Annotated in this window: 105 protein-coding genes and 1 pseudogene (1 of these 106 running past the window's edge); 49 read left to right on the top strand and 57 right to left on the bottom strand. The window is 63.9% G+C overall.

Translation table 11 applies throughout. The annotated features are described in order from the left end of the window. Positions 1–211 precede the first annotated feature (211 nt). The 8 genes from V1280_RS45555 (at position 212) to V1280_RS45520 (ending at position 8989) form a co-directional block, all read left to right on the top strand. Positions 212–499, top strand: a complete 288-nt coding sequence (locus tag V1280_RS45555; RefSeq protein WP_334537786.1) for a hypothetical protein — start codon at positions 212–214, stop codon at positions 497–499. After that, positions 484–1632 (top strand): ABC transporter substrate-binding protein, encoded by a 1149-nt coding sequence (locus V1280_RS45550; RefSeq protein WP_334537783.1) that lies wholly within the window; start codon positions 484–486, stop codon positions 1630–1632. The genes V1280_RS45555 and V1280_RS45550 overlap by 16 nt, the downstream gene beginning before the upstream one ends. Positions 1633–1674: 42 nt before the next feature. After that, positions 1675–2718: a branched-chain amino acid ABC transporter permease gene (locus V1280_RS45545; RefSeq protein WP_334537781.1), complete on the top strand. Its 1044-nt coding sequence runs from the start codon at positions 1675–1677 to the stop codon at positions 2716–2718. Then, the gene (locus V1280_RS45540) at positions 2715–4484 is read left to right on the top strand and encodes a branched-chain amino acid ABC transporter ATP-binding protein/permease (protein WP_334537779.1); all 1770 of its coding nucleotides are present in this window, start codon (positions 2715–2717) and stop codon (positions 4482–4484) included. The genes V1280_RS45545 and V1280_RS45540 overlap by 4 nt, the downstream gene beginning before the upstream one ends. Beyond that, the gene (locus V1280_RS45535; protein ID WP_334537777.1) at positions 4481–5194 is read left to right on the top strand and encodes an ABC transporter ATP-binding protein; all 714 of its coding nucleotides are present in this window, start codon (positions 4481–4483) and stop codon (positions 5192–5194) included. The genes V1280_RS45540 and V1280_RS45535 overlap by 4 nt, the downstream gene beginning before the upstream one ends. A 435-nt stretch (positions 5195–5629) precedes the next feature. Next, positions 5630–7135 (top strand): adenylate/guanylate cyclase domain-containing protein, encoded by a 1506-nt coding sequence (locus V1280_RS45530; RefSeq protein WP_334537775.1) that lies wholly within the window; start codon positions 5630–5632, stop codon positions 7133–7135. Between the two features lie 261 nt (positions 7136–7396). Then, positions 7397–8251 (top strand): SDR family NAD(P)-dependent oxidoreductase, encoded by an 855-nt coding sequence (locus V1280_RS45525; protein WP_334537773.1) that lies wholly within the window; start codon positions 7397–7399, stop codon positions 8249–8251. Positions 8252–8452: 201 nt separating this feature from the next. Then, positions 8453–8989: a hypothetical protein gene (locus tag V1280_RS45520; protein WP_334537771.1), complete on the top strand. Its 537-nt coding sequence runs from the start codon at positions 8453–8455 to the stop codon at positions 8987–8989. Between the two features lie 253 nt (positions 8990–9242). On the opposite strand, the gene V1280_RS45515 is transcribed toward V1280_RS45520, so the two are convergent. The 7 genes from V1280_RS45515 to V1280_RS45480 form a co-directional block, all read right to left on the bottom strand. Further along, positions 9243–10574, bottom strand: coding sequence for a hypothetical protein (locus V1280_RS45515; RefSeq protein ID WP_334537769.1), 1332 nt, complete (start codon positions 10572–10574; stop codon positions 9243–9245). A gap of 1375 nt (positions 10575–11949) precedes the next feature. Next, positions 11950–12144 (bottom strand): hypothetical protein, encoded by a 195-nt coding sequence (locus tag V1280_RS45510; protein ID WP_334537768.1) that lies wholly within the window; start codon positions 12142–12144, stop codon positions 11950–11952. 193 nt (positions 12145–12337) lie between these two features. Next, on the bottom strand, positions 12338–12841 hold the full coding sequence (locus V1280_RS45505; protein ID WP_334537767.1) for a hypothetical protein: 504 nt from the start codon (positions 12839–12841) through the stop codon (positions 12338–12340). A gap of 1394 nt (positions 12842–14235) precedes the next feature. Then, on the bottom strand, positions 14236–14994 hold the full coding sequence (locus V1280_RS45500) for an outer membrane protein (RefSeq protein WP_148773426.1): 759 nt from the start codon (positions 14992–14994) through the stop codon (positions 14236–14238). A gap of 156 nt (positions 14995–15150) precedes the next feature. Beyond that, positions 15151–15417, bottom strand: a complete 267-nt coding sequence (locus tag V1280_RS45495) for a hypothetical protein (RefSeq protein ID WP_334537765.1) — start codon at positions 15415–15417, stop codon at positions 15151–15153. Positions 15418–16225: 808 nt separating this feature from the next. Continuing rightward, positions 16226–17809, bottom strand: a complete 1584-nt coding sequence (locus V1280_RS45485; RefSeq protein ID WP_334537763.1) for a DHA2 family efflux MFS transporter permease subunit — start codon at positions 17807–17809, stop codon at positions 16226–16228. Then, positions 17806–19089, bottom strand: coding sequence for an HlyD family secretion protein (locus tag V1280_RS45480; protein WP_334537761.1), 1284 nt, complete (start codon positions 19087–19089; stop codon positions 17806–17808). The genes V1280_RS45485 and V1280_RS45480 overlap by 4 nt, the downstream gene beginning before the upstream one ends. A 182-nt stretch (positions 19090–19271) precedes the next feature. Between V1280_RS45480 and V1280_RS45475 the strand changes: the two genes are divergently transcribed. Continuing rightward, positions 19272–19973, top strand: coding sequence for a TetR/AcrR family transcriptional regulator (locus V1280_RS45475; RefSeq protein WP_334537760.1), 702 nt, complete (start codon positions 19272–19274; stop codon positions 19971–19973). 86 nt (positions 19974–20059) lie between these two features. Here the strand turns inward: V1280_RS45475 and V1280_RS45470 are convergent, their stop codons facing one another. From V1280_RS45470 to V1280_RS45450, 5 genes are all read right to left on the bottom strand, one after another. Next, positions 20060–20770, bottom strand: a complete 711-nt coding sequence (locus V1280_RS45470) for a hypothetical protein (protein ID WP_334537758.1) — start codon at positions 20768–20770, stop codon at positions 20060–20062. Continuing rightward, a complete protein-coding gene (locus V1280_RS45465; RefSeq protein WP_334537756.1) occupies positions 20767–21204 on the bottom strand; it encodes an acyl-CoA thioesterase in 438 nt (145 codons plus the stop codon). The genes V1280_RS45470 and V1280_RS45465 overlap by 4 nt, the downstream gene beginning before the upstream one ends. Continuing rightward, positions 21204–22112, bottom strand: a complete 909-nt coding sequence (locus tag V1280_RS45460; protein WP_334537754.1) for a fumarylacetoacetate hydrolase family protein — start codon at positions 22110–22112, stop codon at positions 21204–21206. The genes V1280_RS45465 and V1280_RS45460 overlap by 1 nt, the downstream gene beginning before the upstream one ends. A 52-nt stretch (positions 22113–22164) precedes the next feature. After that, on the bottom strand, positions 22165–23271 hold the full coding sequence (locus tag V1280_RS45455; RefSeq protein ID WP_334537752.1) for a cupin domain-containing protein: 1107 nt from the start codon (positions 23269–23271) through the stop codon (positions 22165–22167). Between the two features lie 239 nt (positions 23272–23510). Next, a complete protein-coding gene (locus V1280_RS45450; protein WP_334537750.1) occupies positions 23511–24533 on the bottom strand; it encodes a carbon-nitrogen hydrolase family protein in 1023 nt (340 codons plus the stop codon). Between the two features lie 127 nt (positions 24534–24660). Here V1280_RS45450 and V1280_RS45445 point away from each other — a divergent pair, with 127 nt between their 5' ends. The 4 genes from V1280_RS45445 to V1280_RS45430 all read left to right on the top strand — a co-directional run bounded on the left by V1280_RS45445 (position 24661) and on the right by V1280_RS45430 (position 29505). After that, positions 24661–26820 carry an indolepyruvate ferredoxin oxidoreductase subunit alpha gene (locus V1280_RS45445; RefSeq protein WP_334537748.1) on the top strand — a complete coding sequence of 720 codons (2160 nt, stop codon included), beginning with the start codon at positions 24661–24663 and terminating at the stop codon, positions 26818–26820. Beyond that, on the top strand, positions 26817–28376 hold the full coding sequence (locus V1280_RS45440; protein WP_334537746.1) for an indolepyruvate oxidoreductase subunit beta family protein: 1560 nt from the start codon (positions 26817–26819) through the stop codon (positions 28374–28376). The genes V1280_RS45445 and V1280_RS45440 overlap by 4 nt, the downstream gene beginning before the upstream one ends. A gap of 152 nt (positions 28377–28528) precedes the next feature. Beyond that, the gene (locus tag V1280_RS45435) at positions 28529–29023 is read left to right on the top strand and encodes a MarR family winged helix-turn-helix transcriptional regulator (RefSeq protein WP_334537744.1); all 495 of its coding nucleotides are present in this window, start codon (positions 28529–28531) and stop codon (positions 29021–29023) included. Continuing rightward, the gene (locus V1280_RS45430) at positions 29023–29505 is read left to right on the top strand and encodes a MarR family winged helix-turn-helix transcriptional regulator (protein ID WP_148773390.1); all 483 of its coding nucleotides are present in this window, start codon (positions 29023–29025) and stop codon (positions 29503–29505) included. Before V1280_RS45435 ends, V1280_RS45430 begins: the two co-directional genes overlap by 1 nt. A gap of 119 nt (positions 29506–29624) precedes the next feature. Here V1280_RS45430 and V1280_RS45425 read toward each other — a convergent pair whose 3' ends face one another. Genes V1280_RS45425 through V1280_RS45405 form a run of 5 tightly spaced genes read right to left on the bottom strand, consistent with a single transcriptional unit; the run spans position 29625 to position 34755 of the window. Continuing rightward, entirely contained in the window at positions 29625–30353 is a 729-nt protein-coding gene (locus V1280_RS45425) for an SDR family NAD(P)-dependent oxidoreductase (RefSeq protein WP_334537742.1), read from the bottom strand. 2 nt (positions 30354–30355) lie between these two features. Further along, positions 30356–31966, bottom strand: a complete 1611-nt coding sequence (locus tag V1280_RS45420) for an ATP-dependent acyl-CoA ligase (protein ID WP_334537740.1) — start codon at positions 31964–31966, stop codon at positions 30356–30358. 7 nt (positions 31967–31973) lie between these two features. Continuing rightward, on the bottom strand, positions 31974–32450 hold the full coding sequence (locus V1280_RS45415; RefSeq protein ID WP_334537738.1) for an aromatic-ring-hydroxylating dioxygenase subunit beta: 477 nt from the start codon (positions 32448–32450) through the stop codon (positions 31974–31976). Then, entirely contained in the window at positions 32447–33787 is a 1341-nt protein-coding gene (locus V1280_RS45410; protein ID WP_334538609.1) for a Rieske 2Fe-2S domain-containing protein, read from the bottom strand. Before V1280_RS45410 ends, V1280_RS45415 begins: the two co-directional genes overlap by 4 nt. 17 nt (positions 33788–33804) lie before the next feature. Further along, positions 33805–34755, bottom strand: a complete 951-nt coding sequence (locus V1280_RS45405) for a PDR/VanB family oxidoreductase (protein ID WP_334537736.1) — start codon at positions 34753–34755, stop codon at positions 33805–33807. Positions 34756–35212: 457 nt separating this feature from the next. On the opposite strand from V1280_RS45405, the gene V1280_RS45400 reads away from it, so the two are divergent. The 4 genes from V1280_RS45400 to V1280_RS45385 are packed head-to-tail and all read left to right on the top strand — an operon-like array spanning position 35213 to position 40436. Continuing rightward, entirely contained in the window at positions 35213–36865 is a 1653-nt protein-coding gene (locus tag V1280_RS45400; protein ID WP_334537734.1) for an ABC transporter substrate-binding protein, read from the top strand. 12 nt (positions 36866–36877) lie between these two features. After that, positions 36878–37888 carry an ABC transporter permease gene (locus V1280_RS45395; protein WP_334537732.1) on the top strand — a complete coding sequence of 337 codons (1011 nt, stop codon included), beginning with the start codon at positions 36878–36880 and terminating at the stop codon, positions 37886–37888. Continuing rightward, a complete protein-coding gene (locus tag V1280_RS45390; RefSeq protein WP_334537730.1) occupies positions 37885–38733 on the top strand; it encodes an ABC transporter permease in 849 nt (282 codons plus the stop codon). The genes V1280_RS45395 and V1280_RS45390 overlap by 4 nt, the downstream gene beginning before the upstream one ends. Next, positions 38712–40436 (top strand): ABC transporter ATP-binding protein, encoded by a 1725-nt coding sequence (locus tag V1280_RS45385; RefSeq protein WP_334537728.1) that lies wholly within the window; start codon positions 38712–38714, stop codon positions 40434–40436. Before V1280_RS45390 ends, V1280_RS45385 begins: the two co-directional genes overlap by 22 nt. A 15-nt stretch (positions 40437–40451) precedes the next feature. On the opposite strand, the gene V1280_RS45380 is transcribed toward V1280_RS45385, so the two are convergent. Next, positions 40452–41465 (bottom strand): DUF2891 domain-containing protein, encoded by a 1014-nt coding sequence (locus V1280_RS45380; protein ID WP_334537726.1) that lies wholly within the window; start codon positions 41463–41465, stop codon positions 40452–40454. Continuing rightward, entirely contained in the window at positions 41462–42385 is a 924-nt protein-coding gene (locus V1280_RS45375) for a hypothetical protein (protein WP_334537724.1), read from the bottom strand. The genes V1280_RS45380 and V1280_RS45375 overlap by 4 nt, the downstream gene beginning before the upstream one ends. Before the next feature lie 89 nt (positions 42386–42474). Here V1280_RS45375 and V1280_RS45370 point away from each other — a divergent pair, with 89 nt between their 5' ends. Further along, positions 42475–43389 (top strand): LysR family transcriptional regulator, encoded by a 915-nt coding sequence (locus V1280_RS45370; protein ID WP_334537722.1) that lies wholly within the window; start codon positions 42475–42477, stop codon positions 43387–43389. Between the two features lie 26 nt (positions 43390–43415). Here the strand turns inward: V1280_RS45370 and V1280_RS45365 are convergent, their stop codons facing one another. The 9 genes from V1280_RS45365 to V1280_RS45325 form a co-directional block, all read right to left on the bottom strand. Then, on the bottom strand, positions 43416–43817 hold the full coding sequence (locus V1280_RS45365; RefSeq protein ID WP_334537720.1) for a VOC family protein: 402 nt from the start codon (positions 43815–43817) through the stop codon (positions 43416–43418). Between the two features lie 133 nt (positions 43818–43950). Continuing rightward, positions 43951–44733 (bottom strand): class II aldolase/adducin family protein, encoded by a 783-nt coding sequence (locus V1280_RS45360; protein WP_334537718.1) that lies wholly within the window; start codon positions 44731–44733, stop codon positions 43951–43953. A gap of 16 nt (positions 44734–44749) precedes the next feature. Continuing rightward, positions 44750–45742, bottom strand: coding sequence for an NAD(P)-dependent oxidoreductase (locus V1280_RS45355; protein ID WP_334537717.1), 993 nt, complete (start codon positions 45740–45742; stop codon positions 44750–44752). A 141-nt stretch (positions 45743–45883) separates the two neighbouring features. Next, positions 45884–46267, bottom strand: coding sequence for a ferredoxin family protein (locus V1280_RS45350; protein ID WP_334537715.1), 384 nt, complete (start codon positions 46265–46267; stop codon positions 45884–45886). Continuing rightward, complete coding sequence (locus tag V1280_RS45345; RefSeq protein WP_334537714.1) at positions 46264–47868, bottom strand: FAD-binding protein; 1605 nt, start codon at positions 47866–47868, stop codon at positions 46264–46266. The genes V1280_RS45350 and V1280_RS45345 overlap by 4 nt, the downstream gene beginning before the upstream one ends. A gap of 75 nt (positions 47869–47943) precedes the next feature. Further along, on the bottom strand, positions 47944–48264 hold the full coding sequence (locus V1280_RS45340) for a ferredoxin family protein (protein ID WP_334537713.1): 321 nt from the start codon (positions 48262–48264) through the stop codon (positions 47944–47946). Then, a complete protein-coding gene (locus V1280_RS45335) occupies positions 48261–49889 on the bottom strand; it encodes an FAD-binding protein (RefSeq protein WP_334537711.1) in 1629 nt (542 codons plus the stop codon). Before V1280_RS45335 ends, V1280_RS45340 begins: the two co-directional genes overlap by 4 nt. A 132-nt stretch (positions 49890–50021) precedes the next feature. Then, positions 50022–50726 carry a MetQ/NlpA family ABC transporter substrate-binding protein gene (locus V1280_RS45330; RefSeq protein WP_334537709.1) on the bottom strand — a complete coding sequence of 235 codons (705 nt, stop codon included), beginning with the start codon at positions 50724–50726 and terminating at the stop codon, positions 50022–50024. Positions 50727–50761: 35 nt separating this feature from the next. Continuing rightward, positions 50762–52081 carry an O-acetylhomoserine aminocarboxypropyltransferase/cysteine synthase family protein gene (locus tag V1280_RS45325; protein ID WP_334537707.1) on the bottom strand — a complete coding sequence of 440 codons (1320 nt, stop codon included), beginning with the start codon at positions 52079–52081 and terminating at the stop codon, positions 50762–50764. Between the two features lie 252 nt (positions 52082–52333). Between V1280_RS45325 and V1280_RS45320 the strand changes: the two genes are divergently transcribed. Next, a complete protein-coding gene (locus V1280_RS45320; RefSeq protein WP_334537705.1) occupies positions 52334–53824 on the top strand; it encodes an LLM class flavin-dependent oxidoreductase in 1491 nt (496 codons plus the stop codon). On the opposite strand, the pseudogene V1280_RS45315 reads toward V1280_RS45320, so the two are convergent. Further along, a pseudogene (locus V1280_RS45315) lies at positions 53740–54593 on the bottom strand (LysR family transcriptional regulator). The gene V1280_RS45320 and the pseudogene V1280_RS45315 sit on opposite strands and share 85 nt — an antisense overlap. 179 nt (positions 54594–54772) lie before the next feature. Between V1280_RS45315 and V1280_RS45310 the strand changes: the two are divergent. From V1280_RS45310 to V1280_RS45300, 3 genes are all read left to right on the top strand, one after another. Then, positions 54773–56341 carry an MFS transporter gene (locus V1280_RS45310; RefSeq protein ID WP_334537703.1) on the top strand — a complete coding sequence of 523 codons (1569 nt, stop codon included), beginning with the start codon at positions 54773–54775 and terminating at the stop codon, positions 56339–56341. 141 nt (positions 56342–56482) lie between these two features. Further along, on the top strand, positions 56483–57448 hold the full coding sequence (locus V1280_RS45305) for an aliphatic sulfonate ABC transporter substrate-binding protein (protein WP_334537701.1): 966 nt from the start codon (positions 56483–56485) through the stop codon (positions 57446–57448). Positions 57449–57491: 43 nt separating this feature from the next. Next, positions 57492–58832 carry an LLM class flavin-dependent oxidoreductase gene (locus V1280_RS45300; protein ID WP_334537699.1) on the top strand — a complete coding sequence of 447 codons (1341 nt, stop codon included), beginning with the start codon at positions 57492–57494 and terminating at the stop codon, positions 58830–58832. Between the two features lies 1 nt (position 58833). On the opposite strand, the gene V1280_RS45295 is transcribed toward V1280_RS45300, so the two are convergent. Continuing rightward, entirely contained in the window at positions 58834–59925 is a 1092-nt protein-coding gene (locus V1280_RS45295) for an LLM class flavin-dependent oxidoreductase (RefSeq protein WP_334537697.1), read from the bottom strand. A gap of 329 nt (positions 59926–60254) precedes the next feature. Between V1280_RS45295 and V1280_RS45290 the strand changes: the two genes are divergently transcribed. From V1280_RS45290 to epsC, 6 genes are read left to right on the top strand one after another with little or no spacing between them, the layout of a single operon-like run. Next, positions 60255–61031 (top strand): ABC transporter permease subunit, encoded by a 777-nt coding sequence (locus V1280_RS45290; protein WP_334538607.1) that lies wholly within the window; start codon positions 60255–60257, stop codon positions 61029–61031. Beyond that, a complete protein-coding gene (locus V1280_RS45285) occupies positions 61028–61756 on the top strand; it encodes an ABC transporter ATP-binding protein (RefSeq protein WP_334537695.1) in 729 nt (242 codons plus the stop codon). The genes V1280_RS45290 and V1280_RS45285 overlap by 4 nt, the downstream gene beginning before the upstream one ends. An 11-nt stretch (positions 61757–61767) precedes the next feature. Continuing rightward, positions 61768–62772 (top strand): NrtA/SsuA/CpmA family ABC transporter substrate-binding protein, encoded by a 1005-nt coding sequence (locus V1280_RS45280; RefSeq protein ID WP_334537693.1) that lies wholly within the window; start codon positions 61768–61770, stop codon positions 62770–62772. Between the two features lie 22 nt (positions 62773–62794). Next, positions 62795–64027, top strand: a complete 1233-nt coding sequence (locus tag V1280_RS45275) for an acyl-CoA dehydrogenase family protein (protein WP_334537691.1) — start codon at positions 62795–62797, stop codon at positions 64025–64027. A 41-nt stretch (positions 64028–64068) separates the two neighbouring features. Continuing rightward, a complete protein-coding gene (locus V1280_RS45270) occupies positions 64069–64641 on the top strand; it encodes a flavin reductase family protein (RefSeq protein ID WP_334537689.1) in 573 nt (190 codons plus the stop codon). Between the two features lie 6 nt (positions 64642–64647). Beyond that, complete coding sequence (epsC, locus tag V1280_RS45265; RefSeq protein WP_334537687.1) at positions 64648–65592, top strand: serine O-acetyltransferase EpsC; 945 nt, start codon at positions 64648–64650, stop codon at positions 65590–65592. On the opposite strand, the gene V1280_RS45260 is transcribed toward epsC, so the two are convergent. From V1280_RS45260 to V1280_RS45245, 4 genes are read right to left on the bottom strand one after another with little or no spacing between them, the layout of a single operon-like run. Beyond that, positions 65589–66455: an ABC transporter permease gene (locus V1280_RS45260; protein WP_334537685.1), complete on the bottom strand. Its 867-nt coding sequence runs from the start codon at positions 66453–66455 to the stop codon at positions 65589–65591. The two genes, epsC and V1280_RS45260, sit on opposite strands and share 4 nt — an antisense overlap. After that, on the bottom strand, positions 66448–67308 hold the full coding sequence (locus V1280_RS45255; protein ID WP_334537683.1) for an ABC transporter ATP-binding protein: 861 nt from the start codon (positions 67306–67308) through the stop codon (positions 66448–66450). The genes V1280_RS45260 and V1280_RS45255 overlap by 8 nt, the downstream gene beginning before the upstream one ends. Then, the gene (locus V1280_RS45250) at positions 67305–68363 is read right to left on the bottom strand and encodes an ABC transporter substrate-binding protein (protein WP_334537681.1); all 1059 of its coding nucleotides are present in this window, start codon (positions 68361–68363) and stop codon (positions 67305–67307) included. The genes V1280_RS45255 and V1280_RS45250 overlap by 4 nt, the downstream gene beginning before the upstream one ends. Before the next feature lie 22 nt (positions 68364–68385). Continuing rightward, entirely contained in the window at positions 68386–69312 is a 927-nt protein-coding gene (locus V1280_RS45245) for a TauD/TfdA dioxygenase family protein (protein ID WP_334537679.1), read from the bottom strand. A gap of 509 nt (positions 69313–69821) precedes the next feature. Here V1280_RS45245 and V1280_RS45240 point away from each other — a divergent pair. From V1280_RS45240 to V1280_RS45220, 5 genes are all read left to right on the top strand, one after another. Continuing rightward, positions 69822–71165, top strand: a complete 1344-nt coding sequence (locus V1280_RS45240) for an LLM class flavin-dependent oxidoreductase (RefSeq protein ID WP_334537677.1) — start codon at positions 69822–69824, stop codon at positions 71163–71165. A 45-nt stretch (positions 71166–71210) separates the two neighbouring features. Continuing rightward, positions 71211–72026, top strand: coding sequence for a MetQ/NlpA family ABC transporter substrate-binding protein (locus tag V1280_RS45235; protein ID WP_334537675.1), 816 nt, complete (start codon positions 71211–71213; stop codon positions 72024–72026). A 36-nt stretch (positions 72027–72062) separates the two neighbouring features. After that, the gene (locus tag V1280_RS45230) at positions 72063–72389 is read left to right on the top strand and encodes a hypothetical protein (RefSeq protein ID WP_334537673.1); all 327 of its coding nucleotides are present in this window, start codon (positions 72063–72065) and stop codon (positions 72387–72389) included. Positions 72390–72588: 199 nt separating this feature from the next. After that, entirely contained in the window at positions 72589–72741 is a 153-nt protein-coding gene (locus V1280_RS45225; protein WP_334537671.1) for a hypothetical protein, read from the top strand. 54 nt (positions 72742–72795) lie between these two features. Then, entirely contained in the window at positions 72796–73305 is a 510-nt protein-coding gene (locus V1280_RS45220; protein WP_334537668.1) for an Lrp/AsnC family transcriptional regulator, read from the top strand. A gap of 59 nt (positions 73306–73364) precedes the next feature. Here V1280_RS45220 and V1280_RS45215 read toward each other — a convergent pair whose 3' ends face one another. The 3 genes from V1280_RS45215 to V1280_RS45205 form a co-directional block, all read right to left on the bottom strand. Beyond that, a complete protein-coding gene (locus tag V1280_RS45215; protein WP_334537666.1) occupies positions 73365–74351 on the bottom strand; it encodes a peptidyl-alpha-hydroxyglycine alpha-amidating lyase family protein in 987 nt (328 codons plus the stop codon). A 39-nt stretch (positions 74352–74390) separates the two neighbouring features. Beyond that, positions 74391–75062: a 4-carboxy-4-hydroxy-2-oxoadipate aldolase/oxaloacetate decarboxylase gene (locus tag V1280_RS45210; RefSeq protein WP_334537664.1), complete on the bottom strand. Its 672-nt coding sequence runs from the start codon at positions 75060–75062 to the stop codon at positions 74391–74393. Between the two features lie 96 nt (positions 75063–75158). Next, complete coding sequence (locus V1280_RS45205; protein ID WP_334537662.1) at positions 75159–76145, bottom strand: LysR substrate-binding domain-containing protein; 987 nt, start codon at positions 76143–76145, stop codon at positions 75159–75161. A 186-nt stretch (positions 76146–76331) separates the two neighbouring features. Between V1280_RS45205 and V1280_RS45200 the strand changes: the two genes are divergently transcribed. From V1280_RS45200 to V1280_RS45175, 6 genes are read left to right on the top strand one after another with little or no spacing between them, the layout of a single operon-like run. Further along, complete coding sequence (locus tag V1280_RS45200) at positions 76332–77090, top strand: SDR family oxidoreductase (protein WP_334537660.1); 759 nt, start codon at positions 76332–76334, stop codon at positions 77088–77090. A gap of 47 nt (positions 77091–77137) precedes the next feature. Continuing rightward, positions 77138–77596 (top strand): acetyl-CoA carboxylase biotin carboxyl carrier protein, encoded by a 459-nt coding sequence (gene accB / locus V1280_RS45195; protein WP_334537658.1) that lies wholly within the window; start codon positions 77138–77140, stop codon positions 77594–77596. Beyond that, positions 77596–78951 carry an acetyl-CoA carboxylase biotin carboxylase subunit gene (accC, locus tag V1280_RS45190; protein ID WP_334537656.1) on the top strand — a complete coding sequence of 452 codons (1356 nt, stop codon included), beginning with the start codon at positions 77596–77598 and terminating at the stop codon, positions 78949–78951. The genes accB and accC overlap by 1 nt, the downstream gene beginning before the upstream one ends. Continuing rightward, on the top strand, positions 78948–79610 hold the full coding sequence (gene pxpB, locus V1280_RS45185; protein ID WP_334537654.1) for a 5-oxoprolinase subunit PxpB: 663 nt from the start codon (positions 78948–78950) through the stop codon (positions 79608–79610). The genes accC and pxpB (V1280_RS45185) overlap by 4 nt, the downstream gene beginning before the upstream one ends. Further along, complete coding sequence (locus V1280_RS45180; RefSeq protein WP_334537652.1) at positions 79607–80584, top strand: biotin-dependent carboxyltransferase family protein; 978 nt, start codon at positions 79607–79609, stop codon at positions 80582–80584. The genes pxpB (V1280_RS45185) and V1280_RS45180 overlap by 4 nt, the downstream gene beginning before the upstream one ends. Further along, a complete protein-coding gene (locus V1280_RS45175; RefSeq protein ID WP_334537650.1) occupies positions 80575–81000 on the top strand; it encodes an acetyl-CoA carboxylase biotin carboxyl carrier protein in 426 nt (141 codons plus the stop codon). Before V1280_RS45180 ends, V1280_RS45175 begins: the two co-directional genes overlap by 10 nt. On the opposite strand, the gene V1280_RS45170 is transcribed toward V1280_RS45175, so the two are convergent. From V1280_RS45170 to V1280_RS45130, 9 genes are all read right to left on the bottom strand, one after another. Beyond that, complete coding sequence (locus tag V1280_RS45170; RefSeq protein ID WP_334537648.1) at positions 80993–81760, bottom strand: LamB/YcsF family protein; 768 nt, start codon at positions 81758–81760, stop codon at positions 80993–80995. The genes V1280_RS45175 and V1280_RS45170 overlap by 8 nt on opposite strands. Before the next feature lie 91 nt (positions 81761–81851). Beyond that, positions 81852–82829 (bottom strand): biotin-dependent carboxyltransferase family protein, encoded by a 978-nt coding sequence (locus V1280_RS45165; RefSeq protein ID WP_334537646.1) that lies wholly within the window; start codon positions 82827–82829, stop codon positions 81852–81854. Further along, positions 82826–83521 carry a 5-oxoprolinase subunit PxpB gene (gene pxpB / locus V1280_RS45160; protein ID WP_334537644.1) on the bottom strand — a complete coding sequence of 232 codons (696 nt, stop codon included), beginning with the start codon at positions 83519–83521 and terminating at the stop codon, positions 82826–82828. Before pxpB (V1280_RS45160) ends, V1280_RS45165 begins: the two co-directional genes overlap by 4 nt. 137 nt (positions 83522–83658) lie before the next feature. After that, complete coding sequence (locus V1280_RS45155; RefSeq protein WP_334537642.1) at positions 83659–84753, bottom strand: ABC transporter ATP-binding protein; 1095 nt, start codon at positions 84751–84753, stop codon at positions 83659–83661. 11 nt (positions 84754–84764) lie between these two features. Further along, a complete protein-coding gene (locus tag V1280_RS45150) occupies positions 84765–85829 on the bottom strand; it encodes an extracellular solute-binding protein (protein WP_334537640.1) in 1065 nt (354 codons plus the stop codon). Positions 85830–85857: 28 nt separating this feature from the next. Then, a complete protein-coding gene (locus tag V1280_RS45145) occupies positions 85858–86661 on the bottom strand; it encodes an ABC transporter permease (protein ID WP_334537638.1) in 804 nt (267 codons plus the stop codon). Further along, complete coding sequence (locus tag V1280_RS45140) at positions 86661–87593, bottom strand: ABC transporter permease (protein ID WP_334537636.1); 933 nt, start codon at positions 87591–87593, stop codon at positions 86661–86663. Before V1280_RS45140 ends, V1280_RS45145 begins: the two co-directional genes overlap by 1 nt. A gap of 221 nt (positions 87594–87814) precedes the next feature. Further along, positions 87815–89017 carry a pyridoxal phosphate-dependent aminotransferase gene (locus tag V1280_RS45135; RefSeq protein ID WP_334537634.1) on the bottom strand — a complete coding sequence of 401 codons (1203 nt, stop codon included), beginning with the start codon at positions 89015–89017 and terminating at the stop codon, positions 87815–87817. Then, complete coding sequence (locus tag V1280_RS45130; RefSeq protein WP_334537632.1) at positions 89010–89813, bottom strand: SDR family oxidoreductase; 804 nt, start codon at positions 89811–89813, stop codon at positions 89010–89012. The genes V1280_RS45135 and V1280_RS45130 overlap by 8 nt, the downstream gene beginning before the upstream one ends. A gap of 239 nt (positions 89814–90052) precedes the next feature. Between V1280_RS45130 and V1280_RS45125 the strand changes: the two genes are divergently transcribed. After that, entirely contained in the window at positions 90053–90745 is a 693-nt protein-coding gene (locus V1280_RS45125; RefSeq protein WP_334537630.1) for an SDR family NAD(P)-dependent oxidoreductase, read from the top strand. Between the two features lie 19 nt (positions 90746–90764). On the opposite strand, the gene V1280_RS45120 is transcribed toward V1280_RS45125, so the two are convergent. The 8 genes from V1280_RS45120 to deoC form a co-directional block, all read right to left on the bottom strand. Next, positions 90765–91856, bottom strand: coding sequence for an ABC transporter ATP-binding protein (locus V1280_RS45120; protein WP_334537628.1), 1092 nt, complete (start codon positions 91854–91856; stop codon positions 90765–90767). A gap of 84 nt (positions 91857–91940) precedes the next feature. After that, positions 91941–93380: an extracellular solute-binding protein gene (locus V1280_RS45115; RefSeq protein ID WP_334538605.1), complete on the bottom strand. Its 1440-nt coding sequence runs from the start codon at positions 93378–93380 to the stop codon at positions 91941–91943. Between the two features lie 49 nt (positions 93381–93429). Then, positions 93430–94467: a carbohydrate ABC transporter permease gene (locus tag V1280_RS45110; RefSeq protein ID WP_334537626.1), complete on the bottom strand. Its 1038-nt coding sequence runs from the start codon at positions 94465–94467 to the stop codon at positions 93430–93432. Beyond that, the gene (locus V1280_RS45105; protein WP_334537624.1) at positions 94464–95339 is read right to left on the bottom strand and encodes a carbohydrate ABC transporter permease; all 876 of its coding nucleotides are present in this window, start codon (positions 95337–95339) and stop codon (positions 94464–94466) included. Before V1280_RS45105 ends, V1280_RS45110 begins: the two co-directional genes overlap by 4 nt. Positions 95340–95346: 7 nt before the next feature. Beyond that, positions 95347–96270: a ribokinase gene (locus V1280_RS45100; protein ID WP_334537623.1), complete on the bottom strand. Its 924-nt coding sequence runs from the start codon at positions 96268–96270 to the stop codon at positions 95347–95349. Positions 96271–96275: 5 nt separating this feature from the next. Next, the gene (locus V1280_RS45095; RefSeq protein ID WP_014494077.1) at positions 96276–96731 is read right to left on the bottom strand and encodes an RbsD/FucU family protein; all 456 of its coding nucleotides are present in this window, start codon (positions 96729–96731) and stop codon (positions 96276–96278) included. 81 nt (positions 96732–96812) lie between these two features. Continuing rightward, complete coding sequence (locus V1280_RS45090) at positions 96813–99203, bottom strand: aldehyde dehydrogenase family protein (protein WP_334537620.1); 2391 nt, start codon at positions 99201–99203, stop codon at positions 96813–96815. 2 nt (positions 99204–99205) lie between these two features. Continuing rightward, positions 99206–100234: a deoxyribose-phosphate aldolase gene (gene deoC, locus V1280_RS45085; protein WP_442895209.1), complete on the bottom strand. Its 1029-nt coding sequence runs from the start codon at positions 100232–100234 to the stop codon at positions 99206–99208. 229 nt (positions 100235–100463) lie between these two features. On the opposite strand from deoC, the gene V1280_RS45080 reads away from it, so the two are divergent. Next, entirely contained in the window at positions 100464–101258 is a 795-nt protein-coding gene (locus V1280_RS45080) for a DeoR/GlpR family DNA-binding transcription regulator (RefSeq protein WP_334537618.1), read from the top strand. A 49-nt stretch (positions 101259–101307) separates the two neighbouring features. On the opposite strand, the gene V1280_RS45075 is transcribed toward V1280_RS45080, so the two are convergent. The 3 genes from V1280_RS45075 to V1280_RS45065 form a co-directional block, all read right to left on the bottom strand. Then, positions 101308–102420, bottom strand: coding sequence for a substrate-binding domain-containing protein (locus tag V1280_RS45075; RefSeq protein WP_334537616.1), 1113 nt, complete (start codon positions 102418–102420; stop codon positions 101308–101310). 160 nt (positions 102421–102580) lie between these two features. Beyond that, on the bottom strand, positions 102581–103573 hold the full coding sequence (locus V1280_RS45070) for an ABC transporter permease (RefSeq protein ID WP_334537614.1): 993 nt from the start codon (positions 103571–103573) through the stop codon (positions 102581–102583). After that, complete coding sequence (locus tag V1280_RS45065; RefSeq protein WP_334538600.1) at positions 103570–105096, bottom strand: sugar ABC transporter ATP-binding protein; 1527 nt, start codon at positions 105094–105096, stop codon at positions 103570–103572. The genes V1280_RS45070 and V1280_RS45065 overlap by 4 nt, the downstream gene beginning before the upstream one ends. A 619-nt stretch (positions 105097–105715) precedes the next feature. On the opposite strand from V1280_RS45065, the gene V1280_RS45060 reads away from it, so the two are divergent. The 8 genes from V1280_RS45060 to V1280_RS45025 all read left to right on the top strand — a co-directional run. Next, positions 105716–106966 (top strand): ABC transporter substrate-binding protein, encoded by a 1251-nt coding sequence (locus V1280_RS45060; RefSeq protein ID WP_334537612.1) that lies wholly within the window; start codon positions 105716–105718, stop codon positions 106964–106966. 131 nt (positions 106967–107097) lie between these two features. After that, a complete protein-coding gene (locus V1280_RS45055) occupies positions 107098–107925 on the top strand; it encodes an AraC family transcriptional regulator (protein ID WP_334537610.1) in 828 nt (275 codons plus the stop codon). A 176-nt stretch (positions 107926–108101) separates the two neighbouring features. Beyond that, positions 108102–109112, top strand: a complete 1011-nt coding sequence (locus V1280_RS45050) for a branched-chain amino acid ABC transporter permease (protein WP_334537609.1) — start codon at positions 108102–108104, stop codon at positions 109110–109112. Position 109113: 1 nt separating this feature from the next. After that, positions 109114–110202 (top strand): branched-chain amino acid ABC transporter permease, encoded by a 1089-nt coding sequence (locus V1280_RS45045; protein WP_334537608.1) that lies wholly within the window; start codon positions 109114–109116, stop codon positions 110200–110202. After that, positions 110195–110977, top strand: a complete 783-nt coding sequence (locus tag V1280_RS45040; RefSeq protein ID WP_334537606.1) for an ABC transporter ATP-binding protein — start codon at positions 110195–110197, stop codon at positions 110975–110977. The genes V1280_RS45045 and V1280_RS45040 overlap by 8 nt, the downstream gene beginning before the upstream one ends. After that, positions 110970–113186 (top strand): ABC transporter permease, encoded by a 2217-nt coding sequence (locus V1280_RS45035; RefSeq protein ID WP_334537604.1) that lies wholly within the window; start codon positions 110970–110972, stop codon positions 113184–113186. Before V1280_RS45040 ends, V1280_RS45035 begins: the two co-directional genes overlap by 8 nt. A 3-nt stretch (positions 113187–113189) precedes the next feature. Next, the gene (locus tag V1280_RS45030) at positions 113190–114023 is read left to right on the top strand and encodes a phosphoenolpyruvate hydrolase family protein (RefSeq protein WP_334537603.1); all 834 of its coding nucleotides are present in this window, start codon (positions 113190–113192) and stop codon (positions 114021–114023) included. A 26-nt stretch (positions 114024–114049) separates the two neighbouring features. After that, on the top strand, positions 114050–114955 hold the 5' portion of the coding sequence (locus V1280_RS45025) for a flotillin family protein (RefSeq protein ID WP_334537602.1). Its footprint extends 2001 nt past the window's final position; 906 of the gene's 2907 nt are visible here — the first part of the coding sequence; the start codon lies at positions 114050–114052; the stop codon falls past the right edge of the window.

Raw genomic sequence — 114955 nt, 5'->3', positions numbered from 1 at the left:
GTCAAATGCGCGCGGCAGAGCCTGCGACCGGCACCGTCACGGCCAGGCGGGCACGGCGTTTTCGTCCGGTCGAGCAGCAGGGAAACGCCGCACACTGACGAAATTGTATGCAACAACATTTTTTTCTGACAGCCCCGTGACACGTGTTGACGGCGCCACCGACAATACTTTAGGCTTTAAGTAATTCCTCGCCGGTCAGGGACCGGTGGCCATGACAATGATGTTGCAGGGCACCGATTTTGAGAGACTCAATCGTGTGGACAGTCGCCGTGCTCGAACAGCCGGCAGTGACAGCATCGCCGGTTCGTGGTTCGCGCGGCAAGCAACATCATGGCTGCTGAGCGCCCGGGCGAGCACACTCTCTTCGGTCGCGCCCGGCATTTGGCGCCGCAGCAGTGTTTTCTATCGGTTGGTTCGTCGTTCGGGGTCCCCGCGCGGCGGCATCGAAGCATTCCTATCCAGCATCAACGGAGGAGAACGCAAATGCGCAAGACTCTGAGCTTACTCGCACTTGTCGCCGGCGTGGTCGCAGCTCCGGCTGCGCAGGCCGACATCACCATCGGCTTCGTCACGTCACTCAGCGGCAACGGCTCGTCGATCGGCATCCCCTATGGGCGCGGCATCAACGCGGCCTATGAATACAAGAAGACCATCAACGGCGAAACCATTCGCCTGATCCAGCTCGACGACGGCTCCGACCCGTCGGCCGCGACCCGCAACGCGCGCAAGCTGGTGGAAGAAGAGAAGGTCGACCTGCTGATCGGCACGGCAACGGCACCGTCGACCATCGCCATGGCGGCGGTGGCGAGCGAGCTGAAGGTGCCGATGATCGCGGTCTCGCCGATCGGCAAGCTGCCGGAAACACCCGAGCAGTGGGTGGTGTCGGTGCCGCAGCCGGCGTCCCTGCTCGTCAAGATCGTCGCCGATCGCATGAAGCGCGATGGCATAAAGAACATCGGCTATATCGGCTTCTCCGATGCGTGGGGCGATCTCGTCTATAACGGCGCTAAGGCCGCCGAAGCCGCCGGTGACATCAAGATCCAGACCAACGAGCGCTACGCCCGCACCGACACCTCGGTGACCGCGCAGATCCTCAAAGTGCTCGCGGCCCGGCCGGACGCCGTGCTGGACGGCGGCTCGGGGACGCAAGGCGCGCTGCCGCTGCTTAGCCTCGCGGACCGCGGCTTCAAGGGAAACACCTACGGCACGGTGGCGCTGGTCAATCCGGACTTCGTCAATGTCGGCGGCAAGGCGGCCGACGGCATCCAGGTCTCCGCCGGTCCGGTGATCGTCGCCGAGCAGCTGCCCGATGAGCACTTCGCCAAGAAGATCGCGCTGGACTTCCGCGCGGTCTACCAGAAGACCCATAACATCCCGACCACTGACGGCTTTTCCGCCTACTCCTTCGATGCCTGGCTGATTTTCGCCAACGCCGCCGAGCGCGCGCTCAAGACGGCGAAGCCCGGAACGGCGGAATTCCACACCGCGCTGCGTGACGCGATCCTCAGCACCAAGGAGCTGCCGGGCGTGCATGCCGTCTATAACTTCAAGCCAGGTTCCGTGACCGGCGTCGACGAGCGCTCGCTCGTCGTGGTGCGCCTGAGCGGCGGTGCCTGGAAGTACGCGCCGTAGTCGGAAGGGGGCAGGCAGTCAGAACGGGGGAACGGCGTCTCAATGACGAGTGACATCGCAGCCATCCTTGGGATCGACGGGATCGCCACCGGCGCAGTCTATGCGCTGGTGGCGATCGGGACCGTCCTCATCTTCACGGTGACACGGGTCATCTTCATTCCCTTTGGCGACATCGCCGCATTCACCGCGCTGACGCTGGCAGCCCTCGATGCGAAGCGCTTTCCAGGGACCGGCGCACTCGTCGTCATCCTCGCCTGCCTCGCAACGCTGATCGAGATCATCTCGCTGCTGCGCGCCGGCGAGTTTCGATTGCTGCCACGCGCCCTGCTCTTTTATCTCGTACTTCCGCTCGCCGTCGTTGGCCTCGCCTGGCTGACGATGCGCGCCGAGCCGCCGCTCGCCGTCAGACTCGTGCTGGCCTTGATGCTGATCACGCCGATCGCCCCGCTGCTGGACCGGATCGTCTTCCGTCCCATCGCGGACGGAACGGTGCTGTTGCTGCTGACGGTCTCCGTCGCTCTGCATTTCGCACTGGTCGGCCTGGGGCTGCTGTTCTTCGGACCCGAAGGCGTCAGAACCGAACCGCTGACCTCGTTCTCGACCGAGTTCGCCGGCGTGCTGGTGTCGGGCCAGACCATGCTGATCGTGATCGCAGCCCTTGTCTTTTCTGGCCTGCTCTATCTGTTCTTCGACTTCACGCTGGTCGGAAAATCGCTGCGCGCCACGGCCGTGAACCGGACCGGTTCGCGCCTGATGGGAATACGGCCCGCCCGCGCCGGCACGATCGCCTATCTGCTGGGATCGCTGATGGCCGGCGTCTCCGGAATCCTGATCGCACCGGTCAATACCGTGTTCTACGATTCCGGCTTCCTGATCGGCCTCAAGGCCTTCGTCGGCGCCATTGTCGGCGGCATGACCAGCTATCCCGGTGCTGCGATCGGCGCCGTCGGCGTCGGCATCCTCGAAAGTTTTGCGTCCTTCGAGAGCAGCGCGCTGAAGGACGTCATCGTGTTCTCGCTGCTGATCCCGATCCTGATCTGGCGATCCCTCGCCTCGCTGCATTCCGAGGAGGAGATCGAGGAATGACGCGCCTTCACGTTCAACTCGCGGCAATGGCGGCGGTGGTGTGCCTCGCGCTCGCGCCCTTCGTCCTGAGCCCCTTCAGCATCACGCTGATGAACTATATCGGCATCTATTCGCTGGTCGCCATCGGGCTTGCCCTCCTCACCGGCGTCGGCGGTATCGTGTCGTTCGGACAGGCTGCGTTCGTCGGCATCGCGGCCTATGCGACCGCCTGGGTCTCCGCATTGAACGGATACTCTCCATGGCTCGGCCTCCTGTTCGGCGTGGCGCTGACCTGCTGCGTCGCGGCGATCCTCGGCGTCGTTACGTTGCGGCTTCAGGGCCATTTCCTGTCGCTCTCGACCGTTGCCTGGGGTCTCGCCATCGGCTTCCTGTTCGGCAATGTCGAGGGGCTCGGCCGCTTCAACGGCATCTCGTCGATCCCGCCGATCAGCATCGGATCGTTCGCGCTGGTCTCGAGCGCGCAGATCTATTTCCTGATCTGGGGCATCGTCGCTGCCGTCCTCCTGCTCGGATACAATTTGCTCGACTCCCGGCTCGGCCGCGCCATGCGCGCGCTGCGCGGCGGCAATACGCTGGTCGAAAGCCTCGGCATCAACGCCTTCCGGATCAAGCTCGTGACCTTCGTGATCGCGGCTTTCCTCGCTTCGCTCTCGGGCTGGCTCTACGCCCATATGAGCCGCTTCATCAGTCCGGGCCCGTTCGATGCCGGCATGGGCATCGAATATCTGATGATGTCGATGGTCGGCGGCGCCGGCAGCCTGCTCGGCGGCGTGGTGGGTGCCGCCGTCGTCACGCTGCTCAAGAACAGCGTGCAGGATTATCTGCCGCTGATCGCCAAGGGCGCCTCCGGGCAGCTCGAGATCGTCGCGTTCTCGGCATTGTTCATCCTGTTCCTGCAATGGGCGCGGCAGGGCATCGTCCCCTTCGTTGCGCGCTATCTGCCGAAGATCAAACGCGAGCGGCCGATAGCTGCGCCGCCGCTGCCGCGTCGCCCCCAACCGACGCCGGGCGAACTGCTTCTGAAGGTTGACGGCGCCGAGCGCCGGTTCGGCGGCCTGGTCGCGGTCAACAATGTCAGCTTCGAGGTCCGCTCCGGCGAGATCCTTGCCGTCATCGGCCCGAACGGCGCCGGCAAGAGCACGATGTTCAACTGCCTGACCGGCGCGCTGCGGGTCAACAAGGGCGAGATCGTCTTTGCCGGACGCCCGATCACGCGTGATCCGCAATCCCGCATCGCCAAGGCCGGCGTCGCCAGGACCTTCCAGCATGTGAAGCTGCGGCCGCGCATGAGCCTCCTGGAAAACGTGATGCTCGGCACCTACGCCCGCACACGCACCGGCCTGTTCGCCGGCGCCTTCCGCCTCAACCAGCATGAGGAGGCCAGCACCCGGCACGAGGCCATGATGCAGCTCGAACGCGTCGGGCTCGGCGACAAGCCGTTCGAGCTCGCAGGCAATCTGCCGCTCGGCAATCAGCGTATCCTCGAGATCGCCCGCGCGCTCGCCGCCGATCCTGCCCTGCTCGTCCTCGACGAGCCGGCCGCGGGCTTGCGCCGCCAGGAGAAGCTCAGGCTTGCGGAGTTGCTCCGCTCGCTGCGCTCCGATCATCTGACCATCCTGATCGTCGAGCATGACATGGAGTTCGTGATGTCGCTGGTCGACCGCATCGTGGTGCTCGATTTCGGCTCCAAGCTTTGCGAAGGCGCGCCAGCGGCGATCCGTAGCGACGAGCGGGTTCAAGAGGCCTATCTCGGAGGCGTCGCGTGAGCGAGATGTTTTCCATGACGGATGTGACCGTCTGCTACGACAATGTCGAAGCGGTCCGCAACGTCTCGCTGTCGATCGAAGAAGGCCAGATCGTCACCGTCATCGGCCCGAACGGCGCCGGCAAGACCACGCTGCTGATGGCCGCCATCGGCCTGCTCGCATCGCGCGGCCGCATGGTGTTTCAGGGCAACGACATCGGAAAAATGTCCGTCGAGGACCGCGTCGAGCGCCGGCTGTGTCTTGTCCCGGAGAAGCGCGAGCTGTTCTCCGACATGTCGGTCGCCGACAATCTCCTGCTCGGCTCCTACAGCCTGCGCGACCGCTCGGTGGTGCAGAAGACGCTGGGCGAGGTCTACGATCGCTTTCCCCGCCTGAAGGAACGGCAGCGCCAGGCGGCAGGCACCCTCTCCGGCGGCGAGCGCCAGATGCTCGCGCTCGGGCGCGCGCTGATGGCCAAGCCGAAGCTGCTCATGCTGGATGAGCCAAGCCTCGGCCTCGCACCGCTGATCGTGCGCGAGATCTTTCGCACCATCGCGTCCCTGCGCGACCTCGGTGTCTCGATCCTGCTGGTCGAGCAGAACGCCCGCGCCGCGCTGGAGACGGCCGACTACGGCTACGTGCTCGAGACCGGCGAGATCGTGCAGTCCGGCCCCGCCAAGGATCTCATCCACGATCCCAAGCTGATCACGGCCTATCTCGGCGGACATTAGAGCCGATCAGGCTCGGCGAGCCCCGCAACACAAATATTCGAAGAACAACCCCATGCACAGTAGCCGGTGACAGCGACATCAATGACTTAGTCGCCATTATGCGGATTTTACGAAATTAACTTGATCCGTCGGGCAAAACAGTGGCATGATGCCATCATCGCAGCCGAACCTGATCTCGTCAGCTCAGCGCTCACCAGGCAGTGCACCGATAAATCGAGGTACTCAATAAGGGGCACGCCTGATGTCCGCTTGCCCGCCCATGCATGCGTTGGTTGCTTGCGACGAGGGCGGAGCCGAAGATACATTGGACGCGTTGTCGCGGAGCATGGAAGAGAGTTTGCGCTCCAGCGTGCGGGCGGATGCTGGTTGCCGACACTGCCGGTCTTGAAGTGGACGCGCGGAGCAACGCTGTAACCGGTCCATAGGAGGCTTGAGATGAGTGTCCCGTCTCCGGTCAACGAGAGTCTCCTATGCCGGCGCCTCGGCGCGCTCGGATCGGCAGGAAGCTGGGCGCCGAACGTCCTCTCGGATCTCGAACACTTCATCCGTACTGCCGACGACTACGATCTCTTTCGCGTCAACCCCATCGAATACGGCCGCCACGTCGGCCTGTCCGAGGCGGACGCGATAGAGCTGTTCGTGCACACCGCCAAGGTGGGCCTGTTCGAGATGGACTGGCTGCTCATCTGCGCCTATTGCCCGCAGGTCGCCGGCAGCTTTCGCGAGCTCGACCAGGTCCATCCACGCTTTCAGTGTGCGTTCTGCAACGCGATCAACGATGCGGCGCTGGACGACTACATTCAGGTCACCTTCACGGTCTCGAGCGGCGTGCGCGACATCATATTTCGCCATCCCGAAATGCTGACTGTCGAAGATTTCTACCTGCGCTACAGCTTTTCGAAAGGTTTCATCGCTCCGCACGGGATGACGCACCAGCAGCTGGTGGCCGCGCTCTCACGCGGATTCGCTGATATCAAGGCCCACGAGCACCGCAGCTTCGACTTCGATGTCACAGCTGGCCGCTTCGAGGTACTGGACCTCTGCCACAAACTTCTTCTGGTCTTCTTCGCGGGCGGGGAGCCGGCAGAACGGCAAGAGACGCTGGTCCAGCTCGAGTCGGGCCGCTTTCTGCTGCCGGACCGCCCCACGGCACCGAGAGACATGGTACTCGGCGACGGGCGTTTTTCGTTCCGGCAGACGGCCGATCTCGGCCCAGGCAAGCACACCATCCGGATCGAGAACCGCACTGGCGATCTCGGTCGCTTTTGGTTCCTCCAGTATCCCTTCGGTTTCGAGCCCCATCGGGTCGAATATGAACCGTTTCTGTCCGGCAAGCGGTTGCTGCTCACCCCGAGCTTCCGCGAACTTTACAAGGCGCAGCTGGTGGATGAGGGCGAGAGCATCAAAGTCTCAGACATGACTTTCCTGTTCACCGATCTGAAGCAGTCAACTCCGCTGTATGAAAGCGTTGGTGACGTGAACGCGTATTTTTTGGTTCGTCAACACTTCGAGATCTTGAACAGGATCATCCGGGAACGATCCGGCACCATTATCAAGACGATCGGCGACGCGGTCATGGCCGGGTTCGAGCGTCCCCAGGACGCCGTTAGCGCCTCCATCGAGATGATCGAAGAACTGTCGCGATTCAACCGGACCGCTTCGCGGCCGCTGGGCCTCAAGGTCGGTGTCCATAAGGGTCGTGCGATTGCGGTGACGCTCAACGACCGGATCGACTATTTCGGACAGGACGTGAATATCGCCGCACGCGTGCAAGGTCTCGCCGATGTCAACGAAGTTTGCGTGAGTGCAACGGTGATGGAGGCACCGGGCGTCGGTGACATCGTCAATTCACGCTCGGCGTCGCGCAACTACGAAAACCTGAAGGGTATCGGGCAAAAAATGGAGGTCCATCGCATGATGATCACCTCGACGCAGATGTAAACGACCGCGGCGTCGCGAGGCGAAGGCCGACGGTTCCTCGACGACAGAGCGGTCATCGTCGGCGGGGAGCCAGCGCTTCCGAAAACCGACGCTGTCCCTTGTTATCCAGCCGGTTTCCAATGTGCTAGTCTAAAACCAGCGATCGGTTATTTCCAGGCTTGGCGCAGGGGCGCGGGACATGAGACGACGCGAGCTCATTGCAGCACTCTGCGGCGCAGTCTGGCGGGTGAATTTGTCGCGTGAAAGCAAGGCGGAAAGCGCATGAGAGACCTGGCTGGACAGACCGCATTCGTGACAGGAGCTGCCTCGGGGATCGGACTGGGGATCGCGACCGCGCTGTCACAGGCAGGCGTGAAGCTCATGCTCTGCGATATCGAGGAAGAGGCGCTGAAAAAAGCGGTCGCGGACCTGAAGACACGGACCAAATTCGATGTCGATGGCGTGAAAGCCGACGTCTCGCTCAAAGGCGAACTTCAGGCGGCAGCGGACGCGACCGTCGCGCGGTATGGCAAAATCCACATATTGGTCAACAATGCGGGCGTGGGCGGCGGCGGCATCTATCGTGAGTGGACGGATGCAGGCTGGAGCTGGGTGCTCGGCGTCAACCTGATGTCGGTGATCTGGGGTTTTGAGATTTTCGGTCCGCTGATCGAGGCGCACGGCGAAGGCGGGCAGATTGTTTCCACGGCGTCCGTCTCCGGACTGATTACGGGACCAAGTCCGGCGTACGATGTGAGCAAATATGGCGTGGTGGCGCTGTCCGAGGGGATGCGTAACGCGCTCGCGCCGAGGAAGATCGGGGTCTCCGTTCTGTGTCCGGGCATCATCCGCACGCAGATCATGAACTCCCGGCGCAACGTGCCGCAGCGATTTGCCGGGGCCGTCGGCAAGCCTCCGCCGACAGAAGGCCCCCGCGCCGAGTTCATCAAGGCATTGCAGGAACGGATCAACAACGGCATTGATCCGCTCTATGTCGGCGAACTGGTTTGCGAGGCCATCGAGAACGACTGGCCTTACATTTTCACTGATACTGAGCACGAACAATTCATCGACCAGCGCTTCGCAGCGATCAAGCAGGGTTTTGACCGCATCCGCGGACGAACGCCGCGACGGTAACTCTCGCATCTGCTCACGGCCGCTTGTGGCCCATCGCTTCCTTTGACGCGGTGTCGCTGCATGTCGGCTCACAAGGGCAGACCGGAAGTTTGCAGCCGGGCGCCAGTTCGGCGGCTTGTGACCCGAAGCTGACCTCATCTGTTCAACTTCTCAAAATTGGATTAGGGTGCCACTACAACCATTCGGTGCGCAGTTCTGTAGATGAAATCGGCCAAGCGAAGCCTAGCTGTTGTCGCTGTGATGATGAGCGCAATCATTGTCGGTCTGCCGCGTTCTTCGGCGATGGAGAATAACGCGCCCATTGCGTATTTTTCCGAAGGCGCGCCAGACAATCTCGTAGAGGCGATGAACAATTTGCCTCCTGACGCTAGGGATGTCGTCGTTGCGAAAGTTCGCTTGCAGCAACCCGTAGCATGGATGGGTGGTCGTCACTGCGAAGGTTGCACCAACGATATTTTTTTCGCCCGTCTGAAAATCACTGAGGCTCTCAGGGGCCAAGCCGAAGTGGGCCAAGTGCTTAATGTCTTCCTGGGCAAGCGCAGTGAACACCGAGAGCACATCGCTGTCCCTGGCTCGCCACGTCAATGGTGCCGTGAGTACACGGTTGTAATCTACACCACGGATGATGGCATTCGGCGGTTAGCTTCGTTCCAGATCAGTAAGACTTTATACGACGAAGTTTCTGCTGAAGGGCTCGCATATCAAGGCGAGCGACCGAAGCGCGGATTTTGCGACTAGCTCGTGAGCCCGCTTGTGGCCCGTTTGAGACATGCCGTGGCGGTCTGACCATGTCCGTTCACTGCGGCAGACCGGAAGAGATCGGCACGCGGCCAAAGTGACGCGATTGACCCTAAGCAGAAAGCAGGCGCCGACCGCAAGCCCGGCACGCGTCAGCCGAAGCGCGCGTCCGAGATAGCGGCCGCCAGGTCGGAGCGCGCGTAAATCATGAAAATAGCGACGGCTCCCGTCCCGAAAATCCTGGTGGGTGAACTCAGTTCACTCGTCGCAGCCGCTGTTGCAGAAAACTGCGCAAGGCTTGCTCCGCCGCCTCCCACGACGTCGCTGGATCGACAGACCTGAGCCAGAACTCCAACTCGGGATAAGCGTCTGAGCGTAGGCCGACGTCCCGCCCGAAGCCGGACTCGCGCCTCACTACTACTTCCTGCCCCGGCTGTGCCGCGCGCGCGGCCTGCTCCAGGTCACGGTGGCGCTCCGACCAGAAAAGGTCGCTGGGTCGTATCGCTGTGGCCCGAAGGATAGCAACACGAGGAACATGTGTGACCGTCGCTACACCGTAATCAGCTGGCAGGGTGATCCGGACGAAATCGTAGCCCCCCGTGGCTTCGGTAGGCTCCATCATAGTCGTTCGATCGTTGAAGGGAACGTCGACCCGATAACCTGCGACCTCAATCACTGGCGTCGGCAGCATTCCGATCGCGCGGAAGGCTGGACGCACATGATCGATGTACAGACCGAAGAGGTTCGGCATAACCGGGCGAATGTATCCGGGCATGACCCGAACGAGCGAGAAATACTGAATCGGGTTCGGTGCGAGCAAGACCAGCGCCGAACAACAAACGGCGGCCGCCAGCCAGGTCCTAAGCCTGCCGCCATGAGGCACCTGCTCCCGGCGGACGCGATGAACCAGCCGCAGATGCAGGCAAATCGAAGCCACCGCCAGCACAAGGGCGACGAACAGCGCCGCCGGGCGCGGCATGACGTAGCCGAGAACCCGTAGCGCCGTGGCGACGGCCATGCCGACTGGGAGCCACACCATCGCGGCCGCCAAATTGGCCCAAAGATCGCGGCGGGCATCCGGCGTCAGCAGAGGAAGGCGAGCCACGACCCGGCTCGCCAGGGTGACGAACAATGCCGCGAGAGCCGCCAATAGCGGCACCACCGCCAGCGCGCCAAATACCAAAGCCAGCATTTCGCGGCCGGCCGGCCCACGCGGCACGGCTGCGGCTGCGAACGCTCCGCGCAGGATTGCCGTGCCCAGCCATGTCAGCGGCTGAACGATCAAAACGGCGATAACGAATGCGGCGACGAGATGGGCGAGCGGGATGAGCAGAAACAAGCCGTACCAAGGCGTGCGCGACCGGCGGGCGATGTCAACCACCAGGAAGGCGGCAAGGTAGGCGGACGCGAACCGCGCCATCGCGTCCAGGAACCAATCGGTCGTTTGCCCGACGCGTGCAAGGCCAGTCGGCGAAGGCCACCATTGCCATGCGAGATCGATGGCGACGTACCCGACGGCGGCGAGCGGAAGGGCCGCCCACAGCCGGGTTGGGATGATAAATTCACGCTGGCCAACATAGATCATGGGTTGGCTAGTAGCAGCGCTTCGTTAAGCATTTATTCTACACAAGGTAGCGGCGTGCGCCTCTTGCACGTCCGGGCCGAGACCGTCGCGTGGGGAATGTCGTTGATTTGCCGGTCAACGACCGCTTCTGGCCCGTTTCGGACCTGCCCCGTCGCGCTGACGATGTCCGTTGACAGGACAACAGCAGACCTTGGGAGTCCAAGCGCTGGGCGTGAGGAAACGCTGATAGCGGCTTGCCTGTGTCCATCGTTGGCGGGCGCATGCCTCTAGGTTGATTTAGATCAACACCCACTCTCCGGAATTTGGGCGACCTGCAAGAGGGCGGGAGACCGGGAGTTTGAGATATGGGTGAACGTTCGGAATCGATGGTCAGCCGTCGAGGCGCTCTTGCTCTTTGTGGATACGCAGCCGTGTTCGGGCTCGTGGCCCCGCCGGCAATTCTAACGGTGTCAGATGCTGGCGCTCAGACCTCAACCGCACCGACCACGTCCGCAGCGCCTTCCACTGAGACACCGCAGTCGGGTACGGAGCGGCGTCAGGAACGACGCACGGGCGCACCGAACGGCGTCAGGACGACGGACAGGGCGAACAGAACGGCGTCAGGAGCGACGGACGGGGCGCACGGAGCGGCGCGAAGAGCGGCATGACGGTGCTGCCGAAGAGAAAAAGTAGCCGCGCGTCCACCAGCACGTCCCAAGAAACCAATTAGGAGCAAGAACATGAAAAGATCAGCGATGCTCGGAGCGGCCCTCGGTGCAGCAATATTGTGCTTGGCTCCGGTGTCGCTTCACTGGTCACCAGCCGGGACTGTCTCTATCTCCGTCGACAAAGCTGACGCTCGTGTCGGTCGTCCGCTCACACCTGGCAGCGTTGCGGGGGTTAATAGGCGAGTGCATCGGCGCGCGTATCGGCGCGGGTACTATGGAGCTGCTGTAGGCGCAGCTGCCGTCGGAGCAGCGGCCACGGGAGCGTACTATAATCGCCGGCAATGCGGTTATTATCCATATCCGCCGTGCTATTGAGCGCGGCGTCGAATGCGGGTCACGACCTTGCCAAAAGGGCATCAGCACTGCCGAGACGCTTGACGCGCGTTGGACGTCGCCGATGCAATTGGCGTCATAGCCGATGCATTGCCGTGCACCATCGGTAGGCGTTGCAGTGCGCGTCTGCGTCGGCATGATCAACCGAAGTCGGTCCCGCATTGTTGAAAGATGCAGCCGCCTCAATTGCGTCAAGGGACTCAGCTATTGATTCGCTCGGTAGTCCAGCGTTCGTCGGCTTGTCCAGCAATCCCCTTAGAACTCACATCTGGATCGGCCCACGATGGGGGTGCAAGGGCGCTTGGTCCCCATCCCGGCGCCCTTGTGCTAGAGGCCTAAGCCCTGCGCCAGACGCGCAACACGCCTTCGCGGAAGCCGCCGACGAAATGATCGGACGTATCCGATGGCAGAATCTGGCTGAGATCATCAAACGAGCCGCTCACCATGGTCGCAAGCTCATGTGCTGAAGCATGCTCCGCCCATCGGCGCCCCAGCTCTAAACCCCGTTGGCGATCTTCCTCTGCGTCCATCGTCTCGGCTATCTTACGCGTTAGCCGGCCCCGACGAAGTTGCTGACCGCGCCGGGCCTTCTACGTTCTCGCCAAGCTTAGGAAGCTTAGGGGCAGGAAAGATCGGCGAGGCGTATCGTAGAGAAGCACAATCCCGGTGCGTGGCTAGTGCACTTTGTGCCAATGCGAAGTGGGTGACCGGCATCTGTCGTTTCTATTGGCTGCCTCCAAGGGTACGCCCCAGTCGTTCCAGTTCTAGCGTGACGCAGAATAGCGCGAACAGCGACGCCACGAGTTGCAGCCCGCGACGGAACATGAGCCAGAGATCGGCGCCTTGATTGATCTCGGGCAAATGTCTGAAGAACACGACGCCGAACAGTGAGCCACCGAAAATGAAAGCAAGGCGCCCCAGAAACAGAAACAGGTGGCTCAAGATCGGATTCGAGCGCTGAGGGGGAAGCGGAACGCATCGAAGGCGATACCAATAGGCGACTTGCATCGCAACGATCATGATTGGCGCTGCAAGATTGTCAAACCGTTCGAAAGGTAGCTGCTCACCAGGATAAGTCATCAAGTGCCTAAATTCGGGCAGACCGTCCAAGATTATAAAGAGCGCTCCTGTCAGTTGACCCAAGAGAAGAAGCAAATAGAGGGTTCTCGATTTCAAGTTCGTCATGCCAAACAGCCGTGAAAGCTTACCGTCAGCGCGGTTGTGCACGTAGGCATCCTGTGTTGGGCCTGGTGACGGCCCGCCGCGCCAAATTGGCACAAACTGCATAGCGCAAAGTCACATAGCTGCATCGCGGCTTCCCCTGATTGTGTCGACTTCCAAACAAGTGTGATCATCGTCTCATCGCCATCGGTCACGACCGGGACACTGATGCGCGCAAGGGGACAACGTGCCTACAGCTGAACAATGCCGCGCTTATGCCGCCGAATACAAACTACGTGCCGCTGATCCGAGGAATTCCGCCCGTCGAGCGACCGTGCTGACGAACATCTCACGGAGCTGGGCAGCGCTTGGGAGCCAGCTTGAGAACCTTGCAGAGATCGCGAGGTCGGAAGGCATGTGAGATCGCCGCATCTGCTCACAGCCGCTTGTGGCCCATCAGCGAAGTAGCGACACCTTTCATTGAGGTCCGCTTCGATAGAGCGGACTGACTTTGCTCACTCTCGGTTCTTCGCATTTTGACCCGAAGCCGAATTAAGCGATTGAGATTCACCGCTCGCAACTCTTTATCTGCACTTCATCTCGAGTAATTGACAGCGGTGGCGCGCGTTACCGAGTGAAGCTGGATCACGTTCCCCGAGCGGCCGAAAGTCACGTTTCCGATCAGCTCCGCGCGCTTGATCTAGATCAAGCAGTCCGTCGCCATCGTGCAGCATGCGTGAGACAACGTCGTAGAACTGGCCCAGGGTAGTGTTTCGGGGGGACGGGAGCGACCGGCATGCCGCTGTTGGCATATCTCTGGAAGGTCGGAGCGGCGTTGCTCTTACTGCTCTTCGTCGCGGACTATTGTGTTCCGAGGGCGCCAATCCCCGAACAGGCGTCGGTCGATCGACCAGCGATACGCATTCACTCCGATCGCAAATGGCCTGAGCGAATTGTCTTCGATACCCGGTCGCCGACAATCGTAGCCGCCGCACCCGCGGTCAAGATCCCTGATGTCGCGATGTCGTCAGACGTCACCGAACTGCCTGTTAGCCGGATGGATAACCCGACAGTCGCAAATGCGCTCGCAATGCTGCCGCGTCCGGATACACGCCCGCCTGAATCCATCGATCGCAAGCGACAACCCAAGATATCAAGCGTCGCCGCGCGGCCGAGACGACACGTCAAGCCGCAGATGATTCTAGCGGCGCGACAAGGGCAGTTCACCTGGCTCGGCTTCAGACCCTGGTGATCGGCGTCCGGACACGATCCGAACGCCGACGTCGCAGCGCCTATTCGTACGCCGCACAGACACTTCCCTGCCATCGCAGACACCTGCGCGTGGCAGCTCGCCGGCCTTGATCGTCTGAACTAACAGCCGGGTCGGTGCGAAAGCCCTTCGCCATTCGTTAAGGCCGAGGCCCCGGTCTCGGGGCCTCCGTTATGGGCGGAAGCACAGTTCAGTAGCGAGCGGTGACCGGCGCACCATAGCCGCCGAAACGATAGTTCAGCCGAAGTGTGACCATGTCCACATCCTGGCTGACCCCGTTGCCGAGAAGGGTCAATCCCCCCGGCGTGACCACGCCTGCGAAGGACGTGTTGTCGCGACCCATCCAGAGATGGTCGTACTCGATACCGAACGACCAGTTGGGAGTGAAGCCATATTCCCAGCCGACGCCCAGGGCGCCGCCCCAGCGCGTATGACCTGCCGAGGCGAGTCCAACACCGGTGGCGTTGTTGAATATGTCAAAGCGATTGCGCGTTACCGCAGCGCCACCCTTCACGTAGAACAGCGACGCGTTCCACGCCCAGCCGAGTTGAGCCGTGAACAGCCCGATGGCATCTATCTTGCCCGTGGTGGAGATCAATGGGTCGATCAGGCTGACGCGTGTGTTCTTGATCTCGGCCCAGTCGCCCTGCGCTTCCAATCCGAGCACAAACTGATTGGTCTGCCAGCGGTACCCGATCTGTCCGCCAGCAAGGCCTCCGGAGCGATCAGCGCAACCACCTGCAACCGTCCCTGCGGGTGTCAGGAAATCCACGCAACCGTGGCTCTGCCCCCAGCCTCCATTGGCGCCAATGTAGAATCCGCTCCAGTTGTAGATCGCCACCACCGGTGCCGGAGGCGGCGCCGCCTTGACAGCCATATCCGCGGCCATGGCCGGAGCCGCCATGTTCAGCGCCGCGAAGCTGATCGCAGCCATCGAAAGCCTTTTCATCGTCATGTCCCCTCGCTCTGATCTTTTTGTTTAGAAACGCGAATGCAGGCTGGCGTGCATAAGCACGGCGAACATCCATACGTTACGTTCGATGAGACCCTACGCCCGTAACAAAATGGCAACACTCAAGAACCGTGTATGTGCACGAAGACGTGCCTATTCCATGTCGGGATCGGTATGTCGTTCAGTGTCCGATAGTTCGCCGGCAAGCCAGGCTTGAATGCGGGCCGATGGAATAAGCTGCCTGGGAACGCTCGGATTGATCGTGCCTGCAAATACAGCGAGGCCTTCGTCGAGCTTTGCACGAACGAACGCCTTGGCCTCTGCTTCCGTAGCGAAGGTCCTTGTTTCCCGAGGACTCCGCTGCTTCAGCAACATGCCGCGTTTACGGACCTCGAAGGTGACGTACCAAGTCGGCGTCATCGCGCACCCACCGGCGAATTGGCCCAGCCCGCCGATCCCCTGTTGTGGTGCGCCTGTCACATAGCCGATTGATCTGAATCAAGATCGCGCCTCATGCTTCCGGACAACAGCGAAGCGACGGCACCTAGACAGAGGTATTCTTCGGCGGGGCTACCGCACAGCCCAGCCACCCTTGATCTACGTCAATGTCGCTCAACCTTTCCGCTCACACGCTATCTGCAGCCGCAGGAAGGCGGCTTCTGCCCCTGATTTCGCGAGTGCAAATAAGAGGACCATCATGAAGGCGAACACGCAACTCTCGATGAGATCCGCGACCATTGCAGGAGCGCCCTTCTGGTCCTTGCAGGCGTCACACTTAATCCATCACCGGCCCACGCAATCGTATATTGCCAGTACGTCGATTATCCGGGGGGGTGCGTTGCCCGGGCCGGCGTCGTTCTGAGGCCGCGCCCCGTTGCGCGTGCAGCAGTCCGCCACAACGCGGGTGGCAATGCAAATGGCGGCGTCAATCGCGTTGGCGCGCGGCGGTAAGGGGATTTACTCGCGGATCGCGAGCCTGGCAGTGTGCCAGGTTCGCGACCGGTTATTTCTGTCTGGAAATTGAAAATCATCGACGAGCTGGCCGCGACGTGCCACTTGAGTCCGAAATGGGCGCCAAGGCGGACATTTGGCAATCAATCTGAGTTTGTGGTTCGCGCCCCCTTTTTCTTTACGCTTTCGGTTCTCCAGGGCTCTGACCTAACCACCCGCATCAGCATCGGAAAATGCTTGTTGCCGCCCCAGCGCATCGATGCCAAGAGGACGATCCTCAGTGGCCGACGTGAACGGCGCCGCCGAGCTTGATCGTCCGCAGCATCAGCGCAAGTGGCACCGCGGCAAGCGAGACCAGCGTCAAGACCCAGAAGGCATCCACATAGGCGAGATACGACGCCTGGGTCTGCACCTGTTGCCCGATCCACTGGATGGCCTGATCGTGTGCCTGCGCCGATGAGCTGCCATGGCCGGCGAAGAAGCTCGTGATCTGCTGCAACGTATCCTGATATTGCGGACTGGACGGGAGCACCTGCTCGACCAGTCGGCTCTGATGGAACTGCTCGCGATGCGTCAGCACGTTGGAGACGACCGAGACACCGATCGAACCTCCGGTGTTGCGGGCTGCGTTGATCAGGGCGGAAGCCTGGTCGGTCTTCGACGGCGGAATGCCGTCGTAGGATGCGGCCATGATCGGCACGAAGATCAGCGGCAGGGCGAGACCGAGCAGCATGCGCGAACGCGCCATGAACCAGAAGCCGAGATCGCCATAGACGTTGGTCATGCTGTACATGGACAGCGCGCAAATCACCGCGCCGGCAATGATCAGATATTTGGGCTGCACCTTGGCTGCCGCACGGCCGACGACGAACATCATCAGCATCGTGACCACGCCGCCCGGGGAGAGCACGAGGCCGGCCCAGGTGGCGGTGTAGCCGAAATCCTGCTGCACCAGTTGCGGCAGGAATTGCGTGGTTGCGAGCAGGATCGCGCCGGTCTCCAGCATGACCAGGAAGCAGGCGCCGAACTGGCGCGTCGCCACCATCCGCAGATCGATGATCGGATTGCGGCGAGCGAGGCACCAGGGGATCATCAGCGCGAAAGCGAGGGCGCAGATCGCTGCGAACGCGACGATGAACGGCGAGCCAAACCAGTCGTCCTCGAGTCCGCGGTCCAGCACCACCTCGAGCGCGCCGAGAAAGGTCGCGATCAGCAGGAAACCGACGAGGTCGAACCGTACGACCGCTTCGGCCTTCGGGGTCTCGGCCAGGACAAACGCGATGAGCGCCGTCGCGATCACACCGACCGGCACGTTGATCAGAAAGCACCACTGCCAGGAGATATTGTCGGACAGCCAGCCGCCGAGCGTCGGCCCGACCACCGGGGCCACCACCACGGCGATGCCGAACACAGCAAAGGCCTGGCCGCGTTTCGCCGGCGGAAACGCATCGGCGAGGATCGATTGCGCCACCGGCACCATGCCCCCGCCCGCGAAGCCCTGGAGCATGCGGCACAACAGCAATACATCCAGGTTCGGGGCAAAACCGCACAGCAGCGAGCTGAGAGTGAAACCTCCGAGGCAGATCAGGAAGAACCTCTTGCGGCCCAGCATCCTGGCGAGAAAACTGGACGCGGTCAGGATGATGGCGTTGGAGACGAGATAGGTCGTGACCACCCAGGACGCTTCGTCCTCGCTCACCCCCATGCCGCCGGCGATGTAGGGCAGCGCGACGTTGGCAATGGTGGTGTCGAGCACCTCCATGAAGCTTGCGAGCGCGACCAGGATGGCGATGACCCAGGGGTTGACGGCGACGCCGCTCGCAGACGCCGGAGGGGTGCCAGGGATTGCAGCGGCACTCACAGGTACCTCCTCAGTCGCTCATAGAGCGAGGGCCTTCCGTCGACCCGCGCGGTGGGGACCACCGACATGCCCGGCCCGAGCGCGACGTCGGCCGGCGGATCGTCCATGGCGATCTTGACCGGCACGCGCTGGACGATCTTGACGTAGTTGCCCGTGGCGTTCTGGGCTGGCAGCAGCGAGAACGCGGTCCCGGACCCGGGCTGGACGCTCTCGACATGACCGTGGATCCTGCTGGCCGGATAGGCGTCGATCGCGAGCGTCACCGGATCGCCCGGCCGCATCTTGTCGAGTTGAAGTTCCTTGAAGTTCGCCGTCACCCAGATCTGATCCGGCACGAACGTCGCGAGGCCATTGCCGAGCTGGGCGAATTGGCCGGTTGCGGCGCTCAAATTGACGACACGTCCAGGCTGGGCCGCGGTTACCGTCGTGTAGGACAGATTGAGCTGCGCCTGATCCTGCTGGGCCTTGGCCTGAGCGAGACTTGCAACGGAGCTCTTGCGCTGCGCCTTCAGCGCGCCGACCTGCCGCTGCGCCAGCTTGAGGGTTGCCTGCGCGCTGAGAAGTGCAGCCTGCTGCTGGCGCAATTGCGAGCTGTACTGCTGCGAGTTCTGAACCGTGCCATAGCCTGTCTGCTCGAGGTGCTCGTACCGCGCCGCCTGCTGCTCGGCGAAGACCAGCCCCGCCTGCGCCTGATCCACCTGGGCCTGGTTGGCGCTGATCTGGGCCTGCTGCACGTCGAGCTGCGCATCGATATTCTCGATGCTGGCTTGCGCGGCCGCGACTTGCGCCTGCGCCTGCTCGAGCGCCGTGCGATAGTCACGGTCATCGAGACGGGCGATCACGTCGCCGGCCTTGACGTGCTGGTTGTCGGTGACGGGAACGGCCGTGATGTAACCGGAGACCTTCGGCGCGATCGAAAACTGCCGCGCCGCGACGAAAGCATCATCGGTCCACTCGAAATGCCTTGCATCATCAACGTAGAGATAACCGCCTGATATCGCCGAGACGAGCAGCACCGCGCCGATGGCGGTGACGACGGGACGGCGACGCAGGATACCGGCGCGGTCCTTCTTGGCGCCCGCCTCCGGCCGCGCTGTCTCCGGCTGAATGGAAGAGGCAGGCGCGTTGGTACCTGGGCCTTCATCCCGAGAGACAGTCCGCGCGGTGACTTTCTGCGGCTCGGACTCAGCGCCCGGTTGGTACGAGGCCGGTACAGCCTGGTGGCCTTCGACAGCTTCGCGAAATCCTTCGTCCGTCTCAAAAACATTGTCTTCGAACATGCTCGTCGCTCCTGCTGTCAGCGACGCCTTCAAGGCGCGCATGAAAAACGGAACAGTATCGTTTCGATATCTCAACTAGCGTCGCCGAACCGATCGGTCAATAGGAACGAGACCGTTCAGTTCTATTTACAGGCATCACAGCTGCGTGTAGATCAGATGATCGGAGCCCGGATGAAATCGCGATGAAGACCAGCAATTCAAAGAAGTTGCCGGCGGCGAAGGCCAAACGCGCGAAAGCGCGCTTTGGCCGGCCGCCCAAGGAGCTTGCCGGCGAGGTCGACGCCCGCATCCTCGACGCTGCGCGAAAAGTGTTTCTGGAGCGCGGGTTTGAAGGCGCGAGCGTGGACGAGATCGCCGAGGTTGCCCGCTCGGGAAAGGCCACGATCTATGCCCGCTTCCGCGACAAGCGGGCTCTGTTCACCGAGGTGGTGACCCACGACATCCTTGCCCGCATCACGGAGTTCAGCGCCGAGCTGCCAACCGGTGCAACAATCGAGGAGCGCCTCACCAGCGCCGCGAGCACCCTGCTGCACTGGGGTTTGAACAGCGAAAGAATCGCGTTGATGCGGTTGGCGATCGCGGAGACGCGCCGCTTCCCTGATCTGGCGAGCACGGTCAGCCGGTCGGCACGTGATCTCAGCACCGAGCTTGGGGTGCACTTGCTGAGCGAGTTGACGAAATCCGATGAGCTTCGATCGCTGCCGGCCTTTGCCCCGGAGCACCTGACGTCAACAGCCCGTCTCTTCCTCGATCTGGTCGCCGTGCCCATGCTGCTGCGGGCGCTGTTCGAGGCGGATCTCAGGACTCTCGACCCGGAGATCGACGAGCATGTGACGCGCAGCGTTGCGTTCTTTCTCTCTGCCTGCCGATACGGCGCGAGCTGAGCCCTGCACGAGAGGCGCTGGTTCGTCGCAGGGGAAAATGCCCTCCCCTTTTTCATCATCCGGCGCGGCGCGCCTGGATATCTGCCCTAACGTCTGTTGGGCCTCACCACCCGCGTCAGCATCGGAAAATGCTTGTTGCCGCCTGCGAATGGCGGGAATTTCACGAAGTCTGCGCGCATGCGCTTGATCACGTCGGAGCCGAGCGCGTGCGCGAGGGCTTGCGGGCTGTCGAACACCAGCTTGTTGCGCTGCATGTGCTCGACGCGCTGCGATGGCAGCCGGTCGACCCAATCGATGCGGGTGTAGATCTCGATCTGGCGGACATTTGGAAAGGTCCGCATGATCGACGGGTGGTGATCGAGATAATGCAGGTTCCAGGCGTTCATGTCCTCGGCCGGGCCGGGATAGTGGACGAGGTAGCTGCACGGCGCTGTCGTTCCCGCCGGATAATCTGCGACATCGACGGGGAACGCGCGCGTCAGCATCACCTGGTGCGTGGCGTCCAGTCCGGTGAGGCCGGAGCATCCGGCACCTGTCGCAAGGCTCGCAAGGATGCTGCCGCGGTCCATCGCCGCCTCGCAGGCGAACAGGTCGGGAAACCGCAGTTGAAGCCCAAACACGGGACCGGAGCCATCAGCCTTGTAGGGATGATCGACAGATTGTTCGAGCGGCGTGAACAGCAAGCCCTCGGTCATGTCAGGGATCGATCCGACCGCCTCTGCCACGGCGGCAATCTCGTCAGGATGAATCCGCCGCTCGCCTGCCGGATCAGAGAATGTCATGAACAGCGAGATCATGCCGGCGCTGCCTCGGCGCCCTCGCCCACACTCACGTTCGGCATGAGCGCGGCTCTGATGTCATCGGGCCACGGGATCGCATGATGATCCACCAGCGAGGTCGCGGCAAGGATCTGGCGGGCACGCCAGCGCAGGCCGTTCGCGCCCGAGACCACATGCTCCAGATGGAGGGATGATCCGCCGACCCGATTGATGCGCAGGTTGAAGGTCAGGAGATCGCCGAACATCGACGGCCGGGAGAAATCGCAATTCAGGTGCACCGTCGGCGTCCCGATCTTCCGGACCATGATCAATTGCGGCCATGGAAAACCGATTCCCGCCCAAAACTCTTCGACGACGCCGTTGAGGATGTTGAGGTAGGACGGGAAGTACGCGATCCCCGAGGGATCGCAGTCTCCGAACCTGAGCGCGCGATCGAACGAGAAATTCGTCATCAGATCGCAACGACCGGATGCCGGATCACACCGACGCCATCGACCCCGGCCTCCACCACGTCGCCAGGCCACAGCCATTCCTGCGGGCTCATGCCGGCGCCGACGCCCTCCGGCGTTCCCGTCGCGATGATGTCGCCAGGCTCCAGCGTCATGCCCGATGAAATGTCCGATATCAGCACCGGAATGTCGAAGATCATGTACTTGGTATTCGAGTCCTGCTTCATGACGCCATTTTTGGTCAGCCACAGCCGCAGATCATGCGGGTCGGGAATCTCGTCCGCGGTCACGATGCAGGGGCCGAACGGCGCATAGGTGTCCATGCCCTTGGAGAAGATCCACTGGCCGGCGCGGCGATTGTCGCGCGCGGAAATGTCGATCATCACCGAATAGCCGAAGACGTGGTCCATCGCTTTCTCGGTCGCGATGCGTGTCGCGGTCTTGCCGATGATGACGGCGAGCTCGACTTCCCAGTCGAGCTGCTGCGTCATCTTCGCGTTGTGCTGGATGGCGGCGCCGGGACCGATCACGGAGGTCGGCGGCTTGGAGAAGACCACCGGCTGCTTCGGCAAGTCCTGGCTCGTATCGAGGCTCTTCGCCGATTCCGCGACATGGGCTCGGTAGTTCAGCCCGATGCCGAAGATATTTTTCCGCGGGCGCGGGATCGGGGCTTGCAGCTTGACGTCCTCGACTGCGACGGCCGAGCCGGCCGGGAAACGGCCGTTGGCCTCCTCCAGACTATCCCTGAGCGCCGGCAGCAGCGTCACGCTGTTGTCGATGAACGACAGCATATCGCTCGGCCATGTCACGCCGCTGGACGCACCGAGGTGCTCGACATCGACGACCAGTCCGTTGACGAGAACGCCGAGACGGGCGCCGCTGGAGCCCAAGGTGTAGGTCACGAGACGCATGGAAGCTTGATCCGACTCTTTCGGGTGAATTCTGATAGCGGGCGATGGAACGTCAGGCGGCAACCGGCTGGTGACCGGCGTTGTCGCCATAGGCTTCTTCCCTGTAGAAGCCGAGGCTTTCGATGACGGGCAGATCGTTGAAGCAGAACAGGCAGGCGTCCTCGCCGTCCGAGAGGTTGCCATGCTCGTGCCAGGCCCAGGACGGCACGCAAAAAATGTCGCGCTCCTGCCACTCGAAACGCTTGCCGCCGATCACCGAATAGCCGCGGCCCTTGGCGACCTGGTAGATGAAGCTGCCGGTGTGCCGGTGCGACTTGGTCTTCTCACCCGGCCGCAGCAATTGCATGCTGGCGCCGATCGTCTGCATCACGTGTCCGCCCGTGACCGGATTGACGTAATTCATGAGGATGCCGTCATAGGGCGAGCCGTCGGTCGCAGCGGCGTATTTGCGCAAGGACTCGTAGGTCGGATCCCACTCGTATTTGAACATGGGCGAATAGCCCTTCGACCATTTCGCGCCGGCCGGGCGAAGACCGGGATTGCCCCAGGTCTTGGTCGTGCCGTCGACGGGATAGCCGGATTCCTCCTGCTGGACATTCGGATGGACCGCGAAAAAGTTTGCTTCCAGCGCGTTGACGAGCGGGATGTCGAGACCATCCTGCCAGATGCAGACCGAGCCGTTGGCTTCGACGCCATGCTCGTGCCAGGTGCCGTTCGGCGTCAGCACGAAATCCCGCGCGCCGAGCGTCATCTTGTGACCGTCGACGATGGTGTAGGCGCCCGCCCCTTCCATGATGAAGCGCAGCGCTGAGGCCGAATGCGCGTGCGCGGTTGCGACCTCGCCGGGATGCATCACCTGCAATCCCGAATAGAGCCAGCCGACCGCGGCCGAGACGTCGCGGCGGCCAGGATTGTTGAGATAGATCACCCGCCGCCCCGCCTTCTCCGGCGAGACCAGCTCGACCGAGCGCAGCACGTGCTCGCGCAAATCGTCGTAGCGCCACAGCACGGGAACCGACGCCGATTGCGGCGCCCACGGCTCGATCTTGTTGGCGACCGTCCACAGCGCGCCGGCTTCGTATTTTTCGAGATCCTTGTAGTAGGCCTTGAGCTCGGGCGTGTCTTCGACATTGGCCCGGCCGACGACGTTCTCGCGCATCCTGTCCTCCAAAGTCCTGTCTTGTAGCTTCAGCTAGAGCATAGTGTTTTTTGGTTGAATGGAAGGGGCCGCGGGGTGCCTGACCTCTCCCGCTTGCGGGGGAGGTCGGCGCGAAGCGCCGGGTGGGGGTCTCTCCACATCGGGAATCTCGATTGCGGAGACACCCCCACCCCAGCCCTCCCCCGCAAGCGGGAGAGGGAGCGCACCTTCTCCGCGGTTCGCGAACGGACCTCGTTGCATCATGCTTCCGATCTCAGCGGTATCGGCGTGAACCCGCCCTGCTCCACGGCTTCGCCTTGACCGTCTGCAAGATCCAGCGGCGCGAGCGGACGCCGATTGACCCGCAGATCAAAAATGTCGAAGCGGTTATAGTGCCCGACGATGTCGTGCATCTGCTTCGGCTGGATGCAGCGCTCGAGGTCGATGTCGGCGTAGACGATGCCTTCGTCGTCGATCAGGGCATCGCCGACCACGCGGCCATCAGGCCCGATGATGCCGGAAAATGCACTCGACTTCCGCTGCAGGCGCGCACGCGCGTCGGGGACAACGGCCTCCATCGCGGTGATGATCTCCTCCGACACGGTCGAGCAGGAGACGATCGTAAAGATCTTGCCTTCGAAGGAATGGGCAATCGCGCGCAGCTTGATCGCCTCCGCCATGTCGTAGTCCGGAGGCGCGACCGGAAGCGAGATGTAGCTGGCGACATGCACGAGCTCACCCTGGCCCAACAACGCAAAGCGCGCGAGCGTGTTGGTGTTCTCGCCGCAGGCGAGGCCGCCGAGACGCCCGATCTCGGTATCATAGACGCGCAGGCTCGATCCGTCACCGCCGGTCCAGGTCAGCTTCTCTGCCCAGGTCGGCACCAGCTTGCGGTGCTTGCCGAGCAACGCGCCATCGGGCCCGATGAACACAAGCGTATTGTAGATCGCGCCCAGCGAGACCGGGCTGCGCTCGTTGACGCCGAGCACGACGTAGCATCCGGTATCGCGCGCGGCCTTCCGGACGACGTCAACCTCCGGACCCGGCACCAGGACAGAGCCCTTGGCGAGCTTCTCGAACCACGCGCTGCCGGTGACGGGATCGGTGATCCAGTTCCAGTAGGGATAGCCGGGAACGAACACCTCGGGGAACGCGACAAGCTTTGCGCCATGGCTTGCTGCTTCACGGACCAGTGAAGCTGCCTTGTCGGCCGTCGCGCTCGGGTTGAGATAGACCGGTGAAGCCTGGACGGCGGCGGCTCTAAAGCGAGGCAGCTTCAGCATGGGCCCTACCCTGTCGCCGGCTCATGACCGCCTTGTCGGAGCAGAGGTCCGCAGGCGTGTTAGCATGGCGCGGCGTTGACTTACTTCACATGTAAACGTATGCTATCGCATATTTCTGGAGGGTGCAATGGCTGAACGTTCCTTTGCTCGCGAGGTCGAGGATCTCCGGCTCGGCGATGGCGACACGTTCCGCGGCGAAGGCATTCTCGCCATCACCAAGGCGCTGCTGCAATCCGGCGTCGCCTATGTCGGCGGCTACCAGGGCTCGCCGATCTCGCATTTGATGGACGTGCTCGCCGACGCCAAGGACGTGCTCGACGATCTCGGCGTCGTGTTCCAGAGCTCCGCCAACGAAGCCGCCGCGGCGGCGATGCTGTCGGCCTCGGTGATGTATCCCCTGCGCGGCGCGGTGGCGTGGAAGTCCACCGTCGGCACCAACGTCGCCTCGGACGCGCTCGCCAATCTGGCCTCGGGCGGCGTCACCGGCGGCACCATGATCATCGTCGGCGAGGACTATGGCGAAGGCTCCTCCATCATGCAGGAGCGCACCCATGCATTCGCGATGAAGTCGCAGATCTGGCTGCTCGACCCGCGCCCCGACCATGAATGCATCGTCAATCTGATCGAGAAGGGTTTTGAGCTCTCGGAGTTCTCCAACACGCCCGTGATGCTGGAGGTGCGCGTCCGCGCCTGTCACATGCACGGCAGCTTTGCCTGCAAGGACAACGTCAAGCCGACGCACACCATCAAGGACGCGCTCAACAATCCCAGGCGCGACGTCAACCGCATCGTGCTGCCGCCTGCGGCCTATGAGCACGAGCAGGAGAAGATCAAGACGCGGATGCCTGCCGCAATCGGCTTCATCCGCGACAACAAGTTGAACGAGTGGATGGGACCGAAGCAAGGCAAGGTCGGCATCATCATGCAGGGCGGCATGTACAACAATGTCATCCGCGCGCTGCAATATCTCGGGCTGTCGGATGCCTATGGCAACACCCAGGTTCCGCTCTACGTCATGAACGTCACCTACCCCGTGATCGACACCGAGGTCGCGGAGTTCTGTCTCGACAAGGAGGCCGTGCTGATCGTCGAGGAAGGCCAGCCCGAATATCTCGAGCAGGCGATCAACACGGTGTTGCGGCGCAGGGACATCCAGGCGCGCGTCCACGGCAAGGATGTGCTGCCGATGGGCGGCGACTACACCGCGCAGGTTCTGCTCGGCGGCGTCAGGGAATTTCTGGAGAAGACGGAGCCGCGGCTGCTCGGCAACCGGCCGCCGGCGCCGGATGCGGCGCCCGTGCTCAATCACCCCGCGGTCGAGAAGCTCAAGCAGGTGGTGCCGGCGCGTCCGCCCGGGCTTTGCACCGGCTGCCCGGAGCGGCCGATCTTTGCCGCGATGAAGCTCGTCGAGGAAGAACTCGGCCAGCACCACGTCTCGGCCGACATCGGCTGCCATCTGTTCTCGATCCTGCCTCCGTTCAATATCGGCGCGACCACTATGGGGTTCGGCCTCGGCCCGGCCTCGACCTCGGCCTTCAACGTCAAGGCCGACAAGCGCTCGATCGCGGTGATGGGCGACGGCGGCTTCTGGCACAACGGACTGACCAGCGGCATCGGCAATGCCGTGTTCAACAAGCATGACGGCGTCTTCGTCATCGTCGATAATTTCTACACCTCCGCCACCGGCGGTCAGGACATCCTGTCGTCGCGCGCGGTCAACAAGCGGCGCGACACCAACAATTCGATCGTCAAGGCGGTGAAGGGCATCGGCGGCCAATGGGTGCGCCAGCTCGACCGCACCTACGACGTCGGCAAGATGCGCGACACCCTGAAGGAAGCGCTGACGACCAAGGACGAAGGCCCCAAGGTCATCGTCGCTTCCTCCGAATGCATGCTGAACAAGCAGCGCCGCGTGAAGCCGCAGATGAACAAGGCGATCAAGGACGGCGTGCGCACCGTCAAGGAACGCTTCGGCGTCGACGAGGACGTCTGCACGGGCGACCATGCCTGCATCCGGCTCTCGGGCTGCCCGTCGCTGTCGGTGAAGCAGCTCGACGATCCCCTGCGTGATGATCCCGTCGCGGCCATCGACAATTCCTGCGTCGGCTGCGGCAATTGCGGCGAGGTCGCCGAGGCCGCGGTGCTCTGCCCCTCGTTCTATCGTGCCGACGTCATTCACAATCCAACCGGCTGGGACAAGTTCAGGTCCAGGGTCGCGATGTCCGTGATCGGCTGGCTGCAGCGGCGGCGCGACCGCCGGCGTCCCGCGCTCGAGGCGCTGGCATGAGGGACGAAGCGGTCCGGCTGGCCCTTCCCACCGCAGGCGAAGCAACCGAGCGGCCGATCTCGCTCGCGATCGTCGCGATGGGCGGCCAGGGCGGCGGCGTGCTGACCGACTGGATCGTCCAGCTCGCCGAGAACCATGGCTGGGTCGCGCAATCGACCTCGGTGCCCGGCGTCGCCCAGCGCACCGGTGCCACGATCTACTACATCGAGGCGATGCCGCCGCTCGACGGTCGCAAGCCGATCCTGTCGCTGATGCCAACGCCCGGCGACGTCGATGTGGTGATGGCGGCGGAGTTCATGGAGGCCGGCCGATCCATCCTGCGCGGCCTCGTGACGCCGGATCGCACCACGCTGATCGCGTCCAACCACCGGTCGCTTGCAATCGGGGAGAAGATCGCGCCGGGCAACGGCATTGCCGACGGCGGCGCCGTCACCGGCGCTATCGGAATTGCCGCCAAGACCGAGATCATTTTCGATCTGAACGCGCTGGCGATCGCGCATGGCAGCGTCATTTCGGCTGCGATGTACGGCGCGCTCGCGGCGGCCGGTGTGCTGCCGTTCAGCCGCGACAGCTATCTCGACGTCATCCGCGCCGGCGGGAAAGGCGCGAAGGCCAGCATCGAGACCTTTGAGGCGGCCTTTGACCGGGTCAAGACCGGCGCTGCCGAGATTGCAGCGCCCGCGCAAGCCAAACAGGCGGTCGCCTCGCCCGCTTCGCCCGACCCGGATCTCGCCGGCCTCGTCGCAAGATTGAACCACGAGCTGCCCGAACCCACGCTCACCATGGCTCGCGCGGGCTTACGGAAGGTGGTCGACTTCCAGGACGTCGCCTATGGCGGCGAATATCTCGACATCCTCAGGACGCTGCACGCGGCAGACCGAAGCGCCGGCGGTGGCTCGCGCGCCTATGCCTTCACGGAGGCCGCGGCAAAATACCTCGCCAACGCCATGACCTATGACGACGTCATCCGCGTCGCCGACCTCAAGACACGCGCGGGCCGCCGAGCGCGCATCGAGAGCGAACTTGAGATGTCAGAAGGACAGGTGCTCCAGACCACCGAGTTCATGCATCCCCGCATGGAGGAGGTGATGGGCATGCTGCCCGCAAGCTTCGGCCGCTGGCTTGGCACCAAGCCGCGCCTTCTTGGCTGGCTCGATCGACGCGTCAACCGGGGGCGCCGGGTGCGGACCTACTCGCTGCCCTGGTTCCTTGCGCTCTATATCGTGGGCGGGATGCGTGGCCTGCGCCGCCGCTCGCTGCGTCACGCCATCGAGACGGCGCACCGGGACGGATGGCTCAAGGCCGCGACCGAGGCGGTCGGCACCAATTACCAGCTCGGCGTCGAGATCCTGCAATGCCGACGCCTGGTGAAAGGCTATTCCGATACCCACAGCCGGGGCCTGTCGAAATTCGACAGGACGCTGGCGGCGATCAAGCTGGTCGAGCGACGCGATGATGCCGCCGACTGGGCGCGCCGGCTGCGCGAGGCCGCGCTGAAGGACAGCGCCGGCAAGGAGCTCGACGGTGTGATCCAGACCATCAAGACTTTTGCATGATTCAAACGGAGCGGGTGCAGGATTGGATTGCCGTTCGCCCCCGAGGGCGTCAGGATCAAATCTTGACTACGATTCTCAAGTTGCTAATCGGAGCGAAAGACCCGCGATAATTCCTCCAATTGACGAGACATTTTGTCCTCGATGGTCATGCAATGCCGGCAGCACTCAAAGAGAACATTGTTCCCGTCCCTGGGCAGAACGAAACCCGGCTCTGGCTGCAATTGCTGTCGCTGCATGGCGAGCTGTTCGCGTCGCTGAATGCGATGCTGAACTCGGAGTTCGGCCTGTCGCTCGCAAAATTCGACGTGCTGGCCCAGCTCGATCGTTACCGGGACGGCCTCGCGCTCGGGCAATTGTCGCAAAACCTGAAAGTCACCGGCGGCAATGTCTCGGGCCTGGTGCAGCGGCTTCTCGCCGACGACCTCATCAGCAGGGAGATGTCGAGCGAGGACCGGCGGTCCTTCATCGTGCGCCTGACGCCGAAGGGCGACGCGCTGTTCAGGAAGGCGGCCGAAATCCACAAGAAGCATCTCGCCAAACGGCTCGAGAACGTCTCGACCCGGGAGCTGGACGGTGCGCTGTCCGTGCTGAAATCCCTTTCTTCAAAACTTCATACCGAGACCAAGAAGCAAAGTCGCAAGAGATAATGGCCAGAGAATCCAAGAGCAGATGGAAGTCGGGTCCGCCGAGGACCAGGGACCAGCTGCAAACCTACATCCCGTATCTGTTCAACCGGCTCGCCAATCGCTGGAACCTCGATCAGAACCGCGACCTGAGCGAACACGGCGTCAACAACGTCGTATTCCGGACGCTGTCGGTGCTGTTCATCTACAAGACCCTCACCGTCAACGAGGTCGCCGTTCTCGCGGTGACCGAGCAGTCGACCGCGAGCCGCATGGTCGAATCCATGGTGTCATCGGGCCTCGTCAAGCGCGAGATCGCCGAGGAAGACCAGCGCCGCCGCGTCGTGGGACTGACGCCGGACGGCGAGGCCCTGCTGCGCAAGATCTGGCCGATCATGGCGAACAATTACGACAAGCTGATCGAAGGCATCGAGCCCGACGACATCGAGGTCTGCGCGCGCGTGCTGGCCAGGATGGTCGAGAATATCCGCCAGAACCAGATCTAGAGCTTGATGATTTTGGGTTCGATCGGTCTGGCGGCAGGCTCAATACACCTCTCCCGTAGGGAGAGGTGTACCCGCGGCGAAGCTCCGTACCAATCTCGTCATGCTTCAACGCTGAGGAACTACGGACCGAGGCCGACGAGGCTGGTGCCGCCGCAGACATAGAGCACCTGGCCGGTGACGAAATCCGAGCGTTCGTCGAGAAAGAATTCGATCGCGTGCGCGACATCCTCGCGCGAGCCGAGCCGGCCGACGGGCACGTTGCGCGCCATCCGCTCCTGCTGCTCGGAGCCCTTCGGAATGATGCCCCAGAAATTGTCGGTCAGGATCGGCCCCGGTGCGACGACGTTCACGGTGATGCGATCAGCGGCAAGCTCCAGCGCCCAGGTCCGCGCCATGCCATGCACGCCGGCCTTGGTCGCCGAATAGGCCGAACGCGTGGCCGCGCCCATCGCGGCGCGTGAGCTGACGAACACGATGCGCCCGAAGCGGCGCGCACGCATCCCCTCCAGCGCCGCCTGGGTCAGCAGCATCGGCGCGCCCAAGTGCAATTGCGCCAGCATCAGAATGTCTTCCGGCTTCGCGTCCGGCAGCAGGTTTGGCAGGATCACGCCCGCGTTGTGCACGAGGCGATCGACGGCATGATCGCGGCAGATTTCTCGCGCGATCTCGCGTGTCTCCTCGATGGAGGTCAGATCAGCGCGATAGGCCGCGAGCAGATCATGGGTCCAGGTAGGCTTCTCCAGCCCGACCGAAACGACGCGCTGCCCGCGCTCGACGAGCTTTCTCGCCAGCGCCTCGCCGATCCCCGAATTGCCGCCGGTGATGAGTGTCGTGCGGATCTCGCTCATGGTCAAACCTGCCGCTTCTTGAGGTCGCGCAGGTCGAAGAACGCGCCATCGCTCATCAGCCTGGCGACAAGATCCTTCAGACCGCCGCGCTGAATCTTCTCGGTCGCGGTCAGCGGCAGGCTGTCGACGAAGCAGATCCAGCCCGGCGCCTTGTAATACGCCATCTGCTCCAGGCTCCAGCGCACGATCTCCTCGGCGAGCGCGCGGTCGGCGCCCGCCTGCCCGGCGATGATGACCGCCGCGACCTCGTCGCCGCGCACCTGATCGGGCGTCGCCGCAACCGCGGCCTGCCGGATGGCCGGATGGCGGTTGAGGACGGACTCGACCTCGACCGCAGCAATGTTCTCGCCGGACCGGCGGATCACGTTCTTCTTGCGATCGACGAAATGGAGATCGCCGTCCGCATCGCGCGACACGATGTCGCCGGTGTGCAGCCAGCCGCCGTCCCACGCCTCCGCGGTGGCTTCCGGGTTCTTCAGGTACTCGCGGAAGAAGCCGTAGCGCGGATCCGCGCCGGCGCGCCGCACGAGCAATTCGCCCGGCGTCCCGACCGGCGCTTCATGTCCGCAGTCGTCGACGATGCGAACGTCGACCTCCGGTGCCGGGCGGCCGAAACAGCTGGTGCCGATCTTGCGCGGCTCGACATTGGCGGCGATGACGCCGCCGCTGCCCGTCTCGGTCATCGCCCAGGCCTCCAGCAGCGGGAAGCCGAAGCGCTGCTCGAACGGCCCGTGCAGGAGCTTGTCGACACCGGCGCCAAAGCCGAAGCGCACGGTGTGCGCCTTGTCCTGCTCCGATTGCGGCGCGCTCATCAGCATCGACGGCATCACGCCGAGATAATGCAGACAGGTCGCGCGGCTGTCGCGCACAGAAGCCCACCAGCTGCGCGGATGGAAGCGATCGAGCATGGTCAGGCTGCCGCCGACCGACAGCATCGCCATCAGCGATACCGCCATCGCGTTCATGTGAAACAGCGGCAGCGGCGTGATCATCCGCTCGCCCTCGGGCTTGAGATCGATCAGCCCGCCGACATCGCGGTACCAGTTTCCGGAGTGCAGGAAATAGGTGTTGGTGAGCACGCAGCCCTTGGGCTGTCCCGTCGTCCCGGAGGTATAGAGCAGCGCGCATTCGCTCGCGCCATCGCCTGCGGTAGCCGGCCGCGTGCCACCAAAGGGCGCGGGAATGTCGTCCTGATCGGTCACGACCGGAATCGGTCGGCCGGCCTGACGGGCCGCGGTCTCCACCTCATCGCGACGTTCTGCGAGCACGAAGGCCGCATTCATCTCGGAATGCGCGATGATGTACTCGAGCTCGCTCGTCCGCAAATCCGGATTGATCGGCACGACGGACACGCCGAGTGCGTTTAGCGCGAACCACAGCTCAATGAAGACCGGCCTGTTCTGGAGCAGAAGCCCGACCCTGTGGCCTTCGCCATAGCCCTGGCTTGCAAGAGCTGATCGCCAGTGCTCCACGCGATCAAGCATGGCGCGATAGGAGATCTCCCCCGCTTCGATGCCGTAGATGCCGGCCGTCTCCGGCAGCACGTTGAAGAAGCCGGCCTCGCCTCGGCGCAGCGCGGTTTCACGAAAGCGGGCATAGACTGTCGCGGTCAAGGCATACTCACATGAAGAGTTGAATGTTTCCGAATGGCGCATCGAAATTGACGAGATCGACCCGCTTGAGCTTGATCTTCAGGGCGTCACCGACCTCTACGAATTCGTGCGAGGCCCAGCCCGAATAACGCTCCAGCAGATCGCCGCGCGTCTCCGTGTAAATGTAGGACGTCCAAGCCTTGTACACGCCCGCAGTCGGGTCGCACGCCACGATCCGCGGCGCCTGGAGCAGATGATGGCAGCGGCTCTTCGGCTTCTGGCTGAAGGTCCGCTCGCCGGCCAACCGCTCGACCCGCACCTTGAGCAGCAGCAGGTCCTCGTACATCAACGACGGCTGGAGCACCGGATCCTGCTGCTGCCACTCCAGCGGCATCCAGTAGCGTCCTTCGGGGTGAAACAGATCGAGCCATTCCTGCCATTGCATCGTGTCAAGAAGCTCGGCCTCCCGGTAGATCAGCTCGGTGATCGTCTTCTCGTTGATCATTCGGCGGCCTCGACGTGCTTGTCCATGTCCATGGTCATGAATTTCGCCCAGGCATGAAACTGGTTGCGCATCTGGCGCTCGGAGGTGCCGTTGATGACGGCGGTGACATCCTGCTCTTCGCTGCTCTCGTAGAGCCGGCGGAGATTGACCCATTGATTGCCGTTGGACTTCAGGCCTTCCTGCGCCCGCTCGTACATCTCCAGATCGTCGTGGCCGACGATCGAGGTCGGCGCATTGATGAAGCGGTTGTACATCAGCGCGCGCTCGTAGAGCTTGTCGGGCGCGCCGACCAGGCGATAGACCCAGCTTTCGACCAGCGTCCTGTCGACCGCGATCGGGATGAAATTGCGCAGGATCTGGACGGCACCTTTGACCATGATGTTCGGGAAATACACGGTGTTGTGCCTGACCTCGCCGAGGATCTCGTGCGCCCGCGTCTCGCCGTAGGCCGCGACCATCTGGTCGAGATAGCCGCTGACGTCCGAGTAGTTCGAATGGATGGAGTTGGCGACGCCGGTGTGGCCGTGGCCGTTCGGCCAGATCCTGATGCCGCTCTGCTCGTAGAATTCGTACGGGCTCATGAAGGGACCGTAGAGCTGCACCGCCATCGGTGTCTCCGTGGAATCGCCCTGCTCGCGCTTCCAGACCTTGACCGCCGTGCCGGCCGAGCTCTCATGCGCGACCATCGGATGGCAGGTGTCGGTCTGGTTCTCGACCAGCATCTTCCAGTTGCAGGTATGCATGTAACGGATCGGCGTCGCCTGGACTGCGAGCTTGCCCTCCGGCGAGCGGTCGACCATGTTGTCGATGGTCGAGAGGCTTTCGCCGAAATAATCCTCGAAGGAGACGCCGTCCTCGCTCAGGCGGGCGAAGATGAAATCGCGATAGACGACGACGTTCCTGACTTTCGACAGCCCTCCATTGGCCTGGGTATCGGTAAAGCCGGTGCCCTCGTAGCCCTTCTTCAAGGGGATCGCGAGCAGCGAGCCGTCGGTCTTGAAAGACCAGGCGTGATAGGGGCAGCGAAAGAATTTTCCGGTGTTGCCGCAGGGCTCGGACGCGATCTTCACGCCCTTGTGCGGGCAGCGATTGTAGAAGACGTGGATGGAGCCGTCGGTATGGCGGCTCGCCAGCACCGGTTGCCGGCCGATCGTGGCGGTGATGAAATCGCCGGGCTTTCCCAACTGGCTCGCATGCCCGACATAGACCCAACTGTTCGGGAACAAATGCTCCATCTCGAGCTCGAAGACCTCGGGGTCGACATAGACGTCGCGATGCACCTCGGCGTCGCGCACCAGTGCCGCAATCGCGTGGGCATTCCGTCCGTATTTCGCCATGGCGTCCCTCGCCTCCTTCATAAGTCCAGCACCAGACGTTCCGACTTAGCGCGTGACACGCAGATCTGCATGACCTTGTTGGATGCCTTCTCGTCGTCGCTGAGGATGACGTCGCGATGGTCGGGCACCCCTTCGATCACGCCGCACTGGCAGATGCCGCAATCGCCGCGCTGGCAGTCGTAGAGAACGTCGAGACCCGCCGCCTCCAGCGCCTGGATGATGGTCTGACCGGCCGCAACGCTGACGATCTGCCCCGACGATTTGAGCTCGACCTCGAACGGCCTGTCGGGCGAACTTGGCTGCTCCGCCTTGAAGAGCTCGTAATGCATGCGGTCGGCCGGAATGCTCTTGGCAAGCGCGGCCGCCCTCACCGCTTCGATCATCCCCGCCGGACCGCAGACATAGATGTGGGAGTCGGCGGCGGCCTCGCCGAGCGCCGCTGCAATGTCCAGACGGGACTCGTCGCTGTCGTAGTGAACGGACAGGCCCTTGGCGCAGATCTCCTGCAATTGCGGCAGGAACGCCAGCAGCCCTTGCGTGCGGCCCGCATAGTGCAAACGATACGGGCTTCCACGAGTCGCGAGCTCCGCCGCCATCGACAGGATCGGCGTGATGCCAATGCCGCCGGCAAACAGCAGCGCGGGCGCCGCGTCCTCGTGCAGATGAAAATTGTTGACCGGCGCACTCGCCCGCACGACATCGCCGATCTCGAGCGCATGCATGAACTGCGAGCCGCCGGTCGAAGCCTCCTCGCGCAGCACACCGAGCGCCAGCGCGCCCTCGGGGAGGCCCGGCAGAGTCATCAGCGAGTACGGCCGGTCGCCTCCATTCGGGAGCGCGACGCGGAGATGCGCGCCCGCCCGCCATTGCGGCGCGACGCCGTCCTCCACGTCAAACACAAGGCTCCGTATGAACGGCGTCTCCGCGGCATACGACCTGACCTTGAGCTTGAGCGGATGCGCGTCCATTCAGGCATCTCACGAATTATATGAATTTGCATATTTTTAGACATGTAATAATTGTCTGTCAATCGTCCATACGGGACAGGCCCCTATTTGCCTGTCCAGGGCCGCGGAGAGTCTTCGGTCCAAAACACTCATTTTACTTAGATGTTTGTGCTCCGATCGACCCCACCTGCAGTTGGAGCGACTCGGAAATTCGGTTCGACGAGGCTTCCGCTGCCGGCGCGGCAATCGATGCGCGTTTGGCCAAACGGCGAGCTTGATCGAGCACGTTCGCGCTGACGACGAAATGAATGTCGCGCGCGTTGCCCCGACACCGAGACATTTGTTGTCCATCTCAAGCGAAATTTGGAATGGCCAGGCCCGTTCGTTTCGCCTCTCCTAAGCGGAAATGTCGATCGCGCCGCAGCGTCTCCGTGAATGCCGCGCGGTGATCGATGCCACCAATCATCAGGGGCTATCCATGACCGCGCGCTTCTCTTCGCTCTTGCTCTCCCGGCGTCGCCTGTTGGCCGCGACCTCCGTGGTGACAGCCATCGCCTTGACCCCAATGATGGGCCTGTCTCCGGCGCGAAGTGCAGGCGCTCCGCCGAATGGCGGCGACATTACCTTCCTCATCGACTCGCTCGGTGGCACCTGGATTCCGAACAACAGCTCGATCTCCAGCTTCCAGGGCCACATCTGGGGCCACGTGACCGACAAGCTGGTCTATGTCGATGCCGACGGCAAGGTCAGTCCGTGGATTGCCGAGAGCTGGGAGCAGAACGATAACGCCACCCAGTTCACCCTGCACCTCAAGAAGGGCGTGACTTTCTCCGATGGCACGGCGCTCGATGCGTCGGCCGTGGTCGCCAATCTCGACATCTGGTACGCCGGGCGCAAGAACGAGGGCATCAACCCGGTTGGCCTGTTCCCGAAGACCTACGACCACGCCGAGGCGATCGATGCAACGACCGTGAAGGTCGTCTTCAAGGCGCCGACGCTCGGGTTCATCCCGACGCTCGGCTACCACGGCTCGATCCTCATCTCACCGAAGAGCATCGCGCAACCCGCCGCGCAGCAGGCTGACCTCTCCAAGACATCCGGCAGCGGACCGTACGTGGTCGCGTCCTGGAAGGAAGGCGACTTCGTCAAGCTGGTCAAGCGCAAGGACTACAATTGGGGTCCGGCTGCCGTCGGCCACACCGGCCCGGCCTATCTCGATTCGATCACCTACAAGATCGTGTCCGAGCCATCGCTGCGGGTCGCCGCTGTTCAGTCCGGCCAGGCCGATGTTGCCTACAGCCCCTCGCCGCAGGAACTGAAGTCGCTCAAGGACGCCGGCTTCACCACCGCAACCCCACGCTATCTCGGCTTCGTCAACGGCCTCGCGGTCAACACCAAGCTGGAGCCGTACAACGATGTGAAGGTGCGCCAGGCGCTCCAGGCCGCCATCAACCGCAAGGAGATCATCGACACCGTCTACACACCCGACTGGAAGCTGGCGACGTCCTTCATCCAGAGCAACGTACCCGGCGCGACCGACCACAGCGACCTCCTGGCCTACAATCCCGGCAAAGCGGAAAAGCTGCTCGAGGAAGCCGGCTGGACCAAGGGCGCCGGCGGCATCCGCGCCAAGGACGGCAAGCAGCTGACGCTGACGCTCTACTCCAATCCCTACCTCGCGACGGCGAAGTCGATCGACGAGCTCATCGCGCAGCAGCTCGGCAAGATCGGCTGGAAGGTCACCATTCGGGCCTATGACGTCGTGACGTTCGGCGAGAAGGTCAGGTTCGGCGGGCCGGCGGTGCCGGCCTACGAGGTGACGCGCAGCTTCATCGATGCCGGCACGGTCGCCAGCATCCTGACCAATGCCAACAACGGCGAGGACTGGTTCGCGCTCGGCGACAGCGACAAGAGGCTCAACGATCTCCGCGACAAGATTGCCGGCGCCTCCTCGGCCGAAATCCGCAATCCGCTTCTCGACGAGCTGCAGACTTACGTCCTCGAGCAAGGCTACTTCATCCCGCGCACACAGATCGTCCAGCGCATCTACGTGCAGTCGCCGAAGCTCAAGGGCGAGGTCTACAACGGCGTCGCCTATGCCAGCTATTACACGGCAACGATCAGCGAGTAGGAGCTGACCGGCATGAACAATGCCTATTTGTCGTATGCCGCGAAGCGCCTGGCGCAGGCGTTCGTCGTCGTCCTGCTGGCCTATGTCTTCACCTTCGTGGTCGTCAGCATCCTGCCCGGCGACCCCATCACCAATGTCCTGCGTGATCCCCAGAACGGATTCACCGAGGACGAGATCAGGCAGATCATCGCCGCCCAGGGCCTGGACCAGCCGATCCTAATCCAGCTCTGGACGTCACTGTCCCACTTCGTGACCGGCGATTTCGGCCTGTCGATGCGGTCCAACCGGCCCGTCGCAACCCTGATCGCCGAGGTTCTGCCGTCGACGCTGATCCTTGCCTCCGCGGCTTTTGCCATCGCGCTGCTGCTGGCGGTGACGATCGGCTACGGCACACAATTTCTTCCGAAACGATTCGGCCAGGGCCTGCTGCGCGGCTTCCCGTCGTTGTTCCTGTCCGTGCCCAATTTTGTGATCGGCCTGGTGCTGATCCACCTGTTCGGCTTCCAGCTCGGCCTGTTCCGCGTGATCGCACCCGATAGCTTCTGGGCGACCTTCTTCGCCGCGGTCGCGCTGGGGGTCCCCGTCTCCGCCCGGATTGCCGAGGTGCTGATCGCGAACCTCGACAAGGAGTCCGAGCAAGAATATGCCAGTGTTGCGCGCGGCCGCGGCCTGACGCGGATGCGCCTGTTTGCCAGGCATTTGCTCAAGCCGTCTTCGCTCCCGGTCGTCACCGTCACGGCACTCGCCATCGGTGAGCTTCTTGGCGGCTCGCTGATCACCGAGACGGTGTTCGGACGCACCGGCATCGGCAGCCTGGTGCAGCGTTCGGTGAGCACGCAGGATTTACCTGTGCTGCAGGCGGTCGTCTCGCTCGCTGCGGTCGTGTTCGTGCTCGTCAATTTGATCGCCGATCTCGTCTATCCGCTGCTCGACCCGCGCGTGAAGCTGATTGGCGGTCCCAGGGTCCGTCCGACCACCACTGAGGACAGCGCCGCTGCAACATCCGTGGCGGTGACATCATGACCCTCGCCTCCTTCTCCGCTGCCTCGCGCGTCACGGCGACCAGCTGGCTGACAGCTCTTCGGGTGCCGCCGACCGTAGCACTTGCCTTCGCGGTCATCGCGATCGTGATTGCCTGGTCGCTGGCCCCGGGCTTGTTCACGAATCATAGCCCGGCCGTCGGTGTCCCAGCTGAGAAGCTGCTCAGCCCCAGCGTTGCACACTGGTTCGGGACCGATCACCTTGGCCGCGACGTCTATACCCGCGTTGTCTATGGCACGGCCTCCTCGGTGACGAGCGCGCTCATCGCTGTCGTCATCGCCGCCGTCGCCGGCGGCCTCATCGGCCTGCTCGCAGGCTTCCTCGGCGGCTGGGTGGACATCGTGCTCGCCCGCCTGGTCGACGTGTTGCTGGCGATCCCGAATTTCCTGCTGGCGGTGATCGTCGTCACCGCGATCGGTTTCGACACCACCAACGCTGCGATTGCGACCGGCGTCTCGGCCGTCGCAGTCTTCGCGCGCGTGATGCGCTCGGAAGTCATCAAGACGCGGCAGGCGATCTTCGTCGAGGCGGCGTTCCTGATGGGCGGCTCGCGCTGGCACATCCTGTTGCGGCACGTGCTGCCGAACGCATCGCGCTCGGTGCTTCCGCTTGCAGTGCTGCAATTCGGCCTGTCGATCCTGGTGATCGCGAGCCTCGCGTTCCTCGGTTATGGCGATCCGCCTCCCGCCTCCGATTGGGGCCTGCTGATCTCGATCGGCAAGGACTACCTCAAATGGCCGTGGCTGGTGTACGCGCCCGCCTTCGTCACGATCGCGACCGTCCTCTCTGTGAATAGGATCAGCCGATGGCTGCGCAAGACAGACTGACCACCAACACACTCACGCGCGCTGAGCCCGCAGCGCCGGTGCCGCTGCGTCCGATTCCACTGCTGCGGGTCGACGGCCTGTCGGTCTCCTACGGATCGCACGAGGTCGTCGCCAATGTGGGGTTTGAACTCGGTCGCGGCGAGAGCCTCGCGCTGATCGGGGAGTCCGGCTCCGGCAAGTCCACGATCGCCCGCGCGGTGCTGCGGCTGCTTCCAAGCGGCGGGCGCGCCGCCGGCCGCGTCGCGTTTGACGGCCAGGAGGTGCTGGGGATCTCCGAGCGCGGCTTCCGGCCGCTGCGCGGACGCGCCATGGGGTTCGTTCCGCAGGATCCCGCCAACTCACTCAACCCGGTGCGGACGATCGGCGCCCAGGCGCAGGAGGCGGCTGCGCTGCTCGACGAGCCCGACAAGAAGATCCGCACGCAACTCATCCTGGAGACGTTCGCCGAGGTGGGACTCGACAATCCCCAGCGTGCCTATGACTCCTACCCGCACCAGCTCTCCGGCGGCATGCTCCAGCGCGTGCTGATTGGGCTGGCGATCCTTCCGCGGCCGGCACTGCTGGTTGCGGATGAACCCACCTCTGCGCTCGACGTGACGATCCAGAAGCGGATCCTCGACCTGCTCACACGATTGCAGCAAGATCTCAAGATCAGCCTGCTGCTCATTACACATGACCTTGCGATCGCCGCCGAGCGGGCGAACGCGCTCGTGGTGCTCAGGGACGGCGTCATCCAGGAAGCTGGCCGGACCGCTTCCGTCTTCTCCTCGCCGGCGTCGGCCTACGCGAGAAAGCTCCGCGCGGATGTCCCGGCCCTCAACCCCGACCGTTACGCCGCGCTGCGCGACACGGGATTCCGTTTCCTCAAGACCGCCGCCAGCAAAGCACCGAAGATCGACGTCCGCGCCGTCACAAAGACATTCAACGTCGACGGCAAGTCGCTGGTGGCCGTCGACGATTTGTCGTTCACTGTTCCGGCCGGCACCACGCACGCGCTGGTGGGCGAGTCCGGCTCGGGCAAGACCACAGCAGTCCGGCTGCTGCTGGGCCTCGAGCAACCCGACAGCGGGACCATTTTGGTCGCCGGCGAGCAGATCGCAGGTCGTTCGCCCGGTGAGCTGCGTTCGGCATGGCGTCACCTTCAGCTGGTCTATCAGAATCCGTTCACCTCGCTCGATCCGAGCTGGACGATCGAGCGGCTGGTGCGCGAACCGCTCGACCGGTTCGGAATCGGAACGCGCACGGAGCGCGGCGAGCGGGTTCGCGAGGCACTGGCCGACGTCGGGCTCGGCGAGCACCTGCTGTCGCGCAAACCGGCGGCCCTGTCAGGCGGCCAGCGTCAGCGCGTCGCCATCGCCCGGTCGCTGGTCCTCAAGCCCGACGTGATCGTGCTCGACGAGCCGACCTCCGCGCTCGACGTCAGCGTCCAGGCCGGCATCGTCGAGGTGCTGCTCTCGCTGCAGGCCAATCTGGGCCTGACTTATGTATTCGTCTCTCACGATCTCGCGCTGGTGCGCCAGCTCGCCCACACCGTTTCGGTCATGCACCGCGGGCGCATCGTCGAGCATGGGGCCGTCGCCGAGATATTCGACAATCCGCAGCAGCCCTATACGAAGTCGCTGCTGGCGTCGATCCCGTCAGGTGTTGCCGACGCCGCACAGGCGCCGCACGCGCGCCCTCTGCTGATGGCCGCGGCAGAATGACCGCAGACGGCACCGTCACCCCGCGTCATCGAGGGCGAGGACGGCAAAGCTCGCCAACCAATGCTCTCCCATATAGTGACTGGCGAGATGGGGAAGACCTGCGGCCAGATGCTCTTGAGCTGCCTCATGGGCGATCACGCGCCGCGCGTCGTTTGCCGGCAAGGCATCGCCGAGAGAGCGCCAGCACCAGGCCCGGCTGAGATTGAGCCCGTCGAGATGGGCGATCTTGCCATCGGTGCGATCGGTCACCGTCGCAGGCTTGAACAGCGTTGCCGGCTGCTTTTCGGCGAGACGTGGCAGAAACCGGTCGAACCACGGCAAGAACTGGTCCGGCGGCAACAGGCGCCGCATGCACTCGGCCTCGATCAGGGCTGAGGACTGGAAATCATCGCCACTTGGCTCGCCCCAGGCCGGGCAGTCGCGATCCTCGCCATACCAGCGCAAGCCGGTCTCGCGCAGTAACGCGGCCAGCGCATCATCCCTTTTGATGCCGGCGTAGTCCGCCGCCATGCGCAAGCCGAACGCCGTGTTGAAATGCGTGCCGACGCGCACCGGATAAGTCGCGCGCGGCAGGAAATCACGAAAGCGCTGCGCGATGACCTCTGCCAGCGGCGCAAGGCTGCGCGCCCAGCGATGGTCGGATTGGAGTTCAAGTTCGGTCGCCAGCTTCAGCAGCCAGGCCCAGCCATAGGGCCGCTTGAAGCCGCGTGCAGTCGGACGGGCAAAGTAGGCGCACTCGGCGGCGACCTTGTCGGGAACGAATTGCGCGTCGAACAACGCGCGAATGTCGGGTGCCGATGCGATGTCGGGAAAGCGGCGCAGCAGCCGCGCCAGCATCCAGTAGCTGTGGACGCAGGAGTGCCAGTCATAGCTGCCGTAGAAGATCGGATGCAGCTGGCTCGGCGTGCGCGCATCCGCCGGTTCGGCCAGCGCATGATCCACATTGTTGGGATATTCACGCCCGACATGGCCGAGCGCGATGCCGGCGAACTGGACGGCGTGTTCGCGGGTGAGTCGGGACCTGGTCATGCTCTGGCCTTTCGTTTGTCGCGGCCGATCAGGGTCTCGATCAGGCGCGGCAGGATGTAGATCGGAAACTGGGTCGCGGCGAAGTATAGAGCCACGCGTGGCGAGGCGGCAGCGCCGAGCGCCGACCAGACCGGCCCGACATTGCGATTGCCGAGAATCAGCCCCACCGTCAGGCGCTCAGGCAGCGTTCCCGGCAGCAACACGGCCCCCGCAATTTGAAGGGCCACATTGCAGGCGAACGCAAGGGCAACGCAGAGCGTTCCGTCCGGCACATCCGCAACGATCTGTGCGCAAATGCCGGCCATGGTCGCCACCGCAAAGACCAGCAGCGCGGCGATGATGATCCCGTCGACCACATCGCCATGGGCAGCGAGAGCCGGCGCCGCACGTCGGCGGAGCAGGAAGGCAAGGCCTTCGGCGCTGCCGATCAACAGCGCCAGGCGCAGCGCAAGTTCGAACGCGCTGATCTCGAGCCCGCCGAACCACCCGGCGAGAAGTGGGATCGTGACCGGCGCCAGCACCATGGACAACACCGTCACCACAAGCGGCACCGCGCCGTCGAGCCCGAGCATGCGTGCCACCGCCGCGGTACCGCTCGACGGCGGCGCCGAGACGGCGAGCACGATCGCGAGCGCGATTTCCGGAGCAAGCCCGACGGCACGACCGGTCGCACCGATCACCAGCGGGCAGCCGACCATGACAATTGCCGGCAACAGCACGGACAGCGATGGCCGGCGCAACGCGGCGACGACCGCCTCGCCATCGATTCGCAGCAGCGTCCCGAGCACGATCAGGAAAATCGTGGCCGGCATCAGCGGTCGCGCCAGATCCGCGAGCGTCGGACACACAAGCCCGAGCAGGACGCCGAGGGCCAACAATGTCGGTCCGCGCGGAATGAGGCGCAGGAGGGAGGATCGCATACGCCTCGTCCAATCGGGTCTTCCACGCCAATGGACCACGCAACGCCGCATTCTTGAAATCGATTTTAGATATGCCTACCATTGCTCAAATGAATTTAGCTTCCGTCGATCTCAATCTCCTGGTCGCCTTCGAGGCGCTGATGGAGGAGCGCAATGTGACCCGTGCCGGCGCGCGCGTTGGCCTCGCGCAGCCGTCCATGAGCAGCGTGCTGACCCGCCTGCGGGCACTGTTCGGCGACGATCTGTTCGTGCGCTCGGCCTCGGGCATGCGGCCGACGGCCAAAGCGCTGTCGCTGGCCCGCCCGATCAGCGAGGCACTCGGACAGATCAGAGGCGTGCTGGCGCCTGGATCAGCCTTCGATCCCGCAACCGCTCGCGGCCGCATGTCTATCGCGGTGACCGACTATGGCGACCTCGTCGTCGTGCCTCCGCTGGTCGTGGCACTGCGACGGGAGGCACCTGGAATCGATCTCGTGGTGCGTCCCATCATCGACACGGCCTTGAGCGTCGCAAGCCTCGAGCACGGCGATATCGACGCGCTGATCGGCGGCCATCTTCCTGCCTCCACGCGCATCACCCGGACCACGCTGTTCGAAGAGCGTTTCGTGTGCATTCGCGACGCCAGGCGCGCCAGGCAGAAGGCGCGGCTCAGCAAAGACGACTACACCCGCCTTCCGCATGCCCTGTTCTCGTCGGCCGGCGGCGACGGGCTTCCGGGCGCGATCGACACCGTGCTGGCCCGGCACGGGCGCAAGCGGCGCACGGCGGTCACGCTCGCCCATGTCGTCGCCGTGCCGTTTACGGTTGCCGGCACCGATCTCGTGGCAACCATGGCCGAGCGCATCGCGCGCCGCTTCGCCGCATCGGCAGGCGTGTCCATCGTTCCGCTTCCCTACCATGTGGAGGCGTTCACCATCGACCTCCTCCACACCCGCCGTGCCATGACCGACCCGGCGCTGCGCTGGTTCATCGAACTGGTCAATCGTGTTTGCAGGAAGCTCTGACGAACCGACGGGCCGGCAACAGGCCGCTATTTCCGCGCAATGAGCTGCGCGATCTCCCAGACATGTCCTGAAGGGTCGGCAAAGGACGCCGTTCGCCGTCCCCACGGACGGTCGATCGGCCCATTGAGCAGATCGACGCCAATCTCCCGCAGCGCGGAGCAGACCTGATCGACGTCGACGACCCTGATCGTCAGAAGTGCGCGCGCTCCTGCGGAGGACTGCGCGACACGCAGCGGCTCGACAAGCGGCGGTGCCTGAGACGCGTCGAGAAGGTTGATCAGGAGCCCACCAAATCGCAGCACGGATGAGACCGCATCTTCCCAGACCGTCTCGGACGCGAACACTTTCGCGTAGAAGGTTTTCGCCGACGCAATGTCGTCGACGAACAACGTGATGACTTCGACTTCGTTTGGCAGACCAATGGTCATGTCGCACTGCTCCTCACCGTTGCAGCATCGGCCTGCGTGAACGAAGCAGGCCGCGCACCGTGATATCTCACGATGTCGCGGCCTGATGCAATTGCGGCGAACCGGGCAACTGCCCGGCCTGGACGCCGTGGTCCTAGTTGAACAGGTCCGGTTCCGCCTCGGTGATCCAGTCCCAGAGCGGCTGGAAGCTGAAATAGCCGCCCTTGTGGGTGCCGACCTGCCGGGAGGTCAGGCTGGCGATCTCGTGCGGGATCGGCTTTGGCGTGCCGGCAGCCTCCGCGAGCAGCTGGGCGCGTGCAGCGTTGTCCATCGCGATATACCACCACGCGGCAGCCTCGATGGTCGGTCCTACCGTGAGCAGGCCGTGATTCTGCAGGATCGCGGCCTTCTTCGATCCCAGCGCCTGCGCGATCTTGCGGCCCTCCTCCGCCTCCAGCACGACGCCGGAGAATGGATCGAACAGCACGTGGTCCTCGTAGAAGGCGCAGGAATCCTGCGTCAGCGGATCGAGCAGGCGGCCGAGCGCCGACCAGGCCTTGCCATAGGTCGAATGGGTGTGCGCGGCCGCGATCACCTCCGGATGCGCGGCGTGGATCGCCGAGTGAATCACGAAGCCGGCCTGGTTGATCGGCTTGTCGCCGATCAGGATGTTGCCGTCGTGGTCGACGAGCTGAAGATCGGACACCTTGATCTGGCTGAAATGCTTCGACAGCGGGTTGATCCAGAACCGCTCGGGAAACTCCGGGTCGCGCACGGTGACATGGCCTGCGAGGCCCTGATCGAAGCCGTAGCGCGAGAACAGCCGGAACGTCGCGGCGAGACGCTGCTTGCGGTGCAGCCTCTCCTCCTCGAACGACGCCGCCGGCGTGCGTTCGACCAGGGAATATTTTTTGGGCTTCTCGACGACCTTGTTCATTGTCGCGGCTCCTTTTCTAGTATTCGAGGTTCTTGTCGAAGACGTCGGCCAACGCGACGCCATGCGCATAGGCGTCGAGATTGACCAGTGTCTTGTCGGCCAGCCGCTTGACGTCCTCGCCTCCCGTCCACGAGACGTGCGGGGTCAGTACGACCTTGGGATGGTCGTAGATCGGATCGCCATCCAGCGGCGGCTCGGGATCCGTGACGTCGAGCGTGGCGCCTGCGATCCTGCCCTCATCAAGGGCTTGCAGCAGGGCGGACTGATCGACGATCCGGCCGCGCGCGACATTGATCAGATGCAGCGATTTTCTGGCCCGCGCCAGCACGTCGGCGTTGATCAGACGGGCCGTCTTCGTCGTCGCCGGCAGCGCCAGGACGAGATGATCGGAGACCTCGACCAGTTGTTCGATGCTGTCCACGGGCTCAATGCCCGGAACAACGTATGGCCAGGCCGACCGCCTGAGAACCCTGATGTTGACGCCGAACGGCTTGACCCGCTCTGCGACCGCACGCCCGATCGCACCAAAGCCCGCGATGCCGATCGTCTTGCCGCTGAGCGATCCAAGCGGCGCGATCTTCCATTGCTCGCGGCTGCGCGGCCGGATCTCGGGGATACGCTTTTCGAAGCCGAGAATTGCCGCAAGCACATATTCCGCGATCGGATCGGCCGAGATGCCGCGGCCGACCGTGACCACGGGACCGTCGAGCAGCCACGCCGGAAAGAAATCGACGCCGGTCGAAGCGGTCTGGATCCAGCGCAGGCCGAACGGCCAGCCTGCTGGCTTGTCCGCAGGCGCCTTGTTCCAGCCCGCCAGTGGCCGCGTCAGCAGCACGTCGGCCTCTGAGGCAACCTCCCACGCCGCGCGATCGGCGGGATGATCGATGATCAGCGGACGCGACCAGTGATCGGCCGGCGCGGCACGAACCTCCGCGCCGAGTTGATTGACGATGATCGGTGATCGCACGCTGGTGGAGGCGCGCCTGCTTTCAATTCGGGGAGTGTTCATGTCACGCGTTCATGATGGCATTGATGCGGACATGCTAGGCGCTCGGCGCAAGATAGTCTTTTCAAAGATCAACGGCATCGGGCAACAACAGGACGACGCTTCCAACCGAGGCATAAGAATTCGTCTCTGGGTGCGGCGCTGCTATTTTCGGCCGTTGACGTCGGGTTTCCGCGCCGTTGGCTGAGCCGCCGCTTCGGCGGCACGGCGGAAGACGGCTTCCATCAGCCATTGCTCGTTGGGAAAGTGCTCCGCCCATTCATCCCAGCCGGAGTGCTTGCGGTATTGGCCGAGCCGCCCGGACGCCAGCACCTCGTCCTTGCTCACGGAGACGCGGCGGTCGCAATCGGGCGCGACATAGATCGCGTCTGCACTGCAATAGAGCTCGCACATGAAGCAGGTCTGGCAATCCTCGACGCGCGCGAGGATGGGCTGGCCGTCGCGTCCGGGATCGAACACGTTGGCCGGACAGACCTCGATACAAGCCCCGCAATCCGTGCAGCGCTCCGCGACGATGAGTTCGATCATGACACTGCCTCGAGTTGGCCTGGCCTGGCGCTTGCAGATGGACGGTCGAACGCGACCCAGACCTGTTCCAGTCCGCCGCTGAGCAGGCGGGCCGCCAATCCCGGATCCTGTGTGGGACAATCCTCACGCCGGTGAAGACCCCTGCTCTCGTTGCGGGCCGCGGCCGTGGCAACGGACCAGCGCGCCGTGGCCAGCAGTGCCGCGGTCTCGCGCAGGGCGATCGAACCTGCCTGCCCGTGATCTGCCACCTCACGCCACAACTCATCGAGTGTTTGCGAAGAGGCCGCGAGCCCTGCCCCGGTGCGGAACAAGTTCTTGTCGAACGGATGCATCTCGGCACGCACGGCATCTCTGGCTGCGGCCACGTCAACAGCCTCAGGCCGGCCACGCGGGCGAAGCCCGGCCCGTCCAAGTGGCGCCAGCTCCGTCGAGCGGCTTTTCGTGCCGCGCGCCACGCGCGCAGCCGCGCGTCCTGCAAACACGCCGGACGACAGCGCCCATGCCGAGTTGACGTTGCCGCCACCGGAGATCGCGCCCGCGACCTTCTCGCGCGATACGTTGTCGCCGGCGACGAACAGTCCCGGGACCGACGTCGCGCAATCCGCATCATGCACGCGCACGCCGCCGATGCCGCGAATGGTGCCGTCGTTGTGCAGCGTGACTTCGAACCGGTCGTGGTAGGGATCGATCCCCCAGCGGTCGAACACCAGCGGCACGTTCGGCGAGATCGTATGCAGCCGCGCCTTGATGTCATCAGGCAGACGGTCCAGCGAACAGTAGACCGGCCCGCGCTGCAGTGCCCGGGCAAGACGGACAGTCTGATCGGGACCGAACGGCAGGTCGAGCTCGTTTCCGTCGGCGTCGGAGTAGGTCGCAAAGGCATAGGCCATGCTGCGCGTCATCGTGGAATGCGCCGGCGCAATGGTGTAGGCGGCGGTGAATTCCATGCCGGACAGCTCCGCGCCCGCCTCGGCCGCCATGAGATAGCCGTCGCCGGTGTTGGTTCGCGATCCCAACAGATGCGACAGAAAACTGGTCCCGCCCGCCGCGAGCACCACCGCGCCCGCCACGATTCGATACGCGCGCCCGCCGTCCTGACGGCGCTGGCCACGCGCGCCGCCGATCGATCCATCGGACCGCGCCAGCAACTCGACGACGGGCGACTGATCAAGAATAGTAACCCCGTGGCTCAGCACATGCTGGCGAAGCGCGCGCATATATTCCGGCCCGCGCACCGCGCGGTAGTTCACCCTTCCCTCGTCGTCCGTGCCAAACTTGTAATATCGGGCCAGCGTCGGCAGCGTGCGCCAGGTCTGGTCGAGGATGCGATACATCCATTCCGATTCGCCAAGGCCGAGCCCGGCGGCGATGCGATTGGCAACAACGGCGTCCCGCGCCGTGGGAGGATCCGGCGGCACCCACCAATGGCCCGGTCCCGCGGCGGCGGTCACGCCACTGGTGCCGCAATAGCCTTTGTCAGCGAGAACGACCCTCGCACCGGTTTGCGCGGCCGACGCGGCGGCCCATGCGCCGGCCATGCCGCCGCCGACGATCAGCACGTCAGTCGTGATCGACAGCTCTTCGAGCGAGGACGACACCATGATCTCCGCCTTTTTTCACGCGCGCCCGGCTGACACGCCCGTCGCCGCCGACGTGCGGCCCGCTTGGCGCAAACTTCAATGGCCGAACAGCCGATAGCTCCGATCGGCCGCCCGCAGATGCCGGTTCTCCTCTGTCCAGCCGACCGCACGCCGGTAGCTTCCCAACACAGAGGCTTCCTTCAGCGCGGCCACATCGACCGCTTGCGGCGCTTCGGCAAAGGGAGACACAAACAGCGCATCCTCCGGGCAATAGAGTTCGCACAGGAAGCAGGTCTGGCAGTCGCTCTGGCGGGAGATCACGGGAATGCCGTCAGTCTTGTCGAAGACGTTGGTCGGGCACACGTTGACGCAGATGTCGCAGGCCGTGCACCGCTCGGAATCGATGACCTCGATCATTCCGCGGCCTCCGAATATTGGGCGGAGACCAACGGACGGGCCGACGTCCAGACATCATCGAGCCCGCCGGTCGTCACAAGATGCAGGTAGCGATCGTCCGGCTCGGGGTAATCGTCGCGACGGTGCATTCCCCGGCTTTCCTGACGCGCCAGCGCGCTGCGATACATCCAGCGCGCGGTCGCAAGCATGGCGGCGGCTTCGCGCGCACGTAGCAGCTCCTGGTCGTCCGATGCCGCCGCATTCGACGCTTCGGACCACAAGCCATCCAGGCGGCGCAGAGAGTCGCCCAGTCGCCCGGCCTCGCGGAAGTAATTCAGCTCGTAGGGGAACACCTCGTCCTGAACGCTCCGTGCGAGCGCGCCGCCGTGCAACGGTTGCCCGCTGCCGGAGCGCAAGCCAACGGTGCCACGTCGGAACGCCTGACGCCCGATTGTCGTGCCCAGTTGGCGCGCGAATTCAGCCGCACCTTGGCCGGCCCAATAGCCCGAAGACATCGCCCAGGCGGCATTGTGGCTGCCGCCGCCCGTAAAGCCGCCGCAGATCAGCTCGCGGGTCGCAGCATCGCCTGCCGCGTAGAGGCCCGGAACGGTGGTCGCGCAACTGTCGCCGACGATGCGCAGACCGCCTGTCCCACGAACGGTTCCTTCGAGGCGCAACGTGATCGGGAATCGTTGGGTGAAGGGATCGATACCGGTGCGGTCGAACGGAAGGAAGAAATTCGGCTGGGACGCGCGCATGTGGCGCTGGGTCTCGGCTTCCGCCTGATCGAGTTGGGCATAGACGGGCCCCTTCCGCAGCGCGCGCGCAATCACGGAACGGCCGCCCTTGGACGACGCTCCCGGAATGACGCTGCCCTGCTCATCGGTAAAACTCGCCCAGCTGTAGAACAGCGTCTTGGTCACCGATCCGAACGCCGGCGAGATCGCGTAGGCGTTGGAGAACTCCATGCTGCTGAATTCCGCCCCCGCTTCTGCAGCGAGGAGATAGCCGTCGCCCGTCAGCACGTTCGACCCCAGCGTCTTGCTGAGAAAGGCGCATCCGCCGGTGGCGATCACCACGGCCTTGGCGTTGACCGCCCAGCGATCTCCCTTCTGGCGGCGCAAGCCTGCGGCACCGGCAACCACGCCGTTTCCGTCGACCAGCAGTTCGAGCGCGGGCGAATGATCCAGGATGGTGACGCCGGCCTGCTTGGTCCGCTTGCGCATCAGCCGCATGTATTCCGGGCCCTGCAGCGAATTCCGCTGCGGCTTGCCGTCCTCGTCTGCGGGATAAGGATAACCCCAATCGGCAAGCTGGTTGCTCTGGGCGTAGGTCCGGTCCAGCACGCGCGCCATCCAGCGGCGGTCCTGGAGATAGCCACCCAGCTTCTCGCGGCTGGCCATCGCAGCCTCGCGGCGTTCGGGAACGGGGTCGACATACCACACGCCGGTGCCGGCCGCCGCAGTCGCGCCGGAGGTGCCGCAAAATCCCTTGTCCGCCAGCACGACGCGTGCACCATGCTCGGCAGCACTGATCGCGGCCCATGTCCCCGCGGGACCGCCGCCGAGCACCAGCACGTCGGCGTCGAACACAATCGATCCTGCCGAACTCGACAGCTTCTCGGCGCGGCCAGATGAATTCGTCATCGCTCGTCTCCGGATTGATGTCCCTGCGCAGCACGCGCTCTCAGCTGCTGAACCCCGCCGGAATGAACGCCGGCAGCTTGTCCTCGATGAACTGCTTCACCTCGGGCGAGTTGAACACCTGGATGAAAGCCTTCAGCCGCGGATCGTCCTTTTGTCGGGGCGGACCGTGAAGCGCAGCACCAGACCTTCGTCGACGGTGCGATCGATGATCAGCGCCGATTTCGGGTCGCCGCCGGCCGGAATAAGATAGGTGATATTGACAAGCGCCAGCGTCACGTCGTCGAGCGAGCGGTAGGTCTGCGCCGGGTCGAGCTCGACGATCTTCAGGTTCTTGGGATTGTCGGTGATGTCGAACTTGCTGACCGAAAAGCCCTTGCCGGGCGCGAGCTTGATCAGGCCGGCCCGCTCCAGCAGGATCAGACCGCGTGCGCCGTTGAGCGGCTCGTTCGGAATGGCGACGCTGTCGCCGGACTTGATCTCGTCGAGCGTCTTGATCTTCTTCGAGAACAGGCCGACCGGCGCAATCACGCCAACCTTGTCGGCCTGTACCAGATTGAAACCGCGTTGCTTGTTCTGGAGCGCGAGATAGGTCGCATGCTGGAACAGATTGGCATCGACCTCGCCGCTGTTCACGACCTCGTTCAATGCAACCCAGTCCGACAGCTCGACGATCTTGACGTCCTGCCCCTTCTCCTTGGCGAGCTTGGCGGCAAAGGACGCAAGTTGGCCAACGGGGCCGGCGCTGGTCGCGATCTTCAGGGGTTCGCCAGCGAAGGCCGCCGCTGTGAACGCAAGCCAGAGACCCGCAGCCAGGGCGGTACGACGAAGGATTCTCATGATCTCAAGTCCCGTTGCAATTCAGATGATGCGTCTCACGCAGCTTTGCGCGCACCGGCGTCCGCCTGTGCCAGCGCTTGACCGAGATCCGCCAGGATATCGTCGGGATGCTCGATCCCGACCGACAGGCGGACATAGCCCGGCGTGACGCCGGCGGCGAGTTGCTCGGCTGCAGTCAGTTGCTGATGCGTCGTCGACGCCGGGTGAATGGCCAGCGAGCGGGCGTCGCCGATATTGGCGACGTGATAGAACAGCTTGAGCGCGTCGACGAACCGCCGGCCGGCTTCGACGCCCCCCTTCAGCTCGAAGCCGACCAGCCCGCCAAAGCCGCCCTTCAGATAGACGTCCGCCCTGCGCCGGTTCTCCCCGCTTTGCAGTCCGGGAAAGATCACGTTCGAGACCGAGGGGTGCTTGGCGAGGAAGTTCGCGACCTTCACCGCGTTCTCGTTGTGCTGGCGAATACGCAGCGGCAGGGTCTCGATGCCCTGGATGAACTGGAAGGCGTTTTGCGGCGCGATCGATGCGCCGAGGTCGCGCAGCAGCTTGACGCGGGCGCGCAGGATGTAGGCGATCGGGCCGAGCGGCTTTGCGGCTTCGGTCCAGATCGCACCGTGATAGGCCTCGTCAGGCTTGTTCAGCAGCGGGAAGCGCTCCGCATGTGCTGCCCAGTCGAAATTGCCGCCGTCGACGATGGCGCCACCGATCGCGGTGCCGTGGCCACCGATATATTTCGTCGTGGAATAGACGATCACAGCGGCGCCGTGCTCGAACGGACGTGCGATCAGCGGCGACGCCGTGTTGTCGAGAATGAGCGGCACGCCCAGCGAGCGGCCGATGTCCGCGACCTCCTTGATCGGAAAGACGTTCAGCTTGGGATTCGGGAGTGTCTCGCCGAAATAGGCCCGCGTCTTCGCGTCGGTTGCGCGGCGAAAATTCTCGGGATCCGCGGGATCGACGAACCGGGCCTCGATGCCGAACTGCTTCAGGGTCTGCGACAGCAACGTCCAGGTGCCGCCGTAGAGATCGGTCGAGGACACGATGTTGTCGCCGGCCTGGGCGATGTTGAAGATCGCGAAGGCGGACGCCGTCTGTCCGGAGGCAACTGCGAGGGCGGCCGCCCCGCCCTCGAGTGCGGCAAGCCGATCCTCGAAGGCCTGCTGGGTCGGATTGCCGATACGGGTGTAGATCGGTCCAAGCTGCTCGAGCGCGAACAGGCGCGAGGCGTGATCGGTGTTTTCGAACTGGAACGAGGTGGTCTGGTAGATCGGAACCGCCACCGCACCAGTGGCGGGGTCGGAGCGGTACGATCCACCATGCAACGCGAGCGTCTCGAAGTTCCGGGTCTCCAATGCCATCTGCAATTCCCTTTCGATCTCGAGAACGCGCACCTCGCGCGGCAAGCCGTGCTTGTTGACGAAAATGATGCGGGCGGATTCCGCGGCTGTCGAGCGTGTCCGGAAAATAGCGATGCGCGTGCTGCGTCACAGTCGCTTCGTAACGTGTTTCTTTCGGCTCCTTCGTCGAATTGGAAACAAACTCGCTCACGCAAAATGTTAAAAATGTCGCGCGGAGCGGATGTGCTTCGCAATTGATGATCGGGACCGCCCATGACGAGACCGCGCGAGCTGCGCTTCAACGCCTTCAACATGACCGCGCCGAGCCACAACTGGGCCGGCCTGTGGTCTCATCCGCGCGACGCGTCGATCGACTACAACACACTCGAATATTGGGCTGACTACGCCAGGACCGCGGAGCGAGGTCTGCTCGACGGCATATTCCTGGCGGATGTGTTCGGCGTATACGACGTCTATCGCGGCAATGCCGATGCCGCCGCACACCACGCCGTGCAGCTTCCCAACGCCGACCCGACACTGCTGGTGTCCGCCATGGCGCTCGTCACACACCACCTCGGCTTCGGCATCACCTCGAACCTGACCTTCGAGCATCCCTATCAGCTGGCCCGCAAGTTTTCGACGCTCGACCATCTGACCAAGGGCAGGATCGGCTGGAATATCGTCACCGGCTATCTCGACAGCGGCGCGCGCGGCATGGGCCTTCCGGCCAACCGCGCCCATGACGATCGTTATGATGCGGCCGAAGACTTCCTCACCGCGGCCTACAAGCTGTGGGAGGGAAGCTGGGAGGATGACGCCGTCCGCCGTGATCGCGGCAGCCGCATCTTCACGGACCCTGCAAAGCTTCACCGTGTGGTGCACAACGGCCAATATTTCAAGGTCGACGGCATCCATCTCGCCGAACCCTCGCCGCAGCGAACGCCGCTGTTGTATCAGGCCGGCGCCTCGAAGCGCGGCCGCGCCTTCGCGGCCCGGCATTCGGAAGCGATCTTTCTCAACGGCCAGACCAAGCCGATCCTTGCGCGCGCGGTCCGCGAGATCCGCGAGGCGGCCAAGGCCTATGGCCGCGATCCCTACGACATCCGCCTGTTTGCCGGCGCAACCGTGATCGTGGCGCCGACACGTGCCGAGGCGAATGATCTGCTCGAGGACTATGCGCGGCATGTCGACCAGACCGGCCAGCTCGCCTTGTTGTCGGGCTGGACCGGCATCGACTTTTCGACCTACCGACCCGACCAGCCGATCGAATATGTCGAGAGCAACGCCATCCAGTCGATGGTCGAGAATTTTACGGTGCGGAGCGACCGGCCTGTCAATGTCGGCGACCTCGCCAGATTGAGCCGCGCCGGCGCCCGGTCACCCTTCGTGGTCGGCTCGCCGCAGGACGTCGCCGACGAGCTGATCGCCTGGGCGGACGAGACCGACGTCGACGGCTTCAACCTGTTCCGGCTGGTCGCGCCGGAGTCGCTCAACGCTTTTGTCGATCTTGTGGTGCCGGAGCTGCAATCGCGCGGCGTCTACAAGACCGTTTATCGCGACGGCACGCTACGCGAAAAACTGTTTCCGGGGCGCGGTCCGCGGTTGCACAGCACGCATCCCGGCGCGCGCCTTCGGCGGCTGCGTTCCAATCCGACGCGGCCGAATAGCAAGGGTGACGCTCACCCCTTCGCGCGATGTTCGCGGAATGCTGCTGCGAGCGCTCCCAGCGCGGCCCGCGACCGGCGGTCGGTCAGGGACGAATGAAGCACGACCTCCGACGGCGGCAGCTTGGGAAGTCCGAGCTTGGCGCCGATGTCGATCGTGCCCGCCGGCGCGATCCGATACGACAACGGCGCAATCGCAAGCCCAGCCACGACAGCGGCATGGACCGCCGAGGAGCCGCCGCCCAGAAACACCTCGATCCATTTGATGCCGGCCGCATCCAGCGCCTGTGTGGCGATGTTGCGCACGCCGCAGGTCGGAGCCAGTGCGGCGAGGCGGAGGGGCTCGCCCTCCCTGTGATCGAACCCTTGCGCCGCAAACCAGCCGAAGCGCTCGTGCGCCAGCGTCTCGCCATCGCGACGATCGTCCTCGCGCTGGACGATGGCCGCGTCTAACCGTCCCTGATCGAAGAGATCAAGGAGATTGCGCGAATTGTCGAGCTGGACCTCGATGGTCAAATTCGGATCATGCGCGTGCAGCCGTGACAGCAAGGCCGGAACTTCCGGGCCCGCGACATGCGCTGCAATACCAAGGCCGAAGTGACGCGGCGGCGCATTGAGCCCGGCGATCGCGCGCTCATGCGCAGCGATCAGCTCCCGCGCCCCCTGCAGGAACGCCGTCCCCTGCGCCGACAGCCGCACCGATCGCGGCGTGCGTTCGAGCAATCGATGCCCGATACGATCCTCCAGCCGCTTCAGCTTGACGCTGATCGCGCCTTAGTGGTCCCCAGCGCCTTGGCGGCCCGCGTAAAACTGTGAAGGTCCGCCACCATCACAAAGGCCCTGACGGCGTCGACATCGAGCGAGAGCATTGCATCATCCGGCTTTGTTGTCTCTGAAATCAATATTGATCGGATTTTGTTGTGGTCAAGGGGCCCCTATGTTCGCCCCGCCTGACGCGGGCATGGCGCACGGGAAAGCACGCTTTCCCGGAGCGAGCGACGTCGCGCGTCCGCGCCGGCAATCAGCATTACGTTTGGAGGTCACAGCCTTGACGGTCTCACCATCACGACGAAACACGATCGCACTGGCCGCGGCGTGCCTCGCGTCCCTCATGTTCGGCCTGGAGATCTCCAGCGTTCCAACGATCCTGCCCACGCTGGAGACGGTGCTGCATGCCAACTTCCAGCAGTTGCAATGGATCATGAATGCCTACACCATCGCGGTCACGACGGTGCTGATGGCGACGGGGACGCTGGCGGATCGTTATGGTCGAAAGCGCGTGTTCGTCGTCAGCATCGCCGTGTTCGGCCTGGCTTCGCTGATCTGCGGCCTGGCGCAGGACGCGCTCCTGCTCATCGTGAGCCGCTTCCTTCAGGGCATGAGCGGTGGCGCGATGCTGATCTGCCAGGTCGCGGTTCTCTCCCATCAGTTCCAGGAGGGCGCACCGCGCGCGCGGGCCTTTGCCGCCTGGGGCATTATCTTCGGCATCGGCCTTGGCTTCGGACCCATCATCGGCGCGGCGATCGTCGCCGTCTCCGGCTGGCAATGGGTGTTCCTGATTCACGCGTTCATCGCAATTGTCACGATCGCGCTTGCCGTAATGGGCGTACAGGAGTCGCGCGATCCCGAGGCAAAACATCTCGACATCGCGGGCATCGTGACGCTTTCGACATCGGTATTCTGCGTCGCCTTCTATATCACGGAAGGCCCCGACTTCGGCTTCGGCAGCCTGACCGGCCTGGCGATCGTCGCGACGGCTGTTCTGAGCCTCATTGCCTTCGTGCTGGTCGAGCTGCATAGCGCCCGTCCGATGTTCGATTTCTCGGTGTTCCGGATACGCGCCTTTTCGGGCGCGCTGCTGGGATCGGCCGGCATGAACTTCAGCTTCTGGTCCTTCATGATCTACCTGCCGATCTTCTTTCGCAGCGCACTTGGTTACGACAATCTCACGGCCGGTCTCGCATTGCTGACCTACACGCTCCCCACGCTGGTGATTCCGCCGCTCGGCGAACGGATATTGCTGAGGTTCGGCGGCGGCATCGCCATTCCCTTCGGCCTGTTCGTCATCGGCCTTGGTTTCATGCTGATGAGGGCCGGCAGCGGCGTCGCGCACGTCACCTGGCTGACGTTGGCGCCAGGATGTCTGCTCGCGGGCGTAGGCCTTGCTCTCACCAACACGCCGGTGACCAACGTCACCACGGGGGCGGTGTCGAGCACACGGGCCGGCATGGCATCGGGCATCGATATGAGCGCCCGCATGATTTCGCTGGCGATTAACATCGCCTTGATGGGTTTTATCCTGATCGCGGGCATCTCCTCCTGGCTGCGCAGCGCGCTGCCCGGTGAGCTCGATCCCGGTCGCCTGCAATATCTCGCGGAACGCATCGCCGGCGGCACCGCCCGCCCGTCTGATATCCCCGAGCTGAGTGTCCTTCCGGCAGCGGACACCGCCGTGCAAGATGCGCTGATCCATGGTTTCGGGCTGGTGATGCTCTATGGCGGGCTATCCGTCTGGATCATGGCGCTGGCGAGCTTCATGATTTTTGGCGAGAGCTACGCCACACGGAAGCGTCTCGCGTCGAACTGCGATACCGACAACTCCGTTCTCAATTGCTAGCGCACGAGAGAATGTTCGTTCCCTTCTGCGCCCGACTGCGAAATTGCCACGCGGACCCGTTTGCCGGCAAAGTGAGCCGCCCCAGTCTCCCCAGACGGAGGTCGAGACGGCAAGGCAGTTACGTTGAACCGGATATCCGAAATGCATCATCTCACGTTCCGCCTGCGAGCCTTCGCCGCGGCCGCGCTCGGCTTCTTCGCGCTGGCGTCCGTTCAGCCCGCAATGTCCGAGGAGCTCCGGATCGGCTATCAAAAATCCTCGACGCTGACGGCGATCCTGAAGACCAACGGGGAGCTTGAGAAGGCACTGGCGCCGCTCGACATCACCGTCTCCTGGCACGAATTCACCAGCGGCTTGCCGCTGCTGGAGGCCATCAACATCGGCAGCATCGATTTCGGCGCTGACGTCGCCGACACGGTGCCGATCTTCGCGCAAGCCGCCGGCGCCAAGCTCGCCTATGTCGCCGAGGAAGCCGCCTCGCCGGCGGCGCAGGCGATCGTGGTGCCGGAGGCTTCGGCCATCAAGACCATCGCTGAATTGAAGGGCAAGAAGATCGCCGTCACCAAGGGCGCCGGCAGCCACTATCTGCTGCTCGCAGCCCTGGCGAAATCCGGCCTGAGCTTCAAGGACATCACGCCTGCCTATTTGACACCGGCCGATGGTCGCGCGGCCTTCATCAGCAGCAATGTCGATGCCTGGGTCGCCTGGGATCCGTTCCTGACCAGCGCCTTGCACCAGACGAAGGGCCGGATCCTCTCCGACGGCAGCAACGGTCTTGCGAGCTACAAGCGCTACTACCTGGCTTCGGCCGCGTATGCGGACAAGCACGATCAGGTCCTCAACGTGATCTTCGCAAAGCTCTCCGAGACCGGCAAATGGGTGAAGGCCCAGCCGAAGGACGCGGCGGCATTGCTCGCCGGCCTCTGGGGTATCGATGCGGCAATCGTCGAGGAGGCCAACAGCCACCGCTCGTATCAGGTGGGCGCGGTCACCGGGCCCGGCCTGTCCGAGCAGCAGCGCATTGCCGATGCATTCCACGCCGAAGGTCTGATTCCCGTCAAGATCGACACCACCGCCATCAAGATCTGGTCCCCGAAGGGGTCTTGATCTCCGCGACTTGCGGCTTAGGCCGCCGACTTTCGGAATCCCCATGCCGCCACGCCAATTGCACCTCAACGTCAATCTGCTTCACTCCGGTGTCTACCCGTCAGCCTGGCGGCTGCCGGACAGCGATCCGCGCGCGTTCTTCGATCTCGGTCATTATGTGCGGGTGGCGCAGATTGCGGAGCGCGGAAAGTTTGACGCCATCTTCCTGGCGGACTCGCCGGCCGTGAACGATCGCATCGACTACCGATCGTTCACCTCGCTGGAACCGACAATCGTGCTGGCGACGGTCGCCGCCGCGACGACGCATATCGGCCTGATCGGCACGGTCTCCACGACCTACAACGAGCCTTACAACATTGCGCGCCGCTTCGTGACGCTCGACCATGCCAGTGGCGGACGCTCAGGATGGAATGCAGTGACGACGGCGGATGCCGCTTCGAGCCGCAACTTCGGCCTCACGGGTGCACTGGAGCACAAGGCCCGCTACGAGCGGGCCAAGGAATTCACGGATGTCGTCCACGCCTTGTTCGACAGCTGGGAAGACGACGCCTTTGTCGGCGACAAGGCGAGCGCGCAGTTCGTCGATACATCGAAGGTGCACCCGATCGCCCACCGCGGTCCGCATTATTCGGTCGCTGGCCCCCTGAACGTGCCACGCTCGCCCCAAGGGCGACCTGTCACGGTGCAGGCAGGCGGCTCCAATGACGGCCGCGATTTCGCAGCCGCCTATGCGGAAGCGGTATTCACGCTGGCACAGTCGATCGAGGAAGGCGTCGCTTATGCGCGCGATCTGCGTACGCGGGCTGCGGCCTACGGGCGTTCCGGCGATTCCATCGTCACTCTGCCGGGGCTTGCCACCGTCATCGGCAGCACCGAGGCCGAGGCGAAGCGGCGGCAGGACGAACTCTGGGAGCTGGTGCCGATCGAATACAGCCTCGCGCGCCTCGCCGGCACACTCCAGATCGACCCTGCCTTGCTTGAGCTCGACAAGCCGCTTCCCGACCCGTTGCCGCTTCCAGCGAACGCCAATCACACCATGTTCCAGGGCACCGTGAACCTCGCCCGCCGCGGCAACCTTACCGTTCGTCAATTGATCCGCGCGCTCGGCGGCGGCGTTGGCCATCGCATCATCGTGGGCACGCCGAAGCAGATCGCCGACGACATCGAGACCTGGTTCAAGGCCGGCGCCGCCGACGGGTTTAATCTGATGCCGGACGTTCTGCCCACCGGGCTGGAGACCTTCGTCGATACGGTCGTGCCGATCCTGCAAAAGCGCGGATTGTTCCGGATCGAATACACGGGCACGACGCTGCGCGAGCATTTTGGTCTGCCGCGGCCCCCGAGCCGCTTCGCGACACCGGCGCCAGAGGTCGCGTCAGCCTGATTCATCCGAGGGACTGGGCCAGCTTCCCGGAGGGCCCGGTCGATTGCCGGGCGCGCACACGGGGAATCACCTCGCGCGCAAAACGCCGCATCTCGGCCTCGAACGGCTGGAATTGCAGCATGAACAGCTCGATGCCGGCGGCATGGAAGGCTTCGATGCGCTCCGCAACTTCGTCGTAGCTGCCGACGAGCCCTGCGGCCGTGCCGCCATTGCTGCCGACGCGCGGCGTCTTCTGCATGGTCTGCATCATCACGACCTCCGGATCGGTGTTCTGCTTCTGGATGGCTTTCATCGGCGCATCCTTTGCGGCAAGACTGAGCAGCCGCTCATGGGCGGCCTGCGCCTGCTCGCGGGTCTCGCGCGCGACGACGAAGGCGGACAGACCGAAACGCAATGGCGGCGCCGACCCACGCGGACGTGAAGCGACGTCGGCGATCAGGCCCGCGACGTCGCCGAGCGGCTGGCCGTTGATGAACCAGACGTCGCCTTGGCCCGCGACGAGATCGCGCGCCGGCTCGGATTCCCCGCCGACATAGATGAGGGGGCGCTTGCGATAGAGGCTGGTCGGCCGCAGCACATAGTCGGTGACGTTGAAGTGTTCGCCGCTGTAGTTGAGGCGCTCGCCTTCCATCAGGCGCGATACGATTGAGATCCATTCCTTGCCGTAGGCGTAGCGCGCATCGTGCTCGGGGAAGCCAATCCCCGCCTTCTCCAGCTCCGGACGGTTCCAGGCATTGACCAGATTAATCGCAAAACGGCCGCGGCTGATGTTCTCGATCCCGAGCGCGAGCTTGGCCAGAACGACGGGGTGATAGAGATACGGCTTGATCGCAGCGATGATCTCGATGCGCTTCGTCAGTGCCGCGATAGCGGCAGCGGCGCTCCACGCTTCGAGCTGATCGAGATCCTCCTGATGCGGGTTGATCGTGTGTTGCGCGATCAGCGTCGAATCATACCCGAGTTCCTCGGCGGCGAGGATGAGATCCCGGTTGCGCTCCCAGGACGCATCATAGGGCTCTTCCGGGTCCTGATGCGCGGCACGTGGTCCGTGCACCAGCGCCCAGATGCCGAAGCGAAGAGGTGCGGTCGTCATCGTGCTCTCCCGTAAATGCCTTGAGCCTCAGGCGTTCTCGCCAATGCGTGGTGCAAGATCAAGCAGACGCACATCAAAAGATTTTCTTTGTCGCGCATGCGCGCTGAGACGACAGCAGATCACTCCGGATCGAACGACAATTGAAATACCGCTCTATTTCTGTCGGCCCGATTTCATGGGACATTTTGCGGTGACGGCAAGTCATCGCACCTGAAGCAAGGTCTCGCGTCTTGAGCAATATCGAATTGAGCGACATCGACCGCGCGACAATCGACGACAAGCCGACATCGCAGAGCAGCGATAGCACACGCGCTCTGACGTCAACCAGGATCAAGCTTGGTCCGCGCGGCCTTCTGCTCCTGTCATGGCTTGCACCCGTGGCGCTGGTCATCGTCTGGGAATGGCTGGCGCAGGCCGGATGGCTCTCGCCCCAGGTGCTTCCCGCGCCTAGCAAGGTAATCCGAACCGCGTTCAAGCTGGCGACCACCGGGACGCTATTGAACGATCTCGGCGTCAGCCTGCTGCGTGCAGCGGCGGGATTCGCGATCGGGTCGGTTGTCGGTGCCGTACTTGGCACTCTCGTCGGTTTCTCGCGGATCGCGGAAGCGGCGATCGACCGCAGCGTGCAGATGATCCGCGCCGTGCCGTTTCTCGCAGTCCTGCCGCTCGTCATCGTCTGGCTCGGCGTTGGCGAGACGCAAAAGATCTTCCTGGTCGCGCTCGGCGTCACCTTTCCGATCTACATCAACACCGTGCTCGGCATCCGCCAGGTCGATCCCAAGCTGCTCGAGCTCGGCCGCGTCCAGGGCCTGAGCTCCATTCAGCTGATCCGCCGGATCATCCTTCCCGGCGCATTGCCCTCGATCCTGACCGGGGTCCGCTATGCGCTGGCGACGGCGTGGCTCGCACTGGTCGTGGCCGAAACCATCGGCGCGCAGTCCGGCATCGGCTTTCTCGCCATGGACGCGCGGGAATTCCTGCGCACCGACGTGATCGTGCTGACGATCGTGATCTATGCGCTGATCGGCGTCGCGGCCGACGGCATTGCGCGCTTCCTCGAACGGCGCCTGCTCGCCTGGCATCCGAATTACGGAGCGGCACGATGAACGTTCATGTCGCTCCGCGATCGCGCACCTCGTTCGAATCCGGCCCGGCGGTCGTCGTCAGCAACCTCGTGCGCAGCTACGGCAGCCGCGTGGTCATCGACAGACTGAACCTGCGGATCGAGCGCGGCGAGTTCGTCGCCCTGCTCGGTGAGAGCGGCTGCGGCAAGACCACGCTGCTGCGGGCGCTCGCTGGTCTCGATTCCATTCAGGGCGGACGCATCGTCGCGCCGCGCCGCCCGGCCGTGGTGTTCCAGGAGCATCGGCTGCTGCCGTGGGACAGCCTCTGGCGCAACGTCTCGCTTGGTCTGCTGGTGCCGGATGCACGCGAACGTGCCGCCGAGGCGCTGACCGAGGTCGGCCTCGCCGACCGTCTCGATGACTGGCCGCGCAATCTCTCCGGCGGACAGGCCCAGCGCGTCGCGCTTGCCCGTGCGCTGGTCCAGCAGCCCGAGCTCCTGCTGCTCGACGAGCCCTTTGCCGCCCTGGATGCGCTCACCCGCATCCGCATGCATGAGCTCGTCCGCGAGCTCGTCGCCAACCATCAGCCGGGCGTCCTGCTGGTCACCCACGACGTCGATGAGGCGATCGCGCTGGCCGACCGCATCCTGGTGATGCGGAACGGTGCCATTGCGTTCGAGCATCGCGCCGTGCGCGACGGCTCGACGCCCATTTCGCGCGCAGAGCTCCTCGGCGAGCTCGGCGTGGCGTCCCATTCCCCCAACTAGGCAAGGCCCCTATGTCTCGCTCCCCGATCGCCAAACCATCCCGGCGCAGCTTCCTTGGCTCCGCGGCTTTCGGCGTTGGCGCCCTCGCCGGCATGAACATCGGCGATTTCGCCCATGCCGGCCCCGGCCGCACCACTGATACGGTGCGCATCACCTGGGGTCTCGGCGGCCTCAACGTGATCGCCAAGGAACGCGGCGAATTCGAGAAGATGCTGGCCAAGGATGGCATCAAGGTCGAGTGGCTCGGCCCGTTCCCGAATCATGCGCCGACCTTGCAGGCAGTGACCGGCGGAAGCGCCGACTTCAGTTTTGGCGGCAGCACCACGCCGGCATTGGCCGCGATCATCGCTGGCTCCCCGCTGGTGTTCACGCAGTTCGTCGTCTACGAGCCCCGGACCACGGCGATCATCGCCAAGGACGGCTCCGGCATCGACAAGATCGAGGACCTCGTCGGCAAGTCTGTGGCGGTCAACCGCTCCGGCCTCGGCGAGTTCCTGCTGGTCGCTGCGCTCGAGAAACACAAGGTCGATCGCTCTGCGGTGAAATTCGTCTATCTCAATCCGCCGGATGCGGCGCCGGCACTCGCTTCCGGCAAGGTGGACGCCTGGTCGATGTGGAGCCCCGGCGTCGACATCGCCCGGCTCGAGTACAAGGCCCACGACCTTTTCCTGGAAGGACGCGATCTCGATTTCCAGATCGACTACACGTCCTATCTCACCACCCGCAAATTTGCGACCGACAATCCCGCGCTGGTCCGCGCCGTCAACGACGCGTTTCGTACCGAAGGCAAATGGATCTCCGAGAATGCCAAGGAGGCCGAGTACATCGCGCAGAAGATCGGCAAGTACAGCGACGCCGTCCGCGATCAGTTCATCGCGCTGAAGCGGCAGTACCGCTACTTCGCCGCCAATGATGAGCAATTCGTCGGCGAGCTGCAAAAAGCCGCCGACTGGCTCGTCGCCCGCAAGGTTCTGCCCGAGCCGGTCAAGGTGACCGACCACCTCGCGCAGCTGTGAGAACGTGACCAACAGGCCAATCATGAACAAAATTGTCTCCGCACCCTCCCTGACCACATCCGAGCCGCTCAAGATCGGCTCGCCGGAACTGGAGGCACTGCTCAACCAGATCGCCGAAGGTGCGAGCGCACGCGAACGCGACCGCGTGCTGCCCTTCGAGGTCATCGATCTCATCCGCCGCGCCCGTCTCGGCGCGCTACGGCTTCCCGTCAGCGCCGGCGGCGCCGGCAGCACGATCCGCGATCTCTTCGCCTTCGTCATCCGCCTCGGCGAGGCCGACGCCAATGTCGCACATATCCTGCGCAATCATTTCAGCGTGGTGGAGCGGCTGGTGCGCACGCCCAAGGACGAGCAGAGCCGCGATTGGCAGAAGGCGGTCGCGGGAGGCGCGATCATCGGGCTCGCCACCACCGAACTTGAAAGCCCCCGCGTCGGCAATGTCACGCCGGGCACGACGTTCACGCCCGACGGCAACGGCGACTATTTGCTGAATGGCACCAAATATTACAGCACCGGCACGCTGTACTCGGATTACGTCCTGGTCCGCGCCGCCGATCCGTCCGGAACGACCGGCGCGACGATCGTTCCGATCAAGCGCGAGGGCATCGAGCTGGTCGACGATTGGGACGGCCTCGGGCAGCGACTCACGGCGACCGGCACGACCCACTTCCACAATGTGAGAGTGAAGCGCCAGGAGGTGGTCTTCGATGAGCCCGACTCAGGTTACGGCGTGCCCTACTCCAACACGTTCGCCCAGCTGTTCCTGACCGCGGTCGTTGCCGGCATCGCGCGCGCGACCCTGCACGACGCTACGGCCCTGATCCACTCGCGCAAGCGCACCTTCTACTACGCCCCGACCGAGATCCCGACCGACGATCCCCTGCTTCAGCAGACCGTCGGCCAGATCGCCAGCGGCGCCTTCGCAGCCGAAGCCGTGGTGCTGGCGGCCGCCGAAGCACTCGACGTCGCGACCGACGCATTCGACGCCGGCGCCGCCGATGCGGCGGATGCGGCCCACACCGCCGCCCTGCTCTCGGCCAAGGCCAAGATCATCGCGGACGATTTCGCCATCCGCGGCGGCAGCCTGCTGTTCGACGTCGGCGGCGCGTCGGCGACCAAAAAGGTCACCAATTTCGACCGCCACTGGCGCAACGCCCGAACCCTGTCCTCGCACAATCCAACCACCTACAAGGCGCGCTCGATAGGCCAATACGAGATCAGCGGCACACCGCTGCCGGCGAAGGGCTTCTTCTAGGCGGGAAGAAGCCTTCGCGTCCGACACAAGGAGGTCAGGACATGGGAAGATCGGACATCCATCTTGTCACGGACAGCAACGAGATCGAACATCAATTCCGCGCCGTGATGCGCCGCCTCGCCGGCGGCGTCAGCATCATCACGGCCGGCCGCGACGACGACATCACGGGGATGACCGTGACGTCCCTGACATCGCTGAGTGCAAGCCCGCCGCGCGTGCTGGTCAGCGTCAACCGGCAGGCGTCGTCCTTTGCGCTGATCGAGCGCTTCGGTACGTTCGGCGTCAACATTCTCGGCTCCGACCAGCAGGAGCTGGCGGACCGCTTCAGCGACGGCCGCATCAAGGGGCCCCAGCGCTTCGAGGGCATCCCCTGGTCGGCCGGCACCTCGGGCGTGCCGCTGCTCGGAAACGCGCTCGCGACCGTTGAATGCCAGGTCGAGGAGATCATCGAGCGCCATTCTCACGGAATCATCGTCGGCAGCCTGGTGAGCTTCGACCTCTCGCGCGAGCTGTCGGGGCTGGTATACTGGAACGGCCAGTACATCGAGATCAAACACGATTTCGACCTCGATTTGCTCGCCGAGATCAGCATTCCGCTGGCACATGTCAGATGAGACCGCATGAAGCACGAACTCCCCCACGAACCGTCCGACGACAAGGGCCCTGATAGTCCGGCGCCGAGGCGCTGGCAGCTCGATCAGCTGGTCGCCGCACTCCGCGTCTCCCGCGAAGAGACCCACAGCATCCGCCGGGATGGAGAGGCTCGACGCGCGCCGTCGCGCGAGGCGCTTCAGGCGATCCTGGATGGCCTGACCGAGGCGCTGTTTCCGCGCCATTACGGCCAGTTCGATCTCGACGGCGAGAACATCGACTATTTCGTCGGCAACCGTCTCAGCACCGCGCTCGATAGCCTGTGCGACCAGGTTCACCGCGCCGCGCTCTTCATCGGCGACGAGCTCACAGCCGGCTTCCGGCGCGACGATGCGATCGAGCTGACGCGCAAATTCGCCTCAGAGCTTGCGGACGTGCGCGGCCTGATCATCAGCGATCTCCGCGCCGCCTTCGTCGGCGACCCCGCCGCGCGGAATTTTCCGGAGATCCTGATCGGCTATCCCGGCATGACCGCAATCATCCATCACCGGCTGGCGCACATCCTCCACCAGCTCGGCGCACGGCTGATTGCGCGGCTGGTGGCCGAGATCGCGCACGCCCGAACAGGCATCGACATTCATCCCGGCGCGCGCATCGGCTCGGGCTTCTTCATCGATCACGGCACCGGCGTGGTGATCGGCGAGACCGCGATCATCGGAGACAACGTCCGCATCTACCAGGCCGTGACGCTCGGCGCCCGTCATTTCCCGACCGACGACGACGGCAATCTGATCAAGGGCGACGCCCGGCATCCGATCGTGGATGACGACGTCGTGATCTATGCCGGCGCCACCATTCTCGGGCGGATCACGATCGGCCGAGGCTCGACCATCGGCGGCAACGTCTGGGTGACCCAGGACGTGCCGCCGAACAGCATCGTGACGCAGGCCACCGCCCGCAACAAGCCTGGCTAGACAGCCGGCGCCTTCCAGCGTGTCAGGCGGCGCTCCAGCGCCTCGAGGATCGCGTTGAAGACGAGGCCAATCACCGTAATGCCGAGGATGCCAAAGTACATCTGCGGGATCAGGAAGCTGTACTGGCTGTTGATGATGAGATAGCCGAGCCCGGACTTCGCGCCGACCATCTCGGATGCCACCAGCACCAGCATTGCGGAGGCGCTCGCCAGGCGTATTCCGACAAAGATCGTCGGCAGCGACGCCGGCAGGATTACCTTGCGAAACAGCTGACTCGGCGTCGCCCCCATCGTCCGCGCCGACTTGATCAGGAGCGGATCGACCTGGCGGACAGCCGCGATCGTATTGAGCAGCAACGGCCAGGCGCAGCTATAGACCACCATGGTGACCTTCGAGAGTTCGCCGATCCCAAGCAGCAGGATGAAGACCGGCAGCAACGCCAGCGGCGCCGTGTTGCGCGCGATCTCGATGGTCTGGTTCAGGAGGTCGCCAAGCCGGGCGTACCATCCCGTCAGCACACCCAACGGCACGAACAGGACAATGGCGATCAGGAAGCCGCTCAGGGCTCGAAGCAGGCTGGCACCGACGTCGTCGTAGAGTTCACCGCTCTGCGCGAGTTGCCAGCCCGCGGCGATCACCTCGGAGAACGGCGGCAGGAACGTCACGTCGATCAACCCGAGGCGCGGCGCCGTCTCCCAGACGGCCAGGAACACCAGCAGCAGCAGGGATCGTTGCCCGATGATGCCGAACCATCGCACGAGGCCGCCCGTCGCCGCGGCGACCGCGCCAGTACGCAGCGCGGCCCGGTCCTTCGGGCTCCCCTCGGCGAGCTCCAGCAGCGTCAGGATCTCCAGATTAGACATGAGCCAATTCCTTCGCCTTTGCCACGCGCTCGCGTTCCGACGCGGAGACCTGAGCGCCTTGCGCTTTCAACACTTCGTCGCGCAGCAAGGACCACACCTCGTGCCTGACATGCCCGAACTCCGGCAGCGAGCGGACGTCCTCAGTCTCGCTATGCAGCTCGGCGGGAATATCGACGATCTGCTTGATCCGGCCTGGGCGCGAGGTCATCACCGCCACGCGCTGCCCCAGCACGACGGCCTCGTCGATGCCGTGGGTGATGAACAGGATGGTCTTTCCGGTGCTGCGCCAGATCCGCAACAGCTCGCCTTGCAGCGTCTCCCGCGTCTGGGCGTCGAGCGCGGCAAAGGGCTCGTCCATCAGCAGCACTTCCGGATCGTAGGCGAGGCTTCGCGCGATCGCGACACGCTGCTTCATGCCGCCGGAGAGCTCGTGCGGATAGCGGTCGGCAAAGCCGGACAGTCCGACCAGGTCGAGGTAATGCAGCGCCCTTTCGCGCCGCTCCCTGGCTTTCAGGCCCGCAATATCGAGCCCGAACTCGACGTTCTGCGCGGCTGTCCGCCAGGGGAACAGCGCGTATTGCTGGAACACGATGCCGCGATCGCGCGCCGGCCCCTCGATGGCCTTGCCATCGAGCAGGATGCGCCCGCTGCTCGGCGTCGTCAGGCCGCCGAGCAGGTCCAGCAAGGTCGACTTGCCGCAGCCGCTCGGCCCAACCAGCGCCAGGAACTCGCCGGCACGAACATCGAGCGTGATGTCGTCAAGCGCAGTGAAGCTCTGCGCCGGCCCGCCATCCTTGCCGCGGACCGAAAACTCCTTGCGCACATGCTCGAAGCGGATCTTGGCGATGCTCATTTGGCCTCCGCGGTCTTGCCGGGGCGGAAATAGTTGAACTCGTTGGTGTAGATGTCCGACGGCTTGAGCTGATCCGGCTTCAGCAGCCCGTCCTTGACCAGCCAGTCGATCCACACCTGAAGCTCGCCATCGCCGATCACGCCGCCTTTGGTCGCGACGCCCGTGCTCTTCCAATACTTGATCGGCGTGGCGTCCTCGTTGCGCTTGCGCTCGGCGATGATGCGTTCGAAGCGGGCGCGGACCTCCTCTGGCGGCGTCGTCTGCGCCCATTCGATGGCATGGGACACCCCTTCGATCAGCTTGCGGGACGTGTTGGGATTGTCTTTGATGAACTTGTCCCTCAGCACATAGGACCCTCCGGTGAAGTTTCCGAAGATGTCCGAGTCCGCAAACAGCCTGCGGAGGCCGCCACGCTCCAGCGCCTTGTCGCGCAGCACGCCGTTGAGCGTGGTGACCTCGACCTGCCCCTGCCGCAAGGCCTGCTCACCGGTGACCGGCGGAATAGCGACCAGCGTCACCTGCTTTGCTTCTGCCGGCGTCACCCCGTTGCGGGCCAGATACTCACGCAGCACGAATTCGAGATGCGCACCCAGCGTGTTGACCGCGACCTTCTTGCCTATCAGGTCCCGCGCTGTCCTGATCGGGCTGTCCTCCTTCACGTAGTAGCCGTTGTAGGTGTTGTCGTCCGAGCCGTAATAGCCGACCACCGCCTTGATCGGCGCCTTGGCGGCGATCAGCTTGATGATGGCGCCATAGAAGGCGCCACCGATGTCGATGTCGCCGGTGACGACGGTCTGGATGTCCTGCGGACCGCTGATGGTGTTGCCGATCCATTTGAGCTTCAGCGGAGCGAGATAGCCGAGATCGTCGGCCAGCTCGACGAACGTCACCTGCCCGGCCCAGCCCTGGTAACGGATCTCCGTCTTTTCGAGCTGCGGCTCGGCCGCGGCGCTGCCGACGAGAGCTGTCAGGCCGAGACTGGCCAAGCCGAGTTGCCTGCCTCTTGCCCGCAGGCCGGCAACCAGACGACGCAACGCAGAGATCTCGATCTTCATTGTCTTCACTCCATTGATCGTTTCAGGCGGCCTTCGCCTGCGGCTTCGCCGCCTTGACCCGGGTCACGCTGCTGCGGCCGTCAATGCTGACCGGCACCTCGCCGTCGATGGTGGCGCGCCGGACCACGCGGTGCTGGTCGCCGTAGTCGTTCACGGCGTAGTGCTGAGTGGCGCGATTGTCCCAGATCACCACGTCTCCCTGCCGCCAGTTCCAGCGCACCGTGTTCTCGGGTGCCGTGATGTGCGACTGGAACAGGTCGAACAGTTTCTGGCTGTCGTATTTCGACAGACCGACGAAGCGCTGGACGAAATTGCCAAGCACCAGCGTCCGTTCGCCGGTTTCGGGATGGACGCGAACGACGGGATGCTCGGTCTCGTAAACCGTCGCGGTGAAGACCTCTTCGAATTGTTTCCGGTCGGCCTCGCTCGCGCGGGTCTTGACCGCATAGTCATAGGCATTGCTGTGAACCGCCCAGAGCTCATCCGCGAGCTTGCGAAGCGGAGCCGGCAGATCGAGATAGGACGCCGCTGTATTCGACCAGATCGTATCGCCGCCGAATTCGGGGATCACGACGCCGCGCAGAACCGAGATCTTTGGATAGGCGTCGACGAAGGTGACGTCGGTATGCCACTGGTCGGCGCGGCCACCACCCCGTCCGGAATCAAGTTCCAGGATCGACGCCGTTCCCTTTGTCGCACCAACCGTCGGATGCGGCACCAGCTTGCCAAGCCGGTGGGCAAAGCGCTCCTGCTCGGCGTCGTCCAGATGGTTCTGGTCGCGGAAGAAGATGACCTTGTGCTCGAGCAGCACCCGGTTGATCGCCGCGATCGTCTGATCCGGCAAATCGCCCGACAGCTTGATATTCCTGATCTCTGCGCCGATCCGCGCCGAGCGCTTGACGATGTCCGCGCGCGGAATGACGTTGTCGATGGTGATTGCGTCAGTCATGTCATCTTCCCCGAGACCGCGATCCGATTTGAACAAGGCTCCGCCGTTCGCCGATCGCTGATGCAATGACGGAGTGGAAACAGGTGATGATGGAGATCGATCCTCTTGCGCGTTCGCCGTCTGCTCTGGCGGCGATCGCGTCTGGCGGGATCTTTCCGTGGTGGCTGCATCAATGCAGCCTTGCGTCCAGTTGAAGGATGCTAACTCAAGGGCTTCGGAAATAGCTTCCAAAGTTGGCGTGACGCGGGGAATAGTTGCATTCGCGAAATCAGCGACAGCGAAACGCAGAACCGCACTTGCTGGAGAGCACAGCATCGCCGCCACCCGCGATGTTCGCCTGGACATGCATATCTCGAACACGCCAACGGGCGCATGGCGCGTGATCTACGTTTGCAGGGTTTCCCGCAAATTCATGCTCGCACCGAACTCAACAACGCAAATCCATTCCATCGACAACGATGTGAGCGCCGACATAGATTTTGCGCAGGCCGACCCAGGAACACTTCGACATGAGCAACCAACGGCAGCTTGTTCTCAATCTCTTCATCTATCCCGGCGGCCACCACGAGGCCGCGTGGCGCTACAAGGGATCCGAACCAGACCGCATTCTCGACATCACGCATTACCAGGAGCTGGCGCAGCGGGCCGAAGCCAGCAAGTTCGACGCCATCTTCTTTGCCGATGGCCCCGCGCTGGCCGACAACGTCCGCTATGCCCAGCGCTTTCGCTTCGAGCCGATCACCTGGCTTGCCGCGATTGCCGCAGTGACCAAGCGCATCGGGCTGATCGCAACCGCGTCGACGACCTATACCGAGCCCTATAACCTCGCGCGCCTGTTTGCCTCGCTCGATCATCTCAGCCGAGGCCGTGCCGGCTGGAACATCGTCACCACCAGCGCGCCCCAGGCCGCACAGAATTTTGGGCTGCCCGAACATCCGCCGCACCACGAGCGCTACGAGCGCGCTCGCGAATATCTCGACGTGATCTCGCGGCTCTGGGACAGCTGGGAGGACGACGCGCTCGTCAACGACCCCGCCTCCGGTATCTTCGCCGATACCAGCAAGATCCACACGCTCGACCATGTCGGCAAGCATTTTCGCGTTCGCGGTCCCCTGAACATCTCGCGCGTGCCGCAGGGCCGGCCGGTCTATGTGCAGGCCGGCGCCTCCGACGACGGCCGCGCGTTCGCCGCCCGGTATGCGGAGGCGATCTTCACGGCGCATCAAACCCTGGACTCCGCGAAGGCGTTCTATGCCGACATCAAGCGCCAGGCCCGAACCTTCGACCGCGGTCCGGATGAAATCAAAATCCTGCCCGGGATCAGCCCGTTCATCGGCAGCACGCAAGCAGAAGCGGACCGCCTCCAGAACGAGTTCAACGCGCTGATCCAGCCCGAATATTCGCTGACGCAATTGCGCCAGATGATCGGCCTCGACCTCACCGGTTACGATCTCGACGGGCCGGTTCCGCGCCATCTCATCGACACAGCAAGCGCACGCGGCGTCGCCAGCCGCTTCAAGCTGGTGGTCGACATCGTCGATCGCGAGAAGCCGACCATTCGCCAGCTGGTACAGCGCCTTGCCGGCGCGCGCGGCCACTGGGTCATTGCCGGCACGCCCGAAAAGATCGCGGACGATATCCAGACCTGGTTCGAGAGCGGCGCCGCGGATGGCTTCAACGTGATGCCGCCCTGGCTGCCCGGCGGCTTCGATGTCTTTGCCGAGCAGGTCGTCCCGATCCTGCGCAAGCGCGGCCTGTTTCGCGAGGACTACACCGGCACCACGTTGCGCGAGCATTACGGCCTCGCGCGTCCCGCCAGCCTCTACTCAAACGCGGTCAAGGCGATCGCCTGACACCGCTTCCGCACTCACATCCCAACTCGAGACCAGTAAGAAGACATGAAGACAGCGTTGTTCCTCCTTTCCGGCCTTTTGGCTCTTTCTCCCTTCGCTGCCGGAGGCGCCTTGGCACAGCAGCCCGCAAAGCCGGAGCTGCGGGTCGGCTTCGTGCCGGGGCCGTATATCGACGAGTTCAAGATCGGCGTCGAGCCGGAGCTGAAGAAGAAAGGTTACAAGATCCGCTATGTGGAGTTCTCGACCGGCCTTGAAGCCAACAACGCGGTGTTCAAGTCCGAGATCGATGCCAATGTGATGCAGCACACGATCTTTCTCGATTCCTACAACGAGCGGCAGAAGACCGATCTCGTCGGTATCGTCCACGTCCCGACCCCTCCGATGGGCCTCTATTCGAAGAAGCATCCGCTGGGCACACCAATCAAGCCGGGTTCGAGCGTCGCGGTGCCGAACGATCCGGTCAATCTGCAGCGCGCGCTGTGGGTGCTGCGCGACCTCGGCCTGATCGAGATCCGCGACAGCAAGCCGGTGGACGTCAGCGAGCTCGATGTCATCAAGAATCCCGGCGGCATCAAGATCGTGCCGCTCGAAGCCGCGCAGGCGCCGCGCGCGCTCGACGACGTCGATTTCGCCGCCGTCCAGGGCAATTTCGCGATCTTCAGCGGGCTGAAGCTGACCAATGCCTTCGCGCTGGAGAAGATGACGACGCCCTACATCAACGTTCTCGCCGTGAAGAAGGCCAACGCGAACGCCGATTGGGCGCAGGACATCGTCGCCGGCTACAAATCGCCGACCTTCAAGACGGCGATCCTGGCCGACCGTTTCTATGACGGCTTCACCTTGCCCGACTACATGAAGTGAAGCGATCGCGGAGCAACCGCAGGACACGGCGCCGGCATGTTCGAATTCACCCTGGAATGGTCCGGCCTTCGTTCTCCCGCCGAGCGGGCGATCGAGGCGAGAGCGGTGACGGATCGCATCGGCAGGCATGAGGCCTTGATCCTGCCGCTGGTCTTGACGATCGCGTTCCTGTTCGTGCTCGGTCTCATGACGGGGGCACATCTGCATGCGAGCGCCGACCGGGGCCTGCTCTACGCATCGTTCGGCAGCATGGGCATGCCCTTGCTTGTCACGTCACCGGACTCGTGTCGCCGACCGTTGAACGCCGGTTCCACACAACGCCTGCGGCACGCCGACGTCCTGGCGCTGCTCGCGAACGACTAATCCAACGCCTTTGCGCCCGGTGAATCCCATGAAAATCGTCCCCGGCGAAACGTCGCCATGGAATTTTCTGCTCGGACACATGACAGCTTCAGTGCGATCCAACCAAACTGATCGTTGCCAACGGCCGGCGATGTTCAATGTCTTGCCACCCGTGATAGCGTTGCGGGGTTCTCGCCCTACAATGTCGTCCGGAGTGAACATGAACTACATCGTCTCGCTGCATCTCGGCTTCGCCAACTGGCTCGAACAAGCACGCGGATGGTTTCGGCCCTCGCTGCGGCCGCAGACAGGCGGTGAGAGCGGCGATCAGGACGACCTTTACGAGATCTTCCTGTTCGGGCCTCACGGCTGACAATTCTGCCGAAGTGCCGGCCCCGCGCTTCCCCTGACATAAAGGTAACAAGACATGACCGACGCTGCTTTGCAGCTCGCCGAGACTGGCCGCCGCCTCGATGCGATCGACCGCAAGATCCTGACGGTGCTTCAGGAGGACGCCTCGCTTTCGGTGGCCGAGATCGGTGACCGGGTCGGCCTGTCGTCCACGCCGTGCTGGAAGCGCATTCAACGGCTCGAGGGCGATGGCGTCATCCAGAAGCGCGTTGCGCTGGTCGACCAGAACAAGATCGGCCTCGGCCTCTCGGTGTTCGTCTCCGTGGAGAGCTCCGATCACTCCGATGCCTGGCTGAAGCGCTTCGCGGCCGCAGTCAGCGCCATGCCCGAGGTGATGGAATTCTACCGGATGGCCGGCGATGTCGACTACATGCTGCGCGTGGTCATTCCCGACATGCAGAGCTACGACGTGTTCTACAAGAAGCTGATCCACGCCGTCCCGCTCAAGAACGTCACCTCGCGCTTCGCGATGGAGAAGATCAAGTCGATCACCGCGCTACCGATTCCGCTCCTGGCGGCGGAATAACTGCTCTCGGACATCGTGCGGACGCCGCGCCGGCGTCGGGAAGCCGCGGCCAGCGGCCTCTAACGAGCAATCTCGGCCACGCGCTCCAGCTTCTGCAGGCAACGCGAGGTGCGGACCACGGCCGGCATGTCCTCGTCCGGAAAGTTCGTCTTCCAGTCGGTGACGCCGACCTCGCCAACATACATATCGCCTCTGGAGTCCAGCGCGATCCCGTGCGGTGCGAGGAACTTGCCGCTCGCGAGACCGGGGCCATCCTCGCCGCCGAGCCGCGCGATACGCTTGCCCTTGGCGTCAACGATCGACAGCCGCGGGCCGAGATTGGGCACCTTGCGGTTGACCGGCATGGCGGGGCCGAGCTCGCCAATGACGAAGGTGGGGTTCTTGCCGCCACCGCAACGGCACAATGCGCACGGCCGGTGCAGATTGTTCCACTGCATCTCGTACTTGCCGTTGCCGTCGAACACCTGCACGCGGTGGTTCTCGCGATCGGCGACATAGACCCAGCCATCGGCATCAGCGACGATATTGTGCACGATGTTGAACTGGCCAGGATCGGTGCCAGGCGCACCCCAGCTCTTGATCAGCTTGCCGTCCGGCGTGAATTTGTGGATACGGGCGTTGCCGTAGCCGTCGGAGACGTAGATCTCGCCCTTCGGCGACAAGGCCGTGTGGGTGCAGCGATGGAATGGATCGCCGCTCATGAACGGTGCCGGCTTCTCGGGGACGCCGATCGTCAGCAGCACCTTGCCGTCCGGCGTGCATTTTCGCACGGTGTGGTCGCCGTCGTCGGTGCAGTAGAGATTGTCGTCGGCATCGATATGCAGGCCGTGGGCGCGGGAGAACAGCCCCTCACCCCAGCTGCGCAGGAAATTGCCGCCACGGTCGAACACCACCATCGGATGGGCGCCGCGGTTGAAGACGTAGATGCGATCCTTGCTGTCGACGGCGACGGAGGCGACGTCGGTGAGCTGCCAGCCATCCGGCAGCTTCGCCCAATTGTCGACGACGCGGTAACGGTGCTCGCCCGAGCCGAGAATGGCTGCCACCTGATCTCCCATCATTGCAAGTGTACGACGCGGGACGGCTTAGCCGAATGTGCAGCCCTTGGATTCCAGCACCTTGCCGATGCCGGAGAGCTCGAGGATGTCGCCGCCGGCCTTGAGCGCCTTCATCACGCCGGCTTCCTTGTCCTCGCGCGCCGCAGACTTGGCGCAGACGTCGGCGATGTTCTCCTTCGGCACGATCACGACGCCGTCGTCATCGGCGCTGACGATATCGCCAGGGCGGACGGCAATGCCGCCGATGACGATCGGCTGATTGATGGTGCCGAGAGTCTCCTTGACGGTGCCCTTCATGCAGAGGCCGTAGGAGAAGACGTTGAAGCCGGTGTCACGCACCGCAAGACCGTCGCGAACGCCGGCATCCGTGACCAGGCCGACGATGCCCTTGGCAACGCAGGCCGTCGCCAGCACCTCGCCGAAGCCACCCTGCTCGGGATGATCTCCCGCACTCACCACGAGCACGTCGCCGGGCTTGGCCAGCGAAATCGCCGTGATCAGCATCATGTTGTCGGCCGGGTGGCAGCTCACCGTCAGCGCCGGTCCGCAGGCGCGCATCCCGGAATAGATCGGCTTGATGCGGGACGTCAGAGCGCCCAATCGCCCCTGCGCTTCGTGAAGGGTGGACGGAGGAAACTTCTTGATGCGCTCGACAAGCTCGGCGGCCGGCCGATCGAATGTCCTGATCACATGCACCATGATAACCTCCTTGCGGTCGCGACTTCTGTTACACCTCCATAACCAACCGCCTTGAGGCGGCAAATTCAGATTTTAGGATTGCCGCATCGTGTTTCGTTATGGCTCGTCCTTCGGTCCATCCAGAGGCGACGTTGGGCCGTCCGCGACGATGGCAGCCGCACCGAGGTGGAGATCAAACGGGCCCCACGTCTTGACGATGATCTCGAGCAATATCTTGTAGACGGCAAATGCCGCATCGGACAACGCAGCGTTATCGGAAATGCATAGCGACATCTGCTGCGAGGCCGACGGCGCGTTGATCCGCCGAATGCAGAGCTCGTCGAGGTTCGGCAACTCCCTTGCGATCGACATGGGCAGCACCGCCGCCCCGACGCCGGCTGCAATTGCCGCAGAGAGGGTCGATTGGGAATGGATCTCGGCGACGATGCGCGGGCGAAGTCCCACCTCGGCGCAGACCCGCTCGACCGTCTGTCGCAGGAAGGATTCCCGATACGGAAGAAGCAGGTCGAATTGCGCGACCTCCGCCGCTGATACTTCCTCCGGAGGCATCTGGTCCGGATACGCGCTGCGGGGCGCGACAAGATAAAAGTACTCGCGCATCAGCGGCTTGTAATCGAGGCCGGTCACCGGGCGATCGCCGTAGAGGACGGCCATATCCATGCTCCCCTTCAGCATCATCTCGCTGAGCATGACCCCGGAGCTGTCGTAAATGTGCGGCACGATGCCGGGATAGCCTTGGCGCACCTGCATCAGCAGCGGGGTCGCCAGCAATGCCGCCGAGCTGAGCGGCGCCAGGCCGATCGTCACGTTGCCGGTCAGCTCCGGCTTGTTGTCCAGAATAGTGCGCCTGGCCTCTTCGATCTGCCGCTGGATCGACTTGGCATAGCGGTAGAGGATTCGTCCGGCCTCGGTGGGCTTGACGCCGCGGGCGCTGCGGTCGAGCAGCTTGCACTTGAAGTCCGCCTCCAGGCTCGCGATGTGCTGGCTCAGGGCTGGCTGGGCGACATTCAGCACCTTCGCCGCGCTCGTCATGCTGCCGAGATCCACGACCTTGATGAAGGCCTCCAAGCGTTTCGTATCCAATACGGCGTCTCCGGATATCCAGTCAGGGAGCAATGCAGCAGCAATAGGCTGAAGCTATGGGATCAGAAGGAATTGTTCTTACCATTGGGAACCTGAGGGGCCTATAGCTGGTGCTGAACTCGTCCGCCGCTCGCGTTGCAGCCGACGCCACCAGCGGGTCGGACGGTAGCAGAGGAGCCCTCGCGGATGGGATTTTCGGACTATCGGACGGCCCTGGTGACGGGCGCATCCTCCGGAATAGGGGCAGCGACGGTTCGCCGCCTGCGTGCGGAAGGGCTCGAAGTCCACGCCGTGGCCCGCGACGCCACCCGCCTGAGCGCCCTGTCCGTGGAGACCGGATGCCGCCCCTGTGCGGTCGACATCAGCGACCTCGACGCGCTTGCGGCACTGGCGAAGTCGGCCGAGTTCGACGTCCTGGTCAACAACGCCGGCCAGTCCCGGCGCGGCAATATCCTGGACACGACACCTGAGGACGTTGACGCGCTCATCGACGTCAATCTGCGCGCGGTCCTGCATCTGACGCGGCTGGTCGTGCCGGGCATGGCGCACCGTGATCGAGGCCACGTCGTCAACATCTCCTCCATCGCCGGCCACTACGCCTTTGGCGGCGGAAACACCGTGTATCACGCCACCAAAGCCGGTATTCATTCGCTGTCGCAGCAACTGCGCGTCGATCTCTACGGGACCAGGGTTCGCGTCACCGAGATATCGCCGGCCCGGGTCGAGACCGAGGTTTTCGGCCGGCTGCTCGGTGATCTGGCCGAAGCCAAGCGTCGCTTCTTCGACGATTATGATGCGCTTCAGCCAGAGGACATCGCCAATTCGATCGCATTCGCGGTCGGATCGCCGGCGCGCATGAATGTCGCGTTCATGGAAGTGCTGCCGACCCAGCAGGTCGTCGGCGGCCTCAATTTTGCACAGAAGGGCCGGCCGCCGGCCGAGTGACATATGAACGCCCCGAACTCGACAGGCCGTCAACGCGGAGCGTGACTGTGGACCTCGCCAAAATCGAACAACTCGTCGATCTCGTGACGCGCTCCTCCATCGCGGAGCTGGACCTCACGCAGGACGGCACCCGCATTCGCATCCTCAAGCGCGCGTCTGCGGGAGCGCCTGCGGTCCCGGCACAGCCTGCAGACGGGGGCAAGGTCGAGGCCCCCGCTCTCCATCACCACGAAAGCCCTGCTCCCGAAGTGACTTCCGACATCGTCGTGCCGGCACCGATGCACGGCGTCTTCTACCGGGCTGCTGCGCCGGACGATCCGCCGCTGGTCAAGGTCGGCGCACGGATCGAGGCCGGGCAGAAGATCTGCATCATCGAAGCGATGAAAACCTTCATCGACATCGCGGCCGAGGCACCCGGTGTCGTGCTGGCGATCCTCGCGGAGAACGGTGACGAGATCGAAGCAGGGCAAGCCCTGTTCCGGATCGGTCCTGCGGGTTCATCCTGATGTTCGACAAGGTCCTGATCGCCAATCGCGGCGAGATCGCGCTTCGCATCCAGCGCGCCTGTCGGGCGATGGGTCTCAAGACGGTCGTCATTCACTCGGAGGCCGACCGCGACGCACGCCATGTCGCACTCGCCGACCAGGCCCTTTGCATCGGGCCCGCGCCGGCGAGCAGCACCTATCTCAACGTTGCGGCGATCCTGCTCGCGGCCGAAGTCAGCGGCGCCCAGGCGATCCACCCGGGTTACGGATTCCTCTCGGAAAGTGCGGAGTTCGCCGATCGGGTTGCGCGCGCCGGCCTCACCTTCATCGGCCCCCCGGCGGATTGTATCCGGACCATGGGCGACAAGGTCGCGGCCAAGCGCGCGATGCGACTGGCGGGCGTGCCTTGCGTGCCGGGCCCGGACAGCTCCCTGCCGGATGATCCGGCCGAGGTTCGCGCGATCGCCCGGGACATCGGATATCCCGTCATCGTCAAGGCCGCCGGTGGCGGCGGCGGGCGTGGCATGCGGATCGTGCGCAGCGAAGGCGCGCTGGACGAGGCGCTGGCGCTGACCCGCGCGGAAGGCAGCAAGGCCTTCAGGAACGCTGCGGTATACATCGAGAAATTCCTCGAAAAGCCCCGCCATATCGAGATCCAGGTGCTGTGCGACCAGCACGACAATCACCTCTGGCTCGGCGACCGCGACTGCTCGCTCCAGCGCAGGAACCAGAAGGTGGTCGAGGAGGCCCCCGCGCCGGGCATCGATCGCACGCTGATCGAGCGGGTGGGCGCAAGCTGCGTCGAAGCCTGCCGGCGGATCGGCTATCGCGGCGCCGGGACGTTTGAGTTCCTCTACGAGGACGGGCAGTTCTTCTTCATCGAGATGAACACGCGCGTCCAGGTGGAGCATCCCGTGACCGAGATGACGACGGGGATCGACATCGTCAAGGCGCAGATCCGCATCGCGCAAGGCGAGTCGCTGGGGATTGCGCAGGGCGACATCACCCGTGTCGGTCATGCCGTCGAATTCCGCATCAATGCCGAAGACCCAGCCACCTTCGCGCCCTCGCCCGGCACGGTGACGCGCTGGGACGTGCCGGGCGGCATCGGCATCCGCGTCGATTCGCATATCACCGCCGGCGCCACCGTTCCCCGTCACTATGACTCGCTGATCGGCAAGCTCATCGCCCATGGCGGCACCCGTGAGGAAGCTCTGGCGCGTGCCCGGGTCGCCTTGTCCGAGCTGCGCGCCGAAGGCATCCGAACCAACGTGCCGTTGCACCAGGCGATCCTCGCCGATCCGGCGTTCTGCCGCGGCGGCTACGACATCCATCATCTCGAGCACTGGATGAATGCACGGGTGGCCGCGCCATGACGACGCCGGACCGGCCGCGGATCAGCCTGCTCGGAACATCGGCCCTGCTGTTCGAGGCGCCCGGCGCATTCGACCTGCCGCACCAGCGGCGCATCTGGGCGCTGGCTGCCACCGCATCGAAATGGCGAGGAATCCGCGAGGCCATTCCCGGCATCACCAACTTGATGCTGACCTTCGACACGCCTCCCCGCGAACTGGACACCTTGTTCGCCGCCCTCAACGATGCCTGGGACGCGGCGGAAGGCCTCGCGATCGGCGGCCGCGAGATCAGGCTGCCTGTGACCTATGGCGGCGAGGTCGGATCGCAGCTTCGTTCCGTCGCCGACCATTGCGGCCTGTCCGTCGACGACGTGATCTCGATCCATGCCGCCCCGCTCTACACGGTGTTCGCACTCGGCAGCCATCCCGGCTATTGCTATCTCGGCGGCATGGATCCGCGCATCACCATGCCGCGACGACAGACGCCGCTGCAACGCTCCGCGGGCGGCTCGGTCTCCATTGGCGGATCGCAGACCGGTGTCTCCGCTTCGCCCGGGCCGAGCGGCTGGCACGCCATCGGGCATACGAGCTGGACCTTCTTCGATCCGTGCTGGCCGACGCCAGCGGCGCTCGCACCGGGCGATACGATCCGCTTTGAGATCGAACGGGTGATCCGGTGATCGAGATCCTGTCAGTCACAGGTCCCGCCAGTGTCCAGGATCTCGGCCGCGTCGACCAGTATCGCTTCGGGGTCGGCACGTCGGGTGCGATGGACGATGTCGCCCTGCGCGCCGGCAACATCCTTCTCGGCAACGACGAGAATGCTGCCGGCATCGAAATCCCGATGCTGCCGTTCAAGCTTCGTTTCGACCGGGACATGGCCTTTGCGCTCACGGGGGCCGATGTCGAGGCCGAGATCGCAGGACGCGTGATCCCGCCATGGTGGCGGTCGCTCGCCCGTACCGGAGATATTCTGACCATCAAGGCGATGCCCCGTGGCGCACGACTCTATCTGGCATTCGGCGGCGGCATCGACGTGCCCATGGTGCTGGGCTCGCGCAGCACGCAGTTTCGCGGCGAGTTCGGCGGCTGGCACGGACGGCCGCTACAGCCCGGCGACATCCTGCCTTGTGCAGCGTCCACCACGACCATCGGCGAGCTCGGGGTCGAGCCGGCCGAGATCACGCTGGCGCGGCCGAACGCTGCCCCGGACGAGACCATCGTCAGGGTCGTGATCGCCGGCGAATATGACGGGTTCGACGCCGCCACACAGGCGCTGTTCTGGTCCAGCAGCTGGAAGATCACGCCGCAGAGCAACCGTTACGGCTATCGCCTGCAAGGCCACGCCGTGAAGCCGAAATCGCCGATCGAGAAGCGCTCGCACGGCATCGTCCCCGGCGTGATCCAGATTCCGCCGAACGGACAGCCGATCATCCAGATGCGCGACGCCCAGACCTCCGGCGGCTATCCGAAGATCGCAACCGTGATCCGGGCTGACCTGTGGCGCGTCGGGCAGGCGCGGCTCGGAAGCAAACTGCGGTTCGAGCAGACGGCCTATGGCGAAGCGCTGGCGGCCGAGGCCGAGATGTCAGCCTATCTCGAGCGGCTCAGGACCAATGTGCGCCTTATCGAGGAGATCAGAACATGCCGATAGAGCTAACCGACATCGCGCGTCTGGCGCAAATCCTCGAAAGGTCCGGCGTCGACACGATCGAAATCGAGCAGCCCGGCCAATCCCTGAAGCTCGTCGTCGACCCGGGCCCGCGAATGGCTGCATCACCGACGCTTGCCGCCCCGGCTCCAGACCATTCCGTCATCGCCAAAGCCGACGTCGCAGGGCATTTCCTCGCGGCCCATCCCTGGCGGGACAAACCGTTCGTCGCACCGGGCCAGCGGATCGAGACCGGCGCGATCGTCGGCCTCGTCAAGATCGGCTTGCTATATGCGCCCATCCTGGCACCGGCCGCCGGCACCGTCGATGCCGTGATCGCGAAGCCTGGCGCAACGGTCGGCTATGGCACACCGATTGTGCGCATTCGCCCGCTCTCCGAGGGCAGCCCGATCAATTGAGCAGGACAGTTGCGGGCGTGACTTCGCCGCCGCCCTGCTCGATCACGCGGCGCACCGTGCCGGCGAGGTTGACCGATCCGGGCGTGTCGCTGTGGATCAGGATCGAGCGTGCCTCGACCTTGATCGACTTGCCCTCGATCGTCTGCACGGTGCCGCTGTCGAGAAAGCGCTTGACCCGCTCGGCCACCGCATCAGTCGAGGTGATGACGGAGTTGGGAAGCTTGCGGGACACCAGATGGCCGTTCTCGTCATAGGCGCGATCGGCCAGGAACAGAGTGAGGATGCGTAAGCCCACCTTGCGCGCGGCGTGCACGATCGCGGCGTCCGGCTGCGAGAACACGATGAAATCACGATTGATGGTCGCAATCGCACGGGCGACGACATCGGCCATATCAGGATCGGCATTGACCATGTTGCCCATCGCCGCATGGAAGCTGACATGGGTCACGCGGTGACCGGCATTGGCTGCGATCGCCTGCAAGGCGCCGATCTGATAGACCATGTGCTTCTCGAGCTCGGCGGCATCCATCTGGATCACGCGGCGGCCAAACCCGAGCAGATCCGGCAGGCCCGGATGGGCGCCGACCTCGACCCCCTTCTGCTTCGCCAGGCGAACCATGCGATCCATGATGATGGGATCGCCGGCGTGGAAGCCGCACGCCACGTTGGCCGATGAGATGATGCTCATCAGCGCCTCGTCGTCGCAGATGCGATAATTGCCGAAACCTTCGCCCATGTCTGAATTGATGCCGATTTTCATGTTCGCACCGTGCTCTTGTTATTGTTGACGTCCACTTTTGTTTGCGCATGATCTTTTCGGAAAACCGCTTCGCACTTTTCCGGATCATGCTCTAAAGCGCTCGATAGAGATCCGCGGTTGCTCGCAGCTTCGCGAGGTAGTCGTTGACGGGAGCCATGGCCCCGACCGCATCCTGGTAGCTCACCTCGCTGAAGGCGATGAACGATCCCGGCGCCGCCTGGCCGAGGCGCCAGAGATCGGCCTCAATCACAGCCGCCATCTTCGGATAGCCACCAGCCGTATTGGCATCGCTCATCTGGATGATCGGCTCGCCGCCCGGCGGCACCTGCACGACGCCCGTCACCACGCCATGCGAGCGCATCTCGACGGGGGCGTCCAATGTCAGCTTGCCGCCAGTGAGACGGTAGCCGCCCCTGTCGCTCCGGGCGCTGATCTTCCATGTCGTGGACCAGAACGCCGCCTGCATCGCCTCCGAAAACAGGTCGTACTCGCCGGCCCGCATGACACGTATCCGCAGCACACGGTCATCCGCCGGAGCGGCGCCCGTGATCGCGACATCCGGCGGCGCGACGCCGAAGTCGAAGCGGCCGTCGCTCCTGAGCGGCGAACGCCCGATCGGCACGACGTCGCCGGCCTGCAAGGTACGGCCCTCGAGACCGCCGAAGCCGCCGCGCAGATGCGTGCTGCGCGAGCCCAGCACGCGCGGAACATCGATGCCGCCGCCGAACGTCGCATAGACCCGCGCGCCACGCCGCGGCGCAGTGACCGCGAGAACGTCGCCCGCCTTGGCCTGCGTGCACCACCACGGCCGGACGGTCGATCCCGCCAGTGTCGAGTCGTGATCGGCGCCGGTGAGCGCAAACGCGGCATCTGTCTGGAAGCGCAGGCGGAACGGAAAGGTCTGGATCTCGATGCCGGCCGCATTGTCGTCATTGCCGAGCAGCGCATTGCCGGCGGCGAGCGCAACAGGATCCATGGCGCCCGACGTGCTCACGCCGAAACGACGCGCGCCGCGGCGGCCGAGGTCCTGGATGGTGTTGAAGGCGGGGCTGCTCAATATCTCGATCACAGCTCGATCCGATCGATCCTGAATCTGACGCGGTCGCCTGGAAGCATCAGGGACGGCTGCTCACGCTGCGGATCGAACATGGCAACTGACGCCCATCCGATCGCATTCCATCCGTTCGGGCTTGTCAGCACCGCCACGCCGGTCTGCATCCCGCCGATCGTCACCGAGCCTGCCCGCATGTTGAGCGACGGCACGGATTTGCGCGGCATATAGATGCGCGGATCGAGGCCGTGGAGGTAGCCGAATCCCGGCGAGCTCGCGACCGCGCAGACCGTGTATTCGCCCTCGCTGTGAATCCTGATGACGGCACGCTCGGACAATCCGGCACGGCTCGCAACCGCCGGCAAGTCGAAGCCGAGCTCCCCGCCATAGATCACGGGAATCTCGATGAGCTTGCCGTCGGCCTTGCGGCTCGGCACGCGATGCCACAGTTCGACGATCGAAGCGCTGAGCATGCCGATATCCGCCGGCGGCTGCTCGAATACGAGCATCACATTGGTGACGCCAATGACGGCCTCCTGGACGTTGGGCCAGGTGGAAACCGCATCCGCAAGGGCCCAGATGCGTCCCTGCTGCACCAGGTCGAAGTCACCCGGCGCTTCGACCAGCATCGCAAGCGTGCCGATCAGGCCGATCTTCGGGCTTTTCTCGATCGTGCCGACGAAGGGAGCGTTGGGCTGATTAATCGACAAGAGGGCCTCGCTGGTCGAACGCCCGTGGCGCCGCCACAATCAAATCTAGCCAAGCGGCACAAGCCGATCCAAGACGATGTTCGTCTGCGGGTATAAGCGATGTCGATTGCCCGCAAGACGCGGCGCTCCTCCACGCTTCAGTGACGCGCGATGACGTGATTGCTGGGCGACTCCCACCGCGCCACGACCTCCTCGCCCACTGCGTACCGAAGTCCGGCCTGTTGCGACTGGTTCTGCTCGAATACGATGATTTGCCCGCCGCTCGGCGTCTTGAGATAATAGTGGCTGACGAATCCGCGATAGATAGCCTGATCGACACGCGCCGTCACGCTGTTGACGCGTTGCGCCGCCGGGCTCTGGCCAACGCGCTCGACCACGATTGCCTCGGGCCTGATCGAGACCATCACATCGCTTGCCGATTGCGGGATCTGGTCGACCTGAAGGCTCAATTCGGGCGAGACACGAATGAGCGCCCCGCTTCCGTTGCGCTGCTCGATGGGTCCCTCGAACAGATTCGACGCGCCGATGAACTGCGCAACGAATTTCGAGGTCGGACGTTGGTAGATTTCCGTCGCCGAGCCGACCTGCTCGAGCTTGCCATCGCGCATCACCACGATCTTGTCGGCCATCGTCAGGGCTTCGTCCTGGTCGTGGGTCACCATGACGGTGGTCAGACCGAGTCTGCGCTGAAGGGCGCGGAGCTCGACCTGCATGCTCTCGCGGAGCCCCTTGTCCAGCGCCCCGAGCGGCTCGTCGAGCAGCAGCATGGCCGGCTCGATCACCAGGGCGCGCCCCAACGCGACGCGCTGCTGCTGGCCGCCTGAGAGTTGCGCCGGATAGCGCTTCCCGAAGCTGGACAGCTGGACCAGATTGAGGGCGTCGCCCACCTTCTTTGCGGCATCGGCCTTCGAGATCCCGCGCATCTCGAGGCCGAAGGCAATGTTCTCCTCGACGGTCAAATGAGGAAACAGCGCGTAGTTCTGGAACAGCATTCCGACATTGCGGCGATGCACGGGAACGTTGGTCATCCTCTTGTCGTTGACGAAGACGTCACCGGATGTCGGGCGGATCAACCCCGCGATCATGCGCAGGCAGGTCGTCTTGCCGCATCCGCTCGGACCGAGCAGCGCGACCATATGGCCGGGCTCGATCGTGAGCGAGACGTCGTCGACCGCAACGGTGCGGTTATATTCCTTGACCAGGTGGTCAAGCCTGACTTCGGAAGACTTCATGGTAGCCTGTCCTAGCTCGTGAACACCTGATTATAGCGCTCCAGCCACGGGCCGCGGCGCGGGACGATAAACTTCCAGTCCGGCGTGAACAGTCCGAGATCGGTCGCCTTGGTGTCGGGATAGGCGAGGAACTTGGCCGTCTCCGGCTTGAAGTCGATGCCGCCCACCGAGGGCGCGCTGAGCGTCTGCTCGGACAGCATCTTGGCGACCGAGGGCTCGAGAATGCGGTTGATCAGGGCACAGGCAAGCTCGGGCTCGGGCGCATTCTTGACCAGCGTCATGCTGTTGATGCCGGTGAAGGCGCCTTCCTTCGGGAACGTCATGTCGAGCGGCATGCCCTTGGCCGTGTGCGGATAGATTGCCTTCGAATATTCGATGCCGCCGATCGTCGCCTGGCCCTGGGCCACCTGGAGCACCTGCGCCTCGCTGTCGTAGATCGTGAGGACATTGGGCTTGAGGGTCGCGAGCTTGTCCCAGCCGCCATCGACCAGATATTGCGCTTCCTTCAGCGGCTTGCCCGTCGCCAGCGCCGTCGCCACGATCAGCATCAGCACGCTCTGGGTGTTCTTGGGCGTGTTCAGCAAGATCTGCTTGCGATATTTTGCGTCGAAGATCTGCTCGTAGCTCTCGAGCGGCTTCGTCACCTGCGGATTGATGAACATGGCCGCGCTCGAGATCGAGAAGCCGATGCCATAATCCTCTTCGAAGAGATAGCGCGGATAGACCTTGGCAAGATTCGGAATCTTGGCGGCATCGAGCTTGTCGATCAGCCCTTCCTGCTTGGCCTGGGGGATGCCGACATCGTCCATCATCATCATGCTGAAGCGCGGCGTATCACGCGTGGCGCGGAGGGCGGCGATGTTGGAGAGCGTCGCGCCCTCGATCGTGAAGACGCGGCACTTGAACTCGGCCTCGAATTTCGGAATGACTTCCTTCTGGATCAGCTTGCCCAGCGCGGAGTTGTAGACGCCGACATGCAGTTGCTTGGCGTCCTGCGCCCACGACCGACTGATGATCGTCGGGAAAGCAACCGCGGATACACCGGCTTTAATGAGAGTCCTACGTGTCAGTTTCATGGGTCCAATCTCCATCTACCAATGCACATCAGGCAGCCAGCGCGCGGCGAAGGCCGACCAGTTTCTCCAGCAGCAGCACCCCGACCATCGCCATCAGAATGATGATCGTCGACATCGCCGGCACGGAAGGATCAAAGACGTTGACCAGTTGCCGCATCAGGACGAGCGGCACCGGCGAGTATTCCGAGTTCGCCAGCCACATCGTGACCGGATAATTGTCGAAGGACACCATGAAGGCGAACAGCCCGCCGGCGGCGACGCCCGAGGCGATCTGCGGCAACGTCACGCGCCAGAAGGTCGTCAGCCGGTTTGCGCCGAGGGTGCGCGCGGCATCCTCCAGATTCTCATCCACGAGCTGCAGGCTGGTGACGACGGTGCGGATGACATAGGGCGACGTCACGACCACATGCCCGATCAGGAGGTTGAGCCGCGCATCCTGCGAGCCGAGCTTGGTCAGGACCTGAAGCAGCGCCAGGCCCGTGACCAGCGCCGGGAAAATCAGCGGCGACAGCAAGAACCCCTTGATCGCTCCCAGTCCAAAGAACTTGCCACGGACCAGCGCGAAGGCCGCGGGCACGCCGAACAGGAGCGAGCCCGCCGTCGTGCCGAGCGCGAGCAGAATGCTCAGCCGCATCGCCTCGAGGAAGTCCCGGTCCTGGAGAACCTTGGCATACCATTTCAGCGTGAAGCCTTGCGGCGGGAACGTCACGAAATAGGAATCGGAAACCGACACCGCCATGACGAGGAGCAGCGGCGCCAGGATGAACAGCATCATGCCGCCGGTGATGGTGTAGAGGATGAAGGCGCCGAAGCCGGAAAACCGCTCGTCCATCAGTCGGGCCTCCTGAGACGCCGTCCTTCCAGAAGCCACATCGAGACGCCGTTCACCGCGAGGACCAGGCCGACGAGAACGGCGGCAATCGCGGCGCCGAACGGCCAGTCGTAGACGACGAAGATCTGCTGCTCGATCAGATTGCCGAGCATGATCGCCGAAGCGCCGCCCAGGATCGCAGGAATGACGAAGGAACCGGCGGTGAGGGAGAATACCAGGGTAAATCCCGCCACGAAGCCGGGCATGCTCAACGGCAGCGTCACGCGGAGGAACACCTTCCACCATGGCGCCCCCAGCATCCGGGCTGCATCTTCAAGGTTGGGATCGATCTTGCCGAGAGCGGAGGCCAGCGGCAGAACCATCATGGGGAAGAACACGTGCAGCGACCCGATGACAACGGCGACCTCGGTGTAGAGGACCGATATCGGGGCATCGACGATATGCAGCGTCATCAGGATCCAGTTCAGCATCCCCTTCGGGCCGTTCTGGAGCACGAGCTGCCAGCCGTATCCGCGAACGACGACGCTGACGATCAGGGGCGCGATGACGATCAAGGTGATGATGCGCGTGACCATCGGACGGCTCTTGACCATCACCAGCGCGACCGGATAGGCGAGCACTGTCGCAAGCACCGAGGTGATGATGCTGATCCGCAGCGTCGTCCAGAGCACGCGCGCGTAGAGCTCGACGTTGATCAGACGGGCGTAGTGCGCAAGCGTGAACGGACGGCCGATGATGCCGCGGCTGTCCTGTGTCTGGATGCTCGAGAACAGCAGGCCCAGCGCCGGATAGAAGAAGAAGTACGTCAGGAATGCCAGCATCGGGACGGCGAGAAGCCCGACCGGCAGAGCCAGGCGCCAGCGCGATGCCCGCCCGGTCACCGGTGGAGCTTGAACACCCAAGACCGCCACCGCATCGTCGCTGGTGGTCATCGCTGGCCGTCCTCGACTGCGCGATACCAAGGCAATACCCCTCTTTGCACAAAGCTTATGCGCCGGCATCCTACAGGACCAAGAACATCTTCGTTTAGGGGCATTAAGAAGGATTATGACAGTTGGTTCGGCATAGTGCTCCGATCTTGGTCGACAAATGCCGCTGGATGCATCTTTCGTTCTCCGCCGAGGGCCAAGCCCCCTGACATATCGACGCCTGGTCAGCGCAGGCTTTCGCAGAAGCTCGCGATACGCCGGCAGCCTTCCTTCAGCGATTCGGTATCGGTCGCATAGGAAATGCGGAAATACGGGCTCATGCCATACGCGCCCCCGGGCACCGCGGCGACATGCTGCTCCTCCAGTAGGGCCGAGATGAAGTCGGCATCGGTTTCCAGCCGTCGGCCGCCCTTCGTGGTCTTGCCGATACAGCCGGCGATGTTCGGAAACACGTAGAAGGCCCCTTCCGGCTTGTGGCAGGTGACGCCGGGAATCTGATTGAGGAGCTTCACCACCAGATCGCGCCGATCACGATAGATGTCAGCGCGCTGTTTCAGGTAGTCCTGCGGTCCGTCCAGGACCGCGACGGCCGCGGCCTGGCTTATCGTGCAGATTCCGCCGGTCGCCTGACCGTGGACATTGTTCATCGCCGCAATCAGGTCCTTGGGACCGCCGCAATAGCCGACCCGCCAGCCGGTCATGGCGTAGGCCTTTGACGCGCCGTTCACGGTCACGACGCGATCCTTCAGCTTCGGCTCGACCTCCGCGATAGTGCAGAACTCGAAACCGTCATAGGTGAGATGTTCATAGATGTCGTCGGTGAGAATCCAGACGTCGGGGTGCTTCAGCATGACGTCGGCGATCGCGCGCATCTCCTCGCGGGTGCAGGCCGCGCCGGTCGGATTGTTGGGAAAATTAAGGATCAGCCACTTCGTCCTGGGCGTGATCGCCGCCTCCAGGTCAGCCGGGCGGAGCTTGAACTGGTTGTTCTCCGGGCACGGCACCGCGATGGGCGTCGCCTCCGCCAGAAGAACGATGTCCGCATAGGTGATCCAGCCCGGCGCCGGAATGACGACCTCGTCGCCGGGATTGCAGGTCGCAAACAGCGCGTTGAAGATGATCTGCTTGCCGCCGTTGGCGATCAGGATCTCGTCGAGGGCGTAGTCGAGATTGTTCTCGCGCTTGAATTTGCGCTGGACAGCGGTCCGCAGCGCGACAGTCCCCGGCTGCGCCGGATATTTGGTATCGCCGGTAAGGGCGGCGCGATGTGCGGCCTCGATCGCATGCGGCGGCGTCGGAAAATCGGGCTCGCCGGACGACAGGCCCACGATCTTGACGCCGGCGGCGCGGAGCTCGCGCGCCTTGTCCGTCATCGCCGCCGAGGCCGACACCTTCACGGTCTTGAGGCGGTTTGCGAGTTCAGGCATTGTCAGCTCCACTTCTCATCTCTTTCAAACGTGCGGCCTCGGATCGGCTCGCAAATCGCAGTTCGCCGACGACCTGGAACGTGGGTACGACCTCGATCGTCGCGACGTTCATCCGTGCCGGCGACCCTACCGCGAACGCAATGGCATCCGCGACGTCTTCGGACTGGAGCGTCTCGAAGCCGCCGACGAAGCGGGCATCCGGGTTGTCGGCGGCGTTCTGGTTCTGGAAGATGCTCGTCGCCACCCGCCCGGGAGAGACTTCGGTGACGCGAGCGCAGGTGCCGTAGAGATCGACGCGCAATTGCTGCGACAGTGAATGAATGCCCGCCTTGGTCGCGTGATAGGCCACGGAGGAATTGAATGTCGTCGCGTTCTCGCCGAAGGCATAGTGGCCGGCGATCGACGAGACGTTGACCACGTGGCCGCGGTTGCGCCTTGCCATGCCTGGTGCGATCAACCGCGTCAGGTGCAGGACCGCGCGCAGATTGACGTTGACCAGGGTGTCGACATCATCAGGCGCCGTATCCAGGATATTGCCGCGCCGCGACTGGCCGGCATTGTTGACGAGAACATCGAATTCGACCGAGCTCGCAAGGCGCTCCACGGCGTCGAGGTCGGCCACATCGACCGCGCAGGCGTGGCATCCGGTCTCGGCCGACAGGCTGGCCAGCCGGCGAACATCGCGCGCCAGCGCATGAACCTCGAGCCCCTCGGCACGGAGCCGCCGAACCGTCGCAGCCCCAATACCTGAGGACGCGCCCGTCACCAACGCCGTTCGGTAGTCCGAAAATCCCATCCGCAAGGTTCTCTTGCCGTCAGCCGGAGCGGCGGAAAGTTACGTGCGGAGGCCGACGCACGCATACAGCAGATTTGTTCTGCCCTCATAAGGACATCCAATATCCCGGCCGAAACTCGCCGGGCGCGCGAGCCATAAGCCCACCCGATACAGGCAGAGTGAATTTCTCTTACTCGTCGCCGCGCCTATCCCCTTACATTTTGCGATGCTCTTCGCTCGCCCATGGGAGACGGACCAGGATGTTGGAAGTCGGCAATCGGATCGTCATGGTCTCGGGGGCTTCGCGCGGCATCGGACGCGCCGTCGTCGAGCGGCTTCTGGCCGCGGGCTTCCGGGTATCGGCCGGGCTTCGCGACCCGAGCCGTCTCGCCGAGAGCGAGAGGCTCATGACGCACCGCTATGATGCCGAAGACGCCAAGAGCCCGGTCTCCTGGGTGAACGCAACGGTCGAGCGGTGGGGCGGCGTCGACGCCATCGTCAACACCGCCGGCATCAATCCGAAGGTCCGCGTCTCCGACGAGGGCGAGAACGAACTGGATGAAATGTGGCGCGTCAACGTCAAGGGCCCCCTGCGCCTGGTCAGAGCCACCCTCCCTCACTTGGCCGTCTGCGGTCACGGCCGGGTCATCAATCTGGGGTCCCTCTCCGGAAAGCGCGTGGGGAGCAACATCGGCTACGCCATGACCAAGTTCGCCGTGGTTGCACTCACCCACGGCATTCGCCGGGAAGGTCGCGCGGCCGGCATTCGGGCGACGGTGATTTGCCCCGGCTACGTTGCCACCGACATGACGCTGAACGACGACGAGATTCCCCGTCACGAGATGAGCCAGCCGGACGACATCGCCCGACTGGCGGAAACCGCACTCATGCTGCCGAATAATGCGTCGGTCTCCGAAATGCTCGTGCACTGCCAGTTCGAGCCGATGCTTTAGGCCCGGCCGGAACCGCAGGCTAACAAACGGCCTTCCCTGAGACCTTGTCGAACAGATGCGTTCGCTCAAGATCAAGAGCGACGTCTATCAAGCGATCCGGCGCCGCAGCGACGCCGACCGGCATCTGAGCCGTAAACGGAAATGCGCCTACGGTTCCAATCACGAGCGTATGCGGCCCGAGCGGCTCCACGTCTTTCACCAGCAGGCGGACGGACGAGCCCATCGGCGCATCTTGCCGGAGCACATGGTCGGGCCGCACGCCGAGCACAACCGGCTTGCCGACGCTCCCTGCATAGGCCGCCTCGCGGGACTTCGGCAATTTCAACACCGTACCCGATGGCTCGCTGAAGACCAGCGCGCCGTCGCGAGCGGCGATTTCGCCATGGATAAAATTCATGCTGGGTGCGCCCATGAAGCCCGCGACGAAGAGATTGCTGGGCTTCTCGTAGATCGTGATCGGATCGGCAGCCTGCTCGATCCGGCCGCGATTCATCACCACGACGCGATCCGCCATGGTCATGGCTTCGACCTGATCGTGCGTGACATAGACGATCGTCTTGGCGAGACGGCGGTGCAATGCCTTGATCTCGGTCCGCATCTCGATGCGGAGTTTGGCGTCGAGGTTCGACAATGGCTCGTCGAACAGAAACACGTCCGGGCTGCGCACGATGGCACGGCCGATCGCCACGCGCTGACGCTGTCCGCCGGAGAGCTGCTTGGGCCGGCGGTCCAGATATGGCTCGAGGTCGAGAACCCGAGCCACGTCCTGGACTGCTTTCGCGATGCTGGCGCGTGAATCGCCCCGCACCTTCATGCCATAGCCGATGTTCTCCCCGACCGTCATATGAGGATAGAGCGCATAGTTCTGGAACACCATCGCGCAGTTACGCAAGCCCGGACGCAACTGCGTCACGTCGCGGTTGCCGATGCGGATATTTCCGCTGGTGACCTCCTCCAGCCCTGCAATCATGCGTAACGTCGTGGTCTTGCCGCAGCCGGACGGGCCGACAAGCACGACGAACTCTTCGTCGGCGACGTTCAGATCGAGCCCCTCGATGATCTTGTAGGGCCCATATGCCTTGCTGACGTTCTCGATCTCGACGTGCGCCATGGATTCCTTTTTCCGTCCCTCATATCGACGCCAACAAAGCCCGGATGATGCTGACGCATCATCCGGGGCAGTCTCCGCGGGAAGCTAGTTCTTGGGTGGCAGACCCATCGCCGCGCGATAGGCCGCCAGTTGCTTCGCGCGGCCGAACTCGTCGGTCAGGCGATTCCATTCCTTTGCGACCGCGTCCAGCGCGGCCTGCGGCGTGGTCTGGCCGGCCAGCGCCTTGCCAAGCTCGATCTCCACCACCTCGGTGTAGGAGAAATAGCCGGGCAGACGCATGTCGAGCGCGACGTTCTTGCCGTTGATGGAGTCGGCCTGGGCGCCGAGATATTCCTTGGCCTCCTGCGGCGAGAAGATCTTGCTCCACAACTCCAGATTCGTGGTGTGCGACTTGCGGTATGGGTTGACACCCGTACCGCCGGTAATCGCGGCCTGGCCGGAGACCTCAGGGCTTGTCAGCGTCTTGACGAAATCCCATGCCGCCTGCTGGTTCTTGCCCACCTTTGGCACGGCAATCTGCCAGCCTCCGAACGCCATGAAGGGTGCCGGCAGCACTGCCGGAAACTTGTCCCACTTCTTGGTCTTGGCGTTCCAGATCTCGTCAGAGCCGGGCAGCACTGCGGAGCCCACCTTGCCCGAAATCTTCGATTGCTTGGGATCAGCGGCGATCACGCCGGTATCGCCCCAGCCAATCGACTCGGCCACCTGGCCACCGGCCACGGCGGCATTGACCTCGCCGAACGAGAAGTTCAGCGCATTGGGCGGGCCAAGCTTGGAAGCGCGGATGTATTCCTCCAATCCCTTCACCCAGCCCGGATTGTTGATCTGGGCATCCATCGTTTCGGGGTCGAAGAACATCGCGCCCGGATAGTTCGGGTTGTTGGTGTAGGCCGCCGCGTGGCTGAAGAAGAACCAGAACTGCTGGCCACCGCGACGGAAGGCTTCCGCCGTGCCCCAGAGCCCCTTGTCAGGGCGCTGGAAGAACTCCGCGATGTCGAGGTATTGCTTCCAGGTCGTTGGCGGTGCCAGGTCATAGCCGTACTTGGCCTTGAAGGCGTCCTTCTCCTTGGGATCGCTGAACAGGTCGGTGCGATAGGTGTAGGTGTGAACGTCACCGTCCATCGACTGCGAATAGATCTTGCCTTCCCACACCATCAGGCGCTCGCGATAGGCAGGCTCGACATCGTCCCAATCCTTGCCGGACTGCATCTCTTTCGGCATCTCGCTGAGATAGGAGACGAAGTCGGGCAGCCAGGCCGGCGCAAAGCTGACCAGATCGAACGTCGCGTCCGATCCCGTCAGCGACGTAACAATCTTCGGGTAGAGCTCCGACCACGGAAACTCGACCACGTTTACTTTGCCGCAGGTCTTCTTGGTCCATTCGTCCGCGCCGAGCTTGAGCGCGGAGGCGATGTACGGCCCGGTCTGCGACGCCACCGTCAGGGTGACGCCGGAGTAATCGGGGCTACAGGCAGCGTTCGCCTGGCTCACGGTGCAAGCCATTGCGAGCGAGGTGGTCAGCATCAGAAACGTCCGTCGCAACATCGTCCAGTCCTCCCTAGATAGGTTTTTGCTATTTGATCGCTCCGAGCAGCAGGCCCGACCGCATCATGCGGCTGAGCAGACCTGCCATGATCATCATCGGAATGATGGCGACGAGCGCCGCGGCCGAGATCGCCCACCATTCGTCGCCGCGCTGGCTGTTTTGTCCCGCCACCAGGATCGGCAGCGTCTGCCATCTGGAATTGGTCAGGAACAGCGCGAACAGGAACTCGTTCCAGACGAAGGCGAGCGTGATCATGAAGGTCGCCAACAGTCCGTTCATCGACATTGGCACCACGATGCCGAGGAAGATGCGCCAGCTCGGCACGTTGTCGACCATCGCGGCTTCTTCGACCTCGATCGGGATGGCCTCGAAGAAGTCACGCATCAGCCAGACCACGATCGGCAACGAGAACGCGACGTAGCACAGCGTCAAACCGACATAGCTGTCGATCAGCTGGAAGCCGAGCCGGCCGATTTCGCTGTAGAGCAGATACAGCGCAAACGCCGTGACGATCGGCGGAAACATGCGCTGGCTGACGAACCAGAACAGGATGTCCTCATTGCCGAGGATCGGCCCCGGCAGCGGCAGGCGGTTGGCCAGGATTGCAGCGACAAGCGCAATCGGGAACGCCAGCAGCAGCGCCTGCGCGCGGGTGAATCCGAGCGAATTGCTGAACAGCAGATAGAAGCCGAGCGCGAGCAGGAGGAAGATCAGGCCGGCGCCGAAGCGCACCCTGAACTCGAACCGCACCAGCGCATAGGCCGCCATTGCGCCGACCGCAGTCGCGATCGCCGCCGCCGACATTCCGACGATCGTCGAATTCAAGAAGGTCCGGAAGAACTCGCCACGGATGCCCTGATAGAGATCGATGAAGGGCTGCAAGGTCGGCGTGAAATCGACGAACGGAATATAGGTCGGGCCGCCGACGACGCCCGGCGGGGTCTTGAACGCCGTCACCACCACCCAATAGAGCGGAAACGCCGTGATCAGGCACCACGCGGAGACACCGACCGCGACCAGACGGCGGCTCCAGCTCGACAGTCCGGTAAGGCCCTGCCCGCTCATCGGCGCTTCTCCAGATGCGGCCGCAGCAGCGCCAGATAGGTCACGCCGATGATCGTGATCGCAATCAGGAACAGGAAGCTGAGCGCCGACGTATAGCCGAGATTGAACTTCTTGAAGCCCTCCTGATAGGCGAACAAGGTCAGGGTCTCGGTGTCGACCCCCGGTCCGCCGCCTGTCATCACGAACACGGTGTCCATGATCTTGTAGCTCTCGATCAGGCGGATAAAGACGACCGCGGCGGAGATCGGCAGCAGCATCGGAAAAGTGATGCCCCAGAATTGCTGCCAGGCGCTGGCGTTCTCCAGCTCGGCAGCCTCGTAGACATCCTCGGGGAGCGTCTGCAGGCCGGCCAGCATCATCAGGATGATGAACGGTGTCCACTGCCAGATCTCAACCGCGATGATGCAGGCGAGCGCCCAGTGTCCGTTGGTGAGGAACGGCAGGTTCGCCAGACCGAACATGGACAGGAACTGGTTGAGCGGTCCCATGGTCGGATTGAAGATCATGCGGGCAACGAGCGCGACGGCAACCGGGGCCAACAGCATGGGCAACAGCAATGCCACGCGAAACAGCCGTTCGCCAGGAACGCGCGCGTTCAGCGCCAGCGCAACGCCAAACCCGATCACGTATTGCAACCCGACGGCGATGAACGCGATCAGCGTCGTCGTGAAGATCGCATTCCAGAAACGCGGCTCCTGTAAGAGCGTCGCATAATTACCGAACCACACGACGCGTGGCGGGATCGGCGGAATCAGGCGATAGCTGAGGAAGCTCGTGGTGAACGAATAGATCAGCGGAAAGATCGAGATCGCCAGCACGACGAGCACCGCCGGCCAGATGAAGATATGCTTGATCGGATCGTTCCGCATCATGAGCAGATCATCTCTTCAACAGGGCTTCAATCTCGGCGCGCCGCGGCATCGCAGGCGCAGTCCCGGCGCGCGTCACGGAAATACCCGCCGTGGCCGAACCGAAGCGCGCGGCCTCCAGTGGATCGGCGCCGCCCGCAAGCGCTGCTGCGAAGCCGCCGACAAATGCATCGCCCGCGCCCGCGGTTTCGACGACCTTGCCGGCAGCGAAGGGCGGCACGTGCAGCGAGCGATCTCGCCCGTGAAACAGCGCCCCGCGTTCGCCGAGCGTGATCAGCGCGGTACCCGCTCCCTTGGCCAGCATCGCATCTCCGGCGCGGCGGGCGCCGGCAAGATCGCTCACCGCGATCCCCGTCAGCGCCTCGGCCTCGGGCTCGTTGGGAACGACGTAGTCGCACAAGGCAAACAGGCTGTCGTCGAATGCGCCCGCGGGTGCCGGGTTGAACACGGTAATGCTGCCCGCAGCGCGCGCGATCTCGAGGCCGCGCTGCGCGGCCGCGACCGGTTGCTCGAGCTGGGTCACGAAAACGCGGCTGGTGCGGATCGCATCCGCCGCCGCGTCAACGTCGGCGGGGCTGAGACCGTCGGCCGCTCCGCTCACCACGATGATGGCGTTGTCGCCGCGCGTCTCATGAACATAGATGAAGGCGGCGCCAGTCGGCGCCTCCGCAGTCCTGGCGACGCGTGGCCGAATGCCCTCGGCTTCCCACGTCTTGATGGCGAGATCGCCGAATGCGTCGCGGCCAATCCGGGAGATGAAGGTCACGTCCGCGCCCGCACGCGCAGCGGCCACTGCCTGGTTCGATCCCTTGCCGCCTGGTCCCATGGCAAATCCCGAGCCGGCGATCGTTTCACCGATCGCGGGCATGTTGCCGGCCCGGAAGGCCAGATCGACGACGAAGATGCCGAGCACTGCGACGCCAGTCTTGCTCATGGTCGTCACTCTCCGTCCGGCGCGATGACGCCCTTGGAGAACAGGAAGCAGCCGTAGAAGCGCCGCTCACCGGTGGCGATCACGCAATAGGCCGTCTTGGCCTTTTCATAGAAGGCATGGCGCTCGACCCCGACCAGCGGCCAGGAGCGCCCCTCGGCGCGGTCGATCGCGGCCTGCACCTCGCGCTGCACCGGCGGCACCTCCTGGGGCTGGCCGACGATCTCCATGCGGATCGCGGCATCGTCGACGAACGTATCGAGCGGCAGCACCGAGAGGATGGCCTCGATCGCCTTTGCCGTACTGACATTGTCGATGCGAAGCAGCTCGCCGAACACGGTCTGGCGCGCGATCGAGTCGGCGGGGAAGTTGGTATCGCACACCACGAGGCGGTCTCCGTGCCCCATTGCGCGCAAGGCATAGAGCACGTCGGCATTGAGCAGCGGATTGATGCCCTTGAGCATGTTGCGTCCCTCCCTTGTCTTCAAAATCGTCCGAACTCTGACGGTCCGGATGCCAACCAGTATCACCGCAAGGTGACGTCCTTAGTCACCGTAGGGAATCCAGATGTTCTTCACCTGCACCGCATGGCGGAGCAGGATCGGACCTTCGCTCGCCGCCCGGTCGTACCAATCGAGCGCCAGCCCGTGGTCGACCAGCGTGCGCTTGAGGTTGCCGACCGACAGCCGCTCCGCGGCCGTCGAGGCCTCCTGCGAGCCGAACACCCAGAGCGCATCGACGTCGTCATGCTCGGCAAGGACCTGTGCCAGCGCATCGCGCTCGCCGGTGACGATATTGACGACGCCTGCCGGCACGTCCGACGTCTCCAGCACCTGATAGAAATCGGTCGCTGCAAGCGGATGCCGCTCGCTCGGGACGGCGACGACACGATTGCCCATCGCAATCAACGGCGCCACCAGGCTGATGAAGCCCAGCAGCGGGGCCTCGTCCGGACAGGCCACCCCGACGACGCCGACCGGCTCGTGCATGGCAAGCGCCACGCCGCGCAACGGCGGCGCATGGATCGTCCCCTCGTATTTGTCGGCCCAGGCCCCATAGCTGAACAGCCGCTCGATACTCGCCTCGACCTCCGCGCGCGCCTTTGCAGACGAAATGCCGGTCATCTCACCGATGCGCCGGGCGAACTCGTCGCCACGCGCGGACAGATTCTCGGCAAGGTAATAGAGGATTTGGGCGCGATTATGCGTCGTTGCCCGCGCCCACCCCTCGGCCGAGCGCGCGGCAGCTACCGCGTTACGGATATCCTTGCGATTGCCCTCGCCGGCTTCGCCGAGGTGCCGCCCCTTCGGCGACAGCACCACGCGCGAATAGTTTCCGTCAGGACGGACCTGCTTGCCGCCAACGAAAAGCTTGGCGGTTCGGTCGATCGACGGCGTGCCAAATCCGGCGCCGCCGTGAGAGGCCGCCGGGGATGGCGGCGGCACCTTCGCCCGCGCCTTCCGTCCGCTCCAGGCCTTTGGCTTGAGATATTCGTAGAGGCCTTCCCGGCCGCCCTCGCGGCCGAAGCCGGACTCGCGATAGCCGCCGAAGCCGACGCTGGCATCGAACAAATTGGTCGCATTGACCCAGACCACGCCGGCCTGAAGTTTTGGCGCGATATCGAGCGCCAAGCCGATGGTCTCGCTCCACACGCTGGCGGCAAGACCATAGCGCGTGTTGTTGGCGAGCATCACTGCCTCATCAGGCGTACGGAACGTCATCGCGACCAACACGGGCCCAAAGATCTCTTCGAGAGCCACCGTCGATGACGGATGCACGTTCCAGAGCAAGGTCGGGGGATAGAAGCATCCCTCAGCGGGGATCGGCCCAGGCGCCTGATACTTCTCGGCGCCCTCCTTGACGCCGGTTTCAACCAGCGCCTTGATCCGCTCGAGCTGCACCAGTGCGACCACCGCGCCCATGTCGATCGCCTTGTCGAGCGGCGGCCCCACGCGCAGCGTCTCCATGCGGCGGATCAGGCGCTTGCGGAATGTCTCTGCAATGCCCTCCTGCAACAGCAGCCGCGATCCGGCGCAACAGACCTGGCCCTGGTTGAACCAGATCGCATCGACCACGCCTTCCACGGCGCCATCGATGTCGGCGTCGTCGAACACGATGAAAGGCGATTTTCCGCCGAGCTCGAGCGTCAGCGACTTGCCGGTCCCTGCGGTCGACTGACGGATCAACCGCCCGACCTCGGTCGACCCGGTGAAGGCGATCTTGTCGACACCGGGATTCTCGACGAGCAAGGCGCCGGTGGCGCCATCACCCGTCACCACATTCAACACGCCGGGCGGCAGGCCCGCTTCCGCCGCGAGCTCGGCGAACAGCAGCGCGGTGAGTGACGTGAACTCTGCCGGTTTCAGCACCACTGTGTTGCCGGTCGCCAGCGCAGGTGCGATCTTCCAGGCCAGCATCAGCAGCGGAAAGTTCCAGGGGATGATCTGGCCGATCACGCCGACCGGGACGTGGTCGACGAATTCACGCTCCTGCAATTGCGCCCAGCCGGCGTGGTACAGGAAGTGGCGCGCAGTGAGTGGCACGTCGAGATCGCGGGTTTCCCTGATCGGTTTGCCGTTGTCGATCGCTTCCAGCACCGCGAACAGACGCGCATGACGTTGCAGCATGCGCGCCAGCGCATAGAGATGGCGGGCACGGCCGTGACCACCGAGCTTTGCCCACGGCGATTGCGCAGAGCGCGCGGCGCCGACGGCAGCCTCGACATCCGCAGCGACGCCTTGCGCGAGTTTGGCCAGCGTCTTGCCGGTGGCGGGCTCGATCGTGGTCAGATGCTTGCCCGAAGCCGGAGCTGCGAATTTGCCGGCAATGAAATGCCCGAACGTCGCGTCGTGCCGCTTCAGCCAGGCGCGCGCCTCGCCGTCCGCCTCGGGGGCGGGACCATAATCCATGGTCTCATAGTAATGTGCGATACTCATGCTCAGCCCACGGGATGACGGTTGAAGGCCGAGTAGCGGCCGGTGACGTGATGCTCGAGCTGACGCTCGATGTCGGCGAGCAGGCTCGAGGCGCCGACGCGGAACAGATCCGGCTCGAGCCAATCGCGCCCCAACTCCTCCTTCATCAGGAACTGGTAATTGAGCACATCCTTCGCCGTCGAGATTCCGCCGGCCGGCTTGAAGCCGATCTTGAAGCCAGTGCGCTCCTCATAGACTCTGATCATGCGCAGCATCGCCAGCGTCACCGGCAGCGTGGCATTGACGCCCTCCTTGCCGGTGGAGGTCTTGATGAAGTCGGCGCCGGCCATCATGGAGACCATCGACGCCTTGGCGACGTTGCGAAGCGTTTTGAGGTCGCCGGTTGCCAAAATCGTCTTCAGATGCGCATCGCCGCAGGCCGCGCGGAAATCCCGGACCTCGGCGTAAAGAGCGCGCCAATCTCCGGTCAGCACATGCTCACGCGTGATGACGATGTCGATCTCCTGCGCACCATCCCTGACGGACGCCTCGATCTCCTTGAGTTTCAGATCGTGCGGCACGAGGCCTGCAGGAAATCCGGTCGAGACCGCAGCGACCGGAATGTCAGATCCATCGAGCGCTTCGACCGCGGTTGCGACGAAGCGGTGATAGACGCAGATCGCGCCCGTGTGCAGCCCGCGTCCGGCAAAGCCGAGTGCCTCGAGGAGGTCGCTCCGTACCGGCGCCCTCGCCTTGGCGCAGAGACGCTTCACCCGCTCAGTCGTATCGTCGCCGTTGAGTGTGGTCAGGTCGATGCAGGTGATCGCCTTGAGCAACCACGCCGCCTGCGCGTCCTTCTTGACGGTGCGTCGGCCCGGCAGGCTCGCAACGCGGCGCTCGGCGGCGGACAGATTGATCCTGATCTCATCGACCCAGTCCATCTCGAGCGCGCGGCCGCTGTTGCGCGCGATCGGATGCGGATGATTGTGATCGCGCGCATGTGGCTGCGCCGGCACTGCGGATGGGTTTGATATCAGGACGCCCTGCGCCATCGGTACGCCGCGCGATGCTAGCGAATCGACTGAAACGGCAGATAGACTGAATGTGCCGATTGCAACATGCGATCCTCCCATCCCTTGCCCGCTGGAGCTTCTGCTGCCTGCCATCGCGGACAGTGAAACGCCCTTCGGGCCAGATGTTATTATTGTAACAAATTGACGTTGCTAAACTCACATCATTGTAAGATCATTGTCAACCGGATAAGCAAGCTCGGTGACGAAAATGACTGAAACGCCGACCGCACGCCCCAGCGAGACCCGCGTCCAGCGGCTGCAACGGCTGCGCCGCGCCGTCGAGACGAGCGGCGCACTGCATCTGAAGGACGCCGCAGAGCTGCTGAAGGTGTCGGAGATGACTGTCAGGCGCGACCTCGCCGGGCCCGAGGCGGCGCTCGCCCTGCTCGGCGGCTACGTCGTCAACGCGGCGGCGCCGACCGGGATCAAGTACACATTCGAACAGGAAATCGACCAGCACACGCAGGACAAGCGCCTCGCGTGCCGATCCGCAGCCGCCTCGATCAAGGAAGGCGACACCATCTTCATCGACTGCGGCACCACGATGCAGTCACTCGCGGATTGCTTGCCTGAGGACATGCCTCTTTCGGTGATCTGCTATTCGCTGAACGTGGCCTCGATCGTCACCCACCGTCCGGCGACGCAGGTGATGTTGATGGGCGGGCTCTACCATCCGTCGTCGCAGTCGTTCTCGTCGGAAGACGGCCTGTCCTATCTGCGGCGGCTCGGGGTCAACAAGGCGTTCATCTCGGCCGGCGGTCTGCACTGGACCCGCGGCGCCAGCTGCTCGAATTTTCACGAAGTCGCCATCAAGCAGGCCGTCATCGCGACCGCGATGGAGAGCATCCTCGTGGTCGACGCCAGCAAGCTCGGCAGCCTCAAGCCGGCGTTCTTCTCCGACGTCAGCTCGTTCTCGCGGATCATCGTCGGTGGCTCCGTGTCGGCAGACACGCGCAAGCACTTCCGCAGCCTTCCCGTCGAATACGTCACCAGCGCAGCCTGATCCGGACGGGGGCTGGTTCGCCCGGATCAGGTCGGCCGAAACGATGAGCTCAGTTGCAGGCAGGCTTCGCCTTGTTGCAGGCATCCGCCAGCTCGGCCGGTGGGTCTTTCTTGAACACGGTCTTGTAGGATTCCAGCACATTCGACTGCGTCACCGGCAGCGACTGCACACCGATCCAGCCAGGCGTTTCCTTACCCAGCAGCGCGTTCATCATCGCCATCGCCTCGGCGACGCCCTGGTCGTAGGGACGCTGCGAGCCGGTCGCCTTCAGCGGACCGCCCTTGGCAATTTCGATGGCCGATTGCAGGCCGAGATCGACCGTCGTCATGGGAATATCGATGCTCTGGGCCCGCATCGAGCTCAACGTGTCGAGCGCCGGTTGATCCCACACCGCGTACAGTCCCTTGACGTCGGGATTGCCGGTCAGGAAGTCGCCCGCGATCTGCGAGACCTTCGGCGGATCGGTGAAATCGACCTGCTTCATCTTGATGTCGGGCCGGTTTGCTTTCATCCACTCCCGCACGCCCTTGGTGCGCTCGTTGGTGCTGAAATAGTCGACGCCGAAATTGACCAGACCGATGGTACCGCCCTGCGCCACGCAGGACGCCAGGATCTGCGCCGCAATCTGGCCATTGCCCTGGCTATCGGCCGAGACCATCGACGCATATTCCTCCGGATGCTTCAGCCCTGTCGGGATGCTGTCCATCAGCACGAGCTTGATGCCGGCTTTGGCGATCTTCTTGTAGGTCGGTGCGGTTGCAGTGAAATCGACCGGGATCGAAATGATGCCATCCGGATGCTGCTGGATGGTGTTCTCGATATCGGCGATCTGCTTGTCCACCTGATATTCGGCGGACGCGACGCCCGTCACCGTCACGCCGTACTTCTTCAGCGTATCGGTGATGCCCTGGATCTGGAGCTGCGACCAATCGAGGTTGACCGTCTGCATGGAGATGCCGACCTTGAAGTTCTTCTCCTTGATCTTGGCGGCGTCGGCCTCCGACAGCGCGAGCACCTCGGGGGAAGCCGCCTTCTCGCCGTGGGGTCCCTGGCCGACGATCGATTTCGGCCCAAGCGTTGCGAGATCGACGCCCTTGACGCAGGTCGCGGGCACTTCGGCGCGAGCCGAGGGGGCAATCGAGACGGCCGCAGCGGCAGCCATCAACACCGTCAAAGACAAGGTTTGCAAAGGCAAGGTTTGTCGCAAGATTGGTTTCATTGTTTCCTCCATTTTTTGGTCGCCGATTCCGGAGGGCCAGCGACCTTGCCCCTACCCGCACGGCGCGATGAACTTGTTGTTCATGCGCCGCGCCTGACTTCGACTAGCGTTTCGTGAAAGCAACCGCGGCGACGATGATCGCGCCCTTGATCACGAGCTGCATCGGCGAGCTCACGCCGAGCAGAACGAGGCCGTTGTTGAGCGTACCGATGATCAAGCTGCCGAACAGTGTTCCCAGGATGTAGCCGCGCCCGCCGAACAGGCTGCAGCCGCCGAGGATCACCGCGGCGATGACGTCAAGCTCCATGCCTTGCACGACATCCGGCCGCGCGGCATGTGAACGCGCCGACAGCACCAGCGCCGCCAGTCCGGCCAGCGTGCCGGTCAGGACAAAGGCCGCAGTCGTGATCCGTTTAGTATTGATGCCGGAATAGAGCGCCGCGGTCGGATTGCCGCCGACCGCATAGATGCGCCGGCCGAACACGTTGTAGTGCAACAGCAGGATGCCGATGATCATCGCCGCCAACGTCCAGGCGATCGGAACGGGTATGCCGAGGCACGTGCCTTCCCCGAAGATCGCGAAATAGGTCTCGTTGGTGATGATCACCGGCTTGGTGTTGGTCACCATCATCGCCAGTCCGCGCGCCATGCTCAGCGAGCCCAGCGTCACCAGGAACGACGGGATCGATAGCTGTGTGGTCAGGATGCCATTGAGCAGCCCGACCAGCGCACCGGTGCCGAGCCCGGCCACGGCGCCGACGATCCAGCTGTTGTTGATCTGGCTCATCGCGAGAGCGGCCGCCATGCCTGACAGCGCCAATGTCGAGGCAACCGACAGATCGATCTGACGGGCGATGATGATGAAGGTCATGCCGACCGCGATGATCGACACCAGCGTGGTCTGGCGCCCGATGTTCAGGAAATTGTCGACCGAGAGGAACCAGGGCGAAGACAGGCTGAACACGACCAGCAGGATCACGAAGGCGATGTACAGCATGTACGGCCGCTCGCCCCGCAGCAGATTCTGGAGAATCCTGCGGCGGCGATCGGATCGGGTCGACGAGGCGACCAATTTGGGAGCAGTCAGTTCGGTCATGCGGGAAGCTCTTGCAACCGGCCTGGCCCCGAGGCCTGGTACATCTGGAGGAGATGATGCAGCTCTTCGGCATCATCGATCTCGCCGCGCGCCAGCGTGCGAGCCACACGCCCGTTGACGATCACGGAGATGCGGTCGCAAAGCTCGATCAATTCGACGAGATCGGACGAGACGACCAGGACCCCGCTGCCGTCGCGGACGGCATTCCGGATCACGGCATAGATCTCCTCGCGTGCGCCCACGTCGACGCCGACCGTCGGTTCGTCCAGGAGCAGCACGCGGGGCCGCGGATCATTCCATTTTCCGAACACGACCTTTTGCTGGTTACCGCCGGAGAGTGTCCTGACCAGGCTGAACGCGCCTGGCGCTTTCACCGAAAGCCTGGCAATCGCGGTTTCCGCACGCCTGGCGGCGGCGCGTTGCTGCATCCAGCCCCAGCGCGAGAAATGGGGAATCCGCGGCAAGGTGACGTTACGTTCGATCGAATGGTCCAGGACCAGACCCTGCACGTGCCGGTCTTCCGGCACCAGCGCGATGCCCTGCTCGATCGCATCGGCCGGCCCCTTTGGCAGCCATCGCCGGCCCTCGATCTCGATTGCGCCGCTCTCGAGCGGCCGGAGCCCAAATACTGTCTCCAGAATCTCCGTGCGTCCGCTGCCGATCAACCCGGCGAGGCCGTGGATCTCGCCCTTCAGCACAGAGAGCTCGACGGCGCGAAGCCGGTCGTTGGATACATCCGACAGCGACAAGACCGGCGACGGATCCAATTGACGCTTCGCGGCAGGTTCGACGCGCGGGCCCGTGGATACCGATCGATCGGTTCCGACGATCGCGTTCACCAGCCGCTTCATGTCGGTTTCGGCGGTGACAAACGTGCCGGCGTTGGCGCCGTCACGCAGCACCGTCACGCGCTGCGAGATCTCGAAGACCTCATTGAGCCGATGGGTCACATAGATCACGCCGACTCCGCGGCGCGTTGCCTTCCCGATCGCGTCGAACAGGATCCGGACCTCATCCGATGTCAGCGAGGAAGTCGGCTCATCGAGGATCAAAAGCCGGACCTCGCCCATCAACGCCTTGGCGATCTCCGTCATCTGGCGATAGGCGAAAGGCAGCGAGCCGACAGTCGCTCTCGTATCCAGGGGAATCCCGAGCTCGTTGAGGAACGCCTCGGCCCTGGCCATCAGCGCACGTTGCCGCACGAAGCCGAAACGCGCGCGCGGCTCACGGCCGAGCAACAGATTGTCCGCGACGCTCAAGGATTCGACGAGGCTGAGGTCCTGATAGACGACGGCGATCCCCGCCTCGCGCGACTTCGCCGGGCTGTCGAATTCCACCGGCCTGCCGGCGATCTCGATCGTGCCGCTGTCGAGGGCATGAACACCACTGAGGATCTTGATCAGCGTGGATTTTCCCGCGCCGTTCTCGCCCAGCAGCGCGTGTACCTCGCCGGCGCGAACCTCGAGGTTGACGTCGCGTAGCGCTCGCACGCCGCCGAAGCGCTTGTTGATGCCACTGACCATCACAAGCGAGGTCGACGTCCGAGGCTCTGCTGTACCCGAACCGGACAATTCCAAAACTTTCCTCCCGTCGCCCTGCGAGACGCTGGTACGATGGTGACATCTTGTTATTTTTGCAACTTATCCTGTTATAATTCTATCACCTCGGGCGACCTGTCAATGGCAGATCGCGTGTTGGAGCCAGGTGAAATGATTGCTGGCCCCGATTGCGCTTCGGACGGTCCCAGGTGGCCAGCGCTCCGCCGTCCCCGGAGGAGTTCGGTCTGCTGGATTGATCATGCACGTGCTGGTTGCGCACGCCCAAGCGAACGAGCACGGAGTGGGTCCTGATCGCAGCGCGTCGCCGAGACCACGCGCTGCGGTGATTACGCGAACGATTAGCGATGACGCTGATCACAACGTCGAAGACGCGCGCGACGTTGCACCGCGGAACGATTTGCGACGCACCATTCAAAATGAGACTGCCCGTTAAGCCGCATAGGGCTCCGACACGTGCGCCGCATCCGACTTCGGTTAGCCTCCATCTCAAGAACCGTTGGCCTTGCAAAAACGTCGCACCGCGCGGCGGGCGCGCGAGGATGCGGTGAAAAACAGCGACAAGAACGCCCCAGGGAGGAGAGCAATGTTGAAAGGCAGTCTAGGACTCATCGCGTTGAGCAGCCTGTTGTTGTCGGGCACCGCCTTCGCGCAGGAGAAGATCAAGGTCGGCGTCACCGCGACGCTCGAAGGCACCTACACCGTGCTCGGCGAGGACGGCATCCGCGGATTCCAGACGGCACTCAACGTGCTCGGCAAGAAGGTCGGCGACAAGGAACTCGAATTCGTCATCGCCTCGACCGACGCGACGCCAGATTCCGCGGTCCGCGCGGTGCGAAAGCTGATCGAGCAGGACAAGGTGCAAATCCTGCTGTCGCCGCTATCAGGCGACGAGGGCATCGCGGTCAAGAATTTTGCAAAGACCCATCCGGAGCTGACCTTCATCAACGCGGCTTCCGGCGCCCAGGAAACGACCTACGTCGATCCCGCCCCGAACTTCTTCCGCTACAATATGGACGGCGCGCAGTGGCAGGTCGGCCTCGGCAAATACGCCTATGAGGACAAGAAGTATCGCAAGATAGCGACCGTCGGCGAGGACTATTCCTTCATCTACACCCAGGTGTTCGGCCTCGTGCTCGAATTCTGCGGCGCCGGCGGACAAGTCACCAACAGGCAATGGGTGCCGCTCGGCACCAAGGACTTTGCCTCGGTCATCGCCGCCTTGCCCGACGACGTCGATGCGATCTATCTCGGCCTCGGCGGCGCGGATGCTGTCAACTTCCTCAACCAGTACCAGCAGGCCGGCGGCAAGGCGCATCTGATGGGCGGCTCGATCATGATCGATCAGACCATTTTGTCGTCCAAGGGCAACGCCAAGAACGCGCTGGTCGGCACGCTGGCCGCGAGCGGCCAGGCCGACACCTGGGAAGATCCGGGTTGGCAGAAGTTCGTGAAGGACTATCAGGACGCCTTCCCGCCGAACAAGCGCTTCCCGAGCCCGTCGCTGCTCGCGACCAACTATTACGGCTCGACCATGGCACTGATCCTGGCGCTGCGTCAGGTCAACGGCGATCTCAGCGACAACCAGTCCAAGTACAAGGCCGCGCTGGCGAAGATCGAGCTCGATGCGCCCAACGGCAAGATCAAGCTCGACGCCAACCGCCAGGCGATCGGCACCAACTTCGTCACCGAAGTCGTCGACGACGGCAAGGGTGCGCTGTTCTCGAAGGTCGTGAAGGTGATTCCGAATGTGAACCAGACGCTGGGCTACGACCCCGCAGTGTTCGCCAAGATCGGTTTGCCAAGCCGTACGGTACCGGAATGTAAGAAGTACTGACGTAGTCGCATCAGCGACGCCATGACTGACCGGGGAGAGATTTGCAAAGAGCGCGACACGTGCGCCCTTGCATTCTCTCCCCGGTTGTTGAACGCTATCAAAAAAAGACGAGAGCTTCTGGGAGGGAAGGCATGAGCCGGGCGCTCGCCGTCTTCCACGGCCGCTTTGGCCGGGCGACGGTCTATCAGTTGAACCGCCCCTTCAACATCCACGCACATCGCGAAGGTCACTTGATCTTCCATGTCGGGGGACGTCCCGCATGCATCGACGTCAACGATGGACGTTACGAGCTCACCGAAGGTTCCGTGGTCGCAGTCAATCCATGGGAGCCGCATAATTTCCTGCCGTCCGATCTCGACGGCGGCGCCGTTTTCTTCGTGCTCTATGTCAATGCGGAGTGGTTCGCGCCCGACGCGCCCGGTGCCGACCGCCTTCGCTTCGGCCGCACCCAGCTCAAGCGGTCAGTCGCCTTGGACAAGCATATCAGGCACGCGGCCGCCCTTGTGTGCGGCGCACCCTCGCTGAATAGCCTCGATGGCGAGCTGAGAAGTCTGATCGATATCTGCTACGACGAAAGCTGGCAGCAAGCCGAGCTCACGCGAGATCCACGCGCGAACGGCTCCGTCACCGATTTTCGCGTGCGCAAGTGCATCAAGATGATGTCGGAGAGCCCCGGCGCCGAGATCGAGCTCGACACCATCGCGCGCGAATCCGGCCTGTCGCGCCCCCATTTCTACCGGCTGTTCCGCACCCAGACCGGCGTTACCCCTCACCTCTATCTCAACACGCTGATGATGGAGCAGGCGCTGGAGGCGTTGGTGGCGAGTGAAGCGCCGATCGCCGATATCGGCTTCGATCTCGGCTTCTCCTCGCAGAGCGGTTTCACCCGTTTCTTCGCCGCCAATGTCGGGATGGCGCCGACCGATTATCGCCGCGCGGCCAAGGTTTTGCGCGGCTGACGAGTGCGCGAAAAGATACTCACGATCAAATGCGCTCCCGTGCGTCCTACTAGGATGTGCGCAACGCGATCCCGACAAGAGGATCGCGGTCGATAGGGAGCGTACGTTCATGGCAGGGCTTGCGGCCGGCAACGGTCTGCGTGCGACCTCGCCCACAAGGGGCACGAGGTGAAGCCATGACGCGCTTTGTCGAGCGCCATCCCGCCTGGGCGTTGATCGTCATCATCGCAATCGCAGTAGCACTGTGGCTGATCTTCGCCGTGTGGCCGCCGGGGCTTGAAGAGGCGATCGGCCGCAAGCGGGTGTTCCTCAACGCGCTCTTCAACGGCATCACGCTCGGCGGTCTCTATTTCCTCGTCGCCAGCGGCTTCACGCTGATCTTCGGCCTGATGCGTAACGTCAACCTCGCGCACGGCTCGCTCTATCTGTTCGGCGGCTACGTCGGTTACGCCATCAGCGCCTCGACCGGATCCTGGATCCTTTCCTTCATCGTCGCCTTCATCCTGACGGCGCTGGTCGGCGTCCTGCTCCAGGTCCTCGTCTTCCGCCGCATGGAGGGCCAGGATCTGCGCCAGACCATGGTGACGATCGGGCTCTCGATCGTGTTCGCCGATCTCATGCTGTGGGCCTGCGGCGGCGACTTCTATCAAATCCAGACGCCGACCTGGCTGATCGGTCCGATCGATCTGCCGCTGCTCACCGCGGTGAAATCCTCGGGCGAACCGGTCTATTTGCGCTATCCGCTGGTCCGGCTCGTGATCTTCCTGGCCTCCGTGATCATCGGCATCGCGATGTGGCTCGCGCTCAACCGCACCCGGATCGGCATGATCATCCGCGCCGGCGTCGACGATCGTGACATCCTTGCCGCAACCGGCGTGCGCATCCAGATCGTCTTCGTGCTCGTCTTCGCGCTCGGCGCCGGGCTTGCCGGTATTGCAGGCGTCGTGGGCGGCACCTTCCAGTCACTCTCCCCCGGTGAGGACATCCGTTTCCTGCTCGCATCCCTCGTGGTCGTGATCGTCGGCGGCATGGGCTCGATACCAGGTGCCGCACTCGGCGCACTCATCATCGGCCTCGCCGAGCAGCTTGGCTCGGTCTACATCCCGACCTATGCCATCGTCGTGACCTTTCTGATCATGGTGCTGGTGCTGGCGCTTCGGCCGCAGGGCCTGCTCGCGAGGCGCTGACATGACCGTCACCCACGACGCCCGCATTCAGGTCCGCACCGCCGCCCCAACGGCACAGCGCCCGGTCGTACGCGGCTGGCCCGACGTCAACAATCCCGCGGCCTGGATCGTGGCGGCCATCCTCCTGATCATGCCGTTGATCGCCAACGGCTTCTTCCTGATCGAGATTTTTGCGACAACGCTGATCCTCGGCACCATCGCGCTCAGCCTGATGTTCCTCGCCGGCTATGGCGGCATGGTCAGTCTGATGCAGCTCACCATTGCGGGCTTCTGCGCCTACATGGTCGCGGTGTTCGGCACCAGCGACAACGCCAATATCAGCCTGGGCTGGCCGTGGTGGCTGGCGGTGCCGATGGCGCTGACGCTCGCAACGATCTTCGGCACGCTCGGCGGCGCCCTCGCGGTGCGCACCGAGGGCATCTACACCATCATGATCACGCTCGCGATCGGTGCTGCCTTCTACTACTTCACCAACCAGAACTGGGCGATCTTCAACGGCCACACCGGCATCAACAACGTCGGCACGCCGCGCTTCTGGGGCGTCAACTGGCGCGCCGACATCCCCTTCTATTACATCGTGCTCGCGGTCGCCGCGCTCTGCTACTTCGCCGTCGACTACATCTCGCGCGCGCCATTCGGCCTCGCGCTGCAGGGCGTGCGCGACAATCCGCGCCGCATGGCCGCGCTCGGCTTCAACGTCAATGCGCACCGCATCGCAGCCTATGCGGTGGCGTCCTTCATCGCGGGCCTCGCCGGCGTGCTCCAGGTCTGGAACTACCGCCAGATCTCGCCGGGCTCGGTCAGCGTCGGCGCCTGCATCGACATTCTCATCATCGCCGTCGTCGGCGGCATTACCCGCCCGATCGGTCCCTATATTGGCGCACTGGTCTTCGTTCTCCTGCGCACGTTTGCGCTCGACTTCCTGGTCAAGATCGGACTCGACGGCAACCGGTTCCGGCTGCTGATCGGCCTCGGCTTCCTCGCCATCGTGTTCTGGTCGTCAGATGGCGTGATCGGCCTGTGGCAACGCTGGCGCCAGAGCCAACATCCCCTGTCAGATCGCCCGGGCGGAGGGCGCGGCCATGGATAGCGTCGCCCAGCGCCTCTCCGCGGTTGGTGCCGGTGCCGCACTCGAGCTGCGCGGCGTCACCCGGCTGTTCGGCGCACTGGCGGCGCTGACCGACGTCACCATCACCGTGCGCCCCGGCGAGCGGCGCGCCGTGCTCGGCTCCAACGGCGCCGGCAAGACCACGCTGTTCAACTGCATCACCGGCGACTTCCCGCCCACATCAGGCACGATCCGCTTCTTCGGCGAGGACGTCACGCACTTCCCGCCCTATGAGCGCATCCGTCGCGGGCTGCGGCGGACCTATCAGATCTCCGCGCTGTTCCCCGGCCTCACCGTCCAGGACAATGTCTACCTCGCCTGCCGTGGCGTCTCGCGCGGGCGCTTCTCGTTCCTGCGTCCCGGCCAGAACGATGCGCTGATGCATGCTGCAGACAGTCTGGTGCAGGCGGTGCACCTCGCCGCAGTGAAGGATCAGCGCGTCGCCGAGCTCGCGCACGGCCAGCAGCGCCAGCTCGAAATCGCGCTGGCGCTCGCAGGCGCCCCTCGGTTCGTGCTGTTCGATGAGCCCGCCGCCGGCCTCTCACCGACCGAGCGGGCCGAGCTGGTCGAGATCCTGACCTCGCTGCCGGCGCATATCGGCTACATCATCATCGAGCACGACATGGACGTGGCCCTGCGCGTCGTCGAGAGCGTAACGATGATGCACAACGGCCGCATCTTCAAGGAAGGCGTGCCAGAGGAGATCCAGTCCGACCCCGAGGTGCAGGAGCTTTATCTCGGAGGCGGCCATGAGTGAGGTCCGCCGCGCTCCCGCCGCGCTCGAGGTCCGAGGCCTCGACGTCTATTACGGCCATTCACACGCGCTGCAGGGCGTCGACCTCTCGCTCGACGCCGGCGTATTCTCGGTGGTCGGCCGCAACGGCATGGGCAAGACCACGCTGTGCAAGGCGATCATGGGCCTGGTGCCGGTGAGCGGCGGCTCGATCCGAATCCGCGGCGAGGACATCACGCGGCGGCCACCTGCGCATATCGCGCGGCTCGGCGTCGGCTATGTGCCGCAGGGCCGGCGGCTGTGGCGCTCGCTCAGCGTCGACGAGCATCTGCGCCTCGCCGGCGGGATGCGGTCAGGTGCCTGGACCGTCGAACGCATCTACGACACCTTTCCGCGGCTCGCCGAACGCAAGGACCATGGCGGCGGCCAGCTCTCCGGAGGCGAGCAGCAGATGCTCGCAATCTCGCGTGCGCTGCTGACCAATCCGCAGCTGCTGATCATGGACGAGCCGACCGAGGGGCTTGCGCCCGTCATCGTCGCCCAGGTCGAGGAAATGCTGCTGCAGCTCGGCGAGGACGGCGACATGTCCGTGCTCGTGATCGAGCAAAATATCGGCGTCGCCACCGCGATCTCGCGCAATGTCGCGATCATGGTCAACGGCCGCATCAACCGCATCATCGACTCTGGTCGGCTGTCGACCGACCGTGAGCTGCAGCAGCGCCTGCTAGGCGTCGGACTGCACGCCGAACTCACACCCGACATCGATGTGCCGGCTACCGGCGGCGAAGCAAAGCCGGGCCCTCAGCCTGCACGCAGCAGCGGCCCGATCCGGATCTACATCTCCAATCCGACGCCGCCGACACGGTGGTCGCAGCCGGTCCCGATCGGACGCATCGAGGCCGCCGCACGCACGCTCTCGACACAGGTCGCCCGCCTCGACGAGACCGCACGGCGCAAGCGCGAGCCGGTGACGGCGCAAAGCTCCGGCCCTCCGGTCGTGCTGGTCGTCGGCACACTCGACACCAAGGGCACGGAACTCCGCTTCATCCGCGACATCATTGCCGAAAGCGGCTTGCGCACACGGCTGGTCGACGTCTCCACTAGCGGCAAGCACGCAAGCGCCGATGTCTCCGCGCAGGAAATCGCGCTGAACCACGGCCGCGGCGGCTCGGCCGTGTTCGGCCCGGACCGCGGTGCTGCAGTCACCGCAATGGCTGACGCGTTCGCCAATTGGATCAAGCGGCAGGGCAATATTGCGGGCGTGATTTCCGCTGGCGGCTCGGGTGCGGCATCACTGGTCGCGCCGGGAATGCGTAGCCTCCCCGTCGGCGTGCCAAAACTGATCATCTCCTCGGTCGCCTCCGGCGACGTCGCGCCCTATGTCGGCCCCGCCGACATCACCATGATGTATTCAGTCACCGACGTGCAGGGCCTCAATTCGATCTCGCGTGCGGTGCTGTCGAACGGCGCCAACGCCATCGCCGGCATGGTCAAGGCCCGCCTCGACCAGCGCGAGGCCAAAGAGCGAGCAGCGAGCGCCGGGCTGCCGTCAGTCGGCATCACCATGTTCGGCGTCACCACGCCGGCGGTGCAGAAGATCGCGGCCGATCTGCGCGACGACTTCGAATGCCTCGTCTTCCATGCCACCGGTGTCGGCGGCCGCTCGATGGAGAAGCTGGTCGATTCCGGTCAGATCGCCGGCGTGATCGATCTCACCACCACCGAGATCTGCGACCTCCTGATGGGCGGCGTATTTCCGGCGACGGAGGATCGCTTTGGCGCGATCATCCGCACCCGCCTGCCCTATATCGGCTCGGTCGGCGCGCTCGACATGGTCAATTTCGGCGCGCCCGAAACCATCCCCGAGCGCTACCGCGGCCGCAAATTCCACGTCCACAATCCGCAGGTGACATTGATGCGGACGACAGTGGAGGAGAACGAGCGCATGGGCCGCTGGATCGGCGAGCGGCTCAACCAGATGGATGGCCCGGTGCGCTTCTTCCTGCCCGAGGGCGGCGTCTCCGCGCTCGATGCCCGCGGCCAGCCGTTCTGGGATGGCGATGCCGACGCCGCCCTGTTCCGCACGCTGGAGCGCACGGTGCGTGCGACGGGCAATCGCCAATTGATCCGCGTCAAGCAGAACATCAACGATCCCGAGTTCGCCTCGACCATCACAGCTGCGTTCCGAACCCTGTTCGGACGCGCCGGGGCGCGCCGGAGAGCAGCGAGGTGACCGATGGCCCGGTTTGAACGCGCTACCTTATTGAAACGGTTTCGCGAGATGGCGAAACGCGGCGAGCCGATCGTCGGAGGCGGCGCCGGCACCGGCCTGTCGGCCAAGTGCGAGGAAGCCGGCGGCGTCGATCTCATCGTGATCTACAATTCCGGCCGCTACCGCATGGCCGGCCGCGGCTCGCTTGCCGGGCTGATGCCTTATGGCGACGCCAACGCCATCGTGCTGGAGATGGCCGGCGAAGTGCTGCCCGTGGTCAGCAAGACGCCGGTGCTCGCCGGCGTCAACGGCACCGATCCATTCCGCGATATGGATGTGTTCCTCGACCAGCTCAAGGCACTCGGCTTCGCCGGCGTGCAGAACTTCCCAACCGTCGGCCTGATTGACGGCGTCTTCCGCGCCAATCTCGAAGAGACCGGCATGTCCTACGCGCTGGAGATCGACATGATCGCCAAGGCGCGCGAGAAGGATTTGCTGACGACGCCCTACGTCTTCAGCGAGAAGGAAGCCGCCGCGATGGCGATCGCCGGCGCTGATATCATCGTCTGCCATCTCGGGCTCACCACCGGCGGAACGATCGGCGCGCAGACCGCGCCCAAGCTCAAGGACTGCCCGGCGCGCATCGACATCTGGGCCTCGGCCGCGCTGAGCGTCAATCCGGACATCCTCGTGCTCGCCCATGGCGGCCCGATCGCGGATCCCGCGGACGCCGATTTCATCATGAAGAACACCCGTTACTGCCACGGCTTCTACGGGGCCTCCTCGATGGAGCGGCTTCCGGTGGAGCGGGCGCTGACGGAACAGGTACGCAAATTCAAGGCGATCGGCACGCGATAGCGCCTGCAAGATTGAGGGAGGGAAACATGTCAGGGATCCTGGTCGGCGAGCTCATCCTCTGGCTGATCGTCGCGATCATCGTGATTGTGGTTGGCGTCTACATCGTCAACTGGCTCTACCACCGCTCCTCCAAGGAGGTCTCGTTCGTCCGGACCGGTTTCCTCGGCGAACGCGTGGTGATCAACGGCGGCGCCTTCGTGCTGCCCTTCATTCACGATTACACGTCGGTCAACATGAACGTGCTACCGATGGGCATCGTACGTTCACGGCAGGACGCCGTAATCACGCGCGATCGCATGCGCGTCGATATCGAGGCCGACTTCTATGTCCGGGTCCAGGCCACCCGCGAAGCCGTCTCGATCGCCGCCGCAACGCTCGGCCGTCGCACCATGGAGCCGGAACAGCTCCACGCACTGCTGGCCGGCAAGTTCATTTCCGCGATCCGCTCGGTCGCATCCGAAATGACCCTCGAAGAGATGCACGAACGGCGCGGCGACTATGTCACGCGCGTCAAGACCAATGCGGCCGAGGCCCTCGCCCAAAACGGTCTTGAGCTGGAATCCGTCGCCATCACCGATCTCGACCAGACTGACCTGGAATTCTTCAATCCTTCGAACCGCTTTGACGCCGAAGGCTTGACCAAGCTGATGGAGGACATCGAGGCGAGGCGCAAGCTGCGCAACGACATCGAGCAGGACTCGATGATCAGGATCCGCACTCGCAATCTGGAGGCCGAGCGTCAGGCGCTGGACATCGAGCGCGAAAGCGAGACTGCACGCCTGGAACAGGAGCGCGACATCGAGATGCGGCGCGCACTTCAGCGCACCGAAGTCGCCCGCGAACGCGCGCTCCGGGAAACCGAGGCCGAACAGGCCCAGATCTCGGCGCGGGAGGCGATCGAACGCTCCCGGATCGCCAACGAGCAGGCGATT

The organism is Bradyrhizobium sp. AZCC 2230, assembly GCF_036924495.1.
GTDB classification, from domain to species: Bacteria; Pseudomonadota; Alphaproteobacteria; order Rhizobiales; family Xanthobacteraceae; genus Bradyrhizobium; species Bradyrhizobium rifense.
Note: the sequence above shows the minus strand (reverse complement) of the source record. Positions and strands in the feature narration are given on the sequence as shown.

Coding starts and splice junctions, on each gene's coding strand:
- V1280_RS45445 (WP_334537748.1), top strand. CDS start 24,661: ATGGCTGAACGTTCCTTTGCTCGCGAGGTCGAGGATCTCCGGCTCGGC.
- V1280_RS45255 (WP_334537683.1), bottom strand. CDS start 67,308: ATGAGCATCGCCAAGATCCGCTTCGAGCATGTGCGCAAGGAGTTTTCG.
- V1280_RS45340 (WP_334537713.1), bottom strand. CDS start 48,264: ATGATCGAGGTCATCGATTCCGAGCGGTGCACGGCCTGCGACATCTGC.
- V1280_RS45335 (WP_334537711.1), bottom strand. CDS start 49,889: ATGACGAATTCATCTGGCCGCGCCGAGAAGCTGTCGAGTTCGGCAGGA.
- V1280_RS45305 (WP_334537701.1), top strand. CDS start 56,483: ATGCATCATCTCACGTTCCGCCTGCGAGCCTTCGCCGCGGCCGCGCTC.
- V1280_RS45385 (WP_334537728.1), top strand. CDS start 38,712: ATGGCTGCGCAAGACAGACTGACCACCAACACACTCACGCGCGCTGAG.
- V1280_RS45045 (WP_334537608.1), top strand. CDS start 109,114: ATGACCGTCACCCACGACGCCCGCATTCAGGTCCGCACCGCCGCCCCA.
- V1280_RS45435 (WP_334537744.1), top strand. CDS start 28,529: ATGCCGGCAGCACTCAAAGAGAACATTGTTCCCGTCCCTGGGCAGAAC.
- V1280_RS45440 (WP_334537746.1), top strand. CDS start 26,817: ATGAGGGACGAAGCGGTCCGGCTGGCCCTTCCCACCGCAGGCGAAGCA.
- V1280_RS45325 (WP_334537707.1), bottom strand. CDS start 52,081: ATGGCATTGGAGACCCGGAACTTCGAGACGCTCGCGTTGCATGGTGGA.
- V1280_RS45300 (WP_334537699.1), top strand. CDS start 57,492: ATGCCGCCACGCCAATTGCACCTCAACGTCAATCTGCTTCACTCCGGT.
- V1280_RS45200 (WP_334537660.1), top strand. CDS start 76,332: ATGGGATTTTCGGACTATCGGACGGCCCTGGTGACGGGCGCATCCTCC.
- V1280_RS45210 (WP_334537664.1), bottom strand. CDS start 75,062: ATGGTGCATGTGATCAGGACATTCGATCGGCCGGCCGCCGAGCTTGTC.
- V1280_RS45510 (WP_334537768.1), bottom strand. CDS start 12,144: ATGGACGCAGAGGAAGATCGCCAACGGGGTTTAGAGCTGGGGCGCCGA.
- V1280_RS45065 (WP_334538600.1), bottom strand. CDS start 105,096: ATGGTCAGTGGCATCAACAAGCGCTTCGGCGGCGTGCGAGCGCTACGC.
- V1280_RS45470 (WP_334537758.1), bottom strand. CDS start 20,770: ATGATCTCGCTGTTCATGACATTCTCTGATCCGGCAGGCGAGCGGCGG.
- V1280_RS45285 (WP_334537695.1), top strand. CDS start 61,028: ATGAACGTTCATGTCGCTCCGCGATCGCGCACCTCGTTCGAATCCGGC.
- pxpB (WP_334537654.1), top strand. CDS start 78,948: ATGACGACGCCGGACCGGCCGCGGATCAGCCTGCTCGGAACATCGGCC.
- V1280_RS45475 (WP_334537760.1), top strand. CDS start 19,272: ATGAAGACCAGCAATTCAAAGAAGTTGCCGGCGGCGAAGGCCAAACGC.
- V1280_RS45450 (WP_334537750.1), bottom strand. CDS start 24,533: ATGCTGAAGCTGCCTCGCTTTAGAGCCGCCGCCGTCCAGGCTTCACCG.
- V1280_RS45135 (WP_334537634.1), bottom strand. CDS start 89,017: ATGCCTGAACTCGCAAACCGCCTCAAGACCGTGAAGGTGTCGGCCTCG.
- V1280_RS45465 (WP_334537756.1), bottom strand. CDS start 21,204: ATGACGAATTTCTCGTTCGATCGCGCGCTCAGGTTCGGAGACTGCGAT.
- V1280_RS45330 (WP_334537709.1), bottom strand. CDS start 50,726: ATGAGAATCCTTCGTCGTACCGCCCTGGCTGCGGGTCTCTGGCTTGCG.
- V1280_RS45245 (WP_334537679.1), bottom strand. CDS start 69,312: ATGACTGACGCAATCACCATCGACAACGTCATTCCGCGCGCGGACATC.
- V1280_RS45055 (WP_334537610.1), top strand. CDS start 107,098: ATGAGCCGGGCGCTCGCCGTCTTCCACGGCCGCTTTGGCCGGGCGACG.
- V1280_RS45110 (WP_334537626.1), bottom strand. CDS start 94,467: ATGAGCGGGCAGGGCCTTACCGGACTGTCGAGCTGGAGCCGCCGTCTG.
- deoC (WP_442895209.1), bottom strand. CDS start 100,234: ATGGCGCAGGGCGTCCTGATATCAAACCCATCCGCAGTGCCGGCGCAG.
- V1280_RS45040 (WP_334537606.1), top strand. CDS start 110,195: ATGGATAGCGTCGCCCAGCGCCTCTCCGCGGTTGGTGCCGGTGCCGCA.
- V1280_RS45405 (WP_334537736.1), bottom strand. CDS start 34,755: ATGGACGCGCATCCGCTCAAGCTCAAGGTCAGGTCGTATGCCGCGGAG.
- V1280_RS45090 (WP_334537620.1), bottom strand. CDS start 99,203: ATGAGTATCGCACATTACTATGAGACCATGGATTATGGTCCCGCCCCC.
- V1280_RS45390 (WP_334537730.1), top strand. CDS start 37,885: ATGACCCTCGCCTCCTTCTCCGCTGCCTCGCGCGTCACGGCGACCAGC.
- V1280_RS45030 (WP_334537603.1), top strand. CDS start 113,190: ATGGCCCGGTTTGAACGCGCTACCTTATTGAAACGGTTTCGCGAGATG.
- V1280_RS45525 (WP_334537773.1), top strand. CDS start 7,397: ATGAGAGACCTGGCTGGACAGACCGCATTCGTGACAGGAGCTGCCTCG.
- V1280_RS45425 (WP_334537742.1), bottom strand. CDS start 30,353: ATGAGCGAGATCCGCACGACACTCATCACCGGCGGCAATTCGGGGATC.
- V1280_RS45170 (WP_334537648.1), bottom strand. CDS start 81,760: ATGAAAATCGGCATCAATTCAGACATGGGCGAAGGTTTCGGCAATTAT.
- V1280_RS45375 (WP_334537724.1), bottom strand. CDS start 42,385: ATGCGATCCTCCCTCCTGCGCCTCATTCCGCGCGGACCGACATTGTTG.
- accC (WP_334537656.1), top strand. CDS start 77,596: ATGTTCGACAAGGTCCTGATCGCCAATCGCGGCGAGATCGCGCTTCGC.
- V1280_RS45480 (WP_334537761.1), bottom strand. CDS start 19,089: ATGTTCGAAGACAATGTTTTTGAGACGGACGAAGGATTTCGCGAAGCT.
- V1280_RS45500 (WP_148773426.1), bottom strand. CDS start 14,994: ATGAAAAGGCTTTCGATGGCTGCGATCAGCTTCGCGGCGCTGAACATG.
- V1280_RS45415 (WP_334537738.1), bottom strand. CDS start 32,450: ATGATCAACGAGAAGACGATCACCGAGCTGATCTACCGGGAGGCCGAG.
- V1280_RS45120 (WP_334537628.1), bottom strand. CDS start 91,856: ATGGCGCACGTCGAGATCGAGAACGTCAGCAAGGCATATGGGCCCTAC.
- V1280_RS45080 (WP_334537618.1), top strand. CDS start 100,464: ATGACTGAAACGCCGACCGCACGCCCCAGCGAGACCCGCGTCCAGCGG.
- V1280_RS45100 (WP_334537623.1), bottom strand. CDS start 96,270: ATGAGCAAGACTGGCGTCGCAGTGCTCGGCATCTTCGTCGTCGATCTG.
- V1280_RS45095 (WP_014494077.1), bottom strand. CDS start 96,731: ATGCTCAAGGGCATCAATCCGCTGCTCAATGCCGACGTGCTCTATGCC.
- V1280_RS45250 (WP_334537681.1), bottom strand. CDS start 68,363: ATGAAGATCGAGATCTCTGCGTTGCGTCGTCTGGTTGCCGGCCTGCGG.
- V1280_RS45140 (WP_334537636.1), bottom strand. CDS start 87,593: ATGACCACCAGCGACGATGCGGTGGCGGTCTTGGGTGTTCAAGCTCCA.
- V1280_RS45355 (WP_334537717.1), bottom strand. CDS start 45,742: ATGAACACTCCCCGAATTGAAAGCAGGCGCGCCTCCACCAGCGTGCGA.
- V1280_RS45430 (WP_148773390.1), top strand. CDS start 29,023: ATGGCCAGAGAATCCAAGAGCAGATGGAAGTCGGGTCCGCCGAGGACC.
- V1280_RS45320 (WP_334537705.1), top strand. CDS start 52,334: ATGACGAGACCGCGCGAGCTGCGCTTCAACGCCTTCAACATGACCGCG.
- V1280_RS45495 (WP_334537765.1), bottom strand. CDS start 15,417: ATGACGCCGACTTGGTACGTCACCTTCGAGGTCCGTAAACGCGGCATG.
- V1280_RS45175 (WP_334537650.1), top strand. CDS start 80,575: ATGCCGATAGAGCTAACCGACATCGCGCGTCTGGCGCAAATCCTCGAA.
- V1280_RS45150 (WP_334537640.1), bottom strand. CDS start 85,829: ATGAAACTGACACGTAGGACTCTCATTAAAGCCGGTGTATCCGCGGTT.
- V1280_RS45060 (WP_334537612.1), top strand. CDS start 105,716: ATGTTGAAAGGCAGTCTAGGACTCATCGCGTTGAGCAGCCTGTTGTTG.
- V1280_RS45520 (WP_334537771.1), top strand. CDS start 8,453: ATGAAATCGGCCAAGCGAAGCCTAGCTGTTGTCGCTGTGATGATGAGC.
- V1280_RS45460 (WP_334537754.1), bottom strand. CDS start 22,112: ATGCGTCTCGTGACCTACACCTTGGGCTCCAGCGGCGCCCGTCTCGGC.
- V1280_RS45395 (WP_334537732.1), top strand. CDS start 36,878: ATGAACAATGCCTATTTGTCGTATGCCGCGAAGCGCCTGGCGCAGGCG.
- V1280_RS45235 (WP_334537675.1), top strand. CDS start 71,211: ATGAAGACAGCGTTGTTCCTCCTTTCCGGCCTTTTGGCTCTTTCTCCC.
- epsC (WP_334537687.1), top strand. CDS start 64,648: ATGAAGCACGAACTCCCCCACGAACCGTCCGACGACAAGGGCCCTGAT.
- V1280_RS45515 (WP_334537769.1), bottom strand. CDS start 10,574: ATGATCTATGTTGGCCAGCGTGAATTTATCATCCCAACCCGGCTGTGG.
- V1280_RS45115 (WP_334538605.1), bottom strand. CDS start 93,380: ATGCTGACCACCTCGCTCGCAATGGCTTGCACCGTGAGCCAGGCGAAC.
- V1280_RS45035 (WP_334537604.1), top strand. CDS start 110,970: ATGAGTGAGGTCCGCCGCGCTCCCGCCGCGCTCGAGGTCCGAGGCCTC.
- V1280_RS45270 (WP_334537689.1), top strand. CDS start 64,069: ATGGGAAGATCGGACATCCATCTTGTCACGGACAGCAACGAGATCGAA.
- V1280_RS45070 (WP_334537614.1), bottom strand. CDS start 103,573: ATGACCGAACTGACTGCTCCCAAATTGGTCGCCTCGTCGACCCGATCC.
- V1280_RS45400 (WP_334537734.1), top strand. CDS start 35,213: ATGACCGCGCGCTTCTCTTCGCTCTTGCTCTCCCGGCGTCGCCTGTTG.
- V1280_RS45530 (WP_334537775.1), top strand. CDS start 5,630: ATGAGTGTCCCGTCTCCGGTCAACGAGAGTCTCCTATGCCGGCGCCTC.
- V1280_RS45130 (WP_334537632.1), bottom strand. CDS start 89,813: ATGGGATTTTCGGACTACCGAACGGCGTTGGTGACGGGCGCGTCCTCA.
- V1280_RS45380 (WP_334537726.1), bottom strand. CDS start 41,465: ATGACCAGGTCCCGACTCACCCGCGAACACGCCGTCCAGTTCGCCGGC.
- V1280_RS45145 (WP_334537638.1), bottom strand. CDS start 86,661: ATGGACGAGCGGTTTTCCGGCTTCGGCGCCTTCATCCTCTACACCATC.
- V1280_RS45240 (WP_334537677.1), top strand. CDS start 69,822: ATGAGCAACCAACGGCAGCTTGTTCTCAATCTCTTCATCTATCCCGGC.
- V1280_RS45105 (WP_334537624.1), bottom strand. CDS start 95,339: ATGATGCGGAACGATCCGATCAAGCATATCTTCATCTGGCCGGCGGTG.
- V1280_RS45260 (WP_334537685.1), bottom strand. CDS start 66,455: ATGTCTAATCTGGAGATCCTGACGCTGCTGGAGCTCGCCGAGGGGAGC.
- V1280_RS45280 (WP_334537693.1), top strand. CDS start 61,768: ATGTCTCGCTCCCCGATCGCCAAACCATCCCGGCGCAGCTTCCTTGGC.
- V1280_RS45345 (WP_334537714.1), bottom strand. CDS start 47,868: ATGGTGTCGTCCTCGCTCGAAGAGCTGTCGATCACGACTGACGTGCTG.
- V1280_RS45155 (WP_334537642.1), bottom strand. CDS start 84,753: ATGAAGTCTTCCGAAGTCAGGCTTGACCACCTGGTCAAGGAATATAAC.
- V1280_RS45230 (WP_334537673.1), top strand. CDS start 72,063: ATGTTCGAATTCACCCTGGAATGGTCCGGCCTTCGTTCTCCCGCCGAG.
- V1280_RS45455 (WP_334537752.1), bottom strand. CDS start 23,271: ATGCGCGAGAACGTCGTCGGCCGGGCCAATGTCGAAGACACGCCCGAG.
- V1280_RS45350 (WP_334537715.1), bottom strand. CDS start 46,267: ATGATCGAACTCATCGTCGCGGAGCGCTGCACGGATTGCGGGGCTTGT.
- V1280_RS45220 (WP_334537668.1), top strand. CDS start 72,796: ATGACCGACGCTGCTTTGCAGCTCGCCGAGACTGGCCGCCGCCTCGAT.
- V1280_RS45555 (WP_334537786.1), top strand. CDS start 212: ATGACAATGATGTTGCAGGGCACCGATTTTGAGAGACTCAATCGTGTG.
- V1280_RS45545 (WP_334537781.1), top strand. CDS start 1,675: ATGACGAGTGACATCGCAGCCATCCTTGGGATCGACGGGATCGCCACC.
- V1280_RS45050 (WP_334537609.1), top strand. CDS start 108,102: ATGACGCGCTTTGTCGAGCGCCATCCCGCCTGGGCGTTGATCGTCATC.
- V1280_RS45125 (WP_334537630.1), top strand. CDS start 90,053: ATGTTGGAAGTCGGCAATCGGATCGTCATGGTCTCGGGGGCTTCGCGC.
- V1280_RS45365 (WP_334537720.1), bottom strand. CDS start 43,817: ATGACCATTGGTCTGCCAAACGAAGTCGAAGTCATCACGTTGTTCGTC.
- V1280_RS45075 (WP_334537616.1), bottom strand. CDS start 102,420: ATGGCTGCCGCTGCGGCCGTCTCGATTGCCCCCTCGGCTCGCGCCGAA.
- V1280_RS45360 (WP_334537718.1), bottom strand. CDS start 44,733: ATGAACAAGGTCGTCGAGAAGCCCAAAAAATATTCCCTGGTCGAACGC.
- V1280_RS45540 (WP_334537779.1), top strand. CDS start 2,715: ATGACGCGCCTTCACGTTCAACTCGCGGCAATGGCGGCGGTGGTGTGC.
- V1280_RS45275 (WP_334537691.1), top strand. CDS start 62,795: ATGAACAAAATTGTCTCCGCACCCTCCCTGACCACATCCGAGCCGCTC.
- V1280_RS45370 (WP_334537722.1), top strand. CDS start 42,475: ATGAATTTAGCTTCCGTCGATCTCAATCTCCTGGTCGCCTTCGAGGCG.
- V1280_RS45295 (WP_334537697.1), bottom strand. CDS start 59,925: ATGACGACCGCACCTCTTCGCTTCGGCATCTGGGCGCTGGTGCACGGA.
- V1280_RS45225 (WP_334537671.1), top strand. CDS start 72,589: ATGAACTACATCGTCTCGCTGCATCTCGGCTTCGCCAACTGGCTCGAA.
- V1280_RS45550 (WP_334537783.1), top strand. CDS start 484: ATGCGCAAGACTCTGAGCTTACTCGCACTTGTCGCCGGCGTGGTCGCA.
- V1280_RS45410 (WP_334538609.1), bottom strand. CDS start 33,787: ATGGCGAAATACGGACGGAATGCCCACGCGATTGCGGCACTGGTGCGC.